Source organism: Hwanghaeella sp. LZ110 (assembly GCF_048892525.1).
In the GTDB taxonomy this organism is placed as follows: domain Bacteria; phylum Pseudomonadota; class Alphaproteobacteria; order UBA8366; family Aestuariispiraceae; genus Pacificispira.
On sequence record NZ_JBLZHT010000002.1, the window covers coordinates 56,311 to 169,010 of the forward strand.

Below are 112,700 nucleotides of genomic sequence, written 5' to 3' on the forward strand. Positions count from 1 at the left end.
ACGACCTGTATGTCCTCCCGCGGTTTCAAACCCGCAATATCCCTACGAAGTTGCGCGTGGAAGGCTTCTAATCTGTCCTTCCAATCTTCTCGCAGCGGCCCATTTTTCTCATCTGTATAAATTTCTACAGTAGCAACATTCTTCGCGCCACTAGCCGGTGCATTTTCGCGGATATAGGCGCAGAGGATTTCCATGATCTGGACATGGATATCGAGATTGTTGCGGGCCAATCGTTCCAGCGCCAGGATCGCGCCGATGCGGACTTCCAGATTGGGGCGGGTTTCGGAGAAGACTTCCCATTTCCCGCCTGCGACGGGGACAGCCCCGTCGATAGGCTTGTCCTTCCATTCAATCGTGATTTCTTCGCCGCCCCCTGGCTTTGGACGCATCACAGTCCGTCCGATGCGGTCGATCTTCTTTTCCGCCCCCAGACCCTCAACCGCATTATTGATGCGGTCGGTGATCAGGCCTTCTTCCGTCGCCTTTGTCTGGCGTTCGCTCTGTCGGGTTTTGATCAAGGTGAAAGGTAGTGCCACCACCGCGCCTAAAGTCGCGACCAGCGCCGTCATTCGCACCAATAACCAGCGTTGCTCAGTTATTGCATCCTCTGACAATGGAACTGGGTTGGAGATCACATTAAAAATGACAGTGATCAGGCTGAACAATAGAATCAAAAATAGAACGGTCCAAAATAACAGGGCCGGGACACTCAGCGCCTTTGGTGCTTTTTCAACACCCAATTTCTCAAGCACTATATCGCGAAGCGCGCAAAATGCCTTGGTATAAGATACTAAAGCCAAGACCAGAAAGATGCAGAAGAACAGCCCTATATTCAGGGCAATCCCCGTCACCTGATCCCAGGTCAGCGTCAGTGCTGTTTCTTCCATCCCCACCCCCAAATATTAGTCTTATCAAATAAGACCATAGGGAGAGGAAAAAGGGAAACAACAACTCTATCCAATGTTGCCTGCCGCCCTGGACCCCGGATCTAGTCCGGGGTGACGATGGAGCAGATACAAACGCACCCTCACCCTGAGGAGCGGAGCGTCTCGAAGGGGGAAGCACAGTGCTTACAGCCCCTCCTTCGAGACGGCGCTATCGCGCCTCCTCAGGATGAGAATGAGGCGGTTTGGAAACGTGTGTGCCAGGCCGCTCTGCGTCCTTTGCGCCTCCTCTGCGCTCTTTGCGATTACTCTTCAAAGGTGGGAACGCTGAGGACGCGAAGACATTCCCTGTATCGTCTTACCCGCGAAGGCGGGTATCCAGGGCCACAGGCACCAAATTCCCCTGCTGCCCTGGACCCCGGATCAGGTCCGGGGTGACGATGGGGCAGATACAAACGCACCCTCACCCTGAGGAGCGGAGCGTCTCGAAGGGGGAGCCTTCTGTAAGTACCGCGCTTACAGCCCCTCCTTCGAGACGGCGCTACGCGCCTCCTCAGGATGAGAATGGGGCGGTTTGGAATTGTGTGTGCCAGGCCGCTCCGCTCCCTTTGCGGATACGTCAGTACATATGCTGGCCGCCATTGATCGACAGGGTGGAGCCGGTGATGAAGCCGCCCTCGTCGGAGACCAGGAATTTTACGCCGCGCGCGATTTCTGAGGCCTGGCCGAGGCGACCAACGGGGATTTTCGCGACGATTTTATCCAGCACGTCGGCGGGGACGGCGCGGACCATGTCGGTGTCGATATAGCCAGGGGCAATGGCGTTGACGGTGATGCCGACGCGGGCGCCTTCCTGGGCCAATGCCTTGGTGAAGCCATGGATGCCCGATTTGGCGGCAGCATAGTTGACCTGACCATATTGCCCGGCCTGACCATTGACGGAGCCGATATTGACGATGCGGCCGAATTTGCGTTCGCGCATGCCGTCAATGACTGCGCGGCAACAATTGAAGCAGGAGCCCAGATTGGTATCCAGCACCGCCTGCCATTGTTCCGCATTCATACGGTGCATGGTGCCGTCGCGGGTGATCCCGGCATTGTTGACCAGAATTTCGATGGGGCCCAGATCCGCCTCGATCTGTTTTACCGCCGCCTGCACCGCGTCAAAATCAGACACATCGAATTTATAAACCGCAATGCCGGTTTCCGCCTTGAAGGCATTGGCCTTTTCATCATTGCCGGCATAGGCCGCCGCAACGGTATAGCCAGCGTCTTTCAATCCTGTGGAGATCGACGCGCCAATGCCGCGCGTTCCGCCCGTTACCAATGCCACTCTGCTCATCTTGATATGCCTCCCTGTTATTGTGACCTGTCCATCGTCGTTGCGACGGAGCATTTCTGCCAGATGTATCCCTTAACCCATTTGGGGCCGCTTGGGGCCTGTGTCCACTGTGGCACAGTCTGTTTTAGAATGCGACACTCCGGTTCGGGCCCTAACCCTTTTGTTTCGACAGGCTGCGGATCACCAGCGTTAGCTCGTCGCGCTCAAAACTTAAATCCTCGACATCGCCAGGATCGTCGGTTTTCGCCAACCGCGCCTTGATCTGGCGCAATACTTTTTCCAATTCCTGCACCATCAGCGCGCGCTCTCCGGCGGTGACATCTTCCAGCACCACCTCCTGCTCCATCATCAGATTGGCAAAGGCGTCCATGTCGGATTTACCCAGATCCACCAGTTTGGCATCCAGATCAACCCAGACATCTTCCCATTTGTCATACAGGGTTTTCAGCGCCGATCCGCGCCCGCCGCCGTGGGAAGACAGGGTTTCTTCCATGCCCACCATCAGGCGAACAAATTGCCATACATCCAGGGTCACATCCGCCATGGGGTCCATCCTTCATTACCAGAACTGCGTTTCTTGAACTCATTGCGCAACCTACGCCGGTTGACCGGATCAGAAAAGCATCGCGCAGGATACAGGGGGCGTAAGCGAAACGTCAGGAAATCGTCCAAAATCCGTAACAGAAGCCTGATAGCTAGACAGGCTACGGTGGCATTCCGTCATCGCACAGGAAGGTCAGAGTCATGATGATCGACGCCCAGACTTACGACGGACAGGATATGTTGGATACTGTTGGTGACGATGTCGCCGCCGCCTTCGCCTCCATCGAGGGTGAAATCCAACAGGTTGCCCATTGGATGGATGATGCCTTTGGCGAGATCGAGGCGGACGCCGCCCGTTATGCCCCGATGCTGACCAGCGTGGCCCGCCCGATGCGCGGCACATTGGCGATGGGGGTCGCCCTGTTCACGCGCATGACAGCGGTCATGCCCCGGCACCGCCTGATCAACCGGTAAACATATCCCGGTTCGTTTCCGCCCCCATTCGGAAAAGCTTCCCGACGCGGACGAGTCGCGCTAATTTCAGGCTATGAACTTTTTCCGCAGCCTTACCCAGCCGCGCCGCAAGACAGCGCCGACCCCCACGGAAACCCGCGTGACCGTGCCCTTGAACGGGCAGGAAACGGATGTGGTGCTGCGCCGACATCCCCGCGCCCGACGCCTGAAGTTGCAAGTTGATGGCAAGTTGGGTCTGCCTGTCTTAACTCTGCCGCCCGGCGTGACAGAGGCAGAGGGCCTGTCCTTTCTGAATCGCAATGCAGGCTGGACCCGCAAACGGATGGAAACACTGCCGGAAAAGGTTACCTTCGCCCCCGATGTGATTTTCCCGTTTCGCGGTCAGGACCTGCAGATCGATCACCGGCCCGATGCGCGGGGAACAGTTTCCATCGACGGGGACCGGCTGATTGTGTCGGGCGGGGCAGAGCATCTGAGCCGCCGGGTCACCGATTTCTGTAAGAAGCAAGCCAAGGCGACGATCAAGCCGCTGGCCGGACAATTGGCCGCAGAGCTGGGTCGGAAGCCCAACCGGATCACGATCCGGGACCAGCGAACCCGTTGGGGATCCTGTGCGGCGAATGGGGATTTGTCGTTCAGTTGGCGTCTGATCCTTGCCCCGCCGGATATCTTGGATTACGTCGTAGCCCATGAAGTCGCGCATCTGGTTCACATGAACCATTCCACCGCATTCTGGAAAACGGTCACTCAACTTTACCCACAGTGTGACCGCGCCCGGGACTGGCTTGGAATTCACGGGACGCGGCTGCACCGCATCGGTTGATCGGCACATCTGTCCTGCCGGGAGACCCAAACCAAAAGGAGCCTGAAATGGCATCGCGTATCGCACCAGGGTTTCTGGTGCTGGTGACCTCTTTGGTTGCGATGGGGGTCGCCTCCATGGCCTTGTATGTGCCCTCCCTGCCCGCCATCCGGGCGGAATTCGGGGTCCTGCCCAGCGACACCCAGGTCACGCTTACCCTGTTCTTTCTGGGATTTTCCTTCGGTCAATTGCTTTTTGGTCCGCTGTCAGATCGTTTCGGGCGGCGACCGGTCCTGCTGGTCGGACTGTCGCTATATATGGTAATCAGCCTGTCCTGCGCCTTTGCCACCAGCATTGAAATGCTTCAGGTCGGGCGCTTCTTTCAGGGGTTTGTTGCCTGTGTCGGGCCGGTGGTCGGGCGCGCCGTGGTGCGCGACGCCTTTTCAGGCAAAGCAGCCGCAGCCGCCTTTTCCGTTCTGGGCACGGCGCTGGCCGTGGTGCCCGCTATCGCGCCCATCCTGGGGGGCCAGATCCAGACCCATATCGGATGGCGCGCCAGCTTCTATCTGCTGGCCGCCCTCAGCCTGATCCTGTTGATTGTTTGCGCCTTCCGCCTGACAGAATCCCTGATCCACAAAAATCCCGATGCCATCAAACCTGTGCGACTGATTAAGATTTATGCGCATCTGCTGACCAGCCCCTATTTCATGGGAAATGTGCTGGTCTCCGGCCTGGCCTTTGCCGGCTTCTTTGCCTATTTCACCGAAGCGCCTTTTTTGTTCATTGGGGAATTGGGCCTGCGGGAAGACGCTTTCGGGGCCATGATGCTGTTTACGGTGACAGGCTATGCCAGCGGCAGTTTCCTGTCGGGGCGATTGGTGCCGCGCCTTGGATCCCGGCGTGTCGTCTTCATTGGCTGCGGCTTCCTTCTGGTCGGTGCCAGCCTGTTGCTGCTGCTATCGGGCACGTTGAGCCTGGTGAATGTGATTGCCCCGATGAGCCTGTACACGATCGGATTTGGCATGGTCATTCCAGGCAGCATGGCTGAAGCCCTGCGCCCTTTTCCAAGGGTGGCAGGCAGCGCATCCGCCGTTTTGGGGTTCTTTCAGTTCTTCTGTGCGGCAATGACCAGCCTGATCGTCCAGCCGCTATATGATGGTACTGCCGTGCTGTTGTCTGTGGTCATTCTGTCGGTCGCGGTTCTGGCCCTGGTCCAATATCTGATCCTGGCAAACACCATTCCCCCCGACGGGGAGGCCTGAGGATGATCACACGACCCGATCCCCGCGGCGTGGTGATTACCACATTGCTGGTGCTGATGGTCGCGACAGGTCCAATTTCGACTGACCTGTATCTGCCCGCCCTGCCGGGGTTACAGGGATATTTCGGGGCCTCTGCCGCGACGGTCCAGTTGACCCTGTCGGTCTATCTGGGGGCCTTTGCTGTGTCGCAATTGATCTATGGCCCCTTGTCGGATCGATTTGGCAGACGCACCGTCGTTGCCGCCGGGATGGGGCTTTACACCCTGGCCTCGCTGGCCTGTATTCTGGCCCCCACCATCGAATGGTTGATCGCCGCGCGCTTTGTTCAGGCACTGGGCGGCTGTAGCGGCGGGGTCATTGCGCGCGCCATCGTGCGCGATGTGCATGGCGCACAAGGGGCGGCCAAAGTGCTGGCCAAAATCGCGGCCGCGATGGGACTGGCCCCCATGATCGGGCCCGTTCTGGGGGGCTTTCTGACCAATCTTTTCGGCTGGCAGGCCTGCTTTATCGTGCTGACCTGTGCTGGCGGGATTGCCCTGTTCGGGGCCCTGTTCGTCTTGCAGGAAACCAATGCCACACTGGATTCAACCGCCCTGTCGCCGCGCCAGATCATGCGCAATATGGGCACCTTGCTGCGCGACCCGAATTATATGGGATATGCCCTGACTGCCAGTGGCAGCTATGCCGGGGCCTTCGCCTTTATCTCCGGGTCCAGCTTTGTCTTTATTCAAGTTCTGGGCGTATCTGTTCAGGGTTTCGGGTTCTGTTTCGCCGCTGGTGTGGCGGGTTACATCCTGGGCGCACAAATCGCATCGCGCCTGCCCGGCGGTGTACGAACGGTGGGCTGGGGCGCTGTGCTGAACATTGTGTTCGGCCTTGCCATGGTAATGCCAATACTGATCGGCATCGAAACCGTCGCCACCGTGCTGATCCCCATGGTTTTATATATGATTGGTATGGGGATTATTCTGCCCCATGCTCAAGCGGGCGCGGTTGGTCCCTATCCCCGCATGGCGGGCACAGCATCGGCCTTGTTCGGCACCATGCAATACAGCATCGCCGCCTTGTTGGGGATCGCCGTCGGGCAGGGTTTCAGCCTGGCGGGGGGTGTTACGCCCTTGCCCATGGCTTTCGGTATCGCCGGGGCAGGATTCTTCACTTTTATGTGTTACCTGATCCTTCTGCGCCCGTTCTTGTGGCGAAAACCGGATCTGGAATGAGGCAATACCGTGGCATTCTGAGCGCGCGTGCTTGACTCGCGTTGACGCAAGGACATGGGGATACCACTTGGATTGAAGTAAATTCATGCGCAACGATCATGAAACCGGGTGCACCACCCGCCATGCATGATAGTCTAAGCGCAAAAGCGCGCGTCAGCTTCCGGCGCAAAATATGTGAGGACGACATGACCCACCTAAGAAATCCAAATACCCTAAGGGACCGCCAAGTCCCGGATCAGAGCCAGGCTGTGGCCGAGCCCCTGTCGCATGATCCAAACACTGCCATTCGGCTGCGATTCCTGAATATGATGCTGGCGGCAACTTTGGGCTTGGCAATGCTGCTCGCCGCCCATCCCAGCTTTGCCCGGGGTGCCCCGGAAAGTTTTGCGGACTTGGCTGAAAAACTTTTGCCCGCCGTGGTGAACATTTCCTCGGAACAGGAAGTCAAGCGGGATGGCCCCTTCCCCGAACAATTCATGGAACGCTTTGGCCGTGGCGGTGAAAATCAAAGCCCACGCAAGGCGCAAAGCCTGGGCTCTGGCTTCGTGATCGATGGCACCAAAGGCATCGTGATCACCAACAATCACGTTATCGAAGGCGCAGATTCAGTCAAAGTCATCCTGCAGGACGACCATGAATATGTCGCCGAGATCGTTGGTTCCGACCCGTCCACCGATGTCGCTGTTTTGAAGATTGATCTGGATGGAAAAACCCTGCCGGAAGTGCCGTGGGGTGATTCTGACACAATGCGCGTTGGCGATTGGGTTGTTGCCATCGGGAACCCGCTGGGCCTGGGTGGGACCGTCACGGCAGGCATCATTTCCGCCCGTGGTCGCAATATTCAAAGCGGCCCTTATGACGACTATATCCAGACCGATGCCTCCATCAACCGCGGGAATTCTGGCGGTCCGCTGTTCAACATGGATGGCCAGGTGATTGGCATCAACACCGCGATCTTTTCACAAACCGGCGGGTCTATCGGGATCGGGTTTTCCATCCCATCCAACCAGGCCATGAATGTCGCCGATCAGATCCTGAAATACGGATCGACCCGACGCGGCTGGTTGGGTGTTTCCATTCAGGAAGTGACGAAAGATATCGCCGACTCCCTGAATTTGGAGGAACCCCATGGCGCCTTGATCTCCACCGTTCATGATGGCGGCCCCGCTTTGGCGGCTGGTTTCAAGGCCGGTGACGTTGTGGTCAAGTTTGGCGGCAAGAAAGTGGACGATACCCGCGAATTGCTGCGTCTGGTCGCCAATGCACCGGTTGACGAAGAAGTCGATGTCGAAGTCTGGCGCGACGGCAAGACAATAACCCTGTCCCCGATTCTGGGCCAGCGCGAAAAGATTGATCTGGCTGCCCTGTCCGATAATGGCATGCCCGAAAAAGGCGCTGGAACGATCAGCAAGCTGGACTCTCTGGGCCTGGAAATCGCCGGTCTGACCGATGAAATCGCCCAGGAATACGGAATTCAGTCCACGGAAGGTGGTGTTGTCATCGCCGGCGTCGCCAGTGGATCAGATGCCGAAGAAAAAGACCTGCGCGTCGGGGATGTGGTTCTGGAAGTGAACCAGAACGCGGTATCGACCCCGAAAGATGTCGAAACCGAAGTTCAATCAGCCCTGGATTCAGGCCGGTCATCGGTCCTGCTGAAAGTGTTGCGCGGGGATCGTAAGATCTTTGTCGCGGTGCGCTTCGCCCGATAAGAGGCTGCGCATCAAGGTCTCTCCTGTCCGGCGCTCGCCATAAGCCCGGTTGGGAATAAAGCCCCCGGACCCGAAAGGGCCGGGGGTTTTGCATTTTTGGGGGCTTTGCTTTTAGGATCAAACTATCTTGCCCCACTGCAAGGCTTCAGCTATGGCATTGACTATCGTGCTTGAGCTCATGCGAGCGCATGATGCTCGTATCCTTTTATGACTCTTAACAGGATTCCCATGACAGAGGCTCGCAACAAAGAATATCCCGTTTCCTGGGAAGAATTGCACCGTAACGCCCGTGCCCTGGCATGGCGATTGGCAGAATTGCAGCCCCTGGATGGCGTTGTCGCAATCACGCGGGGCGGATTGGTCCCTGCCGCCATTGTGGCGCGGGAACTGGATGTGCGGCTGATCGATACGGTCTGTGTCGCGTCCTACGACCATAAAAAACAGGGCGCAGCCTCCATCCTGAAGAATGCCGGACAGGCGGGCGATGGCGAAGGCTGGTTGATCGTGGATGACCTGGTCGATACCGGAAACACCGCCAAGATCGTGCGGGAAATGCTGCCCAAGGCGCATTTCGCCACCGTCTATGCCAAACCGGCGGGCCGCCCGCTGGTCGATACCTTCGTTACCGAAGTATCCCAGGATACCTGGATCCTATTTCCCTGGGATGTGGAACTGGCCTATGCCGAACCAATCCGCACACGGGGGCAAAAGCGCTGATCAAACGGCGCGCAGGGATCGCAGTTTCGGGTCCAGCGCATCGCGCAGCCCGTCGCCCAAAAGGTTAAGCCCCAACACCGTCCAGACGATGGCAAGACCCGGCAGGATCGCCTGCATCGGGCTGAGATACAGCAGGGTCTGGGCGTCGGCCAGCATTTTGCCCCAGCTGGGATCGGGCGGCTTAATACCCAGCCCCAGATAGCTGAGCGCGGCTTCCGCCAGAATGGCTGCGGCGAATTGAACCGTCGCCTGCACCGCAACGACGCCCGCAATATTGGGCAGCAAATGCACCAGTGCGATGCTGGGCCAGGGACGCCCAATGGCGATGGCGGCCTGAAGAAAGGGTCTGGCCATGATGGACAGCGCCGCCCCCCGCACCACACGGGCAAAGACGGCGATGTTAAAGATCCCCACCGCCACAATCACATTGATCATGCCGGGCCCATGAATGGCCGCGATCAATACCGCCGTCAGCAGCGCCGGAAAGGCGAAGATCAGATCAGACCCCCGGGCAATCGCCGTATCGATCAGACCATTCCGGTTCATCGCGGCAGCCAGACCCAGGGGCAGCCCCCCCGCCAATCCAACCCCAATTGCCGCCAGCCCGACCCACAAGGCCGTCTGGGCCCCCCCCATAATGCGCGACAGGATATCCCGGCCATACAGATCGGTCCCCAGCCAGTGGGCCATGCTGGGGCCTTGCAGGCGGTCGATGATGGATTGCTGATCCGCCGGATATGGGGTCCAGAAACCAGCCACCAGGGCGGTGATCAGCACGATCGCCGTCAGGGTCCCGCCAACCCACAATTGCGGCAGGGCTCCCTGTGCTTTTCGTCCCAGCATCAGCAACCGCATCACCGCACCCTCCGCAAGCGCGGATCGATAAAGCCATAGGCGATATCAACGAAAAAGCTGAGCACGATCACAAATCCAGACAGCATCAACACCAGATCGCGCACCAGAATAAGGTCCCGCTCAAAAATCGCCTTCAACAGCAATTGACCGATGCCCGGCAGGTAAAACACATTCTCGACAATCACCGACCCCGCCACCAGAAAGGCAAATTGCAGGCCCATCAGGGTGGCAATCGGGATCATCGCATTGCCCAATGTGTGCCCGAACAAGACCCGCGAGACGCTCAATCCCTTGGCACGGGCCGTCCGGACATAATCTTCCCCAAGCGTCTCCAGCATCGCGGCACGCACCATGCGGGACAAAATCGCCGCCTCAGAAAAACCCAAAGCCAGGGCTGGCAGGAACAGCGCCTTCAGCGATCCGACAGGATCATCCTGCCATCCGGGAAAGCCCCCCGCATTGAACCAGTTGTTCAGAACCGCAAAGACAAGGATCAACAATAAACCGAACCAGAAATTCGGCACAGCCAGCCCAATTTGCGCAAAGCCCATCAGGATCAGATCCGACAAACTGCCCCGACGCATCGCAGCGACCATTCCAACGGGCAGGGCAATTGCGGTCGCGATGGTGAAGGCCATCACCGCCAGGGGCAGGGAAACCGCCAATCGATCCCGCACCATGTCCCAGATCGGGATTCCATAAACCAGACTGTCGCCCAGATCGCCCGTCAGCAATCCGCCAATCCAGTCGCCATATCTCAGCAAGGCCGGGCGGTCCAGTCCAAGCTGGGCACGGATCGCCGCCAGCGTATCGGGCTGAACTTCGGTTCCCAACAGCAATTGGGCAGCGTCACCCGGCAGTAACTCCAGAACCCAGAACACCATCAGCGAGGCAACGAACAGGGTCAGCACCAACATCATCAACCGATGGGAGATGAACCCTGCCATGGCCTAGTTACAGGCTCCCAACCCGGATGGAATATGGCCTCTTCCCGCTCCTACTCCCACTCCTACTCCCACCGGGCACCGGTCATATCATTGGCCTGGATCGGCGCATTCTGCCACAGGCCTTTCAGATCCTTGCGCTGGACTGTGACCTTGGCCAATTGGAACAGAAACGCGTTTGCCGCATCATCGGCCAGCATTCGCTGCGCTTCCTTATACAGCGTATTGCGTCCCGCCGGGTCTGACACGGTATCAATCTTTGACATCAATGTTTTAAAAGCCGGATTGTCATAGCCAAAATAGTAATCATCCCTTGCATAAATGCCGATATCCAAGGGTTCCGTATGTGAAACGATGGTCAGGTCGAAATCATGATCGCCCTTGAACACCTCTGACACCCATTGGCCCCAATCGACTGGAATCTGTTCAACGTCAAAGCCTACGGCCTTCAATTGTGCCGCCACAATTTCCCCACCCCGCCGGGCATAGGTTGGCGGTGGCAATTTCAGCACCAGCTTTGTTCCAGGCGCAACGCCAGCCTGGGCCAACAGGTCTTTCGCTTTTTCCGGATCATACGGGGTGGCTTCGGTCAGATCGGTATAAGCCGGATTATGCGGCGCGAAATGCGACCCGATCGGCGTGCCAAAGCCAAACATGGCCCCATCAATAAGCGCTTGGCGATCAATTGCATGCTGGATCGCCTTGCGGACCCGAACATCCTGTAACAGCGGGCGGCGCTCATTCATCGCCAGAATGGTCTCTCCCTCGGTCGTGCCCTGAGTGACCACAAATCGCGGATCAGCCTCAAACTGTGCAACCGATTCCGGCGCGCCGATATATGGGACCGCATCGACATCCCCCGCCAGCAGGGCCGTCACCTGCGCGGAAGGATCGGCGATAATTTTGAAGGTGACGCTGTCCATCGCGGGCTTTTGCCCCCAATAATTTGAACTGCGGACCAGACGGATTGAATCACCGCGCGTCCAGTTGTCCAATTTATAGGGACCCGTCCCAACCGGATTGGTCTTGTTGGTCTCAGCAGAGGCGGGATCGACGATCACTGCATCGCCCCAGCCCAGATTCCACAGGAACAGACCTTCTTTCCGCTTCAATTTGATCACGACGGTTTGTGGATCGGGGGTTTCTATTGTCTCAATGGCGGAAAAAAGACCCTTCTGCGCATTCTCTGACCCTTCGGCAACCGCCCGGTCGAAGGAGAATTTCACATCTGACGAGTCAAGGGATGCACCATCGTGAAACGTCACACCCTTGCGCAGGATAAAACGATAGGTCAGCCCATCATCTTCAATGACCCAGCGTTCCGCCAATCCAGGCTTAACCTGACCCAGCGCATCAATGCGGGTTAATCCCTCAAACAGATTGGCATAGACAACTTCATCGATGGCAGCAGGCGCGCCCGCCGTCGGGTCCAGATGCGGCGGTTCCAGCGTGATCGCCAGGACAACACCCGTCTTTGCCGATGCCGGACCGATCAGGGCCATTGCCATAAAGCCGCCGGCGACCAGCAACCCCATGGTCCGAAACAGGACGCGACCAATACCCGAAACAGATTTAATGCCGTTGTTCTTTGTCATTGCTTTCCATCCCCACACCGCTGTTTCCAAGTATCCAGTGTTTCCAAGTATCCAGGCCTTCAAACGGCCCTTTGCGCGGCGCGATTAAACCCTATTCCAACGCACCGCGTCTACAGTAACCCACTGATAGCCTTATGTCATAGCCCCTTGTTGAATTTATCACGCCAGGCAGGCCAGCTATTGCCCAGAGACCGGGCCTCATAAACGCCACGGGCGATGGCGCGCGCCAGGACATCCGCACCGATCGCCCCTAATCGCGCAAGACCAATGGCATCAACCGACGGACCCTGTGCCGTCGCCAGGGCAAAAACCGTGTCCCCATCAAACGGCGTATAGACAGGCCGCACGGCCCGTGCCAAACCGGCCTGGGCCATTGTTACGAAGCGTTGGGTATCTTCATGCGACAGCGCGGCATCTGTCGCGACCACGGCGATAGTCGTATTGCTGCGCGCATAGGGTTTTGCATCGGCCCCCAGCTTTGGAAATACCGGGCCTGATGGAACCTTTTGCGACGGGCCGCACCCGCCAAATTCCTCACCAAGCTCGAACGGGGCGGCATAAAAGCGACCATCGTCGCCACAGACATCGCCAAAGCAATTCACCGCCACCAAGGCCCCAACCGTCGCCCCCGTGACAGGATCAACTGCAGAGGCACTGCCCAGCCCGCCTTCCAGACCCCCTGCCCGCGCGCCATATCCGGCCCCCGCCTTGCCCTGGGCGAACTCAACCCCCGCCGCTTCTATCGCCTGCAGTCCCAAGGCCCGATAGGGCGCATCCATGCCCCAATCCTTGTCACCGCCATTGACCAGATCAAACAGAATAGCAGCCGGAACGATGGGAACCAGCGGCCCTCCCGTCTTGTAGCCCAAACCATGGGCTGCCAGCCAAAGCTGAACCGATCCCGCCGCATCCAGACCAAAGGCCGACCCGCCCGACAGAACAACCGCATCCACCGACTGGACCAGCCTGCCCGGGGCCAGCGCATCAGTCTCGCGCGTGCCGGGCCCACCGCCCCGCACATCCACGGCGGCCACAGCACGATTTTCACCACACAGAATGACAGTCGTACCGGTTTGACATGTCACGTCATGCGCATTCCCAACGGTCAAACCGGCGACATCTGTCAGGGCATTGCCGGGGCCGGGGCGTACCTCACTCATGACGCATCCTTCTCATCCCCCACAGACCAATCTAGGTCCGGGTCCAACGGATAGATCGGTCGTCGCAGGGCAGCATAGCCCAGTTTGGCGTTATCGGACGTCGTCACACCATCGCCATCCAACGTCAGGGTATGTTGAGCCAGAGTCCCAAAACCCGCCCGATAATGAATGCGGGATTTTAACAACAGGTACTTCGTCCGGGTCGGATCAATACCCATCATTCTAAAGACACCGATATCCCAGGGTTCATGGTGCAAGGAGGTAACGATCAACCGCACGCCCTGCACTCGCAGCAAGGCTGTTGGACCGCAGGAGACTTCTACGCCGGTATACATTGGCCCTTCAACTGTAAATCGCCCATCCGACAGGCCTTCGACAATGCCGGTCACGGGCAGCGGCTGTCCCGTTCTGTTCAGGCTGGGCATATCGGTCTTGCCTCCCAGATCCAGCGATACAGTTGCACCCGGCCCGGCCTCTTTCATTGCCGCCACCGCCGCTGGATCCCAGACGGTGGCCACCGCCACGTCCTGCAAATCCTGACGCAGGACTTCCGCGATCACGGTCATGACATCCTGCGTTGCGCCGGATCCGCAATTATCCGCATGATCCAACAATATGACAGGTCCGGTATTATATCCTTTTGCCAGTGCCACCGCCTGGCCCAGATCATGGGGTTGATAAATGAAGTCGGCTCTGGCACCCCAGCATTTGGTCAACAGATCATCCCGCGCCGCTTCTGCCAGATCAAAATCCCCCTGATCGGCAATCACGATGGCGCTGGTTCCTGCATCTTCGATATCAGACAAGGCAAATCCGCCAAAGACAGTCGCCGCCCCGATCCCGTCTCGGGCTTCCCAATGGCGGCACTGGGCGATGATATCGCGCATTGGGGCGTCATCGGTCCCCTGCCTCAAGGTCTGCGATAACAGCGGCACCTGGCCCCAGGCCATGACCGGCTGCGCCTCCCCCCTGGCCGCAGCCAGCACAATCCGCCCCACCTGATCGGCGACCTCATACATATCGACATGGGGATAGGTCTTATACCCAATCAAGGCGGTGCAGTTTTCCACCATCTCTGCGGTCAGGTTACAATGCAGGTCACAGGTGACCGCGATGGGAAGCTCGGGGGCAATCTCTCGAATGGCGCGCAGCAGGGCACCCTCTCCATCCGGCGTGCCGTCCGCCACCATGGCCCCGTGCAGGTCCAACAAGGCAACATCACAGCCACGGGCAACTTCTTCCAAAATCTGATCGGTCAAATGCTGATACGCCTCTGCCGTCACCAGCCCGGCAGGCATGGCTTCGGCGGCAACCGGGGTAACAATCTCCGCCCCGTCCGCCTCTGCCAGCCGAAAATAGGCCGCCAGCGGCATCCGCGTGTCGCGATAGGTGCGCACCACATCAGCCCCATACTGCAACCCCCAATCCTGAAACCGCGCCAGATCGGTCGGAATGGGCGAAAACGTATTGGTCTCATGCTTCAACATCGCACATAAAATGCGCATGGTCAGGCTCCATCCGTTTTTTGCATCATGCCAATCTGTCAGAACATTACAATGCGCGTTGACCGGAAATTAGCCATCATCGCTGCGGGCACGTTCGGGTAGGGTTAAGGCAAAAACGGTGCCCGTCGAGCCGGTTGTGCGCAAAGCCAGGTCCCCGCCATGGCTGCGGGCCAGTTCACGGGCGATAGACAGGCCAAGGCCTGTGCCCCCTGCTTTTCCAGATCCTTCAAAAGGCAGGAAGATGTTTTCCAGGGCGCGGGGTGACAAGCCCGGACCATCATCCTGCAGCGTGATTTCCACCACATTATCCTTGCACCGGCCCGTGACGGTTATGCATGTCGCCCCCGCCTCTGCCGCATTGCGCAAAAGATTGTTCATGATGCGAAACAATTGTGCCCGGTCGCCATGCACTGACAGCCCTTCATCCACGCCATTTTCCAGTTCCGCCCCATTGGGCAGGCCAAACCCGGCCTCTGTCACGACACTGGCGATCTTCACATCGCTGAGCATCAGATCCGGCGTATCATGGCCGACATAGTTCAGCGTCCGGGTGCACAGGGCGACCGCGCGGTCTATTGCATCCAGGATACCAGGGGCAATACGCCGCACCTCAGGATCTTCAGAGGTTTCCAATCGATCCGACACGACCAGGGCGCTGGACAGGATGCCGCGCAGATCATGATTGATCTTAGCCACCGCCGTGCCCAGGGCGGCCAGATGTTTTCGCTGGGTCAGCGCATCGCGGATTGTAGTCTGCATTGATGCCAGTTCCCGTTCCGCGACACCAATTTCATCCAATCGCGTGCTGGGGCGCATGACCAGGCTTTGGTCTTCTGGATGGGACCGAAACTGAATCATGTTCCGGGTGATGCGCTTCAACGGCCTTACCAATTGCCGCCGCAGCACCAGAAAAACCATGAAGGCCGTTGATACCGAGATAGCGAGGCTGAGAAAGAAAATCCGTACCGCAAAGGCCCGGATCGCCTCCCGCAAGGGCGCATCGTGGAACACAATCTCGATCTCTACATCCGGATTCCGGGGTGACGGGCCAATGACGCGCACAACTTGTTCCTTGTCCTGAACCAGGGCCAGCAAAGCCTGACCGATCATGGTCATGGGGCTTTCCTGGGTCGGAATCAGGGTTGCCGCAATAGGGGGGGGCATTTCCTGCATCAGCGATAATTTTGAATCGCCGCGTTTTGCCGCCACAGAATAAGCGCCGACGAAACCAAGCAGTTCCGCTGTCATTTCCTGTGACACCATCCCGTCTGGCGAAACCTCCAGAACCAGCACCGCCAGATGCGCGGCCTGCAACCGGTCTGCCAGATAGGTTTCACGAAAACGTGCCACAGAAGGGGCGAAAATCAGCACTTCCGCCAGCATCACAAATATCACTGTCAGCAACAAAAGTCGTGCAGAGAGACTCTTCATAAACACCCCTAATTGCGCATTCTCAGGCTATTGACCCCTATCACAACACGAATCATGGCTGATTCGTCTTGCAACGCGTTGACTTGCGCGCCTCACCCCACTATACAGCGGCGTCGAAATCCGGGGCGCAACCCCAAAGACGTCGGAGACGGAACTGTGAAACGTACTTTTCAACCTAGCCGCATTGTTCGCAAGCGCCGCCATGGCTTTCGCGCGCGTATGGCAACAAAATCTGGTCGTATCATCCTGGCAAATCGTCGGGCTAAAGGCCGCAAGAAGCTGTCCGCTTAAGCCATTGAACAAGCCCGTTGTCTAACAGCCCACGCGCCGGTAGCCATGCTTTTACGGACGATCACGCTGGACAGACTGAAAAAACGGGCGGACTTCTTGCGTGTAACGCGTGAGCGGAACAGCGCGGGTATGCCTGGTCTGGTCTTACAAGCAGCCCCTTCCGGGGTGGCTTCCAGAGCAGTCGGGCCCGCTGCGGCGATGATCGCGGACCAGAACGCGCATTCAGACCAGACTGAACCAGCGGGCGGCGGAGACGGCGCCCGCATTGGCTTTACAGCAAGCCGAAAGGTTGGCAATGCTGTTGCGCGAAATCGGGCCAAGCGACGCCTCAGGGCATTATCAATGGAAGTGATGACACAACATGCCATGCCGGGACGGGACTATGTTCTTATCGCGCGGCAAACCACACCAACACGGGACTATAATGCGCTTCGGGGCGATCTGGAACGGGCGCTTAAGCGGTTAAAACTTTGGCGGTAGCACAGTTAGCGCCCCACAGGTGCAGAGGAAGAGGCAAGGCGGATGAACGAGAATAACAGGAATCTGGCGCTGGCAATCGGCCTGTCGATGTTGGTTTTATTCGGCTGGCCCTTCATCCAGGGTCATTTCTTTCCCGCGCCCCCCAAGCCCGTTCAAACCCAATCTTCCCCATCCAACACATCCTCTTCTTCCATGGGAGACCAGGCTGGCACGGGAGAACAGGCTGGCGTTCCAGGTTTGCCCAATACAGGTGACGCGACTGCTACAGGCGTGGTGTCGCGCGATGAAGCGCTGACACAATCCCCCCGCATCACCATCAATACGCCCCGCCTTAGCGGATCGCTTAATCTAAAAGGCGCGCGGCTGGATGATCTGATTCTGAATGATTATCACCAGACCATCGAAGAATCGTCTCCGAAAATTGATCTGTTACAGCCGACCGGCGGCACCAATCCCTATTTCGCCCAATTTGGTTGGACTGGCGAAAACGGCTTGGATGTCCCGACCAGCGATACGGTGTGGAGCGCAGACAGCCAAGAATTGGATGTCGGCAAGCCGGTCACCTTAAGCTGGACCAACGATGCCGGAGTTCGGTTTGAACAGGTAATCAGCCTGGATCAGAACTTTATGTTCACGGTGGATCAACGGGTCATCAATAATTCAGGCGACACCATTTCCGCCACGCCCTATGGCCGGATTTTCCGGGGCGAAAAGCCGGAAACCCTTGGTTTTTATATCTTGCATGAAGGCCTGATCGGCGTTTTTGACGGCACGCTGCACGAACGTAAATATGATGATCTGCCCGACGAACCGGGCATGAAGGAAAGCTTCCCCACCACCGGCGGCTGGATGGGCATTACCGATAAATATTGGCTGGTTGCCCTGATCCCGGACCAGAACAATTCTGTTACCGGCACCTTCCGTCAGACCGGCACCGCGGACCCGCAATATCACGTGAATTATATCATGACGCCACAGGCTATCGCGCCGGGTGACACGATGGAACAAACCGGGCGGATTTTTGCCGGGGCCAAGGAAACAACGCTGCTAGACAGCTATTCCGAAAACCTGAACATCACCAATTTCGACCTGGCGGTTGATTTTGGCTGGTTCTATTTCCTGACCAAGCCGATCTTCTACGTCATCCATTGGCTCAACAGCGTGCTTGGTAACTTTGGTCTCGCAATCATCGGCATGACCACCTTGTTCAAGATTTTCCTGTTCCCGCTGGCGCAGAAATCCTACAAATCCATGAGCAAGATGAAGCTGTTGCAGCCGAAGATTGTCGAAATGCGCGATCGCGCCGGCGATGATAAGCAAAAACTGCAACAGGAAATGATGGCGCTGTATAAGAAGGAAAAGGTAAATCCCCTGGCTGGGTGTTTGCCGGTTCTGGTTCAGATCCCGATTTTCTTCTCGCTGTATAAGGTCTTGTTTGTCACCATCGAAATGCGCCATGCGCCGTTCTTTGGCTGGATTCACGATCTTTCCGCCCCGGATCCCCTGGGCATGCTGACCCTGTTCGGACTGATTCCCTGGGATGTGCCAACCCTTCTGCACATTGTGAATATCGGACCCTGGCCGCTGATCATGGGCTTTACCATGTGGTTCCAGCAAAAACTGAACCCGCCCCCTGCCGATCCGATTCAAGCCAAGGTTTTTGGCCTTATGCCGATCTTCTTCACCTTCATTCTGGGAGGTTTCCCCGCCGGTCTGGTGATCTATTGGGCCTGGAACAACTCGCTGTCGATCTTGCAGCAATATGTCATCATGCGTCAGATGGGCGTCGCGATTGGCGGCGGTAAGGCTGATACGTCAGACAGCACTGACGGGACGAAATCCGTAGCGGGCAAATCCGCATCCCCGAAGGCGATTTCTGACGACAGTGCACAGAAAGCCACCTCAAAAGACCCTGATGTTTCAAATGCCGCTGCAAAAAAGACCGCTGGCAAGAAAGCCGCCGGTAAAAAAGCATCGGGGAAAAAGGCATCTGGCAAAAAGGCGCGTGGTAAGAATGCCCCGCCCGCAAAACCCAGCAACGACGACAGCGCGGCTGACTAACACCCCGCTGCACAGAGGCGCCATTCGCTATGGTCGATTTCGACGCCAACAGCCAGGATGAGGCCGCGCTGGAAACAGGGCGCCTGCTCTTTGCAAAAGAATGCACATTCATGCTGGGCTGCGTGACATTGGAGCAATTGCCTGCCCCGACCCTGCCAGAAATTGCCTTTGCGGGGCGGTCCAATGTTGGAAAATCCAGCCTGATCAATGCCCTGACGGGCAGGAAAGCCTTGGCCCGGACCTCCAACACGCCGGGACGCACACGAGAGATCAATTTCTTCGAATTCCGCGACAGGCTTCGGCTGGTCGATATGCCAGGCTATGGCTTCGCCAAAGTGCCCAAGGCCGTGGTTGAAGGCTGGACACAGCTGATCCATGATTATCTGCGCGGTCGCGCCGTGCTGCGTCGCCTGTGCGTGCTGGTCGATGGTCGCCACGGCCTGAAGCCCAATGACGATCAGCTGATGACCCTGCTGGACAAGGCCGCTGTTAACTATCGTGTGGTCCTGACCAAGGCGGACAAGCCCCATTCCGCCGAAATACGCAGAATATACGACGATGTCGTGCTGGCGCTGAAGAAACACCCCGCTGCGGTTCCGGAACCCATGATCACCAGCGCCGAAAAGGGTCTGGGGATCGCAGAATTGCGGGCAGAACTTGCAAGCTTTGCGGAGCCCCCGGTATCGGGCTAATGTGGCAGCGGATCAAACAGGAAAACGGAATTGACCATGACTGAGGACGGAACGGCAGCAAGTCATCATCCAGGGGCGGGCGACAAGGCGCGACGCCGGGTAGAATGGCTGGCGCAAGCAGGCATCTTAACGGAAGCCCTGCCGTTTATGCGGCGTTACAATGACAAGACACTGGTCATCAAATACGGCGGCCACGCCATGGGTGACGCCCGATTGGCCAGCCTGTTCGCGCGCGATATCGTTCTGCTGAAGCAAGTCGGCGTGGATCCAATCGTGGTGCATGGCGGCGGCCCGCAAATCGGCCAAATGCTGAACCGAATGCAGAAAGAAAGCGTCTTTGTCGATGGCTTGCGGGTCACAGATCAGGAAACCGTCGACATTGTTGAAATGGTTCTGGCGGGCAGCATCAACAAACAGATCGTCGCCTCCCTGCAATCCGAAGGCGGGCAGGCAATTGGCCTGTCTGGCAAGGATGGCGGGCTGATCAAGGCACGCAAACTGTCACGCACGACGAAGGACCCTGAAAGCAATATCGAAATGGTGTTGGATCTGGGCTTTGTCGGCGAACCCTATGAATGCGACACGACCATTCTGGAAATCCTGCGCAAAAGCGATTTCATCCCCGTCATCGCACCGATCGGCATGGGGGAGAATGGCCAGACCTATAACATCAATGCCGATACAGCGGCGGGTGCCATCGCTGGGGCCGCAGGCGCCAAACGCCTGTTGTTACTGACCGATGTTGCAGGCGTGCTGGACAAACAAGGCCAGTTGATTCCTGAAATGACAGTATCCGAAGCGGAAAAGCTGCAGGAGCAAGGTATCATCAGTGGCGGTATGATTCCAAAGATCCAAACCTGTATCGATGCAGTCCGGGGCGGCGCTGATGGCGCGGTTATCCTGGATGGTCGATCACAGCACCAGATTCTGCTGGAACTGTTCACCGAACACGGCACAGGAACCCTGATCCGCGCGGATTAAAGCATTAGGGGAGCATGGTGCGGGCGACATCCTGTAACATGTGCAACTGATCGCGCACCGTCCGGATTTCATCCAGATCAAGGGTTGTTGTGATCAAGGCTGGCGTCAAATTCGCCCGAATCAGATCGCGCCCATCGGGGCCGCACACCTTACTGAGCCCTGAAAAACCCGGCCCCTGGTCTGAGGCCGCGAAATCGCAATAAGCAACGAAAATGCTATTCTCATAGGCGCGGCTGGGGATCACGACATCCGACACGATCCGCCATTTCGCATTCAATGCTGTGGGGATCAACAGGACGGACGCCCCCGCCAGTGCGGCCTTGCGGGCATTTTCCGGAAACTCGATATCATAACAGATCAACAAGGCGCATTGAACGCCCGCAACGGTGAACAGAGACCCCGAAGATCCGGTCGAAAAGCATTCCTTTTCATAGTCACAGGGCAGATACTGTTTACGATAATTATGGGCCAAAACGCCCGATGGATCGAAATAGGCCGCGCTGTTATAGCGCTGTGCACCTGCCTGTTCAGAATAGCCCAGCACCAACCCGACCCCATGGGCCTTCACAAGGGCACCAACCTGGCGCAGGAACGGGCTGTCCTGGGATACCGCCATAGCCCTGGCGCGGTCTTCCTGACCATAGCCGCAGACAAACAGTTCCGGCGTCAGCAACAGATCCGCCTGCTGCGCGGCCGCGTCCTTCAGGGCGGCCTCCAGATCGTTCAGAACATCAGAAAAACCGCGGTCCATGGGGGCCGCCTGCAAAAGCGCCAGGGTCATCATCGTCATAAAAATACAATCCGCATTCAATGCAGGCCCAAAAATTGTGGCAACCACAGGGACAGGGCGGGGATAAAGGTCACCATCAACATTACTGGCAGGGCGACGAAGAAAATCAGGGACAAAGCCGGTGCAACAGCCTTATGAATCGACACTTTCCCGATCCGACAGGCCATATACAGGATGGGTGCGACCGGGGGGCTGTTTGCCCCGATGACAACAGAACAGGCAACGATGGAGGCGTAATGTACCGGATCCACCCCGTTCGCTATCATCAAGGGCATCATCAGCGGCGCGATAACAACAGTGACGGACAAATCATCCATGATCATGCCCACAAAGATCAGGAAGGCATTGACCAACAACAGGATCAGGATGGTGTTTTCGGTCACCTGGGTAACCGCTTCTGTCAGTTCCTGTGGCACGCTTTCCGCCACCATGATGCGCCCGATCATAAAGGAAAACAGCAGGATCAGAATAATTGTCCCGGTTGTTTCACCTGCTTCCAGCAGACTCTTCTTAAATCGTGCCAGGGTTAAATCCCGATAGATGAAAAATCCAATCAAGATAGCCAGGAACAAAGCCACCGCCGCCGCCTCTGTCGGGGTGAAAACACCCCCATAAATGCCGCCTAGAATAACAACCGGCATCATCAGGGCTGGCGCCGCCCGAACCATAGCGCGAAAGCCCGTATCGCCATTCTCTTGCGCCTTCAATGCAGCAAGGCGTTCTGGCGTATCCTTCAGAATGCGACGCGTCGTCCATTTGTTGAACAACAGCAATCCGACCATCAGCATCAGACCCGGCACGACTGTTGCTGCGAACAGGGCCGTGATCGACTGTTTGGTCACAACCCCAAATAAAATAAGAGTGATAGAGGGGGGAATAAGAATGCCCAACAAAGACGAAACCCCAAGCAAGGCGCTGGTATAGCCCCTTGGATATCCTCGTTCCGCCAGGGGATCGATCATGATCGTGCCGATGGAGGCGACGGCGGCTGTCGCGGTCCCTGAAATCGCGCCAAATACCCCTGAAGACAGGATCATCGCCCCGCCCAGACCGCCCTTGCGGCCCTTCAGGGTCAGCGACATGAAACGGATCAAGCGCTCCGCCACCCCACCGCTTTGCATCAGATATCCCGCCAGAACGAACAGCGGCAGCGCCAGCAGAATGACGGAATCAAGCGATCGGAACCCCTGTAGCAACAGGGTCGATGTATTCACATCATACGCCCAGACCAGATACATCAGCACACCGGCAAAGGACCAGGCGACGGGCACACCAAACACCATAAGCCCCATCAACAACGCAATTGCCCAAACCGCTTCCATGGGTCAACCCTCCCTTGACGGGGACCGGACACAGACCAGTCGGACCGCATGGATAAAATCACGCAGGGCATAGACCGAACACAGCACCGCGGCCAACACGATGGCCGATTGCGGTAACATCAAAGGAAGGCCCAAGGCGGCGGTCGTCTGCGGCCGTTTGATCGACCAGGCGACCATATCCTGTGCCAGGCTGAGAAAGAACAGGCTGAGCACCACCATGATGACCGACACGGCCAGCGTGTGGAAGGCGCGCACCCGATCACTGCGAATGGAATTGGTCAGGAAATCAACAACCAGATGCTCTTTGTTTCGGGCGGCGATAACCGCCCCGCACATATACAGCCAAATCGCCGACAGCGTTGCCATTTCCAGCACCCCGACGACGGACCAGCCCAATACGAAACGGGCCAAAACCAGAAACAAAATAAACCCGGTGACAGCGAGATTGGTGACAATCACAACCAGGCCCATAATGCCCATAATCACCCGGTCGACTTTTTCAAGAATCTGCAACACGCGCACACCCCCACCAATAGCCCAAAGCAATGGGCCGCTGTCATTTCGACAGCGGCCCAGTACCTTTATTTCACATTCGCACGGATCAAGTCCATGAGTTCCTTACCAACATCATTGTCCATTTGTGCCCAGACTTCGGCCCGTACCTTTTTGGCAATCGGGGCGATCTGTTCATCCGTCAGTTCGATATATTTCATCCCTGACTGGATCGCCAAATCCACATAGTGCTGGTCTTCCGCTTGTGCTTCTTCAAACTGCTTTTCCATTTCAACAACAGCTGCATCCTGAATCAGCTTCTGATGTTCCGGCGACAGCTTTTCAAAGCTTTCCAGATTGGCCAGCAGGTTGCCGGTCACGAAAGTGTGCTTGGTGCGGACGTAATAATCCAGAACATCCCGGAAGTATTCATAATCCCAGTAAATGACATTACCGGCATCCCCATCCACAACCCCGGTCTGGATCGAGGTATAAACTTCGCCCCAATCAATCGCAGCCGTTTGATATCCCATGGCTTCCAGAGTTTGCGGGAAGGGGAAAATCGGCGGTGTGCGAACTTTAATATTCTGCGCACCCGCAATGTCCGTCGCATAACTTCCCCGTGTGGCAACACCGTTGAAGCCTTCCGGCCAGGCGCCAAAATATTTCAGTCCGATATCGTTGAAGACCTGATTGACGGCACCATTGACCCAGCCGCCTGGCTTATAGGCCTCAAAGGCCTCATCCCAGGAGGTGACCATATATGGGGTATTGAGGATACCAATACGCTTGTCATAAGAAGTAGACGGCCAAGACAGCATCAAGTCCACTTCCCCCGCAACAAAGAGGTCAAAAACCTCCAACTGACCGCCCAGTTCATTCTGATAGAATAGCTTTACCTTGATCTCCCCGTTTGAGCCTTCCTCAATGGCCTTAGCCCAACTGGCGATGGCCTGACCGGATGGTGAATCCCGGTCCCCGGAATCGGTTGCGATTTTCAGTTCGGTTTCGGCGAATGCCGGTGCGGCCATCAGGCCGGCGGCCATGGTCGCAGCGACGAGCATTTTCTTAATCATCTGAGTCTCCCATTTAGAACCATGCCCCATATAATTGGACATAACGATTGTTACGCTATTTGCATAACGTGCGTTATGTGGTTAATTGAGTCAATGATAAATTTCCAGACAGCATCGGTCGATCAAGGATATAAATTTGAATCAGAAGGATGCTTCCAGCGCAACGCGCACCCTGACACGAGACGATTGGGTCAAGGCGGCACGCACTGTTCTAATCGAAAAAGGCATATCGGGCGTCCGATTGCGCAGTCTGTCCGAATCTTTGAACGCAACGACAGGTGCGTTTTACTGGCAATATCGCAAATTGGAAGACCTGCTGGAAGACGTGCGTCAGGATTGGGCCCGAACCAATAGTGATCCCTTTACTGAGGCCATCGAAGCAGCAGGCCCGGACGGCATGCGCCAATATCTGGCCTATGTGCGTGTGCTGGTCTTAGACGGCACTGTGGATCCGCGCTATGACAATGCAATCCGGGACTGGGCCCACAGTTCCCCGCGCACCGCTGAGGTCCTTAAGACAATTGAAATCAAACGGATCGACCAGTTAACATCGGTCTTCAAAGCCATGGGTTTTCAGGACAAGGCGGCCATCATTCGGGCGCGCGTTACCTATTTCCACCAAACCGGCTATAACGCGATGCAAATCAAGGAAACTCAGGAAGAGCGCCTGCGCAACCTGCCCTACTATGCGGAAGTTCTGACAGACAGCACAGTGATGCACAGGCTGCCTACGCCCGATGATGTTCGGAATTTTCTGCTGACCGGTGGATTTCCGGATTCCGGGGTTGAAAAAAGCTAAAGCCCGACAGCCGCCTCTTTCTCCGCCCGCAATGCAGCAATGCGATCCCGCTCCCGCTTGCCAATCCGTTCACTTTCAGACTTAAGCTGACCACAGGCGGCCAGAATATCCTGACCGCGTGTCTTGCGGATCGTCGCCACCATCCCGGCCTTGTGCAGGATGGCCAGAAAACGCTGCATCCGATCCGGGTCGGAACATTCATAGTCACTGCCCGGCCAGGGATTGAACGGAATCAGGTTCATTTTCGACGGAATGCCTTCCGTGATGCGCAGCAAGGCCCGGGCATCGGCATCGGAATCATTCACGCCCTTCAGCATGACATATTCCCAGGTCACACGCCTAGAATTGGTCAGGCCTGGATACTCCTTCACCGCTGCCATCAATTGCGCGATGGGATATTTGCGATTGATCGGAACGATCTGATTGCGCAATTCGTCGCGCACAGCATGCAGCGACACAGCCAGCGACAGGCCCATTTCCTCGCCCACGCGCTTGATGTCGGGCACCACGCCGGACGTCGACAACGTGATCCGGCGGCGGCTGATCGCAATGCCATCCCCGTCGGCGACCAGGCGCATCGCGGCCAGCACGTTATCGGTATTATACAGTGGCTCCCCCATCCCCATCAGAACGATATTGGTGATGCGGCGGTCGCCATCTTCTGCCTTGCCCCAATCATTCAGGGAATCCCGGGCCAGCATGACCTGACCAACGATATCGCCTGGCGTCAGGTTTCGCACCAGCTTCTGCGTGCCGGTATGACAGAAAGTGCAGGTCAGTGAACACCCGACCTGGGACGAAATGCACAATGTCCCCCGGTCAACTTCCGGGATGAACACCATTTCCGCCTCATTGCCATCTTCATAGCGCAGCAGCCACTTTTCCGTGCCGTCCGTAGATTTCTGATGCATCGACACGCGCGGGCGATTGATATGACAGGTTTCTTCCAGGCGCGCCCGAAAGGCCTTGGACAGATCTGTCATCGCGCTGAATTCCGACGATCCACGATAATACATCCAGCTATACAGCTGTTTCGCCCGAAAGGCTGGTTCGCCCATATCCGCGACGACCTTGGCCAGACCTTCACGATCCAACCCGATCAGGGGAATGCGCGTATCCACCAGGGGCCCTGAAATGGGCGCAAGGGCACCCCCTGGCAGAAAATCATTGAGTTGGGCGACGTCGCTCATCATCTATCCTAAAGAAATCCATCGCGTTTGATGCAGGTCATACCGTCCAAAGGGGGTCTGTGTAAACTGGCGACCAACAGAACCAAAGGAGACGATCCCGTGGCATTCGAAGAATACAAGGCTGAAATCTCGCTTCTACTGTCCCAGATCAGCGGAGATCCGGGCAACGCCCATGAAATACAAATGCGCCTTCATACCCTGTTTGGCACAATGCGCGCAGAAGGCCTGCCCGTCCCGGAAGACCTGAAAACACTGGAGGCCGAATTAGAAGAAAGCTTCGGCCCCGCCGCACCCAAAACCTGATGGGCCGGTGTCTTATGGAACGCCACAGGCCTTGTTTATCGTCTCATTCGCCGCAGTAAAGCCGGTCAGCGAATAGATATCCTTGGTCACCGTGCCCCGGGTGGACGTGCCGGTCACCGTCATTGTTGCCCCGGCGCGCATGGTCTGGACAATTCTGGGCTCATCCTCGCGCCAGGCATAGGCACCTTCCCCGCTGGTATACAAATCGAACTTCGCCCCGCCGATTTCCAGCTTCACCAAAGAGCCCTCCTTAATCGGATAACCCATCTGGAATCCGACTTCACCGGTCGCCCCTTCCTTCGGACGGTGCATCACAAAGGCCCAGATCGGTCCGCGTTTGGAATAATCCCCTTCATCCTTCAAGGGCTTGGACGCCATCGTACAGCGTTCGCCGCCACCCTGCTGATAGGTATAGGCTTGCCAATCCCCAAATTCGCCCAATGATTTATGGTCTTGCGCATAACCAGGGCTGGTCACAACCAATAACAGGGCAAAAGCCCCTATCAGCATGCGCGAAATAGCCTGGGGCAGGATGGGCATAAGTCTTTGAATGCGGGTCATGGTCTCACTTCATTGCCGGTCTGAGTTTAATCCAAGCCTATCACCCTTCCCTGTGTAAGGATGAAGACCACTTTACCATGCCTTCTAAATAAGGCTATTTTTTGAATATGCCAATGATCCGGCACAGCAAAGCTTTCGTATTCCCCATTATGGATCAGTCAACGGTAGTCATAGAGGGAATAGGCCTGTCTTCACGATCTCACAATCGTCTTCGACAGCCACGCTCTCACGTCATCAGGACAGGGTCCAAGAAAAAGTTTATGACAGACGCTCACCATGCCGACTCGCAACAGCTTGTAGAATGGATGCAGCGCCTGGCCGGGTGTCAGGATCGGGATGCGTTTGCGGGCCTGTTTGCCTATTTCGCGCCCCGCATCAAGGCGTATATGATGCGCAGCGGATCAGACAATGCCGCTGCAGAAGAATTTGCCCAAGAGGCAATGTTGATGGTGTGGCGTAAGGCAAACAGCTTTGACGCCAGTCAGGCATCGGTGGCGACCTGGGTGTTCACAATTGCGCGTAACAAGCGCATCGACGCCTTTCGCCGGATCAACCGGCCGGAACTGGATCCGGACGATCCCCTGCTGCAACCCGCTGCGGAACCAATGCAGGACGATAAGGTGGTTGAGGATCAAACGGCACGAACCATTGCAGCGGCGATGGATCAGTTGCCGGAAGAACAAGCGGTTATGTTGAGAATGGCATTCTACGAAGACAAGGCCCATAGCGAGATCGCGGACGAAACCGGGCTGCCCTTGGGCACGGTGAAATCCCGGCTGAGGCTGGCAATGGGCAAGCTTCGCAGTCTTTTAGGAGATACGGAATTATGACGGCTGCACATTCTGTCGCGGTAAAGCCGCGCACGGCCGAACCGGTCCATCATCTGTCCGAAGATCTGTTGCTGGACTATGCGGCTGGAACCCTGGACGAGGCGGCATCCCTGGTCGTCGCATCCCATTTGACGCTGTGTTCGGCCTGCCGATCCGAGTTATCCCGGCTGGAAGCCATCGGGGGGGCCCTATTCGCCACCATGCCGCCGATGGACCTGTCGGCAGGTGCCCTTGAGGCCGCGCTGGCTGCATTGGATTCATCTGATCTGGATGGCCTGCCGGCCTCCGCAAGCCAAAAGCATGCTGTTGTCGACAGACAGGCATCGATCCTGCCGCGCGCTATTCAACGCTATCTGGGCGGGGATTTGGACACGGTGGCCTGGAAACGATTGGGGATGGGCATTGAAACAGCGGAAATTACCCTGTCCAACAGTGATGAATCCAAGGCCGGAAAGCGATCCTTCCTGTTGAAAGTGCCCGCTGGGAAAGCCGTTCCGCAGCATACGCATGATGGAAACGAATTGGTTCTGATCCTGCAGGGCAGCTACAAGGATGAAATCGGCACTTTCGCCAAAGGCGATGTCGCCATCAGCGATGGCAGCATTGACCACCGCCCCGTCGCAGGAGAAGGCGAAAGCTGTATCTGTCTTGTGGCGACGGATGCTCCGCTGCGCCTGACCGGGCCGTTGGGTGCGATCATCAACCTGTTCGTGCGGGTATAAGACGCATACGGGCGGTCATTTTCTCATCGCGTCGACTCCGAACATGCCATAGAGCATCATGCACGCGCATGAGTTCACACAGATAGAGCATCCTGCGCTCGCATGAGCTCATACAGATAGAGCATCATGCGCTCGCATGAGCTCATACAGGATGCTCTTGCCCCTTGCTTTTTCAGCAAATACGTCGTCGCAAACGATTCCGTTTGCGACGGCTTTGCTCTAGACTGGCAGGATGTTACGCGCCTTTACCCTGTTGTTAATCTGTCAATTAGCCGGTGAGGTGACCGCCGTGCTGACGGGATTGCCTATACCCGGCCCCGTGGTCGGTCTGTTCTATCTATTGATCGGGCTGATGGCCTATCGGAAATCCACACCCTGGCTGGAAACAACAGCATCTGGCCTGCTGAAGCATCTGTCCCTGTTATTCGTTCCCGCCAGTGTCGGATTGATCCAGCATGCGGATCGATTACAAGTGGAATGGCTGCCCCTATTGGCGGCTGTTATCATCAGCACGGTCGCAGCGATTGCCGTGGGCGCGCTGACATTCGTCGCCGTCGCGCGCCTGACCGGCCACCCCGCACAAGGGGAGGATCACAAGCCATGATCGCCAGCACACCCGATGATATCTGGGTCTATCTGGCCCAGACACCGCTGTTATGGCTGACCGTGACACTGATTGCCTATGGCATGGGCTATATCGCCTTCACCCGATCCGGATCAAACCCGATCGTAAATCCCGTCGCCATCGCTGCAGCCTTGCTGATCGCCCTGTTACTGATCACCGACACGCCCTATCAGACCTATTTCGAAGGCGCGCAATTCGTGCATTTCCTGTTGGGACCCGCCACTGTCGCCCTGGCGGTTCCCCTGTACAACAATTTACCCCGGGTCCGACGCGCCGCTCTGCCGATGGCAGCGGCCCTGGCGGCAGGCGTTATTACCGCCGTGACCGTGGCGCTGGTTGTGGCCGCCGCCCTGGGCGCGGAAACGCAAAGCCTGTTGTCACTGGCCCCGAAATCCGTCACCACCCCCATTGCGATGGGAATTTCAGAACGGATCGGCGGCCTGCCGTCTTTGTCGGCCGGATTGGTGGTTGCGACCGGCATCACCGGGGCGATTGTTGTTACCCCACTGTTAAACCTGCTGCGCATTCATGATTGGCGCGCAAGGGGCTTTGCGGTGGGCATCGCCGCCCATGGCATCGGCACGGCGCGCGCTTTTCAGGTCAACCAGATCGCCGGTGTCTTTGCCGCCGTCGCCATGGGCCTGAACGGCCTGACCACAGCCATTCTGGTGCCGGTCCTTGCCAGCCTGTTCTTCTGAAGGCGATGATTGACACAGGACCACAGGCGCTCAAATCTGCGGGCTGTTAATGGTTTTACGCCTTAAAACTCTAAAATGCGAAGGATGCAGCCATGGAATCTTGGAAACCAACAGGCTACCCGTCGATGAGCCCTTATCTTGCCTGCAGCGATGCTGCAGCCTTAGTGGATTTTGTCCAGACCGTGTTTGGCGGAAATCTGCTTCGCAAATATGATCGCCCGGACGGGTCCCTGATGCATGCCGAAGTCAGGATCGACGATAGCGTCCTGATGATCGGTGGCACGCCGACGGATGCCCAGATGTCGACTGTTCATATTCACCTTTATGTGCCTGATGTCACCGCAACCTTTGCCAGCGCGGTCGCAGCCGGGGCGACGGTGGTGCAGGAGCCAACGCGCAAACGAGACGACGATGATCTGCGCGGCGGCGTTCGGGATCTATCCGGCACAACCTGGTGGATCGCATCGCAATAGTCTGCTTCGCGCGGATCACAATCACAGGAAACATGGGCGTTCCTAAGCAGCCTGTTCTTCTGAAACCCTATTCCATAATGTCCAACAGGCGGCGCACCGTTTTTGCATCCAGCCGCCGGATTCGTTGAGACAGGCGATTGGCCAGTTCCGTCGCATCCGGTGACAGGCCCGTCGTATCAATGGTGATGCGGGGCTGGGACAGACGGGCCAGGTCTTTCAGGGCTTCCGCCTCGTCCCAGATGATCCCGAAATAGGCGCAGATCTGGTCCACCCGTGCAGGTGTTGGACGCGGCCGCCGCCCGGTCTCAAGCGCGCTGAGATAAGCCTGACTGACACCCAGCGCATCAGCCAGGTCCTTCAGTGTGGTGCCTGTCTCGTGCCGCATTTCCCGGACCTTCTGACCAAAGGGGGTTGTCATCCACTGATCCCCCGATCCCGTTTCAACAGCACATAAACGGCCCCGCTGCCCCCGTCCTGAGGACGTGCATGGGAAAAGCTGAGGATCTGGTCGCGCAGGGGCGGCAGGTTCAACCAATGGGGCAGATCCGACTGAAGAATCCCCTTGCCCTTGCCGGTGACGATCAGGATGCAGCGTTTACCAGACAGCCGCGCATTGGTGACAAAACCCAGCGTCGCCTGATGGGCGGCATCGCGGCTCATGCCATGCAGGTCCAGACGCCCTTCGATAGACATCTTCCCCTTATGCAGGCGTTCTGCCGTGCGGCGATCCACGCCCGGCGCACAGCCATGGCTCAGGAAATGTGGTTTCGGATTGGGGCGCGCCGGGGGAAGGACCGTCGATGGGGCCCGAAACGGCGCCGCCCGTTTGGTCTTTGACACTTTTGCGGCGGGCGGGGTGGCCTTTTCCAGGGTCCCCAGGCTGTCGCGGAAAATCGTATCCCGGCGTACAGGCTTGGCGCTGGCCTTCACCGCCTCCCACAAGCTTTTGTCATCTTGCCGGGTGTTCTTAAGGGCGGCCTCTTTTGCCTTTTTCGCCTTGCCCATGCGCCCAAACCCCTAATCAGCGAGGACGAGGATATGCAGCCCCAGCGGGCCATGGGCCCCCAATTCGATGGTTTGTTCAATATCCCCCGTGCGGGACGGGCCGGTGATCATATTCACCACCCGCGTCAATAAGCCATCCGGACCCAGCCGATCGCGCACGGCGTCCCACGCATCCTCATACGCCCCGACAATTTCTGACCGCTTCAGGATCACAATATGATGTTCCGGCAGAAAATTCAGGGTGGTGGGCGCGTCCGGCCCGGCCAGCAACATCAATGTCCCGGTCTCCGCAATTCCAGCAAAGGCCCGGGTCAGGCTGACCTTGTCCTGACCAAAGCTGCGCCCTTCCGATAGGGTCAGGGTGGGGCGCTGGGACCAGTCAATCTGTGCCAGATCCGCGTGCGGGGCGGTTTTCACAGCGGCAGGCAGGTTGTGATCGGCCAGATACTGCGCCACGGCATCGGGCACTTCGGACAGAGAGGAAATATCCTGTACCGTCGCTTCTACTGCTTGCGCGCGGGTGATAAAATCCTGCACCAGGGCCGCGCCGGTATTGCGGGCCTTTTGCGGAATGATCCCCCGTGGGCGACTTTTCAGGCGCGCATCCAGCCGTTCCCTCTCGGCGCCTGTAACAGGGCCGGATCGACCTCGCGCCGCGCGAATTTTCCCTAAAATCTCATCCCGCGAAGAAGGGGGGCTCATTGGGCGGCCTCCCGCTTTAAATCTTTCGTGGTGCGAGCCCCGTGGCGTTTGTCCCACAAATCCTGAAAGGTCTTGCCGGACGGGGCTGCCATATCCCGGTGATCGGTCCAGCCAGATGCCAAAGGCAGAGTTTTGAACCGACCCTGCCGACGGCCCCGCCAGCCCAAGACACCCATCGCAAGACGGGTTGCCAATCGATACAGGCCTGGACGTTTTGCGACGAAACCCCAGATATCCATGCCAAACCGCATGGCAGGCGGGGCCAGACCCGCCTCATACTCCTTACGGCGATAGGCGCGCATCATCTTGGGCAGGGGAATGCGCATCGGACAGACATCCTGACACCGGCCACAGAAGGTTGACGCATTGGGCAGGTGCCCCCCATCCGCCACACCGATAAAGCTAGGCGTCAACACCGCACCCATCGGACCAGGATAGACCCAGCCATAGGCATGACCGCCAACAGACCCATAAACTGGACAATGGTTCATGCAGGCACCACAGCGGATACAGCGCAGCATGTCCTCAAATTCCGTGCCCAGCATATCGGTGCGGCCATTGTCCAGCAGGATCACGTGATAGGCCTCTGGGCCGTCTGGGTCGGCGGCTCGTTTCGGGCCAGTCGAAAAGGTCGTGTAAGACGAAAATTCCTGTCCCGTGGCAGAGCGCGCCAAAACCCGCAGAATGGCCGACGCATCATCCAGCGTCGGCACGATCTTTTCCATGCTGGCGATGACGATATGCACCCGTGGCAGAGTCTGGGTCAGGTCGCCATTTCCTTCATTGGTGACGATCACACTGGTGCCGGTTTCCGCAATCAGGAAATTTGCCCCGGTAATCCCGACATCGGAATCCAGGTATTTCTGACGCAAAACACCGCGCGCCTCTGAAATCAGCTCCTTGCGTTCCACCAGGGATCGTTTCGGGTCCAGATGCAGATGTTTGCGCCGGAAATCATCGGCGACCTGCTCTTTCAAGACATGGACGGCGGGCGCGATGATATGGCTGGGGGCCTCCCCCCGGATCTGGATGATATATTCCCCCAGATCAGTTTCGACGACCTCATATCCAGCCGCTTCCAGCGCCTCGTTCAGGGCGATTTCTTCCGACACCATGGATTTTCCCTTGGTGACGGATTTCGCCTTTTCCTGGGCACAGATATCCAGCACAACCTGGCGGGCTTCCGCCGCGTTCCGTGCCCAATGGACCACACCGCCGGATTTCTGGACCGCCGCTTCATAGGTTTCCAGATAGTAATCGATATTGGCCAGGGTATGATTCTTGATATCGCGCGCCTGATCGCGCAGCGCGTCGAATTCCGGCAAAGCGTCACGCGCCTTTGCCCGTTTTTCAACAAAGCCGACCTTCATCTTGCCCAGCGCCTGTTGCAGATTGGGATCGGCCAGTGCCTTGATGCTGTTGGCTTTGAAATTCTGCGACGTGGTTTGCATCTGAATCAGCCTTCCTGTCCGTCAGGGAAAGCCGACAGGTCTTCCCCGGCCTCCCCAATGGCGGGACCGTCCCCCATCCCGGCAAGGATTTCCGCGACATGAAAAGCCCGGATCGGGCGGCTTTCCCGGGACATCTTTCCCGCCATATTCAACAGGCAACCCAGATCGCCCGCCAGCAGCGTATCAGCCCCGGTATCGGCAATGGCGGCTGTCTTTTCGCTGACCATCTTGTTGGAAATATCCGGATATTTCACACAGAAGGTCCCGCCAAAGCCACAGCAGATTTCCGCCGAGGGCAATTCCGTCAGGGTCAGGCCATCAACACCTTTCAAAAGGCGGCGCGGCTGGTCCTTGACCCCCAATTCCCGCAGACCGGAACAACTGTCATGATAGGTGACCGTCCCCTGATAGCTGGCAATCGCAGTGGGCATGCCCATCACATCGACCAAAAAGGAGGTCAGTTCGTACGTCTTGCGACCCAGAGCGACCGCCCTGTCGGCCAGCACCGGATCATCGGCGAAAAGCTCTGGAATATGGTCCCGGATCATACCGGCACAGGAACCAGAGGGGGCGACAACATAATCAAACCCGTCAAAGGCGTCCAAAAGCGTGGCCGCCACGGCGCGGGCATGGCCATTGTCTCCCGAATTATAGGCGGGCTGACCACAGCAGGTTTGCGCCTTTGGAACGGCGACCTGACAGCCGGCACGCTCCAACAGCTCAACCGCTGCGAATCCGACCCTGGGCCGAAACAGATCCACCAGACAGGTGACGAACAGACCAACTGTCACAGGGGGTTTATCCGCTAATTTTTCAGGGGTTTGTGTATCAACCATAAAACGCGCCATCCCGGTTCTTTTCACTGCCAGCAACAATGGCGCTGACCGCCCTGAAAGGCAAGCTGGGCCAGAAAGTTACCCTTTTGCAACTGTGGTTAAGAGGTGGCTTTGACCCGGTCTGCTAGGGGATTGGGCAGCAGCAGGAAATATCGACCAGACGATTTCATGCGACCAGCCTGCGCCAGTGCATCATCCCCATAGCCCCAGAAGAAATCGCCGCGCACCACGCCTTTGATCGCGCCGCCTTTGTCCTGGGCGACCATCAAACGCTGCATTGGTTCCTTTGAGCCACCGGGCCGCACCGTATCCAGCCACAGCGGCATGCCCAACGGGATAAAACGGGTATCCACCGCCATGCTGCGTTCCGGTGTCAGGGCGACGCCCTCTGCCCCGATGGGCCCTGGCCCGTCCAACAGCCGGAAAAAGATAAAGCGGGGATTATAGGCAAACAGTTCTGAAGCCCGGTCTGGATGCTCTTCTATCCAGCCGCGAATGCCGTCCCAACTGGCCTCATGCGCCTGCAATTCCCCCTGATCGATCAACCACCGACCAATGGAGTGATAAGAACGACCATTATGGGCGGCGAACCCGACCTGGACGACATTTCCATCCGGCAGAATGACGCGGCCCGACCCCTGCACCTGCAGCAGGAACACATCGACCGGGTCATCAATCCACAACAATTCCAGACCTTTATCCGCCAGGGCGCCGGATTCAATTGTTCCCCGATCCGGATAGGGAATCAGCCGTCCCTCCTCCACCTGACCGACAACACCCTTGCCTTTCAAGCTTTCATCAAACTGACCCAGATCAACCGTGATCAAATCTTTTGGGCGGGCGTATAGCGGTGTTTTGAAGGTGTCATCTCTGGTCAGGGATCCATTCAGCTCCGCTTCGAAATAACCGGTGAACAATCCTTGGTCGGCCTGTGGATCGTTACCATCTGCTGCATCCTTTGCCGCAAAGGGTTGAAAATGCGCCTCAAAAAAAGCGCGGATCAGATCGGGGTTTTGTTCCGCCTTCAGGGCATCCAGCGCGGTGCAGGCCTGGGCCCAGTCCCCAGCGACGGTCTGCAGGGAAGATCCGCTGCTGACATCCCGGTCCGGGGCCAGCGCCATCAGGCGCGTGCACGACCGCCACAAGGCCTGAACCGCACCGACCATGTCATCCTGTTGCCAACCGGGCAGATCCGTGAATGCGGCGGGCGTCAGAACCATGCCTTCTGTCGCAGCGTGTTCCTCAACAGGCGCAGGTTCAGGGGCTTGGGTCTCTTCCTGCTGATCGCAACCAACCACGACCAGCCCCAACACCAGACACAGGGTCAGGCGACGAAGAGAAACAAAAAGCGCCGTCATCAGATAGTCACTCCGCAGTGGTGCGGGTTTCAACCAATTGCCAGTTAGGATCCTTGGATTTCACGCTGCGCGCAAAGGTCCAGACATCAGAGACCGTTTCAACCGTCGAAGGATCACCTTCCTGAACGCGCCCTTCGGAATCATAGGTTACATTGACCTGTTGGCTGACAAATCTCAGCGTCACGCGGGCTTCATCGCCCTGCATACCCGCTTCCAGGATTGTCGTTGAATCAATGCCCACCAAAGTGTCTTCCATACGCTGGCCGGCCTTTTCACGGGCATCGATCGCGCCTGCAAAACTGTCATAAGTGACCTTATCCAACAGCGGCTTCAACGCCTTGCGATCCCCTTCCGCATAGGCGGTAACAATCATTTCAAAGGCCATAGCAGCCCCCTGAACGAAGGAATCCGGGTCGAAATTCGGGTCCGCCTGGGCAATATCGCGCAAACCGTCCCCGGCCGGTCCGTTGAAATGGGCGCTTTCTTCTACCGGATCTTCAAATCCCGCTGGCATACGCACAACATTATCGTCGCGTTCACCAGACCGATCCCGGGTTTCAGGGCGCGCATTGTCCATATTATTGGGAAACTCGGGCGGTTTTTGATGGCCAGTGCGTTTTCCCAAAACACTTCCCAGTCTGAAAATCAGAAACAAAGCGATTGCGGCAAATATCAGAAGATCAAAGGGCATCCGGCTCTCTTAACATATGAGTGAGGGTCGCAGTCCATCCTATTAACCCGGTATTGGGCCTTTTATGAAAGGTCAGCAATTTTCTTAAGGCCATTGTCATGGTGGATATCATAACATACCTGTAAGACATTGAACTGACCAAAACCCAATCGGGCTTAAAACGACGATAACATTACGGATGCAATATCCGCGCTACGCCTTGAGATGTAAGCGTTCACCTGCGAAAGGGCAAGATGCCACTCCTTCTTCTGCTGCTTTTCATCGGTATTCCAATTGCGGAAATCGCCGTTTTTATCGAAGTTGGCGATCAGATCGGCCTTGGCTGGACCCTGGCGTCGATTTTCGCCACCGCGATTATCGGAACCGCGCTGGTTCGCCATCAAGGCCTGCAAACCCTGGCTCGGGTGCGGGCCTCGATGGATCGCAAGGAGCTTCCTGTACAGGATCTGATTTCCGGCGTCTGCATATTGGTCGCAGGCTTGTTGTTGGTAACGCCTGGTTTCGTGACCGATACGATCGGTTTTCTGTTGTTGATCCCCCCGTTCAGACTGGCCCTTGGGGCGTTTGTCTTGACCAGCCTGATGCGCAATGGGCGTTTCACGATGCGCAGCGCCGGGGGCATGGGGGGTGGGTTCCGCCAGCCGCCTAAAGGTCGCGGTCCGATCATTGACGGGGAATTTGAAGAAATTGATAAAGACGCCCCCAAGAATCCAGACTCCCCCTGGACAAAGGGTTCAGGCAATTCAATTGAAAACAAGGAGGATGATCGGTGATTCTGATCCGTCACGGTCAGTCCGAATTTAACGTCCATTTTGCCGAAACCCGAACCGATCCTGGCATCCGCGACCCAAAACTGACAGAACTGGGGCGACAACAGATTGCCGCCGGGGCTGCCTTTATCAAGGCCCATCACGGCGACCGGGTGAAACGGATCATCACGTCACCCTATACCCGCACCCTGCAATCAGCGGAAATCATCGCAGACGCGCTGAACCTGCCGGTCATGATCGATCCCATGGTCGGGGAGCAGGCCTATTTCACCTGTGACATCGGTACGCCGACCACGATGCTGCGCAGCCAATGGCCCCTGCTGGACTTTCTGAATCTGGCCGAAGAATGGTGGCCGCTGGGCGAAGAAGAGCATCATGTTGACCTGAGAGCGGCCCATTTCAGGGATCGTATGGCCGCGGATCAGGCCTGGCCTGAAACCATTGTGGTCAGCCATTGGGGTTTCATCCGATCCTTGACCGGGCATCGCGTCAAGAATGCGGCAATTTTGCATTTAGACCCAACACAGCCCCATCCCAACGGTGCTGAGGTTGTCTGTGTGCCCGATCTGTGATAGCCACGCATCCCACCGTTAAGGGCCCTGACAGCGGTCCAAACCCTTTAAAAATGGAATACGTTCATGGCAGATGACCGCGACGAACCCACAACCCCACACCCCGCGTCTTCTGACGCGCCGCCCCCCTCTGACACACAATCCGCAAATGCCCAATCCGGCCAGGCGGAACCGCCCTATCAAATTCTGATTCAATATATCAAGGACATGTCCTTCGAGAATCCGAATTCTCCGTCGGTCTTCTCTCTCGGAGAACAACCAAAGGCCGCCCTGACACTGGATGTCGCGACAAATCCGCTGACCGGTCGGGATGTAGAGGTTGTCCTGACCATCGAGGCGAAGGCAGATGTGAACGGCAAAACCGCCTATGTTCTGGAATTGGCTTATGCCGCCGTCGTGCGCATCGGCAATGTCCCGAAAGAGGCCCTGAACGCCCTGCTATATGTAGAGATTCCGCGCATGCTGTTCCCGTTCCTGCGGGAAATCGTCTGTGACACGACCCGGCAGGGCGGTTTTTCCATGCTGATGCTGGCACCGTTTGATTTTGTGCAGATCTATCGCCAGCGCATGGCCCAGGAACAACAGCAGGCGGAAACCGAAACCGTTTAGAGCAAATCCCGAACAAACGGACACGTTTGTGACAACGTATTTGCTGACAAAACAATCGGTTAGAGTATCCTGTGTGAGCTCATGCGAACGCAGGATACTTTAATCTGTGACCCAGATTGGGGCGCTGATTTTCGCAAGAAAGGCCTTGTGACGGGCCAATTCTTCCGGCGTCGCCGAATGGGCGCGTGGCGGACGATGGGGACGTTCCGCCTGTCTGGCCGCCTCTGCCGCCAGGGCAGCAGCAGCCCCGTCTTTAGAACCAGCCTTTGCGGAATCGTCTGCGAAAGACAGGCCAACCTGTCGTCCGCCGGTCAATTCGATATAAACTTCCGCCAGAAGCTCCGCATCCAGCAGGGCCCCATGTTTGGTGCGCGCGGAATTGTCGATTTCAAAACGTTTACACAAGGCATCCAGGCTGGCCGCAGCCCCTGGAAACTTTGCCCGCGCCATGGCGACTGTATCGATGGTCTGCGACATGGGCAGGGTCGGGCGACCACAAGCCTTCAATTCCGCGTTCACGAATTTCATATCAAAAGAGGCATTGTGGATCACCAGGATCCCATCGCCGACAAAGGCCAGGAAATCTTCCACGATGTCTGCAAACAGCGGCTTATCCGCCAGAAACGCCTCACTTAACCCATGCACATTAAAGGCTTCGGTCGGCATATCCCGTTCGGGATTCAGATAGACATGGTAGACTTCACCCGTCGGCACGCGATTGACCAGCTCGACACAGCCGATTTCCACCAGACGATGGCCGTCCTTGGGGTCCAGACCGGTCGTTTCCGTATCAAAACAAATCTCGCGCATGGAAAGTCCTTAGCCGCAGGTTACAGGGATTGATCCGCCAGTGTGAGGGTGTTCTGTAATTGACGCAAGACCGGCCGCCGCCCCAGGGAGGTCCAGATTATCACATCAGCCCGGCGTCGCTTTTCCGATTCCGGCATCTGACGCTTGCGAATATCGCGCAGCTTGTCCTGTGTCATGCCGGGCCGGGCCAGAACGCGCTGTGCCTGAATAAATTTTGGGGCGGTGACCAGAATGGTGAAATCACACCGCGCATCCCCCCCGGTCTCAAACAACAGCGGTACATCCAGAACCGCAAATCTTTGATGATGCAGCGCACAGTGTTTCAGGAATTTATCCCGTTCGCGCGAGACCAGTGGATGCAGGATGTTTTCCAAACGCTTCAGAGCGGCAGCATCCCCGAAAACCTGTGGACCCAGGGCTGAGCGATTGACCGCGCCGTTTTCTGTTGATCCAGGAAAGGCTGCTTCAATCGCCGCCACCGCATCACCACCGATCCCGGTCAACCGATGAACCGCAGCATCCGCATCATGTATTGCACAGCCCAGCCGCTTCAGCATCGCAGAAGCCGTGCTTTTTCCCATGCCAATCGACCCAGTCAGACCAATCACAATCATACGGCCATCGCCTTTAGGATATTGTCACGCAATTGGGCATCCACAACCGGGGTGCTGGGTGGATTGAACCAGGCCTGAAACCCAGGAACCGCCTGATACAAAAGCATACCCAATCCATCGACCACCCTATTCCCCCGTGCCCGTGCCTGGGTCAGCAGGGCTGTTTCCAGCGGCTTATAGACGATGTCGGTCACAAAGGCGCCGGTCGGCAGCCGCGTCAGATCAATCAGCAGCGGAGGTTGGCCCACCATGCCAAGACTGGTCGTATTGACCAGAAAATCGCATTTGGGCAGCAGACCGGGAATTTCCGCCCAGGCCACAGCATGCAAAGAATTGGAATAATCCAGTGCAAGCGCCAGATCCTGTGCCTTATCCAGGCTGCGATTGGCGATGAATATCTGTCTGAAACCCAGATCCTGCAACGCGGCGACAACCGCCCGTGCCGCCCCGCCAGCGCCTAATACCAGGGCGGCGTCCCGACCGGTTCTGGACCATCCCGGTGCATTTTCCAGATTGGTACGGAAGCCATACAAGTCCGTGTTGCGCCCTTCGAACCGACCATCCGACAGGGTAACGATGGTATTCACCGCCCCCAGGCGACGGGCGGCCGGGTCCAGGCAATCACAGAAGTCACAAGCGGCCTGTTTATGGGGCAGGGTAACATTCATCCCCACCCAACCTTCCTGTGTCAGGAGGGATCGCACATCCCGATCAAAATATTCCGGCGCGATTTCCCGGCGCTCATAGCAACCCGGCAAACCAAACCGCTTCAACCAGGTATTGTGAATCAAAGGAGAAAGGGAATGGGCAATCGGTTGTCCGATAACACCAGCAACAGGCCCGCTTGTGGATCCAGCATCCGTCATTGCGCAATCGCCCCGTTCTGGCGCAGAAACCCTAACAAGGGCAACAACGGCAGGCCCAGGACGGTGAAATAATCCCCCTCAACCCGCGTGAATAACTGTGCGCCCAACCCTTCCAGGCGATACCCCCCCACAGAACCCAGCGCATCCTCCCCCACCGCCTGACAATAGCGGGTGATGAAATCAGGGGTCATTTTGCGCATGGTCATAGGGGCGGGCTCTACCAGACCCCACAATCGCTGTCCCCCCTTCATGACGGAAACCCCGGCATAAAGGCTGTGTCGATTGCCGCTGAGCGCCTGTATATGACCATGCAGATGATCCATATCCGCCGGCTTATCGAACCAGACCCCGTTACAATCCAATGTTTGATCCGCCCCAATGACCAGGGCATCTGGAAAGCGCTGACTGATTTTCAGGGCCTTCAGGTCGGACAATGCTTCAGCGACGCGATCCGCCGTGGCCCCTTCGGCCCGTAAAGACTCTTTTACCGCATCTTCATCCACATTGGCAGGCACGATCTGGATCACCAGGCCCGCCCCCCGCAATAGATCCGCACGGGTCTTGCTGGCAGAAGCCAGAATAATTTCTGTTGTCTGTCCCAGCATCATCTTCAAATCACCCTCAGACACCTGTGATGGTTCCATTTTCCTGACGACGATCAAAATGCTGGATAATCGTTGCGGCGGTTTCTTCGATGGAGCGCCGGGACACATCAATAATCGGCCAGTTGCGTTCCTGGCACAGGCGACGACACATTGTTACTTCCTGGCGCACGGTTTCCAGATCGACATAATCGGTTTCATCATCCTCTGCGATCATACGCAGGCGGTTCTTCCGAATTTGCACCAGACTGGCCGGGTCCTTTGTCAGGCCCACAATCAAAGGCATATTTGGACCGGTCATGCCCAACAATTCTTCCGGCAGGCCAATTCCCGGGACAAAGGGCACATTCGCCGCCTTTAATCCCCGATTGGCTAAATAGATACAAGTTGGTGTTTTGGAGGTCCGCGATACCCCCGTCAAAATCACATCGGCACTGGTCAAATTCCATAACCCCTGGCCATCATCATGGGTCAGGGCAAATTGCATCGCATCAATTCGGCTGAAATAATCCGCATCCATGGCATGCTGACGACCGGGCTGTTGTCGCGCTGGCGTCCCCAGATAGTTTTCAAATGCATTGATAAAGGGATCCAGCACGGAAATACAGGGGACCCGCAACTGACGGCATCCTTCAATCAAATGTTGCCGCAATTCCTGATTAACAAAGGTGAAAAGAACAATTCCCGGCGCATCCGCAACCTTGCTGAGAATCTGATCCACACGGGCGGTGTTGCGCACCAGGTTCCAATGATGCTCGATCCCTTCCACATCTTCAAACTGCACGATACAGGCCCGCGCGATGGCTTGCACCGTCTCACCCGTAGAATCTGAAACCAGATAGAGCTGAACATTCCGAGAATCGTCGACCATTTTTATACAATTATCCTGTCTGTAACCTGTGTATTGTTTATGGGATAAATCTTAGGGGCGATGCAATCCCGGAAAAATCCTCATTGACCTTGATTCACTAAGAACGGTTATACAAAGGGGAAAACTTGTGACGCGCCGGTTACGCTTGTGGACCAATACACGAAACTGGTCCTATTATCCCCAAACTTAGACGATGTTGGCAAATTCGAAAAAGATCAGGGAATCCGCTATTCTGGAAATCTTTATCCCGGTGTTAGACACAGGACACAGAAATTTGGTCCAATTTGTGGATGAACGCGTATAAAATTTAATCCCCATTGTTCCACCCCCCAACCACAACCACTCTCTTTTCTTATATTTAATTATATTTATAAGAGAGAAACGGGATCCTGACTGAAAGAGCGTTCATGACCTTCAAACATTCTCCTAAACCATTTCTGTGCGCCCTTGCGGGGGAGACACAATCTGTCCCGCCGATTTGGCTAATGCGCCAGGCCGGTCGTTATCTGCCTGAATATCGCGAAGTCCGGTCTCAGGCGAATGGTTTCCTGGATTTGTGTTACAGTCCAGATAAAGCCTGTGAAGTCACAATGCAGCCGATCCGGCGCTATGGCTTTGATGCGGCAATTCTGTTTTCGGATATTCTGGTAATCCCCCACGCACTGCAACAAAATGTCTGGTTCGTTGAAGGCGAAGGACCAAAGCTGGAACCGTTGAAAAGCGATGCAGATTTGTCGATCCTGAAACCGGATGCGGTTTTGGGTCATTTGCAGCCAGTCTTTGAAACAGTTTCCAAGATCTGCGCAAATCTGCCGATGGAAACCGCTCTGATCGGATTTGCTGGTGCGCCTTGGACGGTGGCGACCTATATGATCGAAGGGGGATCGTCCCGCGACTTTTCCAAAACCAAAATCTGGGCCTATCAAGATCCTGAAAGTTTTCAGCGTCTGATCGATATCCTGGTCGATGCAACAGCCAACTACCTTGTGGCACAGATTGATGCGGGCGCCGAAGCTGTCCAGCTTTTTGACAGTTGGGCGGGGGCTTTGGATGAAGCCGGCTTTTACACATGGTCCCTGGCACCGGCGAAAGCACTTGTTGCCAAGGTGAAGGAACGCCATCCCACTGTCCCGATCATTGGTTTCCCGCGCGGTGTCGGGCCCTTATATGCAGATTATGCCAAGGAAACCGGCGTTGATGCGGTTTCGATGGATCAGGGATTGCCGGTCGCCTGGGCGGCGAAAGAACTGCAACCCCATGTGACGGTTCAGGGAAATCTGGACCCGATGGCGTTGCTGGCCGGGGGGGATGCGCTGGACACTGCCGTTGATTATATTCTGGAAAATCTTTCAGGCGGCCCGTTTATTTTCAATCTGGGTCACGGAATTATCAAGGAAACACCGCCCGATCATGTTACCAGACTGGTTGAGCGTATTCGACGTACCGGGTCCTAAAGCGACTTTAATCCAGTTTGGAAAGAATGCGGTGATCTTGCCATGACAGACACTCTGCCAACTGGGCATCCATCACTGCAGACTCCAGCGATTGGCGTGTTGCTGGTGAATTTGGGAACACCGGACGGGTATGATGTTAAATCCATGCGTCGGTACCTGGCGGAATTTCTGTCGGATCCCCGTGTCATCGAAGCCCCGAAATGGATCTGGTGGCCGATCCTGCATGGCATCATCCTGAACACGCGCCCCCGCAAATCAGGGGAGGCCTATCGGAAAATCTGGATGGAAGAGCAAGGCGAAAGCCCGCTTCGATATTATACCCGGGCTTTAACCAATGCATTGGCGCCGCGGTTTTCCAATCAGCATGTGATTGTGGATTGGGCAATGCGCTATGGAACGCCGTCCATTCCTGAGAAACTGGAAGAGCTACGCAGCCAGGGGTGTGAGAAAATTCTGATCTTCGCACTCTATCCGCAATATTCTGCGGCAACGACAGCATCAGTCTATGACAAGGCATTTGACCAGTTGAAAGCTATGCGCTGGCAGCCTGCTATTCGCACTGTTCCATCTTTTCATGACGAACCCCGCTATATCCAGGCCCTGGCGGACAGTGTTCGTGAAGCGCTGAAAGACAAACCAGACCCGGAAATGCTGTTATGCAGCTTTCATGGCCTGCCAAAAGAAAATCTGGACAAGGGTGATCCGTATCATTGCTTTTGCTTGAAAACCGGTCGGTTGTTGAGGGAAGCGCTGAATTGGCCGGAAGACCGGTTTGGCGTTGTTTTTCAATCCCGGTTCGGACCGAAAGAATGGCTGCAACCCTATGCAGATCAAACCGTAGCAGCGCTTGGGGATCGGGGCGTTAAAAGTCTGGCCATTTTGTCGCCCGGCTTTGTTGCTGATTGCGTTGAGACCCTGGAAGAATTAGCAATTGGCCTGAAAGAAACATTTGAAGAGCATGGCGGTGAGACTTTCGATTATATCCCCTGTCTGAATGACAGCGATGGATTGATCGATACATTAGAAACCGTGACACGCCGCGAATTATCCGGTTGGATCTGACATTTAGAACGGGAGTGCGCGTAGATGGGTGATTTATATTCCTGGTTGAAAGCATTGCATGTGATTTCCATCATCGCCTGGATGGCCGGTTTGTTGTACCTGCCGCGCTTGTATGTCTATCACTGTCAGGCACCCGTCGGTTCCGCCCAGTCGGAAATGCTAAAGACCATGGAACGCCGTTTGCTGCGCGCCATTATGAACCCCGCAATGATCGCCGCCTGGGTCTTTGGCCTGTGGCTGGCAGTGGAAATCCAGGCCTTCAGCCAGCCCTGGTTTCATGCGAAATTTCTGTTGGTGCTGCTGATGACCGGCAGCCACATGGCGATGGCAAAATGGCGTAAGGCGTTTGAGGCGGATAAAAACACCAATAGTGAGAAATTCTACCGTGTCGCCAATGAAGTTCCGACCATTCTGATGATCGTTATTGTCTTTTTGGTGATTGTGAAGCCGTTTTAAGCTGATTTTAGAGTGTTTTCACAAAACATCCATTTGACACTGGAAGCAATGCACCTTATGTGATGGGTGTCGGGCGCGAGGTCCGACATGTCGAATTCGCTGCCGGACGATCCGGTTTTCCAAAAACGCGTGCTTTTGTAACCCTAAGCCACCGTTCAGGTAGAGCCGTTCCCGATTATAAATGTCAATCGGGATTCATCGCTACAGCGTATCCAATCTGACTGATTTCCTGACAATCCCTGCGTAAGAGCGCTATCCCCCCATGCATCTAAAAGAACTGAAAAAGAAAACCCCACCGGAACTTCTCGCCTTCGCGGAAGAACTGGAAATTGAAAACGCCTCTAATCTGCGCAAGCAAGAACTGATGTTCGCCTGCTTGAAGCAACTGGCGATGAATGACGTCGCCATTTATGGGGAAGGCGTTTTGGAAGTGCTGCAGGATGGCTTCGGCTTCCTGCGCTCCCCGGAGGCCAACTATCTGGCCGGTCCGGATGATATTTATGTTTCCCCCAGCCAGGTGCGGCGCTTTGGTTTGCGCACCGGCGATACGGTTGAAGGCCAGATCCGCGCGCCAAAAGATGGCGAACGGTATTTCGCCCTGTTGAAGGTCAATCAGGTTAATTTCGATGACCCGGATCAGGTGCGCCATCGCATTAATTTCGACAATCTGACGCCGCTCTATCCCAATGAAAAGCTGCATCTGGAAATCGAAGGCCAGGACGACAAGAAGAAAAAAGAACTGTCGACCCGCGTCATCGATCTGGTCGCCCCGCTTGGGAAAGGCCAGCGGGCGCTGATCGTTGCCCCGCCGCGCACCGGTAAGACGATGCTGATGCAGAATGTCGCCCATGCGATTTCCCAAAACCATCCAGACATTTATCTTCTGGTCCTGCTGATCGATGAGCGTCCGGAAGAAGTGACCGACATGCAGCGCTCTGTGAAGGGCGAAGTTGTATCCTCCACCTTTGATGAGCCCGCCCAACGCCACGTTCAGGTCGCCGAAATGGTGATCGAAAAGGCCAAGCGTCTGGTTGAGCATAAGCGCGATGTGGTGATCTTGCTGGATTCCATCACCCGCCTGGCGCGCGCTTATAATACCGTTGTGCCGTCATCGGGTAAGGTTCTGACCGGGGGTGTGGATGCCAATGCGCTGCAACGCCCGAAGCGGTTCTTTGGGGCCGCGCGGAACATCGAAGAAGGCGGATCGCTGACCATCATCTCCACCGCGCTGATCGATACCGGCAGCCGCATGGACGAAGTCATCTTCGAAGAATTCAAAGGCACCGGTAACTCTGAAATCATTCTGGACCGCAAGCTCAGTGACAAGCGCACCTTCCCGGCCATCGACATCACCAAGTCAGGCACCCGGAAAGAAGAACTGCTGGTCGACAAGGGCACATTGTCCAAGATGTGGGTCCTGCGCCGCATCCTGATGCCGATGGGCGTCACCGATGCGATGGAATTCCTGCTGGAGAAACTGAAGCATTCGAAGAACAACGACGATTTCTTCGACAGCATGAATCAGTAATCGGCGGGGTTGCTTACAGGCAACCCTTCGAGACGCTACGCGCCGGATGAGGAAGTTTTTCGTCATCCCGGACTTGATCCGGGATCCAGAGCGGCGGGCGCGATTAGTGCCTTTGGCCCTGGATTCCCGCCTTCGCATTCCACAAAACGTCCCATTCTCATCCTGAGGAGGCGCGATAGCGCCGTCTCGAAGGAGGGGCTGTAAGTCCAGTGCTTGCAGAGGGCTCACCCTTCGAGACGCTTCGCTCCTCAGGATGAGGAGACACTTGCCTATTGCACCGTCATCCCGGACTTGATCCGGGATCCAGGGCGGTAGGCGCAGTTGGTGCCTGCGGTCCTGGAATTCCGCCTTCGCATTCCACAAAACGTCCCATTCTCGTCCTGAGGAGGCGCTGCAAGTCCAGTGCTTGCAGAGGGCTCACCCTTCGAGACGCTTCGCTCCTCAGGATGAGGAGACACTTGCTTAATGCACCGTCACCCCGGACTTGATCCGGGGTCCAGAGCGGCGGGCGCGATTGGTCCTGGATTTCCGCTTTCGCGGGCGAGACTCGTTTAAAGCAATTCAAACCCGCCGCAGCCAAACAGCGGATTCCGGGGCGCCTTCTGCAAGGGGGAGCGCCCCGATCGCGTTTTGGGCGAGCAGGTCGGCGCAGCGTGTCGCGACCCAATGGCTGGACCACAGCGGTTCAAAGCCACCCCCGGCCAATAGCGTGGCGACCGGCAATTGTTCGTTATAGCCACGCCAGGCCCAGTTTTCGGGATAAGGGTCGGGCAGGAATATATCGTGGATCTGGATCAGAATACCCTTGGGCAGGCCGGGCAGGATGCGGCCCAGCAGGATATCAACATCGCTGCCGGGCGTGGCGATATGGCTGGAATCGATCATCACCATATCATTGGGGCCAAGCCCGTCGAATATCGATATATCCGCCTGTTGCAGCGTGGTCCGATGCATTGTCACACCGGGCAGGTTCGCAATATCCGCGCGCGGGGCGGGATCGATGGCGGTGATTTGGGTCGCCAGGGCCCCATCCTGAACGGCGGCGGCGATGAAGCGCGTGGAATGGCCGCTGCCGATTTCGACAATTCGGGCCGGTTGATACCGGCGCACCATCAGATAGGCGGCCAGTCCATCCAGCCTGGGAAACCAGGTCTGCTGCCACCGTGGCTGGGGAGGACTGGCTCTATCGAACCGGGTTGCGACATCCGCGATCAGATCGGTGTCTTTCAACAGGTCCAGAAAGACCGGCTCTGCGGCCTTAAACAGTGTTTCAACATGGGGGAAGGGGTCCCGCGCGCTGCTATCCGGGATGGTTTCTGCATAGCGATAGGGGATGAAATAGCCCCGCTGTGCCCAGCCAAACAGCGTTGGCAATCCCAGTTTCAGGCGTCGCCATGTTGTGCGAAAGGAGTGATGTGCAATACCCATGAATCAATCAGGGCCGCAGGATCATGCCCTCGCGGGCGACTTCGGTGCCGGGTCGAACCTTTGCAACATCCGCGGCGATTTGATCCATGATGTCATCCGTATGCGTCGGTTCGTGATGGAACAGTACCAGGGTTTTGACATTGGCGGCATCGGCGACCCGCACGGCCTCCTGCCAGGTGGAATGCCCAAAGCCGACGAAGCGGGGATATTCTTCCTCTGTGTAGGTGGCGTCATAGATCATGATATCAGCGTCGCGCACCAGATCCACAACAGCGGGGTCGCGGCCTTCGGGATAATGTTCGGTATCGGTGATGTAACAGATCGACCGGCCATCGAAATTGATGCGATAGCCACAGGCCCCGTTGGGATGGTTCAGCGGCGCGGTTTGCAATGAAATTTCCGGGCTGGGATACAGGGTTTCGCCGCAGGCGAAATCATGAAATTCGACCCTGGCACGGAAGGTTTCCGGCGGTACCGGGAAAAGCGGGGCCTGCATCATATCGGACAATGTTCCCTTAAGCGTGCGGTCGGGCAACAGATGACCGGCCCACAGCCTGGGATTTAAGCCTGGAATGTGGAATGGCACAAAAAAGGGCAGGCCGATAATGTGATCCAGATGCGTATGGGTCAGGAATAGATCAATTTCAGTTGGGCCCTGCTGGGCGATTTCGCGACCCAGTTTTCGCAACCCGGTACCCCCGTCAAAAATCAGGCGTCTGTCTGCGCACATAACTTCCAGACAGGCCGTGTTGCCGCCATAGCGCAGCGTATCGGAACCGGCGCAGGCGATGCTGCCACGCGTTCCCCAGAACTTGACGTAAAATTCTTGATGCTTATCGCTTAACACGCGGTAATCCTGCTTTGGCTTTTAGTCTTTTCGCCCCAATCGTTCGGTCGTGCAGTGAGGCGCAAAACCAGACGGGACAGGTTGATGTCAGAATGCTATAGCGGGGTTCGTCTTAACGCAAATTCCCATCCTGCTGTTATCGCGTCTATTTCGTATCCTGAGATCGGATTGAAGGGGTTTTTATGTCATCAGACCGTCTTGCGCCGCGCCTGCACAGCGATTGGGTGGGAATCTGGTTCGGGTTATGTGTTGCCCTGCTGGCTGCGTATCAACAGTTCAAATTGCCGCCGGTCCTGCCGGAGATGCTGGATCTGTATGGATATGGCGCCGGAATGGCGGGTGGTTTCATGTCGATTTTTGCGGTCATTGGCCTGGTGTTATCCTTCCAGTTCGGACGGTTGATGAGCCATCAGGCAACGGCTGCCTGGTTGATTGGGGCCTGCGGTCTGGTGGGGCTTGGTGCCATCCCTATTTTGACATTCCCGGAAAATGGCTGGGCCATTCTGGTGGGGCGCGCCTTTGAGGGAACGGCCATGGCGATTTTGGCGATAGCCGGCCCCACCCTGATGACCCGTAATGCGGCACCAAAACACATACCCTTTGCAGCCGCGCTGGCGGCGACCTGGGTTCCTTTAGGGGGCTTGATCGCGACCAGCATCGCCCGATTGGTGGAATATCTGATGCCGGGCGATCAGATCTGGTCGTCAGTCTGGTGGGCCGGGTTGGTTTTTGCGGTCCTGATGGCGGGATGGACGATGGTCCTGGCGCGTCAGAATGATGGCAACCGGATTGCCTTGCCCGCGACAAAAGGGGGTGCGCCGGATCTGTCCAAAGCGGATCGGCAAGCGTTGATGATGTTGTCGGCGTGCTTTGGTTTATGGGCGTTGCAAAATCTGTCAGTGCTGAGTTGGCTGCCTGAATATCTGGTCGCAGATCGCGGATTATCGATGGCTGTATCGAAAGAATTATATGGGGTGACGGTCATCGCGATTGCGGGGTCCAATCTGTTGGCAGCGGCCATCCTGCGGGCCGGATTTCCCATCGCCCGGTTGTTAACGGTCGTTCTGATTGGGCAGGGAACCGTTCTGGTGATCGGACCCTATGCCGGAACCGATATCAGCGGTGTCGCAATTTTACTGGCTTATGGATTTTTTGCCGGGATTACGCCGACCTGTATTTTTGGGCTGCCGGGGCGTCTGTTGGGTCCGGATCGCACCGGCCCGGCGGCTTTTGGATTGATGATGACCGGGCGCAATCTGGGCCTGTTGACGGGGCCAATTCTGGTGGGCTGGGTCGCGGGCAGCAGTTTGGGTTGGTCGGCGGGATGGTGGACAGCGGCCGCAGCGACCGGCTGTGCCGTGATTGCCGCCCTGGCCATCCAGCGTCAGGTCCGGCGCGCGGATGCGATCGCGCAAGATATGATCTAGGGAACCAGCTTATATCCGCCGGGTTCTGTCACCAGAATTTCCGCATTTGAGGGATCTGGTTCGATCTTCTGGCGCAGGCGATAAACATGGGTTTCCAGCGTGTGCGTGGTGACACCGGCATTATAACCCCAGACTTCCCCCAACAGCGTGTCGCGCGATACGGTGCGGTTGCCCGCGCGAAAAAGATATTTCAGGATTGAGGTTTCCTTTTCCGTCAGGCGGATTTTTTTGTTGGTTTCTTCGGTCAGCAATAGCTTCTGGGCGGGCCTGAAACTGTAGGGGCCGATTGTAAAGACCGCATCTTCGCTTTGTTCATGTTGGCGCAATTGCGCGCGCAGACGGGCCAAAAGGACACTTAAGCGAAAGGGTTTGGTGACATAATCATTCGCGCCGGCATCCAGGCCCAGGATCGTATCGGAATCGGAATCATGGGCGGTCAGCATGACGACGGGGCATTTAACGCCGCTGCGGCGCAGAATACGACAGACCTCGCGCCCATCCATATCGGGCAGGCCGACATCCAAAACGATGGCATCGAAATGCCCGGCCTTTGCCGCTTCTATCGCTTCGGCGGCGGTTGAGGCTTCCTGTGTTTCAAATTCCTCATGCAGCTGCAATTGTTCCGCCAAGGACTGGCGCAGGGCGTCGTCATCGTCACATAACAGGATCTTTTTACCGCTCATCGCGTCTTATCTCGCTTTCAACCAAATCATTACCGGGGATCAGGATAACACGATCTGCCGGCATATGGGAAAAGCAAGATATCGTGATCGCCCTTTTCCATGTGTTCTGGCATGCGGCTTGCTTAGCTTGCGGGAGAGAGACTGTCGACGTGGGAGAGCCTCGATCATGCGGTTGGTGAAGAGAGAGGCGATGTCCACAGCGCAAACAGCCCCCTGGTCCCTGATGACCTCTAATGCGACTGCGATGGCGCCAGATGTTGCAATGCGTCGACCGCAGGCAGGTGAGGGTCAGACGGAATCCCGCTTTTCCGATGCTTTGACACAGGCCGAGGGCGCGAAAAAGGCCCCCCAATCCTATCAGACCCCACAACGCCCGGAAGATAGAATGCCCCAGCCGGTGGCAGCGAATTCACAGGTTTTTGCAGCGCGCGACGAGGGAACCTTTACCGACTATCGGCGCTTTACCTCTGCAGATCCCACATCTGTGGACGTCGCGGCGGCAAATCGTGCCGATGAGGCATCCGAAGCGACAGGCAAGAATTTCTTCGGCGAAGATGGCCTGACACTGGGGGATGTTGTCGATATCGTGAACCCATTGCAGCATATCCCCATCGTTTCATCCGTGTATCGCTATGTGACCGGGGATGAAATAAGCCCTGGTGCGCAGTTGGCGGGCGGGTCGATTTATGGCGGCCCGATAGGGTTTGCCAGTTCTCTGGCCAATGTGATTATGAAAGATCAGACCGGGGATGATATGGGGGGAACGGCCCTGACCGCCCTGTTTGGCGCACCGGGAACGTCAGACACGGGCACAGCCCTGGCCCAGGACGGGGCGCAAAAAGCATCGGTTCAGACCGCGCAGTTGGATCCTGAAAGTCAGAATGGCGCAGACCAAGCGGTGCAGAACGGTGTAAGTCCGCTTTTCGCGGCGCAACCTGGACTGAATGCGGCGGGTCAACGGTCGGCCCCGTTTGCCGCGACGCCGGTTGGATCGCCGATTGCGTCCGTGCAGCCGATCCTGCCGGGTCAGAACAGCGTCACGTCTGGCGCAAATCCTCAATCCAGCCCGGGTACGGCCGCTGCACAAGGGGTGCCAAATCTGTCGGCGGATGCCGCGACCGCCCTGATGCGGATGGCGCAAAACAGCCAGCCTAAGAACAGCCAGTCTATGAACAGCCAGTCTATGAACACCCTGTCTGACAACAGTCAGCCACCATCAGCAACGCCCTCAAATCAAGCATCCCAGTCGGCTTTACCCAATCAGAACACGACGACCATCAAGCATCTGCCCGGCTCGGACGCAGAACCGAAATTCTTCAGTTTGCGCAATGCACCGGTCGCGCCGACACAATTGCCCAGTCATTCCGGCATCACGCCCCCACCCCCTACCCCGTCTGCGCCATCTCCCGCAGGGACCGCTGATTCAACAATCGTTGCCGACAATTCCGACGCGCCGGAATTCCTGGAGCCTGTGCCGTCCAAGGATTTGCCCAGCGCAATGATGGATGCCCTGGCAAAATATGAGAAAATGAAGTCCCCCAGCTGATTTCAGGTTTGATTTCTGACTGGATTGATCACCATTTAGGGCATCATGCAGGGAATGATGTTTTTAGGGCGTAAGGGGGAGGCGGAGTATGACCGACCTGGTGACCGACGGGCAGCGATTGATTCTGCCGAATGGCGACAGTGTGCCGTGTTCCATGGGTCGGTCGGGCCTGATCGCAGCACAGGATAAACGCGAAGGCGACGGGGCGACACCGCTTGGTCGTTGGCGGCTGGTGCAGGTGTTCTATCGACCAGACAGGATCCTTGATCCGATCCGGACCGCATTGCCGATCCAGCCCTTGACTGAGCATTCTGGCTGGTGCGATGCCCCGGACGATCCCGCCTATAATCAGTTTGTTTCGCGACCCTATGCCGCGTCGCATGAGGCAATGTGGCGAGACGATGGGCTGTATGACATCGTGGTGACGACAGACCACAATACCAACCCCGCCCTTCCCGGTCTGGGCAGCGCCATCTTTTTGCATTGCCGTCATGAAACCGGAAAGCCGACAGCGGGCTGTATTGCAATAGCGCGGGACGAATTGCACCGCCTCCTGACGGATCTGGAACCGGAGTCCTGGCTGGTCATCCAGCAGGAGATTTGAAGAGGCGCAGTCAAGTCTGGGCTGGGCGCGCCCCAAATATTGCGCTGCCGACGCGGACATGGGTGGCCCCCAGGCGAATGGCGGTTTCATAATCGCTGCTCATCCCCATCGACAGGCCGGAAATTCCGTTCCGTTCTGCAATTTTCGCCAACAGGGCGAAATGCGGGCTGGGCTGTTGATCGACCGGGGGGATACACATCAAACCCTGGACGGACAGGCCGATCGTGTCGCGCACTTCCTGGATAAAGGCATCGGCCTCCATCGGCGGTATTCCCGCCTTCTGGGGTTCTTCGCCGGTATTGATCTGAATGAAAATACCAGGGTTGCGGTCCTGCTTCTCACATTCGCGGGCGATGAACTGGGCAATTTTCAAACGGTCTATGGTCTGGATCACATCAAACAGGGCAACGGCGTTTTTGGCCTTGTTGGATTGCAGAGGACCAATCAGATGCAGCACAGTCTGAGGATATTGCTGCTTAAGAGCTGGCCATTTTTCCTCCGCTTCCTGAACTTTGTTCTCGCCGAAATGTGCATGTCCAGCCTTCAGGAGTGGAATAATCGAATCAGAATCGTATGTTTTAGAAACCGCGATCAAATTAACATTTGCGTTTTTTTTAACAGAGTCAGATTCCGCCTGTTTTATATTTTCCAATACTTGATTATATCTTTCCAGTAATTGCATTGGGCACCTTTGTTGGGAAATGACCGATTGTCTTTCGGATGGTCCAATTTTATAACGACTCGATTTTATACAGCCTGACTTGTCCATAAAAGGATTTTAGTGTGGTACGCGGTTATTTGGGATCGACCAGGACGCTGTTTGCGGTGCTCCGGTTAGGAGCGTTTCGCGAAGCGATGCGGGGCATCGCAAGCGGAAGGCGACGCGGCCCGGAGCGCCGCAAACAGCGCCTTTGGTCCCTTTATCGGCCCGTCGGACGGCGTCGAGGACGTTTGACGATGAACCACATCGCCTGCACGCCCTCTCCTAGCCGACAGGCCGATAAAGGGATCCTGGTGAGTCCAAATAATCGCGCACCACACTAAGGACTGCCATGCCAGCGCCGGATATTCAGATAAGACAAGAATTGCAAAAGGCCTTTGGCGATTTCAATCAGGGTCATCCTGATGCGGCGCAGGCTCGGGCTGAGGCGATTCTGAAGCGGCTGCCCCGGGAACCAAATGCGCTGTATCTGATGGGGATCATCAATCATCAGGCGGGACGTCTGGATCAGGCATCCAGATTTTTTGAGAAAAGCTACAAGTCCGACCCGAAAAATCCCGCGGCCTTAAGTGGCATCGGCATCGTGCGTCTGGATCAGCAACGCTATGCGGAAGCGGTGCGCGCCTTTCAGGCCGTGTTAAAGCATATGCCAAATGATGCCTCGGCCCTGAACAATCTGGGGATCGCGCAGAAGAATCTGCAACGGTTTGATCTGGCGGTTCCTTTGTTCCAGAAGGCGATAGGGATCAACCCACGGTTTGCGGATCCTTATGTGAATTATGGTTCTTTGTTGAACAGCCTTGGTGAAGCACAGGCTGCGCGTGATGTGTTGGAAGCTGGGCTGCGGCATAATGCCGGTGACCAGACCCTGACGTTGAACTTGTTTGACGCCCTTGTGGGGTTGGGTCTGTTTGACCGGGCAAAGAACCTGATCGATCCGATATTCACGAAAGATCCCAGTAACATTGAAATTCGCAATCGCTATGGGCAATTGCTGGTGTCGATGGGGGATGTGGATGCGGCGCGGGACGTGTTTGTGAAAACGATCGACCATCATCCCCAGGATGCCGCCGCATATTTTGATCTGGCGGACCTTCTGGAGGCAAAGCGCGGTGCCCAGAAGGCGGAGGCGGCAGAGATGCGCCAGAGGGGTATCGCGGTCTTTAATGCCAGCCATGCCACCCTATCAGACGGTACGCCGGTATTGGTTCATCGCGCCGCCCAGGCTTATGAAGGTTTGGGGGAGGTTGAAAAGGCCTATCAGTGTTTCAAGCGGGCGCAGGATCAGTTCAAGGCGCGCCTGGCCAGCATCGGGAAGGCCTATGACCGCCGCGCGACTGAGTCGCTGTATGACAATCTGATCGCGCGATTTTCCAAACAAACGCCAGCGGCAGTGGCACTGCCGGACGGTGAGTCTATTCCCGCCCCTATCTTTATCGTTGGCATGCCACGATCCGGCACCAGCCTGATTGAGCAGATATTGGCGTCACATCCTGCCATTTTTGGCGGGGGGGAATTGATGGTGCTGCCCGATCTGATCGATGCCCGCCTGAAGCCGGGGGAGGATCTGACCGGTTTGCTGGATCGCCTGTCCTTGGAACAACTGGTTGAAATTCGAGATGGGTATCGCGCTGGTCTGGCGGAATGTTCTGCGGGTCAGGCGTTTGTAACGGACAAGCTGCCGTTTAACTTTATCAATGTGGGTCTGATCCGGATGCTGTTTCCGAAGGCCCTGATCATTAACATCGAACGCTATCCCCTGGATGTGTGCTGGTCGATCTTCACGCAGCGCTTTTCCAGCGCCATGCTGTTTGATCATGATCTGCGGGATATCGGACATTATTATCGGCAGTATGATCGGTTGATGCAGTTCTGGCGCGGTTGGGATTCATCGATTGTTCAGATACAGTATGAAGGGTTGCTGGACGATATGGCGGCTGGCGTTCTGCCCATGCTGGATCAGTTGGGTCTGGACTGGGACCCGGCGATGGAACGCTTCTTTGATAATAAAAGAACGGTGCAAACTGCCAGCCGTTTGCAGGTGCGTCGGCCGATCTATAAGACATCGGTGGGGCGGTGGAAGGCTTTCGAGTCAAGAATGGATGGTCTAAAGTCTGAGCTGGGTGATGTGCTGGGACGGTATTTATAGGGATAAGGTTTATGCCAATACTCAAGGATGACCGGGATACGATCACATTGGCCGATATTCTGGCCCCGATGACAGAGGCGGAATTCTTTGAAGACTATTACGATAAGAAGCCCCTGCATATCCCGGGCAGCGCCGATAAATTCAAGGGGATCATGGATTGGTCCATCCTGAATGAGCTGTTGAGCAATGGCCCCCTGTGGTCCGCAAAATCGCTGGGCTTGCAAATCGACAAGCAGCCGATCCCCGCCGCTTTGTATTGTGAATCGCGGGAGGACCGGTCAGGATCCATGGTGATGCAGCCGATTGCCGGTAAGGTGATGGACCTGTTGCATCACGGGGCATCCCTGATTGCCAATGATATCGATATGATGAGCAGGCCTTTGCGCCAGGTCGCATCTGCATTTGAGGCGGCGTATAATGGCAAGGCGCAAGCCAATCTGTATTGTTCCTGGGATAGCAGGCAGGCCTTCAGCAGCCATTTTGATACACATGATGTATTTGCCCTGCATATTGAGGGGAAAAAGACCTGGCGCGTCTTTGAAACACGCATGCCCCATCCAATCCGTCACGCCCGTCACAGCAATGGTGCCTATACGGACGCGCAGCATATGGAGCAGCGGGGCAATCTATTATTCGACGTGGTCTTGAAGCCAGGTGATATTCTGTATCTGCCCCGGGGCCAGTATCATGATGCCTTGGCGGTTTCCAGCGGGACGGTTCATGTCGCATTGGGGATCGTCAGCCTGGTTGGACTGGATATCGTTGATGCCTTGAAGGATTTTGCTGTTGAGGACGAGGCCTTCCGGACGAACCTGCCTCGATTGGCGCAGGGGGAAGCGGTCACACGATCTGTATTGGAAGATTTAGGGAATAAACTGCATCGATTGTCCGAGGATCCAAATGTACTTGCCGCATTGTTAAAGTATCAGGCGAATTATTCCTATGATCGCAGTCAATATACGTTACCGATCGAGTCATCGGACAAAACGTTTAATTTGGTCGGTGGCCCGTTCCGCCTGGTGAAGGACAAGGGGACCTTTATGCTGACGGGACCACGTGGTGCCGTTCCCATTCCTCCGGGCAGCGAAGGGCCAATTTCGTGGGTGCTGTCTCAGAAGAGTTTTCGGCGCGGCGCATTTCTCAGCGCGCATGAAAGAATCCCTGCGACGGTTGCGGATCGATTATTGTCGGATCTGCAGTCCATGGGGGTCTTGAAATCCGTGTGATTCTTTAGAGTTGGCCTTGGTTGCGCGGTCATGTTGTATAATTATCACATTACTTACGTTTTTGCGGTTAACTGTATTGGAATTCATTGCTTTCAAAATTCATGCGTGGTCAAAACAACCCATGGCGAGCGCCGGAACTGCCTGAACAGGCTAATTCGTTTGGCACGCAAGATGAAGTGAATGAGTTCTAGGGGCAAACGCCCAAACGATCAAAATGGAGATGACCATGAAAAAAGTTCTTCTCGCATCCTCAGCTCTGCTGGGTGCGTCCGCTTTCGCAGCGGGTTCTGCATATGCAGAAAAGCCTGTAATGACCTTCTCTGGTAGCTTGGCTTACGAAATGATTTTCGCTGACGGCGACCAGGCTGATGCCGGTGTTGGCCACAGCATTTCTGCCAACGACCAGATGTCCGAACTCGTGTGGGATGCCAAAGGCTCTACCGATGCCGGTCTGAACTACCGTGCAAACGTCCAGTGGCGCTACACCAACGGTGCTGCTGGTTCTTTCGATGAAAGCTGGCTGCAGTTCTCCGGCGGCTGGGGTAGCATCGTCCTTGGTGGCGAAGACCCTGTGTCGGATACGGTCGCTGGTACCGCTGGTCACACCTTCCAGGCTGGTACCTGGGGTACGGACGGCAACAACGCCCTGCGTAACGTAAACTTCCTGGGCATTTCCACCGCCACCCACTACTACCAGTCTTCTGCTGGTATGACCAGTGATGCGAACAAGATCTCCTATAGCACGCCTAACTTTGCTGGCTTCCAGGCTGGTGTGTCGTACACCCCGCAGGGCGCTGCTTTCCAGCAGACCCAGCAGGTTAACAACAATGCGAACGACCAGGTTCTGGACTTCGCAGCTGGTTGGGGCGGCGAATTCGGTGGCGTTGGCCTGAAGTTCGACGGTTCTTATCAGATGGGTGAAGATAACAGCGCAACCGCTGGTGCCGCTGACCGTGAAGACCTGCGTTCCTACATGCTGGGCGCATCTATCACGTTCGCTGGCTTCGGCTTGGGTGCTGGTTTCTTCGACAACCAAGAATCCAACACGGCTAAAGGCTCAAACGGTGACGGTGGTCAGGGCTTCAACGTTGGCGGTAGCTACAGCTTCGGCCCGGGTTCAGTCTCTCTGATGTACCAAAACAGCACCGACGATCTGGACGGCAACAACCTGGAAGATGAAGCAACCATCTACCACGCTGGTGTTACCTACACGATCGCTGATGGTCTGAACGCCTATGGTTCTTACTTCAACATGAGCATCGACAACGAAGGCGGCAACACTGCTGCTAACCAGAACGATGCACAGGTTGTGATCATCGGTACGCGCGTAACCTTCTAAGGTTATTCGGGTTGCATCAAATGGGGGGATGGGCAAGATTGCTCATCCCCTCATTTCTTTTTGGTGGTGCGTAATGATCAGACGAATTTTTGCAGTCCTGTTTTTGACGGGATTGGTTTTTGTAAGCGGCTGTTCCGGCCTGTCTTCCGGTCCATCTGTCCTGAACGAGGATCCGGCTGAACGGACCCGTAAACAGGACGGCTCCGTTTTCGGTAAATCTATTGTTCTGGGTGGGGAGTCTCAGCCCGGCGCCGGAACATCGGGTCTGGCCGTTAATGGCTATCTGTGGCGCGCATCGCTTGATACGATTTCTTTTCTGCCTTTGGCCCAGGCCGACGCGTTCGGCGGTGTAATCGTGACCGAATGGTCCTCTTTGCCCAGCGCACCAAACGAACGCTATAAGCTGACCGTGTATATTTTGAATCGGGAATTGCGTGCCGATGGTGTGCGCGTCTCGGTTTTTCGCCAGGAACGCAGTACATCGGGCGAATGGGTTGATGCCGCCGTTTCAGATGGTGTTCCAGCCAGAATCGAAAACGCGATTCTTTTGCGGGCCCGTCAGTTGCGAATTGATAGCCAGGCGTCGCTCAAGTAAATCATGGGTCCGCCGAACGGATTTGGGACTCTGTGAGAGTCTGTGAGGATTCGTTTGGTCCGTTTCCAAATACGATCAGGCTAAAACCTATCAGGCCAAAACTTACCAGGGCAAACCCTACCAGGATAGAGCAATGACCAGGTACAATCCGGTTGAAATCGAACGCAAATGGCGCGACCGATGGGAGTCTGCGCAGTCTTTTCGGACCGATGATTCGTCGGATGCCGAAAAGTACTATGTCCTGGAGATGTTTCCCTATCCGTCCGGGCGCATTCATATGGGCCATGTGCGCAATTATACTTTGGGTGACGTGATTGCCCGGTATAAGCGGGCCAGAGGCTTTAGCGTTCTGCATCCAATGGGATGGGATGCTTTCGGATTGCCGGCTGAAAATGCGGCCATTGAGAACAAGGTCCACCCGGCCAAATGGACACGGGAAAACATCGCGACCATGCGGTCTCAGTTGAAGACTTTGGGTCTGTGCATCGATTGGGATCGCGAAATTTCGACCTGTGAACCCGACTACTACAAACATGAACAGAAGATGTTCCTGGATTTTCTGAGGGCTGGTTTGGCCTATCGCCGGGAATCCTGGGTGAATTGGGATCCGGTCGATAATACCGTGCTGGCCAATGAACAGGTGATTGATGGCAAGGGCTGGCGAACCGGTGCGGTCGTTGAAAAGCGGCGGCTGTCCCAATGGTTCCTGAAAATTACGGCGTTTTCTGAAGAATTGCTGGCAGGTCTGGATGAATTGGAGCGTTGGCCGGAAAAGGTTCGGCTGATGCAGCGCAATTGGATCGGGAAGTCCGAAGGGGCACAGATCCAGTTTGAAATCGTCGGGCGGGATGATCGACTGGACTGTTTCACGACGCGGCCAGATACGCTGTATGGCATGTCATTCTGTGCCATCGCGGCCAATCATCCGTTAGCGGAAGAAGCATCGCGCACCAATCCTGATCTGGCAGCCTTCATCGCGGAATGCAATCAGATGGGCACCAGCGAAGAAGCCATTGAAACCGCAGAGAAACGTGGTTTTGATACGGGCCTGACGGTGCGTCATCCGTTTATGCCGGACAAGACATTCAAGGTGTTTGTCGCCAATTTCGTGCTGATGGAATATGGCACAGGCGCGATTTTCGGCTGCCCTGCGCATGATCAACGGGATATGGATTTCGCCAGAAAATATGGTCTGGATGTCACGCCAGTTGTGCTGCCACACGATGCAGAGGCGGCGACATTTGCGGTCCAGGATGAGGCCTATACCGGGGATGGAACCTTGTTCAATTCAGATTTTCTGGATGGCCTGGATGTGCCGACTGGTATCCGCGCCGCTATTGATCGGTTGGAAGACATTGGGATAGGCACCGGTAAGATAACCTATCGTCTGCGCGATTGGGGCGTATCGCGCCAGCGCTATTGGGGATGCCCCATTCCAGTTATTCATTGTCCGTCATGCGGTGTGGTTCCGGTTCCGGATGCCGCATTGCCCGTGGAATTGCCGGAAGATGTCGATTTTGATCAACCGGGCAATCCCCTGGCCCGCCATCCGACATGGAAACATGTGTCCTGCCCGAGCTGTGGCGGCGCGGCGGAACGGGAGACCGATACATTCGACACATTCTTTGAAAGCTCGTGGTACTTCGCACGCTATCCAGACAGCAAGAATGAGGAGCGGGGATTTAGTGCAGAAAGTGCTGCGCGCTGGTTGCCGGTTGATCAGTATATCGGCGGTATCGAACACGCTATTCTGCATTTGTTGTATTCGCGGTTTTTCACACGGGCGCTGAAACAGTGTGGTTATCTGGATCTGGACGAGCCTTTTGCCGGGTTGTTTACCCAGGGCATGGTCTGTCACGAAACCTATCGGGATCCATCGGGCGCATGGTTGTTCCCCAGTCAGATTCAGCGGGACGGCGATCAGGTTGTGCGGGTTGATACCGGCGCGGCCGTGACGGTTGGTCGATCTGAGAAGATGTCTAAATCCCGCAAGAATGTTGTGGACCCTGTTGATATTGTTCAATCTTATGGGGCTGATACGGCACGTTTGTTCATGTTGTCGGACAGCCCGCCTGAGCGGGATCTGGAATGGACTGAAGGCGGTGTTGAAGGGGCCTGGCGTTTTCTGGGTCGTTTGTTCCGCGCGATTGCCGGGGACGAGGCCACGATTGCGCCCTTTGGAACCCAGCGGCCGGCTGTTTTGACCGATGAATTAGCGGCCACAGAGCGCGCGGTGCACAAGGCCATAGACGGCGTGACCCAGGATTTGGAGCGTTTCCATTTCAATCGCGCCATTGCGAGAATTCGGGAACTGTCTAACGCCCTGTTCGCCATCAAGGGTGAGGATGAGGGTGCGCAATGGCTGCGCCGGTTTGGTTTTGAATCTCTGGTTCAGGTCCTGTCACCAATGACCCCGCATGTGGCGGAAGAGTTGTGGCAGGCGTTGGGTCATAAAGAGATGCTGGTCAACGCCGATTGGCCGGTTGCAAATCCTGATATGCTTGTTGAAGAAACAGTCACCATTGGCGTTCAGGTGAATGGTAAGCTGCGGGCAACAATTGAACTAGCGCGGGATGTTTCCCGTGAAGAGGCAGAGGCCGCTGCGATCGCGGAAGATAATGTTCAGCGCATCCTGGATGGCAAAACACCACGTAAAATTATTGTTGTGCCCAATCGGATTGTGAATATCGTCGCTTAGGGTTTCTGACGTTAAGAGCGGGTAAGGGATTGGCATGAGGTCTTTTAATGCAAAGATGGATCGTCGCGCAGTGACCCTGCTCGGCTTGGGGGGCGCAGTGCTGGCGCTCTCTGGCTGTGGTTTTCGGCCTGTTTATGGTACCGGCGGGTCCGATAGCGGTGTCGATGCAATGGAAGATCTGGAGGCGACGAAGATTAACCTGATCGAAGATCGGGAAGGTCAGGTGCTTCATAATCTATTGTTGGATCGCTTTAATCCCAAAGGACGCCCTACCAAATCCCGTTACACTCTGGATGTTACCCTGAATTTTTCGACAGTGGATCGCGGGACGCTGATTGATGCAACCGTGACCCGCGCGGAATTGACGGTAATTGCAGAGGCCGCCCTGACCATTGTTGAGGAAACAAAATTGTTTAAATCCCGGGCGGTATCAACGTACTCCGTGTCGACATCGGACTATGCCGCTGAAGTGGCGAAGAAGAATGCCCTGGACCGCACGCTTGTCGTTATCGCGGATGATTTGCGTATTCAGATCGCAACGTTTTTCGAAAAGCAGCGATTGCTTAAGGGTTGATTTGGCATGGTGAAAATCGCGACGGGCTCGATTGAGGGGTTTGTAAAGGCTCCACCGTCTGAGATCCGCGCCGTTTTGTGCTATGGGCCCGATGCAGGTCTGGCCCGTGAACGTATGCGGGCGGTCGCGTTGACGGTCGCGCCAGATCTGGAAGATCCTTTCCAGATATGTGATTTATCCAGCGATACGATCAAGGCAGATCCCGCCATTTTGGGGGATGAGGCTGCAGCGATTTCCATGATGGGTGGGCGGCGCGTAATCTTGATCCGGGATGCCAGCGACGCCTGTGCCGATGCTTTGGCTGGGTTTCTAGAAGACCCGGTCGGGGATGCGCTGATCGTCCTGTCGGCGGGCGATTTGCCCGCAAAATCAAAGCTTCGTAAGGTATTTGAAGGCTCCAAGCTTGGCGCTGCAATTGCCTGTTATCTGGATGAAGCAGGTGGAATAGATCGGTTGATAGAGGAAGGGCTGCGGCCGCTTTCCGTGCGGATAGAGCCGGAAGCGCGTGAATTTCTGGTGGATAATCTGGGGTCTGATCGGGGCGTCAGTCGGTCCGAGATCGAGAAGCTGGCGCTGTATGCCGGGCAAAATGGCACATTGGATTTTGACACGGTCTCGACCCTGATCGGCGACAGCTCGGTATCCACGTTGGATGATGTGATCCAGGCTATGGCGGAGGGAAATTCCAGATCGCTGGACCGGGCTCTTGATCTGGCGGCTCAGGATGGAACGGCCCCGGTTGCCCTGTTGCGCACAGCGAGTAATCACATGCTGAGACTGCGGCGGGTTCAGGATCTTGTATCGGGTGGAATGCCGCTGCAAGGCGCGATGAGCAGCCTGCGCCCGCCCGTCTTCTACAAATCCAAGGCACGGTTTGAGGCGGGGGTGAAACGCTGGCCTCCATTGGCTGTGGCAGAGGCATTGTCGCTTTTGATCGAGGCGGAAGCAGCCTGCAAACGCAGCGGCGCGCCGGATTGGATTTTATGTCACCGCAGCCTGCATCAGGTCGGCGCCTTAGCCAGGCGGCACGCGTCCGGTCGTCGCGCTTCCAGATAGGTGCATGCCACAGCATCATGCGTGCGCATGATATTCTTACGGCTACATTTCGACGACATTCTTAGGTCTCTGCACGCCCCCACGATTCAGGCGTTCCACCACGTCGTCCAGCTGGTCAAAATCCTCAAACGCGACAACCAGGCGTCCGGATTCGCCACCGCCTTTCAGGTCTATGGAAACGGTCATGCCCAGAAGATCCGACAGGCTGCGTTCCATCGCAACGGTATTGGCATCTTTTTCGGTCAGGCTGGCCCCGCCCTTTTCAATTTTGCCTTTCAGGCGCTGCAACCCGTCCTGTGTCTTATTGGCATTGGGCTTGGCATCCTGAACCAGGCGTTCCGTCTGGCGAACATTATAGCCCTTCTTTATGACTTCCTGGGCCAGCGCGTCGGCATTGCTGGCACCCAACAGGGCACGGGCATGGCCGGCGCTGAGCAAGCCGTCATCCAGCATGCTTTTCAGCTCTTCCGGAAGGGATAGCAGCCGCAGCATATTGGCAACATGGGACCGGCTTTTGCCGACAGATTTTGAAAGCGCGTCCTGAGTATGGCCGAATTCCTCCATCAGGCGCTGATACCCTTCAGCCTCTTCCAGGGGTGTCAGGTCTTCGCGGTGAATGTTTTCGATCAGCGCGATTTCAAGGGTTTCTGTATCGGTCAGATCCTTGATGACAACCGGCACTTCATACAATTGCGCCCGTTGGGCGGCCCGCCAGCGGCGTTCGCCCGCGACGATCTGATAGGCATTGGCATCATCGGGATGGGGGCGGACCAATAGCGGCTGAAGGATTCCTTGCTGGCGGATAGAATCGACCAGCCCGTCAATCGCAGCCTCATCGAATCGTTTGCGGGGCTGGCTTGGATTTGGCCGCAGGAATTCGATTGGCACGGTTTTGGAGGTCTTTACGGCGGGTTCGCTGTAGCCATCTGCGCTGTTAATTGCGCTGTCACCATCCCCAAACAGCGCTGAGAGGCCGCGCCCTAAGCCGCGCTTACGATCTTCTGCTGCACTCATGCCGGGAGTCTCCTTTCACGCTTCAGAACCTCGCTGGCGAGGTGAATGTAGGCCTGTGATCCCCGGCAATCCATGTCGTATAACAGGACGGGTTTGCCAAAGCTTGGTGCTTCTGAGATACGCACATTGCGGGGAATCACGGTTTCATAGACTTTGTCACCCAAATGAGCGCGGACATCGGCCGCCACCATGTCAGACAGGTTGTTGCGCCGATCATACATGGTCAACACCACGCCCTGGATATCCAGGCGCGGGTTAAAGGCGCGTTTCACACGCTCAATCGTGCCGATCAGATGGCTGAGCCCTTCCAGCGCATAAAATTCACATTGCAATGGCACCATAACGGAATCGGCGGCGCATAATGCGTTCAGGGTCAATAGACCCAGAGCTGGCGGGCAATCGATCAGGATATAGTCATAATCGTCTGTACAGCCCCGCAAGGCGTCGCGCAGGCGAAATTCCCGGCGGTCTTCTTCCACCAGTTCGATTTCAGCGCCGGACAGATGAATAGAGGCTGGAATCAGACGCAGGCCCGGAATGGCCGTGTTGACCGCCGCACTTTCCGCCGTCTCGCGCGCGAATAGCAGATCATAGGAGCTTAACGTCCGATCCCGACGATCCACACCCAATCCGGTTGAGGCATTTCCCTGGGCATCGATGTCCACGATCAGGACACGCTTTTCACAGGCAGCCAAGGCTGTGGCGAGATTAATCGCGGTGGTGGTTTTGCCCACCCCCCCCTTCTGATTGGCGATCGCGATGATTCGTGCGGTGCCATCACTGCGGGGCTTGGTCAGTTTTTCCGGCAATTTCGCATACATCGGCGCAACTCCTTCTGTGCTCTAAGAGCGATGCTGTCTGTTCCCTTTGGGCGGGGGCCGTGGGGGACTTGGGGCGACACATCGGTTCTTAAAAAAGTCACAGCGTTGCCGATGGTTTCTAAGGCGACTCTCCTGGGGCGTGATCCGGTTTCTTCGGGCGCATATCGGTGAGGCGCAACAGAACTGATTCGTCATCACTGCGGCTGCGAACCGCGTCATAAGTTATATACCATGCATAATTTGCAGCAGTCAATTCCTCTTTATACCTCTTACCCTTCGGAAATAGGGCAATTGTCCCCTCCCCCCAAAATCGGTGTGCCAGAGGCAAAAGATCGGTCAAGGACGCCAAAGCGCGGGCGGAAATAATGTCTGCTGGCGGCAGGTCGACACTTTCTGCACGGGCGGCATGAACAGTTACCCGGTCAGACACCCCGGCGACACGGGCGGCCTCTCTCAAGAAGGCAGATTTACGGGTGTCGGACTCGATCAGATGCACTGTCATCCGACTCAGAATCGCCAGAACCAATCCTGGGAAGCCGGCTCCACTGCCCAGGTCGATTAAGGTTCTCGCCTGTGGAGGGCACAGATCAATCAGTTGCGCAGAGTCCAGAAAATGCCGTGTCCAGAGATCTGGGATGGTTTTACCGCTGATCAGATTAATCCTGGGCTGCCATTTCAGAAGCAAGGCGGCATAGGCGTCCAGTTGCTCCATGGTTTCACGTGAAACATCTGTGTTTTTCTGGAAGTGACTTTTGGGATCGTCCGCCACGCGCTTACGCTGCCTTATCGCCTGTCCGCCGAACAAATCGCATCAGTGCGACTACAGCCGCCGGGGTTACGCCTGGCAAGCGGGCGGCCTGGCCAAGGGTGCGCGGCCGTCCCGCGGATAGCCGTTGAATCATTTCGTGGCTTAAACCGCCAACAGTGTTGAAATCCAGATCGTCTGGCAGATACAGCGATTCATCGCGGCGATAGGCGCGAATATCTGAATCCTGTCGTTGTAAATAGGCGGCATATCGGGCGTCGGTTTCAATTTGTGGCGCGACAGATGCGGGGATAGCCAGGAGGTCGGGCCAAAGCGCGCTTAACCGCTGTAAGGATAGGTCGGGCAATGCCAGCAGATCCATGGCGCTGCGCATCCGGCCATCCTGTCGCACGGCGATATCGTGTCGCGCCAATTCTTGAGGGGAAGCCTTGTGGTTTTCCAGAAGAGCCCGGGATTTGGTCAAGGCCTGTGATCGGGCCGACCAATGCTCTAGTCTTTCAGAGGACAGGCAGCCCAGCTCAGCGCCCAGCGGAGTCAGACGTTGATCCGCATTATCGGCCCGCAGGCGAAGGCGGTATTCGGCGCGGGAGGTAAACATACGATACGGTTCATCCGCCCCCCGGGTCGTCAGATCATCGATCATGACCCCGATGTAAGCATCTGCACGGTCCAGAATAAAGGGAACCGTCCCGCCCCCGACTTTATGGGCGGCATTCAGCCCTGCCATCAGACCCTGTGCGGCGGCCTCTTCATATCCAGTCGTTCCATTGATTTGTCCCGCAAGATACAGCCCCGCAATCTTTCGGGTCTCCAGCGTTGGATGCAGTTCTCTTGGATCGACATGATCATATTCAATCGCGTAGCCGGGCTGAAGAATGGCTGCATTCTCCAAACCAGGAATGGTTTTCAGAAAGGCGGCCTGGATGTCCCGCGGCAGAGAATTCGAGAGTCCATTCGGATAAACTGTGTGGTCGTCCAGCCCTTCTGGCTCCAGGAAGATCTGGTGCCGTGGCTTATCTGCGAACTTCACCACCTTGTCTTCAATCGACGGGCAATAGCGCGGACCTATGCCGGAAATCATGCCACCATATAAGGCGGAATGGGCCAGATTGTCGTGGATCACCTTATGGGTGATCTGATTGGTATAGGTAATATGGCAGGCAATCTGCGGGACGGTGATGGACTCCGTTAGTGCAGAAAATGGCTCCGGCACTTCATCTGCATCCTGTTTCTCCAGGATTGCATAATTGATTGTGCGCCCGTCCAGTCGGGGTGGCGTGCCGGTTTTTAGGCGACCAAGGGCAAAGCCAAAACGCTCCAGAGTCAGGGCCAGGCCGACAGCCGGGGCATCTCCGATACGGCCAGCGGGTGTGCGTTCGTGGCCGCAATGAATCATACCGCGCAGGAAAGTCCCGGTGGTCAGAACCACAGCGCCCGCACGAAGGTCAGTGCCATCGGCCAATTTAATTCCGGTCAGGACCCCCTGCCCTGATACGATCAAATCTTCTACCGCGCTGGCATAAAGGGTCAGATTGGGTTGGGCCCGCAGGGTTCCCTGCATCGCGTTGCGGTACAGTTTTCGGTCTGCCTGACTTCTGGGGCCCTGAACAGCGGGGCCTTTACTGCGATTCAGGACCCGGAATTGTATGCCAGCTTGGTCAGCGACCCGCCCCATAATACCGTCAAGGGCATCAATTTCCCGAACCAGATGCCCCTTCCCCAGTCCACCGATGGCGGGGTTGCAGGACATTTCGCCTATGGTTTCTAGCTTGTGGGTGACAAGCAGCGTCTTGGCTCCCATGCGGGCTGCGGCCGCGGTCGCTTCACATCCTGCATGGCCACCGCCCACGACAATAACATCCCACTGCCCGGCTAAGGGGCGTGGGGTTGAAAGGGCGGTTTCTTTGGATAGCGCGGCCATTGTCAGTTCTCCTGCGGCGTCGCTTGTATAATCGTTCCTGCGTTCCGGGTCAATTGGCAGGGAGCCGCAATATAGTACAGCTGCGATATGGAGATTGTTTCACGTGAAACATACTGCGAAGGGTAGGAATGACGATCAACGGTAACGGAAGATCAGAACCATCCGTATCCATGATTGTTTCACGTGAAACAGATGTTCATTTCCCGATGCAAAATTCCTTGAAGACAACGTCCAGAACAGACTCAACATCAACACGTCCGGTAATGCGCCCCATCTCCATCAGGGCAACCCGAACATCCTCTCCCGATAGTGCCAGTTCCGGCTGAACCAGCGACGCCTCAAGCGCATCTGACGCGCGGCACAGTGCTTCTCGATGTCGAGCCCGAACAGCAACCGCCGCCGTCGCCTGACCATATTTATCTGCGCATATTGTGGTCATGGCAGATAACAAGTCCTGCAGCCCGACCCCGGTAACAGAAGAAATCCCAAACCGATAAGCATGGTTCTGCCAATCGCTGGGCGCGGAAACCATGTCACATTTTGTGAGAAGCTGGAAAACCGGTACTGACTCCAATACCTCAAATGGCGAGCGCATATCAAAGACCAGAGGGTCATCCGAAACCCAAAGTACAATGTCAGCTGTCTGCGCAGTTGAATGGGCCCGACGCACCCCTTCCCCTTCAACCGTATCGGGCGTATCGCGCAGCCCGGCAGTATCCGAAAGGGTGACAATATAGCCATCCAGGTCCAGGCGAACCTCAATAACGTCCCGGGTCGTTCCCGCGATTTCAGATACAATCGCCGCGTCCCGCCCCGCCAATTTGTTCAAAAGGGAAGACTTCCCAACATTGGGCGACCCTACGATAGCAACCCGCACGCCATCGCGTATGGCAGAGGACAGCGCGCCAAGCCTGATATCCTGCTGCCATTCCTGAATGAGCGTGGCGATGGCATCGCTGTTCTGATCCAGCATATCGGGCGGCAAATCATCCTCCGGAAAATCTACCGCTGCTTCAATCAGGGCAAGGATGCGGATCAATCGATCCGTCCAATCCTGGTATCGGTCATGCCCTGCACCGGTGGCCAGGCGCAGCGCCAACCGGCGTTGTGCTTCCGTTTCTGCGGCAATCAGATCCGCCAGGGCCTCCGCTTCGGTCAAATCCATATTGCCATTGGCGAAGGCGCGGCGGGAAAATTCCCCGGCTTCGGCCAAGCGACAGCTGGGATAGTGACCAAGCGCTGTCAATACTGCTGCGATGGTCGCCGCCCCGCCGTGGCAATGCAGTTCAATAACATCCTCCCCGGTGAAAGATGCGGGGCCCGGAAAGTAAAGGACCAGGGCGTCGTCCAGAACGTCTGGGTCCGACGCAGTATCAAATGTGGGTTGATACAGTTTGCGTCGGTGGGCGCGTCTTGGCTGTGGTACCCATTGAGATCCAGTTGGTTGCCGCAAAAGAAGGGATTGAAGAGCTGGCAGTGCATCTGGGCCAGACAGACGTATAACCGCAATACCCGCCGGTGCGGGTCCGCTGCTGAGCGCAAATATCGTATCACTCATTGAAGAGGTGCTCGCCTGTTGTCACTATTGTTCAGGGCCTGGCAGCGTGGGTGATGCTTACGTCAGCCCTTATCGCCTGAAGACGGGTCTTTCGAAGTGCTGGCCATTTGGGCCCAGAACATCTTTTGTAATTGCTCCATCCCCTGCAGCCCAGCTGGAAGCCAGGTCTGGAACAAAGCCTCCGGTTCCAGCGCTTTTAGATTCGCCTCCATGCGTTCCTGAACTTGCTCCATCAGGGCTTCCTGCATCGGGGCGACATCAGGAAGACCCAGGAACTTCCGGGCTTCATCCGGGGTGCAATCAATATCGACAGTGATTTTCATCTATGCTCTCCCGCGTTTGCGCTCATGATACAACAGCAAATCAAAACTGCCAGACTTTACCTTGGAGAATTCGCCCCTTCCCCTTATGTACAAGGGACAGCACCTGTGCAAGAGACCGGGGTTGTTGCCCACAACGCCACAAAGGCACAATAGGCCATCGCGACCGTTAGGAGTAGTTATGTCTGCCAATATGTTGAACCAGGAAACCAGTCCTTATCTTCTGCAGCACAAGGATAATCCGGTCCATTGGCGCGCCTGGGGTCCGGACGCCCTAGCGGAGGCTAAGGCCCAGAACAAACCGATCCTGTTGTCCGTCGGCTATGCGGCCTGTCATTGGTGCCATGTTATGGCGCATGAAAGCTTTGAAAATCCAGATATCGCAGATCAGATGAACAGGCTTTTCATTAACATCAAGGTGGACCGGGAAGAACGCCCGGATATTGATACAATTTATCAGTCTGCATTGAGCATGTTGGGCCAACAAGGCGGATGGCCCCTGACGATGTTTCTGACCCCGGATGGGGACCCTTTCTGGGGCGGCACCTACTTCCCTCCCGACGAGAAATGGGGGCGTGCCGGATTCACTCAGGTCTTGTCGGCAATCTCAAAGACATATCATGAGGCCCCAGACAGGGTGGGACAGAATGTCGATGCCCTGCGCACCGGTCTGGCGCAATTGGCATCCCCAAAGTCTGGTGGCATGATCGACCGGGATACGGCAGACGGGATCGCTCTGCGCCTCCTGGAGGCGATGGACACGGTTCATGGCGGCATCGGAGATGCACCCAAATTCCCACAGCCCTCTTTGCTGCGCCAACTTTGGGCGGCCGGAGAACGCAGCCATTCCGGAAATGCTTTCAAGCAGGCCGTCCTGCACACAATGCGCAAAATGTGTGAGGGTGGCATTTATGATCATCTGGGGGGTGGCTTTGCCCGCTACACGGTTGACCGCGCCTGGTTGATCCCGCATTTCGAAAAGATGCTGTATGACAATGCACAGCTTCTGGATCTGTTATGCCTGTGCTGGCTGGAGACGGGTGATGCCCTGTTCAAGCGCCGTGTGGAGGAGACTATTTTCTGGCTGCGTACCGATATGACGACCCCTGAAGGGGCTTTTGCCGCCGCCCGTGATGCCGATAGTGAGGGTGAAGAGGGAAAGTTCTATGTCTGGGATGCGGCAGAAATAGACTCCCTGCTGGGGGACCAGGCGGCGTTCTTCAAACAAATCTATGACGTATCGCCTCAAGGCAACTGGGAAGGAAAGACAATCCTGAACCGCCTTCCCCTTTCCGAACCGGTCACGGAAGAACAGGAAGCGCGTTTGGCACCCTTGCGGGCCATACTGTTTGCTGAACGTGAAAAGCGGGTGCCGCCCCTAAAGGATGACAAGGTTCTGACGGATTGGAACGGCATGACCATTGCAGCCTTCGCCAATGCCGGTCGCATCTTTGATCAACCGGAATGGGTGACGGCGGCAAGGCAGGCCTTTGATTTCATCACGGGTCCAATGTCACAAGATTCCAGATTACGCCACAGCTTCCGGGTTGGGCGTGCCAGACATACCGCGACATTGGATGATTATGCCGCCATGATGCGGGCGGCCCTGGCTTTGCTGGAGGCAACCGAAGACCAGAAATATCTATCTCATACCCAGAATTGGGCCGAAACTCTGGACCTGCACTATCATGATACGGAGGGTGGGGCCTATTTTCTAACGCCCGATGATGCCGAAGCCCTGGTTGTGCGGACCAAATCAGCGGGAGATAACGCCACGCCTTCCGGCAATGGGGTTCTGGTATCGGTGCTGGTGAAATTATATTGGCTGACGGGTAACGCCCAGTATCAATCGCGTGCAGAAGAAATCGTCACCGCCTTTTCCGGGGAAATGGAACGCAATTTCTTCCCTTATTCCACTCTGATCGATGGCGCGATGTTGTTGCGGTCGGGACTCCAGATCGTGCTGGTTGGCACATCGGGAGATCCGGCCCTCGATGCGTTGCAGCAGGCCGCGCGCAATGTTCCATTGGCGGATCGATTGATAACTGTGATCGAACCCGGGATTGATCTGCCGCCTGATCATCCAGCCAGCGGCAAGGGGTTGGTCGATGGCAGGCCGGCCGCCTATATCTGTGCCGGGCCGGTGTGTTCCCTGCCCCTGGTGACGCCAGAAGCGATCACCGCGCATTTAAAGGCACAAGTGGGGTGATTGCTCTGCGGTGATAAGGCTTGGCGCAGCCCGCCTGGCACACTAGGCTTAATCAGAAATTCGGCAATTTATCCAATTAGATGGGGAGTATTCAGCATGGCAAAAGCAGTACGGGTTCATGGTGTCGGTGGACCGGAAGTGATGGCTTATGAAGATATTACCGTTGGTGATCCCGGCGCCGGGGAAGTTCGCCTGAAGCAGGATTTCGTGGGTCTGAACTACATCGATACCTATCACCGCACCGGGGCGTATCCTATGCCCACGCCCTTTACGATTGGTCTGGAAGCCGCCGGTATCGTGGATGCTGTTGGCGACGGCGTTGATGCGTTCAAACCGGGCGATCGTGTTGCCTATGCCGCGCCGCCCATTGGTGCCTATGCCAGCGAGCGACTGATTCCCTGGCATCGCTTGATCAAATTGCCAGACAGCATCAGCACGGAAAAGGCCGCCGGGATGATGCTGCAGGGCATGACGGTGGAATATCTTTTGCGTCGAACCTATCCGGTGAAGAAAGGCGATACCGTTCTGTTCCAGGCCGCCGCCGGGGGCGTCGGTCTGATCGCCTGTCAATGGCTCAAACAAATTGGCGCAACGGTGATCGGCACGGTTGGATCCGAAGAAAAGGCCGAACAAGCCAAGGCCCATGGCTGCGATCATATCATTTATTACAACAAGGAAGATGTGGCCAAGAAGGTTCGGGAAATCACGGACGGCGCGGGTGTGCCTGTCGTCTATGATGGTGTTGGGAAGTCCACCCTGGACGGATCGCTGGATTCTTTGAAGCCTCGCGGTTTGTTCGTTTCTTTTGGCGCCGCCTCTGGTCCGATTGAGAATTTCAATCTGGGCGTTCTGTCGGCCAAGGGATCGCTGTTTATGACGCGCCCCACCCTGATGACCTATACCGCCAGCCGGGAAGACTTGGTGGAATCCGCAACGGCCTTGTTCGATGCGGTTGGCAAGGGCCTGAAGATTGAAATCAATCAGCGCTATGCGCTGGCGGATGCGGTTCAGGCGCATAAGGATCTGGAAGCCCGGAAGACAACCGGATCAACAATTTTCGTCGTCTGACCCGGTAATGGAGGATGTTTCCCTCTTTTCCGCCATTCTGGTCGGTGGAAAAGAGGGATTATCCTAGGTGTTTTGACTCATAAATTAGGTTTCATGCCTATAACTTTGGCCTCTTCCTCATTTTTGGGCCTTATACCCAATTTAGACCCAATATCTAGGGGGTCTAGCCTTGATCCTAACTACATTTGTCGTCATAGAGCGGGTTCGGTTCCAACTCAACCCGTCAAAATGTCATAACAAAGCCGACGGCCTTCCAAAACCCCGCCATTTCTGACAGAAGAACCCGAATAATCCAGCATCGCATGAGGACCTTAATCCAATGTCTCAGAAGACGATCCCTTTCACGCCCCTGGTCGACAGCCTGCCCGCCGCAATTCCCTTTATCGGGCCGGAAACGCTGGAGCGCCAGCGGGGCAAGCCCTTTGATGCCCGGATTGGTGCGAATGAAAGCGCTTTTGGCATGTCCCCCAAGGCCATCGCAGCAGTGATTGAGGAAGCGCCCCGCAGCGCCTGGTATGGGGATTCGCTCAGCTGGCCGTTGCGGGCGGCGCTGGCGGATCATCATGGCGTCGACCCCGATGAGATTCTGATTGGGGCCGGGATTGACGCCCTTTTGGGCAATGTCGTTCGAATCCTGGCAGGGCCCGGTGCAGCGGTTGTGACGTCTGCCGGGGCCTATCCAACCTTCAACTATCATGTGACAGGGTTCGGGGCCGCCCTGAAAACAGTTCCCTATCGCGACGATGCAGAAGACCCGGATGCCTTGATCGCCGAAATAAAGGAAACCGGCGCGCCCCTGGCCTATTTCGCAAATCCTGATAACCCGATGGGAACCTGGTATGATGCCGGGACGATCCAGCGGTTGATTGATCGCATCCCCGATGGCTGCGTTCTGGTCCTGGACGAGGCCTATATCGATTTCGCCCCGGATGGCACCGCGCCGGCGCTGGATCCAGCCAATCCAAAAGTGCTGCGCATGCGGACCTTTTCAAAAGCCCATGGCATGGCAGGCTTACGGATAGGATACACAATCGCCCATAAGGACTTGATTACCGGCCTGAACAAGGTTCGCAACCATTTTGAGAATAATCGCCTGGCCCAGGTGGCTGCCCTGGCATCCTTACAGGACCTATCCTTTGTTCAGTCCGTCTGTCAGGAAGTTGCCCGGGGCAGAGAAGAGATCAACGCCATCGCCAAGGGTCTGGGGCTGACAGCCCTGCCATCGGCGACAAATTTTGTCGCCATCGATATGGGGCGCGATGGAGATTATGCCCGCACAGTGCTGAAAGAATTGGATGCGCGCGGCGTTTTCGTGCGGATGCCAGGCGTTGCCCCCCTGGATCGGTGCATCCGGGTTACGGTCGGGACCCAACAGGACCGAAAGATCTTCGGAGAACGACTGACAGAAGTCCTCGCGTCCCTCGCGTAACGTCCATTGCTTCAGGCTTTATCGCCTTTTGTGCGGGGGGCGACAGGGGCGCGCCGCCATCGTGTGCTGAATCCGATCCGCCATTTCTTCCGGGGTCGGATCGCCCGGCACGGCTGCGTCCTTTACGGATATGCCAGCCTGATGCACGGTTTCGCGTGACCCGGATACAAGTGGATGCCACCAGGCCAGATCCTGGCCTTCCGCAACCAGCCGATAGGCGCAGGTTTCAGGCAACCAGTCTATTTCGTAGACTTTTTTCGGCGTCAGCTGCACACAGTCGGGGACATGGGTGAAACGGTTGGCATAATCGCCACATTGCGCCGTCGAACAGTCCAAAAGCGTGCAGGCAATATCGGTGATGTAATAATCATCGTTATCCATGTCCTGCATTTTGTGCAAACAGCACTGACCACAGCCATCGCACAGGCTTTCCCATTCGATGCGGTTCATATCCGCAAGCGATTTGGTCTTCCAAAAGGGTTGGTCCGGCAGCGTCATGAGGCCCTGTCTATCAGATGCAGAAAGGAACCGCACACATTTCCAATTGATAAGCCAATGGCTGCGGCGTTTTCGCCCAATGCGTCCTGTACCTGGAATAAGGGCTGGGCCGCCCCCTCATACTGGGTCGTTGCATAGTGGAATTCGTGGCCGGCCAGCTGGGTTCCTTTGCCCCAGGGCGCGCTGTCCGACAGTACTGAGGCGCGGCGATAGCCCAAATGCAGACGACGGCTTGCGAAACTGGTGCGCAGCGGCAACAACCCTGCCATCTGATGCGGCGTACCATCCGCGTCAGTCAGGCTCTCACCCAGAACCATATAGCCCCCGCATTCCCCGAAAATACAGCAGCCGCGCCCGGCAGCATCGCGCAGACCGGTCAGGAAATGCTGATTGCGGGCCAATTGACCCGCATGAAGCTCCGGATAGCCGCCGGGCAGATAAACCGCATCCGCATCAGCGGTCGGGGCTTCATTCGCCAGGGGGCTGAAGGGCAGGATGTCGGCCCCGGCCTGTCGCCATGCGGTCAGCAAATGGGGGTAACAGAAGGCAAAAGCAGTGTCTTGCGCGACAGCAATGCGTTGACCCAGGGGCGGTAAGCAGATTGTGTCTGTTGGTGTTGGTGCGACCGTCCCGGATTGCGCCACGCGGCGCAGCCCTTCCATATCCGCATGCTTGGTAACCCAATCCGCAGCCCGATTCAGAATGGCCTCAAGATCGGTGCGTTCCTGTGCCTGAACCAGACCCAAATGCCTGGATTTCAAGGTCAGGCCAGCTTCCCGTGGCAGGTATCCCAGACAGGGGATAGAAAGATCGCTATCGGCCAATGCCTGCTTCAACAGATGGTGATGGCGATCCCCGCCCACACGATTGAACAATACGCCAGCAATTTGAATATCACTGCGATGGGTGGCAAAGCCGCGCAGCGTCGCAATAGCAGACGCAGCCTGCCCCGCGACATCGACGATCAGGATAATCGGCCAACCGGTTTCTGCAGCAATATCCGCCGTCGAGCCTGATCCATCCGCCGCCCCGTCAAACAGGCCCATGACCCCTTCTGTGATAATCAGATCACTGTCCTGGCACAGGGCCGCGCGCAGCGTCGCGCGGGTTTCAGGGCGCATGGCCCAGGCATCCAGTGACAGTGATTGTCGCCTACAGGCAGCGCTGTGAAATCTGGGATCGATATAGTCAGGTCCGATCTTGGCCGGTGCCACGCGCAGCCCTTGGCGATGAAAGGCGCGCATCAGGGCCAGGGATATGGTTGTCTTGCCACTGCCAGACGCTGGCGCGGCGAGGATCAGGCCTGGTGTTCTGGACGTGACGCTCAACCGGCCTCTTCCCGACCCTGGCCCAGCGGGTCCGGATTCAGCACGCGACCATCCTTGATATGCCCCATCCAGTCCAAGGCGCTGCGCAAACGCACGACCGGACCAATGGCGATGACGGCAGGGGGTTCGACACCTTTGGCGACTTCTCCCGCTTCTTGCAAGGTGCATTCTGTGACCGTCATATCGTCGGTCGCGGCCTTGGACACAAAGGCGACGGCATCCATCGGATCGCGTCCGCCCTCTATCAACTGCTCTGCAATCCGGCCCATATGTTTGACGGCCATGTATAGGACGATCACCGGTGCGCCTGTCGCCAGGGCGGGCCAGTTCAACGTATCGGGAACCTCGCCTGTCATGGAATGGCCGGTGATGAAAGTAACGGATGAATTGGTATCGCGATGGGTCGCGGGAATACCGGCATAGGCCAATCCCCCGATCCCGGCCGTTACGCCTGGCACGATGCGGAAGGGAATTCCAGCCCCGGTCAGAGTCAGGGCCTCTTCGCCGCCGCGACCAAATACGAAGGGATCGCCGCCTTTCAGGCGCAGAACCCGCTTACCCTGGCGCGCGAATTCAATCAAACGCAAAGAGATCGACCGCTGTGTCGGGCTGGGTCGCCCGCCCCGCTTGCCCGCATAGACCATTTCCGCCGTACCTGGCGCATGGTCCAGAATGCGCTGATCGACCAGCGCGTCATAAACAATCACATCGGCCTGGCGCAGCGCATTCACGCCATGCAAGGTCAACAGGCCCGGATCGCCCGGCCCGGCCCCGACAAGCCAGACCCAACCGGGCTCAAATCGTGGCAGATCGTCTAACAGTTCTCGTTTCATTGCTCTAATATAAGTCCTATACAGGGGATTGCCTGTTCCTCCCGCGACATGATTACCGGATGGAAATGACAAACCAAACCACTACCCTATAAAGTCCAAGCGCTATGACACGCAAGCCCGACGATATTCGATTGCGCTCCGGCTGGACAACCGGGGCCTGTGCTGCTGCGGCGGCACGCGCGGCTTTTGGCATGTTGTGCGGCGGTCCGATACCAACAAAAATTGGCATCATCCTGCCCAAGGGGCAATGCCCGGTTTTCGATCTCATAGAGGCTGGGCGGGACACGGACTGCGCCTGGGCCGCTGTGGTAAAGGATGCGGGGGACGATCCTGATGTGACCCATGGTGCGACGATCCGTGCCACGGTCCGGTTCGGCGATGCGGGCACTGGCCTGCAGTTTCGGGCCGGTAAGGGTGTTGGCATGGTAACGAAACCTGGCCTGCCGATTCCGCCTGGGCAGCCTGCAATAAATCCAAAACCCCGCGAGATCATTGAAACCAATTTGCGCGCTGTGTTGACTGATCCACAGGATGCGCTGGACCTGGTTGTCGAAATTTCGATCCCGGGTGGCGAAGATATTGCCCAGAAAACCTGGAACCCAAGGCTTGGGATTGTCGGGGGTCTGTCTGTGCTGGGCACAACGGGGGTCGTGATCCCCTATTCCTGTAGCGCCTGGATCCATTCCATCCATCGCGGCATTGATGTCGCGCGGGCCAATGCCATGCCCCATGTGGCTGCGGCGACGGGCAAAACCTCGGAAGATGTTGCCCGAACCCTGTTTAATCTGCCGTTGGAAGCCACACTGGATATGGGCGATTTTGCGGGTGGTATGCTGAAATATCTGCGCCGCAATCCGCTGCCCCGGGTTACGATTGCAGGGGGGTTCGCCAAACTGGCAAAGCTGGCCCAGGGAAACCTGGATCTGCATTCATCCCGCAGCACACTGGATCTGACCCGGTTGGCGGATTTGGCCGGCAAGCTGGGGGCCGATCCGGCGCTGCAAGATCGGATTTCCGGGGCAAATACAGGGGCGGAGGCTTTGGCGCTGTGCCTTCAGGCCGACATTCCGATTGCCCAGGCCATCGCCCAGCATGCCAGAGATGTTGCATTGGCCAGTGCGGGGGCGACCCCTATCGATATACTGGTTGTGGGTCGCCAGGGCGAAATTCTGGCACAGGCCGGGGATTTTGCATGACTAAACCGCGCCTACTGATCCTGGGGGGAACGGGTGAGGCGCGCCAATTGGCGGCCCTGTTGGTGGATCAATACGACACAGTAACGTCGCTGGCGGGCAGAACCCAGGACCCAATGGCGCTTGCGGGGGCGGTTCGCCAGGGCGGCTTTGGTGGTGTGTCCGGCTTTCTGGCATATCTGGAACAGAATCGACCCGCCGCAGTGATCGATGCGACCCATCCCTATGCGGCGCGGATGGGGACAACGGCGGTGCAGGCGACGGCGCAGATGCATATCCCCTTCCTGCGGCTGGAACGCCCGGCCTGGATTCAGCAACCCGGCGATGACTGGCATCTCTTTGAAACGGTTGAAGCCCTTGCTGAGCGGTTGCCGAATTTGGGCACGCATGGATTGATCACGCTGGGCGGGGCCAATCTGGGTGCCTTTTCCAGGGCGACAGGCATGCGCCTGACCCTGCGGGCCATCGATCCCCCTGACCCGTTGCCGGATCATCCGGCAATCCAGGTATTATTGGATCGCGGTCCGTTTACGCTGGAAAGTGAACGTGCATTGCTGACCAGACTTGGCATTGACGTGCTGGTTGCACGAAATGCCGGGGGCAGCGCAACGCGGGCCAAAATCGATGCCGCGCGGATGCATAAACTGCCCGTCGCTCTCTTGGCACGTCCTGCCAGACCAGATAGTAATTATGTGAATACTGTTGCTGCGGCGGTCCGATGGGTAGAGGGGCTGAACCTATGATTTCGGTCTTGTGATCAGGTGCCTTTGAACCCAATTAAGACCCAGGCCAGCGCATGCCCGCACGTGGCACCAGCACACCGCAAAGGAGATTGACCCGATGAAGCACCAGCATTTTGCCTTTGCCCTGTTGCTGGCCCTGGCACCTCTGGTCGCCCCGTTGACCGCACCAAAGGTTCAGGCGCAGACCGTGATTGGCGGGGATCCGGAAATGCTGACCGCATTCAAGCGCGGCAATCTGCCAAAAGTTAAATCCCTGGTCATTCGGGGTGACAATCCATCCATGACGGATTTCGATGGTCGCAATGGGATCACGATCGCTGCGCGCAATGGGCATTACAATATTCTGGATTATCTGTTGCAGCTGAACACCCCGATTGACCATCAGGACAATATCGGAAATACGGCCCTGTTCTGGGCGGCGGAAGATGGGGATTATGACATGGTCGCCTATCTTCTGGACAAGGGGGCGTCAGTGGATATCCGAAATGGTCGTGGGTTGACCCCGGTGATGACGGCGGCCCGCGCCGGATATTTGGATATACTTGAGCTTTTAATTGATCATGGCGCGGATTTGACCATTCGTGATTATACCGGTCGCAGCCCCCTGGATTGGGCCCGCGACAGCCGCACACCTGGCGTAGAACAGGCCCTTATTCGGGCCGGCGCGCAATAGGGCTACTTGGGATATGACAGCCATTCATAGCGCCAGCAGGGAAGCGTCCCGAATGGCAATTAGGCGGATGGGCTGAACGCGGCCCCGAATTTCTGCCTCATGTTCTTCGTACGGTAGCGCACCCAGGGAGATATCCGCTGTCTGCAACATGGTTTTCGACGCCACAAGCTGGGCACCATAGTCCTTTGTTAGGGCTTCCAACCGGCTGGCGGTATTGACGGCATCCCCAATTGCGGTCAATTGCGTGGCGCGGCCATAGCCCATTTCGCCAACAATGACCGATCCAACATGAATGCCGATGCCTATGCGCAAGGGCTCATCCAGGTCCTGTTCCAGGCTTTTATTCAGGACGATCAATCGTTCCGACATACGTTTCGCCGCGATCAGGGCCTGACGACAGCCGTCTTCCGGTGTGGTTTCAATACCGAACAGGGCCATGATCCCGTCGCCGATGAACTTATCCAGATGCCCCCCGCTTTCTTCAATCGCCTTGCCCATAGCATCAAAATATCGGTTCAGCAGGAAAACCGTGTCATACGGCAGCCGGTCTTCACTGACCCTGGTAAATCCCCGTAGATCGCAGAACATGACGGCAATTGTGATCTCTTTGCCCTGGGCCATATCGGATCTGGCATAGCGATGGGATGCGGTTGCGGTATGGGGCAGCAGGGGCGTGATATGGATTTCACCGGATAGGGGAATGGCCTGACAGGCAAGGCGCACATCCGGCCCGGCGCGTACCCGTTTCAGGACTTTCAGTTCTTCTTCGCTGGGCGGGGGTAAAAGATCCTGACCCTGGCGGATGCGGACGCGACAGGTGGAACATCGCCCCCGTCCCCCGCATACACTGGCATGGGGATAGCTGCAGTCGCGACTGGCTTCCAGGATGCTGAGCCCTTGGGTAAAGCGATGATCGCGCCCATCATCATAATTCAGGATGACAAAGCCGGCCCGCTTCTGCACCTGACGCCGAACGAAACGGGCTGCAAGGCTGACTGTCAGCATGCCTGCAAGGGCCAGCAACAGGGCGTCCTGAATCTGGTACAACACCATTTGATCGGATTGCGACAGAGATCCCACTTCGCGCAGCACAACCCGCACCCAGGCAGGATTGTCGGTCAGGGCGGCGGCTTCTGTCCCGGCCTTATAGAAACCGGTCAGTGCCAGGGCGGGCCAAAGTATCGCCAACCCGAACAGGCCAAACCGGATTCCGGGCCAGAATGGCTTCAGGCGCAGCCAGTAATACAGGCCCAGACAGCCATGAAACCAGGCAACAATCAGGGCGGCCGCCTGCCGCCATCCAGACATCGTGTCATATTTCAAATAGATTGCCATGATCCAGGGATAGCTGGGCTGAATGCCATATTGCATAGCGGCGATGCGGGTACTGACAACGTGCAGACACAACAATGCGGGTACCGCAATGCCAGAGGCTAACTGGACTATTTCCCCCAGGCCGATCCCCTTCCAGCGATGGCGGGTATAAATCGCATAAAAGCCAAGTGCCATATGGATTGCCATCGCGCCATACAGCAGGATCAGCCCCGGCCAGCTTTCCCAGAAGCCATGCAGACTGGGCCGGACGAATTCCATGATCGCCAGGGAATGATTGCCCAGAATCAACGGGATCAGATGCAGAGAGATATAGGAAAACAGGATCAGGCCGGTAATAAGGCGCAGACGGCGTATCATCACAACCGGTTCCTAATGGGGCGCATTCGGCGCGGTGACGGCAAAGCATCATGCGCAAGCATGAGCGTAAACATAACCCCAAGCATCATGCGCAAGCATGAGCGTAAACATAACCCCAAGCATCATGCGCAAGCATGAGCTTAAACATAACCCCAAGCATCATGCGGCAGCATGAGCTTAAATATAAGTCCTACCATCATGCGGCAGCATGAGCTTAAACGTGATCCTTTAAATCATGCGCATTTACCAAAATGATCCTATCCGGAATGGACGTCTCCCTTGGGGTGGATCGCATCCTGATCTTCGACTGCGGCCTCTCGCTGTGCCAGAATCTTCTTGCGCGCAGTGCCGCTTTCAACATCGGTCAGGCCCAACATGCCAGAGATACGGCGAATAAGGTTGGCTTCGTGGTCGTGCAACTCGCCGTCCGAATAGACGACATCCCACAGCATTTCGACCAGGGAAATGCGCTCCTCATGATCAAAATGGTCATTGACGACCCGCAGGAAGGAATAGATATCGACGGCGGCTTCTGCCTTGGCTTCGCTTTCTGTCAGGATTTGGTGGACTTCTTCCCGCGGGACGCCGAAATGGCGTTCGATCAGCACGCCGATACGGGTTCGCTCCACCTCATCAATATGGCCATCGGTCATGGCCGCCTGAATCAACATCGCCGCAGCAGCAATGTGCAGTTCTCTTTGCTCGCGCTCGCTCGAATGATTGATTTTGGGATCGGCGGAAAAGAAGTCTTTTAATTTGCTTAGCATTGGGGTGATTTTGTCCTCTGGTGATGCGTTTTCAGTCTTAAGGCCCGCTTTCGGTACCAATATGAATGTCTGATACCCATATAAATATCAGGAATCACGTGAGTGTAGCAATTTGATCGACGGGTTCAAACTCCATCCGGCCTATCTTGATCGACAGACCCAACACAGTCTTGTGATGGAGATACGCGCCTGTCTGATTACGGCTCCTCTTTTTACCCCGGCTCTGCCCCGCTCTGGCAAGCCATTCAGCGTGCGGATGAGCAATGCGGGACCCCTGGGCTGGGTTTCAGATCAGCAGGGCGGGTATCGTTATCAAGCGCATCATCCCGTGACCGGGTCGCCCTGGCCTGCAATACCAGACCTTGTTTTGAAGATATGGGATGATTTAAGCGGATATCCAGCGCCACCGGAGGCCTGTCTGATCAATTGGTACGGGCCGGACGCGCGGATGGGCCTGCATCAGGACAAGGACGAGGCGGCGCGCGATGCGCCGGTTCTGTCCATTTCGCTGGGGGATACAGCCCTGTTTCGCATCGGCGCGGCGGCCAAGGGTACGCCCACCCGCTCCTTGCGTCTGAGTTCCGGCGATGTCGCGCTGTTGTCGGGTGATGCGCGGGAGTCACGCCATGGCATCGATCGGCTGATGCCGGGCACGTCGACCCTGTTGGATGCGCCGGGTCGGATTAATCTGACTCTGCGGCGGGTGACGGTGCCAGCAACCCCACCTGGTTAGGGTCCCGACCACCTAAGGAAGAATCCGGTCGATCCTGTTCGTATCAATTTCCAGGGCATGCAGTTCAATTTCGCGTGTCGCCTGTAAGGTCAGTTCTTTTAACAACAGGCGTTTGCCATGGGATATCGGCTCGCGCGATTGCATGTCGATGATACATAACGTGCCGATCCTGGCCCCATTGCGCATGACAAGGGGGGCACCGCAATAATATCGAATATAAGGCTCTCCGGTGACCAGAGGGTTTTCAGCAAATCGCGGGTCTTCCAGCGCGTTTGGTACTTCCATAATGTCGGCGTTTTGAATGGCGCGTGCGCAAAACGAGATTTCCCGTGACGTTTCCTGTACCGACAGACCTTGAAGGGACTTGAACCACTGACGCGACTCGTCGACCAGAGAGATCAAGGCAATCGGAGCATTAAATATATGCGTCGCCAAACTGGTGATCCGGTCAAATTCTGGTGTCGGACCCGTATCCAGAATTTCCAGGTTTCTTAAAGTCTTCAGGCGTTTGCTCTCGTCCATGATCCTCGGCCCTTGATGCCTTTATGCTAGTATGACGGAATATGTGGTCAAGGCACCAGCCCCCATTTCCTAACAGCCTGCCTGCGATTGTCCATAAAAAACCTGGGGCGACACAGAATTCCCGCTGACAGGCCCCGTTGGTTGCGGCATAAAGCCTGTTATGGTTGCACATGTTACAACAGTCGCGTTCCACGGCATTGATACCATGCCCATTGACGTCCAGGTCCAGCTGACCTCGGGCCTGCCCAGCTTTGCCGTGGTGGGATTGCCTGACAAGGCGGTGGCGGAAAGCCGGGAGAGGGTGCGCGGCGCCCTGGCTGCCATCGGTCTGGCGCTGCCGCCCAAGCGGATCACCGTCAATCTGTCGCCTGCCGATGTTCAGAAGGAAGGCAGTCATTTCGACCTGCCCATCGCACTTGGCATGTTGGTCGCGATGGAGGCGATCCCCAGTGATGCGCTGGACGGCTATCTGGCACTGGGCGAATTGGGTCTGGATGGGCGCATCGCGCCGGTCGCGGGGGTGCTGCCCGCCGCCATGGCCGCCATTGCCATGGACAAGGCGCTGATCTGTCCCGCCGCGCAAGGGGGGGAAGCCGCCTGGGCGGGCGAGATGGAAATCGCTGCCGCACCGGATCTGATCGCACTGATCAACCATCTGAATGGCAGCCAGATGATGGCGGTGCCCCAGCCAAAACTGGCCCCACCGCCCGGCGAGTTACCGGATCTGGCCGATATCAAGGGCCAGGAAACCGCCAAGCGCGCCCTGGAAATCGCGGCGGCGGGCGGTCACAACCTGTTGCTGATGGGCCCGCCGGGTGCGGGGAAAAGCATGCTGGCCTCGCGCCTGCCCGGCATTCTGCCGCCGATGTCCGCGACGGAGGCGCTGGAAGTCTCCATGATCCATTCGGTTGCCGGCCTCATGATCGACAGTGGCCTGTCCCATGCCAGACCCTTTCGCGATCCCCACCATTCCAGTTCGACTCCGGCTTTGGTGGGGGGCGGACAACGGGCCAAGCCGGGCGAAGTCTCCCTGGCCCATAATGGGGTTTTGTTCCTGGATGAATTGCCGGAATTTCAGCGCGGCGCACTGGAATCCCTGCGCCAGCCACTGGAAACAGGCCGGGCCGTTGTGGCGCGGGTCAACGCCCATGTGACCTATCCCGCCCGGGTGCAATTGATCGCGGCGATGAATCCCTGCCGATGCGGGCATCTGGATGATCCCGACCTGGCCTGCAGCCGCGCGCCGCGCTGTGCGCTGGATTATCAGGCGAAAATTTCCGGCCCCCTGTTTGATCGGATTGACCTGTCGATTGATGTTCCCGCCGTCCGGGCCAGCGACCTGTCACGCCCGCCCCCTGCAGAAGGCTCAAAAGAAGTCGCCGCCCGCGTTGCTGCCGCAAGGGCGATCCAAACCGCCCGATTTGCCAGCCTGCCGGAAGCCCAGCGCCCCCGCACCAATGCCATGGCCGATGGCAAAATCCTGGAAGACATCGCCACCCCGGATGCGGAAGGCCGAAAACTCCTGACCGACGCCGCCGACCGCCTGAAACTCTCTGCCCGCGGCTATCACCGCGTCCTGCGCGTCGCCCGCACCCTGGCCGACCTGGACAATTCCCCCACCCTGCGCCGCTTGCACATCGCTGAGGCGCTCAGCTACCGTCGGGTCCAGGTACGGGGGTAGGGCATGAGGGGACGAAACCGTTGTTATATTGCACTGCAACGCTTGAATTTTGCGCCCCGCGCCCCCTTCTTAGCGGCTACACGGAAGCTTTGGGGAGAAGGTCGTGATTGAGCGTTTGCAACGGCTTGTCGAGTCGCGGGGGTTTCAGAATTTTATTCTGGCGGTGATCGTGCTGAATGCGGTCATTCTGGGGCTGGAGACATCCAAGACTGTGATGGCGGCGGTCGGGCCTGTGCTGAAGGCGCTGGATCGGATCGCGCTGGTGGTTTTTGTGATTGAGATCGGCCTGAAGTTGGTCGTCTATCGCCATCGCTTTTTTACCAATGCCTGGAATATCTTTGATTTCGTCATTGTTGGCGTGACGCTGGTGCCGGCGGGCGAAGGGGTTTCGGTTCTGCGGGCGTTGCGCATTTTGCGGGCATTGCGGCTGGTCTCCATGGTGCCGTCGATGCGCCTTGTGGTGCAGGCGCTGTTGCGCGCGATTCCGGGCATGGGATCGGTCATCATGCTGTTGTCGCTGGTGTTCTATATTGCCGCGGTCATGGCGACCAAGCTGTTCGGCGGATCGTTTCCCGATTGGTTCGGAACAATTGGGGAGTCGGTCTATTCCCTGTTCCAGATTATGACGCTGGAAAGCTGGTCGATGGGGATCGTGCGCCCGGTGATGGAGGTCTATCCCCAGGCCTGGCTGTTCTTTGTCGTCTTCATCCTGCTGACCACATTTGCGGTGCTGAACCTGTTTATCGCCATCATCGTGGACAGTATGAGTCAGGAACATAAGGCGCTGGAAAGCGATGGGGAGGATGCCTATCACCCCAACAATCAGGATATCATGGCGGAATTGAAGGCCTTGCGCGCAGAGGTTCGGGCCTTGCGGCAGTGAATTTGGGCGCAGGCGTCAGGTTCGGTCAGATGTTCCTATCTCTCTCAGTTGTTGTGCTGTGCACCCCCTTTCCGAAACGCGGCAAACGCGGTATGAGCGCGCCATGACAACCAGTTCTCCCATATCCAGCCCGGTTCCCGGCGGCGCCATGAGCAGTTTCATGGCGGGTGTGCGGGATTCGATTGGTATGACCTTTGGGGCGTTGATGTTCGGGTTGCTGTTTGGATCTGCTGCGACGGTTGCAGGCCTGACGATGCCACAGACCGTATCGATGAGCGCCTTTATCTTTGCAGGCACCGCGCAGTTTGCGACCCTGGCCTTATGGCAGCCCGATATGCCGCTGTTTGCGGTGGCGGTTTCCGTGGCGATGGTGACCAGCCGCCTGACCCTGATGGGCCTGTCCTTGGCCCCGACCATTCGGTCCATGCCGCCCTGGATCAAGCCAGCGGGTGTGTTTGTCATTAATGATGCCGCCTGGGTATTGACCCTTCAGGCCCGCAGTGTATCCAGCAAGGCGGGCTATTTCTTTGGGATCTCCGCCCCAATGTACACGTTATGGGTGGCAGCCACGGTGGTGGGTGTTTTTCTGGCAGGGTTCTTTGATCCGGTGACGGCGAAAAGTCTGGCCTTCGCCGGGATTGTTTTTCTGTCGGTGTTGGTTGGCATGGTGGTGCGCGGCGTCGATGCGCCCCGCCCGCCGCTCATTGTTGCGGCGGTTGTCGGGATTGCCCTGGATGGCGTTCTGGCAACCGGGCCGGCAATCTTGATCGCAGTTGCAGCGGGGGGCATTACCGCCCTGGCCGTGGAAATGGCGCGCGATGACCACTGATATTGCACAGCCGGATGCCTGGCTGGCCTATCTGACCATCTTTATGGCGGCGGGGCTGGTCTTAGCGCTGCGGGCGGCGGGCGTTCTGGGTGCGCATTTTCTGCGCACCGGCCCTCGGACTCAACGGATTGTGAATGCCCTGCCCGGATGTGCGCTGGCGGCGATTGTCGCGCCTGCGGCGATGCGTGGCACGCCGACGGACATCTTTGCCGTGGCCGTCACCTTCAGCCTGTTTCTTTGGACCGGTCGGACAATTCTGTGCATGGTTCTGGGTGTCAGCCTGTGCCTGTTGGGCGCCCATTGGCAGGCCGGAAATCTGTTTTGAGCGTCAGCCCCGCCTGCCTCAGGCGGGCGCACTGACTTCAATCACGCCGATCAGGCTGTCACGGGTCACCAGCTGCGCCAATTGCGTTTCATCCATCCCGTCGGTTCCTTCGGGGCGCATGGGCAGGATCATATAGCGCATATCTGCTGTGGAATCATGCACCCGCACCTCGCGCTGTGGTGCGATTTCGGTGCCGAATTCTGACAGGACGGTTCGGGGGTCGCGGACCACCCGGCTGCGATATTCCCGGCTTTTGTACCAATCGGGTGATTTCCCCAACAGGAAGACTGGATAACAACTGCATAAGGTGCAGACGATCACGTTATGGACGTCGGGCGTGTTTTCCATCACCAACAGCGGGGCCGGCCCGGTATCAATGCCAATTTCGGCAGCGGCCTCTTTCGCATTGGTCAACAGCTTCGCCTTAAAGGCAGGATCCACCCAGGCCCGGGCGGTGATCTTCGCCCCCAATTCTGGCGTGCGGCCCTGCATATATTCAATCGTGTCGCGCAGATCGCCGCCGGTGAAGACCCCTTTTTCGATCAGCAGTTCCGCCACCGCATCCGCCAACGCCTGATGATAGGTCGGGGGCGTGTCTTCCAGATCCTTGCGCGGTGCATGGGGATCGGGGTGATCATGGTCATGATGGTGGGGGTGATCGTGGCTCATTGCGCGGTCTCCAGCCAGTGTTCAAAAACTTCAATATCGACGGTGTCTTTTTCAGGGCCGATATAGTCGGGCCACAGGGTTTTTTGCTGAAAGCGGACACGATACAGCGTCACAACCGAGTCGCCGGTCCGGCCATAGGCCAGTTCTTCCGGATTGTGGAACTGCCCGCAAATCCGCTCAATCCGGCCCGACAGGCCGCGACAATAATAGGGCGTGCGGACGTGACCGGGGGGTGTGGCCCAGCGAACCCGCACTTCATCTCCGACAGAAAATCGCATGCCTCAATGCTCCGGCGAAGAGGCGGGGGCGTGGCGGGCTTTGACTTCTTCCAGTTTGCGGCCCAGCTCGTCGACATGGATCACGCCTTTTTCGATCAGCACATTGGCGACCGACGCAATCCAGCGTTCGTAATAGGTCAATTCATCGTAAATTCCGGGGCCCATATCTTCGATGCCCCGGCGCAATTCATCAATGCGCATCAAGGGGCCGCTTTTGGGGTTGGATAACAGGCGCACGATGGCGTCGGTTTTATTCTCCCAGGGTTCGAAAGTGTGTTCCGTGCGGGCGACAGGGCCTGCATCCAGGCCGCCCATATCATGGTGTCTTCGCTCTATCACGATGCCGCTATTCCTTTGGCTGCGATTGTTCCAGTTTCGATATAAAGCCCTTGATCGTATCAATATGATTGGGAAAAAGGAATACCATCGAACACCCAATTCGGCCCTCGACAACCCGGCGGACGGTCAGCTTCACCGGAATCTCATACTGTTCTTCAACCTGTTGTAAGACCAGGAAACCATTGATTTCCTGCCCAGTGGTAAAGATACCAGGGTCTTCCGCCTGGAAACCCAGTCCATTGGCGCTCAGGTCATCCAGCGGTAAGGGGCGGTCCTTGATTTCAATGAACCCTGCGCGAAACGGATATCGCGCTTCTGATCGTGCTTCGGTATGTCGCATCCGGTAAACGGCCTCTGTCAAAATATTAACCATGATGGACGATTGCCGATTGCTTGGTCTTGTATACGTCCCAAATGTCTTCCTAGTATAGTCGCCTATTGTGCTTTGGGGAAACCCTGATACATCATTGGTTTGGATGGGGATCGCCTTTTGGGCGATGGTTGTGAGAGGCATTCGGCAGGATGAACCGCCGCGCATTGAAAACGCTCCTTCGGTCGGGGCGGTTCTTGTGTTTTGACGCAAGGGCAGTCTATTTGGGATTAAAGGAAGGCAGTGCGCCTGATGAGCCGCCGCCGGGGAAGATGTTTGACCTTTCCACATTGAATCTGGGCATATTTTTCAAAGAAGTAACACAAAATGATCACGAGGATGAGGTGTTCGTCTCAACCCGCGTGTATTTTCCCTATAATGACCTGGAGGTCGATCAGGGCGGTGAATCGACCCTGGCGGATCCGGATCGCATCGTGAAGGTCCTGGCCAAGCGCGGTGCGATAAAATCAGCGGATTCCCTGACGGCCCATGATCAGCGGGTGCTGGAAATCCTGACCAAGGTTCCGACCTTTGACCCCTTCCTGCTGTTGTCGCAGCGTCGGGAGGTCGAGGTTGAGCGCAGTATTTCGCCCAGCTATTTTGAAATCACGGAAAAAGACTGGATGCTGATTCGCCGCCCGGTGCTGGAAAAGATCAGCGTGCTGGTGGCGAAAGCCAATTCCGCCAATAACCTGGATGTCTATCAGGCCTATCTTGGTCAAAATGAAGACAAGGATGACGAGGGTCAGCGCTTGATGACCGGCGCGGTCGTCGATGCGATCTGGCAGGGTGAAGAGACAGATGGATCGCGCGGCCTGATTCGCAGTTTCCGGTTGGATGAATCGCAGACCAAACAATTCCTCTTCGCCTGGAAGGGGATCAATTATTATGAGTTTCAGTATGAACGGTACAAACCCCTGTTCTATGACTTTTTCCGGTGGTTGGGATCTTCGGATTCGATGCCTAAAGACCGCGAGGCAATGACGGAATCCGCCATGGACCGGTTTAAATTCCGGCGTGATCAGTCGCGCAGCCTGATCCGGACCACGCATTCTACGGTGATGACCATCATTAAGAATTACAATCTTGCCTTTGATGAGTTGATCGAAAAGGACGACCCCAGACCGTTTCAGCAGTTCCTGCGCGAAGCGCCAAAGAATTTTCTGACAGTTGGGCTGGCGCTGGGTGTTCTGGCGCATACCGCGAATGCCTGGGCCGATGTCAGCGATAAGAAACCCCGCGCGCTGCGGGCGATGGAGCTGGAACCTTTCTATGATTTCATCATCGCGATCAACGGTCAGGATTTTCAGTAAGCACGATTGTCCCGTGCCGGCCATTTTAAGGTGACGCGCCCGATTGGACTGCCTAAGCTTTGGGGTGAAACCCAAATGGGTCCTGCACGGCATGGTCTGGCTGCCCCAAGGTGCGTAAAAAATGGATCAGAATCACAGTTCATCGACCCGTGATTTTTCCCGTCCCACGGGGTGGTTTCGGGCCAAGCGTGCGCTGCGCCAGGCCCGCGTGGCGGAGGTGCGACCCATTGGGTTAAGCCTGTCGACCCTGGTCATGTTGCGATGGATCGCAGTGGCCGGTCAGTTGTTGACCGTCATTATTGTCTCCATCGCGTTTGAATTTCCGTTTGCCCTGCTGCCCTGTCTGTTGGCGACTGCCGCCCTGGCGGTATCGAATCTGGTCTTGATGACATCCCGCCCTCGACGATTGAGCCAGATGCGCGCAACGCTGGTTCTGGGGTTTGATCTATTGCAATTGGCCAGTCTGATCGGCTTTACGGGTGGATTGCAAAACCCGTTTGCTCTGTTGTTGCTGGCCCCGGTCACGGTTTCTGCGACCATCCTGTCGCGGCGCGCGACCCTGGCGCTGACTGCCCTGGCGGTGGGGGCGGCGACCGTGATTTCCTTCGTGCATTTGCCCCTGCCCTGGGAGACTCCTTTGGGCGTTGCGCTGCCTTTTGTCTATCGTCTGGGGATATGGACGGCGATCACCATGTCACTGGTCTTCATCGCCACCTTTGTGTGGACCGCATCAGAAGAATCCAGACGGCTGACCGATGCCCTGTCCGAATCCGACGATGCCCTGGCCCGAGAGCGGGAACTGTCCGCCCTGGGCACGCTGGCGGCGGCGGCGGCGCATGAATTGGGTTCCCCCCTGGCGACAATCGCGGTTGTTTCGCAGGAATTGATGCGTACGGTTCCGCCCGACAGCCCCTTGTACGAAGATGTTGCCCTATTGAAGAGCCAGTCGGACCGATGCCGGGATATTCTGGTTGGCCTGTCCGCCCGTCCAGGGGCGGCGACCGGAGATCCGTTTGAAATTCTACCCCTGTCAAATCTGGTCGAAATCGCCAGTGATGAGCATGTGCCAGACAGGATCGCCCTGGATGTTCAAATTGACGAATCCTGTGACGGGGCGGAACCGCTTGTGCCGCGCACGCCGGAATTCCTGCATGGCCTGGGAAATTTCATATCCAATGCCGGGCAATTCGCCCGCAGCGCCGTCATGGTGCGCCTGTATTGGACTAAATCGGATGTGTGGATTTCCATTCACGACGATGGGCCCGGATTTTCCAATGCCGTGTTACAGACCCTGGGGGAACCCTATCTGTCGACCCGGGCTGGTCAGAATGGCCATATGGGTTTAGGGGTATTCATCGCCACAACCCTGTTAGAGCGAATCGGGGCGGAAACCGTGTTTCGCAACCGCAAGGGCGCAGAGATCCTGATCCGCTGGCCGCGCAGGGTGTTGGAAGTCCAGGGCGACGCACTATAGTCTCCTGATAAAGAGACACATCAGGTTAGGAATAGAAGATAATGTCTGACATGTTGCCCGCCCATATCCGGGACCGTACCCTGTTAATCGTCGATGACGATGCCCCGTTGAGAAACCGGCTGGCGCGGGCCATGGAACAACGCGGATTTGAGGTGCGCAGCGCCGCCGGGGTTGCGGAAGGCCTGGACGTCGCAGCCCATCGCCCGCCTGCCTATGCCGTGATCGATATGCGATTGGAAGATGGCAACGGTCTGGATGTGGTGGAGGCCCTGCGCGATGCCCGCCACGATATCCGCATCGTCATGCTGACCGGTTATGGCAATATCGCCAGCGCCGTGACGGCGGTGAAAAAGGGCGCGATTGATTATCTGGCAAAGCCTGCCGATGCGGATCAGATCATCGCCGCCCTGCTGGAGCACGACCGCCCCCTACCGCCCCCGCCGGAAGATCCGATGTCAGCAGACCGCGTGCGCTGGGAACACATCCAGCGGGTATTTGAACAATGCAATCGCAACGTCTCAGAAACCGCGCGGCGCCTGAAAATGCACCGCCGCACGCTGCAGCGCATCTTAAATAAGCACGCACCGCGTGGTTGATCCAGCTGCCCTGTCGCAAACCTTTTAAAGCCGGACGGTTTTTCGGCTGACGGGGCGTGTTGGGTCTGTTAGGTGTCAGTCTATGAGCACCCCACCGGCACGGGGGCAAATTTGGGTCGGATGCGTGGAGCCTTTATAAGAACCCAAGCCAGGACGGGGGCAAATATGTCCAATAGTACAGCCGCGGCGCTCTCAGCGACCGCCGATAGCCAATTTTCGATTCCCACCCATATTGACGACGACAAGGTCGGCATCATGATCTGTGGCCATGGCAGCCGCGACACCGGTGCCGTGTCTGAATTTGAGCAGATCGCTCAGGCCATGAAGGCCCGCTTTCCGCATCTGCCGGTCGAATATGGCTTTCTGGAATTCGCGACACCGATCATTCGCACCGGGCTGGATAAGCTGCAAGAGCAAGGCGTGACCCGCGTGCTGGCCGTGCCGGGCATGCTGTTTGCCGCCGGCCATGCGAAAAATGACATCCCATCGGTCCTGAACACCTATCAGGCACAAAATCCCGGCCTGTCGATCAAATATGGCCGCGAACTGGCGGTGGATCTGAAAATGCTGAAGGCGGCTGCCGGGCGCATTGAAGAGGCCCTGGCCCCGCTGGATCCTGCCATTTCCCGGCATGAAACCCTGTTATGCGTCATCGGGCGCGGCGCGTCTGATCCTGATGCCAATTCCAATGTGTCCAAGGTGGCGCGGATGCTGTGGGAAGGCATGGGCTTTGGCTGGATGGAAGTCGGTTATTCCGGTGTGACCTTCCCGCTGGTAGAGCCCGCCCTGGAGCATTGCGCCCGCATGGGATACAAGCGGATCGTCGTGTTCCCCTATTTCCTGTTCACCGGTATTCTGATCAAACGCATCTATGATTACACCGATCAGGTCGCCGCCCGGCACCCGGAGCTGGAATTCGTGAAGGCCGGCTATCTGAATGATCATCCGATGGTCATGGAAACCTTTGCAGAGCGCCTGTTTGAGATTGTCGAGGGCGCGAACAACATGAATTGCCAGATGTGCAAATACCGCAACCAGGTTCTGGGCTTCGAAGACGAGGTTGGCCTACCGCAGGAAAGCCATCACCACCACGTCGAAGGCATCGGCACCGGTCCGGCAGAAGATCACGGGCACAGTCACGATCATGGGCACGATCATGACCACGACCACGACCATGAACACCCGCATGACCACGATCATTCTCATGATCATGGGCACGACCACCAGCACGGCCACAGTCATGACCACGGGCATGACCACGACCACGGACATGGCCATTCTCACGGACATGGACACGGGCATGATCACGGGCACGATCACCACCACCATCCCTATCCTCAGGCGGATCATCCGCATGGTCCGCGCAGCATGACGGAAGGTGTGACGTTGCCGAAACCGGATTGACGGGGATCGGTATCGTGACGGCCTCTCCCCCCTATCGCTATATCAAGGACCCGGCGGAAATCTATCGGGAAAGCGCCCGCTTGATCCGGGAGGCGTCGGATCTGTCTGCTGTGCCAGACGAATTGCACGATGTCGCCATCCGCTTGATCCATACCTGTGGGCGGCCGGATGTTGTGACCGGTTTGCGGGCCAGTGCGGGTGCCGTTGACATCGGTCGCCAGGCCCTGGCGGCGGGAAAGCCCATCCTGTGCGATGTTGAAATGGTGTCGAAAGGCATCATCCGCAGCCGCCTGCCCAAGCGCAACGAGGTAATGTGCACCTTGGGATTAGGGGCCGTCGCCCCCCTGGCCCAGCGGCTGGGCACGACCCGATCCGCGGCGGCTGTTGATCTGTGGCAGCCCTGGTTGGCGGGTGCCGTCGTTGCAATCGGCAATGCGCCTACCGCCCTGTTTCATTTGCTGGAACGTATCCATGAGGGCTTCCCGAAACCGGCCTTGATTCTGGGATTTCCGGTCGGTTTTGTCGGGGCCGCTGAATCGAAACAGGCCTTGATCGAGTCGGGCCTTCCCTATATCGCCCTGACCGGGCGGGAAGGAGGCAGCGCTCTTGCCGCCGCCACCGTCAATGCCTTGACCGGGAGCCTGGACACATAATGACCGCAAAATCCGCTGCATGGTTATCCATCATTGGCATTGGGGAGGATGGCCTGGACGCCGTTGCCCCGGCTGGCCGTGCCCTGATTGAGGGGGCTGAGGTTCTGCTCGGGGGCGATCGGCATCTGGCCATGATCCCCGCCTCCCATAAGGCGGAGCGGCTGACCTGGCGTACACCGCTGAGCGATACCGTCGCGGACCTGGCCGCCCGCAAGGGTCGGGCCGTCTGTGTCCTGGCAACCGGCGATCCCATGAGCTATGGCATCGGGGTCACCCTGGGGCGGGCCTTTGGGCGTGATGCTTTAACAGTTCTGCCCGCGCCTGGTGCATTTTCCCTGGCCGCCGCCCATCTGGGTTGGCCGCTGGAAGAGGTGACACGCCTGACCCTGCATGGACGCCCTTTGAGTCTGCTTTCCGCCCATCTGGAACCCGGCGCGCGGTTGTTCATTCTGTCGGAAAATGCTGAAACCCCGGCCCAGGTAGCGGGCCTGCTGACAGCGGAAGGCTATGGGGCAAGTTCAGTCGTGGTCCTGGAACATCTGGGCGGCCCGAAACAGCGGGTGATCGAAGGTGTGGCCCGGGGCTGGGATATCCCCGCCGGTGCGGACCTGAACACAATCGCGGTGCTGCTTCAGCCGGAACCTGGTGCAGCGATTTTATCGAAGGTGCCGGGATTGCCCGATGAGGCTTTTCACCACGATGGTCAGATGACCAAGCGAGAGGTTCGCGCCGCGACCCTGGCGAAACTGATGCCGCGCCGGGGGGCGATGCTGTGGGATGTGGGTGCCGGATGTGGATCGGTTGCCATTGAATGGATGCGCGCCGGGGGCAAGGCGGTTGCGATAGAACGGGACAAGACCCGCTGTCGCCTGATCGCTCGCAATGCCGCCAGCCTGGGGACGCCCCATTTGGACCTGATCGAAGGCCCTGCACCGGAAGCCTATGGCGAGATCAAGGGCGCGCCGGATGCAATCTTTTTGGGTGGCGGCGTTTCCAAATCCAGCATGGCGGAAATCGCGTGGGAGCGTTTGGCCCCCGGCGGCATGCTGGTTGCCAATGCGGTGACGATGGAAAGCGAGACCCGCCTGGCGGGCCTGTTCGCAGACTGGGGCGGGGATTTGACCCGCATCGCTGTGTCCCGCCTGGAGCCTGTCGGGCCTTATCATGGTTGGCGCCCCCTGATGCCTGTGACGCAATATTCGATTAGGAAACCCTTATGACGGATCCGGTTCTTGGCACATTATACGGATTGGGCGTTGGGCCCGGTGATCCGGAACTGATCACGCTGAAAGCACTGCGGATTTTGAAATCCGTTCCGGTTCTAGCCTGGCCTGCGCCGCTGGAGGGGGAGTCCCTCGCGCGGAGCATCGCGGCCCCGCATCTGGATGGCCATCACATCGAAATCGCCATTCGCATGCCGATGGATGTGAAACGCTTTCCGGCGCAACAGGTCTATGACGATGCTGCCCTGACCATCGCGGATCATCTGAAAGCTGGCCGGGATGTCGCTGTTTTATGCGAGGGGGATCCCTTTTTCTATGGGTCTTTCATGTATTTGTTCGGGCGCCTGTCCGATCAGTTCACAGTGGAGGTTGTGCCCGGCGTTTCCTCCCTGATGGCGACAGCAGCGGCGACCGGGGCACCGCTGGCGGCGCGCAATGATGTTCTGACCATCCTGCCCGCCCCCCTGGACGAAGACGTCCTGATCAAGCGCTTGGAGGAAATCGACGCGGCTGCGATCATCAAGATCGGACGGCATTTGCCAAAACTGCGCCGGGCCTTGGAGGTGACGGGGTTAATGGATCAGGCCCGCTATATCGGTCACGCCACGATGGGGGATCGCCAGACCGTCTGTGCCCTGTCGGACTATCCCCATGAAACAGCCCCCTATTTCTCCATGGTGCTGGTGCATCGCCGCCGGGATGCCTGGATCACGGGAATGGGTGAGGCGGCAGAATGACATATCCAGCCCCTATCGCCCTAGTCGCGCTGACCCAGCGCGGCGCAGAAACCGCCTTGCGCGCCCGTGAAATCCTGCCCAGCGCTGTTATTTACGGTAAGGCGGACCGCGTCACCGGTGCGGATCACACTTTTGACGATACGCTGGCTTGCCTGCGGGAATTATATGCTCAGGGGTGGACGGTGATCGGTCTGTGTGCGGCGGGGATATTGATTCGGGCGCTGGCCCCCCTGGCTGCGGATAAGTGGCAGGATGCGCCGGTTCTATCCGTGTCTGAAGACGGAACGATGGTGGTTCCGCTGTTGGGGGGCCATCGCGGGGCAAACTCCCTGGCAACACAGCTGGCTGATGGATTGGGTGGGACAGCCGCCATTACGACCGCCGGGGACCGCACGCTTGGATTTGCGCTGGATGATCCACCCGCGGGCTGGACCCTGAAAACCCCGCAGGCCGTGAAATCTGTGACGGCACGGCTGTTGGCCGGGGAAACGGTGACCCTGCGCCCGGAATGCGGTGATCCAAGCTGGCCGCCCAAGGAAGTGTTTCAATCTGTGGGGCCGGGCGAGGTGCCGCAGGTCCTGATCACGGATCGACAGGTGGAGCCCGCCACGGGTCAGGTGGTTTTGACGCCCCCCAGCCTGGCCATTGGTATTGGCTGTGAGCGCCACGCCCCGGCAGATGGTCTGGTGGACTTCGTGCAGTCTGTTTTGGCCGATACCCGGCTGGACCCGTCTGCCATCGCCGCCATCGGCACGGTGGATTTGAAAGGGGATGAGGCGGCGCTGAAGGCGGTTTCTCAGGCTCTGGATCGACCCATTCGCCTGTTCACGGCTGCGGAATTGGAAGCCCTGACGCCCCATCTGCCCAATCCGTCTGATGTGGTTTTTCAGGAAATCGGCTGTCATGGTGTCGCGGAAGCCTCGGCTCTGGCCCTGGCAGGCCGCACGGCGCGATTTGTCACTGAAAAGCGCCGCAGCGGCCCCTATACTTGCGCCATTGCGCGGGCACAGGGTGCGTCTGTGGATATCAGTGCCGGGCGCGCGTCGGGGCGGCTCTTCGTCGTGGGGGTTGGACCCGGGGATGCGGCCTATCGCACCGGGGCGGCTGCACGAGCCATTCTGGCATCTGACGCGGTGGTGGGATATCGGCTGTATCTGGATCTCGCCGCCGATCTGATCGGGGATAAACCAGTCTATGAGTCCGATCTGGGTGCAGAAGAGGCGCGGGCGGCAAAGGCTCTGGCTCTGGCCGCCCAGGGACAGACGGTTTCCCTGGTCTGCTCTGGTGATCCCGGTATCTATGCCCTGGCAACCCTGGTTTTCGAGCTTCTGGCGGAAACGCAGGATCGCAGCCTTATGGCCGTGGATGTGGAGGTTGTGCCCGGTATTTCCGCCTTTCAATTGGCGGCTGCGCGACTGGGGGCCCCGATGGGGCATGATTTCTGCCTGATCAGCCTGTCAGATCTGTTGACACCGGTTGCAGCAATTCGCCAGCGTTTGGCCGCCGCCGCGCAGGGGGATTTTGTCACCGCCTTCTACAATCCCCAAAGCAAGCGCCGCCGCACCTTACTGCCAGAAGCGCGTGAAGTCTTTTTGACGCAACGTCCACCAACAACGCCGGTCGCCCTGTGTCGCCAATTGGGCCGCCCGGAAGAAAGCGTGACGGTCACGACATTGCAGGATTTTGACCCGTCCGTGGTGGATATGTTCACCCTGGTGGTGATTGGCAGTTCCACAACGCGGGCCTTCGACCATGCCGGCACACCCCGCGCCTTCACCCCGCGCGGCTATGCAGATAAGCGGGCTCAGTAAGATGGGGGAACGCGGAGGGCGCTGAGGAACGCGGAGGACGCTGAGTATGAGAGAAAATGAAATTGGGGAACTGATATTAGGTGCCGCGATCGATGTGCATCGGGAATTAGGACCGGGTTTGCTGGAATCGACTTACGAGACATGTTTGGAAATGGAAATTTCTGGAAAAGGTCTCTCCGTTGCGCGGCAGGTTGTGATGCCAATACGATACAAGGGTGTGGACATCACGCCGGGCTATCGACTGGACCTATTGATAGAGCAAGCTGTTGTTGTTGAAGTAAAATCTTTAGAGCAGGTGCGGGATGTTCATCGTGCCCAGTTGCTAAGTTACTTGAGACTTGGTGGTTTCAGGCTTGGATATCTGATTAACTTTAACGAAGTTCTCTTAAAGCGCGGCGTCGCCCGATTGGTAAATGGTCTTTAGATGTCTCGGCGTCCTTTGCGCTCCCTCTGCGCCCTCTGCGTTTATCCTCAAAGACAAGGTATGTTACTATGACAGTTCATTTTATCGGAGCAGGACCCGGCGCACCGGATTTGATTACGGTGCGGGGATTGAAGCTGATTCAATCCTGCCCGGTTTGCCTTTATGCCGGGTCTCTGGTGCCGGAAGAAGTTGTTGCGGAAGCACCAGAGGGGGCGCGGGTGATTGATACGGCCCCGCTGAATCTGGAAGAAATTATTGCAGAGATTCAGGATGCCCATACCAGGGGGCTGAATGTGGCGCGGGTGCATTCTGGCGATCCGTCCATTTATGGCGCGACGGCGGAACAGATGCGGCGTCTGGATGCGCTGGGCATTGACTATGATGTGACGCCGGGCGTGTCGGCCTATGCCGCAGCAGCGGCGGCGTTGAAGCGGGAACTGACCCTGGCCGGTGTAGGCCAGACGGTGATTATCACCCGGACGGCGGTGCGGGCGTCTGGCATGCCACAGGGCGAAGATCTGGACACGCTGGGGCGCAGTGGTGCGACGCTGGCGATCCATCTGTCGATCAACAATCTGGCGAAGGTCGTGCGGGAATTAACGCCCCATTATGGCGCGGACTGTCCAGTCGTGATCGCGTATCGCGTCGGCTGGCCCGATCAGGCCTTTATCGAGGGCACATTGGGGGATATCCGGCCCAAGGTGAAAGCATCCGGCATCACCCGCACCGCCTTGATTCTGGTCGGGCGCGTCCTCAATCCGGAAGGATTTGACGACAGCAAACTGTATGACGCCACCCATACCCATGTGTTGCGTCCTTAGTGTGGTACGCGGTTATTTGGAATCACCAGGATCTCTTTATCGGCCTGTCGGCTAGAAGAGAGCGTGCAGGCGATGTGGTTCATCGTCAAGCGCTCTCGACGCCGTCCGACGGGCCGATAAAGGGACCAAAGGCGCTGTTTGCGGCGCTCCGGGCCGCGTCGCCTTCCGCTCGCGATGCCCCGCATCGCTTCGCAAAACGCTTCTAACCGGATCACCGCAAACAGCGTCCTGGTCGACCCCAAATAACCGCGCACCACACTAGGGTGTTTGTGCCAGCAGCGCTTCTGCTTCGGCCAGGTCGTCTGGATGGTTGGCGTTAAAGAACGGATCAATTGGATCGCTGGAAAAGTCGACAACGGTTAATTTATGCCGCGCGGTCCAGCGGTCGACCTTTCGGATGTCGTCGTCGATCATGGCCTGACGCAGATCACCGGCCAGGCGAACCGGCCACAGGCCGACCACAGGATGGTCCCGACCATTGGACCGGGCGCAGGCCATATCCGCCCCTTCCTTTTTCATTGCAGCATATAGCCGGTCGACCAAATCTGTTGGCAGGAAGGGCGCATCGGTGGGGAAGGTGGCGACATAATCACAATCCGGCAGGGACTGTTGGGCCCATTCCAGGCCCGTCAGAACCCCGGCCAAGGGGCCTGGCTGCCCCTGTATGACATCGGGCAACACCATCAGCCCATAGTCCGAAAAGCGCGATGGGTCGCCATTGGCGTTCAGCGCCAGGACCTCCACCTGATCCTTCACGCGGCCTATGATGTGCTGCAGGATGGATTGCCCGGCCAACAGCTTCATGCCCTTGTCACCGCCCCCCATGCGGCGCGCCAGCCCGCCTGCCAACAGCAATCCGGCGGTTTTATGCGTCATGGGTCACATCCTTGGTAAATCCGATGACGCAATTCCGACCGGCCTGTTTTGCCTGGTACAGCGCCTGATCGGCCTGGGCGATGATTTCTTTTAAGGGGGCCGATCCGATAATCTGGGCAAACCCAAAGGAGGCGGAAACCGACAGATCCGTGTTATCTTCCAATGGGATGGCCCGTTCGAACAGGGCCATGCGCAGGCGCCCTAACACTACGGCGGCTGTTTTCGGGTCGGCATTGGGCAGGCACAGCAGGAATTCCTCCCCACCATAGCGATAGATCAAATCATAGGGCCGCAATTGCGATAAAAACCGTCCGGCAGTGGCGGCAAGGACTTGATCCCCGATTCCATGACCATAGGTGTCGTTCACCTTCTTGAAATGGTCGATATCTGCAAGGGCGATACAGCACGGCGTATCGGTGCGAACCGCGCGTTCATATTCAGCGGCTAGTTCGGCATTCATGGTGGTGCGATTGCTCAGGCCGGTCAGGGGGTCCAGGTCCGACACCGCCTTGCGAAATGCATCCCGAATACGGCGCGCCCTGGTCAGAAAGGCGTCCGATTTCGCTACTACCCCATCATAGTCTTGGGCTGATACGGGCCTTGTCGTCGCCAGGCGGGCAACGGATCGCGCCGCGTCGTGCAAGGCCGAATACTCCTGCCATAAATCTTGAAACGCGATCTGGGCCAGCAAGGGATCCCGGCGATGCTGATCATGCCAGCGTCCAAACGCGGTCAAGTCCGCTGAGTTTTCCGCAATGACATCTCTTTCAGGTGGTAATTCGCAGACCAGCGCCCGATGCCAGCGGGTCAGCCAATTCCCATGCTCTTCAATGGCCGCGTCAATGGCGCGCAGAATATCCATGGGCCTTAAGGCCGTTATGTTGGTCGCAGATGCATCAGGCGGCATCAGATCTGCTCCCCCCCTTTCGACCTGCGGTTTTTGGTTCGTCTTCGGCCTCTAAGGCGTCGGCGTCATAGACGATGCGCTGTTGCCCTGCCAGGGCGGTGAAGCGTTTTCCCCGGGCCCGGCCGATCAGGGTCAGGTTGGTCTGACGCGCCAGTTCAACCCCCCAGGCGGTAAAACCGGATCTGGAAATCAGGATCGGGATGCCCATCTGTACCGTCTTTATCACCATTTCAGATGTCAGGCGCCCGGTCGTGTAAAAGATTTTATCTTCCGGCGTCAGCCCTTCCAGGAACATGTAACCTGCAATCTTGTCGACGGCATTGTGGCGCCCGACATCTTCCATATAAACAAGCGGGCGATCTTCCTGACACAGCACACAGCCATGGATCGCGCCGGCCTGCAGATACAGGCTGTCGGTCGTGTTGATCTTTTTTGTCAGGCTTTGCATCCAGGATGTCCGCAATACCTGTCCATCGGGCAACTGGCTGTCCTCGATCTTTTCCATCAGATCGCCAAACACCGTGCCCTGGGCGCAACCGGATGTCCGAACTTTCTTTTTCAGTTTTTCTTCGTAATTGGTTTCCCGCTCCGTGCGCACCACGACGGTTTCCAGATCGTCGTCATAGTCAATCGCGGTGATCTTGTCGTCGGCGCGCAGCATGTTCTGGTTCAACAGATAGCCTACTGCCAGATAGGCTGGATAATCGCCAATCGTCATATTGGTGACAATTTCCTGACCGTTCAGGAACAGGGTCAGGGGGCGTTCCACGACAACGGCAGTGGTCACGGGATCCCCGTTTTGATCCCATCCCTCGACCTGTTGCGTCAGATGCGGGTTGGTTGGATTTGGACCCAGAATATAGTCAGTCATCGTGGCCTTTAATATCATTCAGTTTGCGGTTTGGGAACGGGCTGCGGCGATCAGGGCATCCGGCGGTCGCCCATTTACCGGCCCGGCCTGATGGTGAACAATGCGCCAGGCGTCTCTTTGCCAGCGGTATAGATTGGTTGCGATCAAAAAATTATCGCCGATCTGTTCCCAACAAATTACAGCCGCTGCTTCCGGCCCCAGGGACAGAACCGATGGCGCGACACAGGTAACCGGCGGCGGCGACTGCAGGATGGCGGACCAACTGGCCATAATCTCGCGGCGGTTTTGCAGGGGTTCCCAACCCGGATGCAGGCAGCAGACCGCGCCATCTTCCGCCCACAGCGCGACCATTGCCGCTTCATCCCCCCCTGCAAAGGCGGCATAAAACCGTTCATTGGCGAACAGGATTTCAGCGTCTTCGCGGGCATTGGCGTTATCGTTTTTCATGTGCGTTCGGTCATTCAGCATTTGGGTCCAGATAGATGCGATGGGCGATATCCCGACCATCGGACACCGTGATTTCCGTAAAGCCAATCAGATAGACCATATCCAGAAAGGTCAAATTCTCCGGATTGGGAAATCCGTTAAAAGCCGGGCTGCTGCGGGCATAAGCGGTCAGCATGGCCAGCAGGGCCCGCAATCGATACAGGGTGTTGTAAGCGCCATCTGTGATGCTGACGATGATCAGTTTATCGGCCCCATCCCCTTTCGCAAAAATCGCAAAGCGGGGCGGGCTGGGCGAGGCCAGCATCTGCGCCGTCAGGCCGGTCGTGAAGGCGATGCGGGTGCGTCGATCTGCCTCTGCTACGGAATTCACGCGGGGTCTATACCGTTCCTCAGTTTGCGGTGTTGGGTAATAATATCCTTCATGATCGCTTTCATCGGCAAGGGTGCTCTGAAGGGGGGGCAGCATGAAAATCAGCGCCACTGTGAAAATCAATGAAACCTGAAAGGCGCGACGATACATAGGTGCTTTCCCCTGTCTAAGTGATTGCGCTAGTGTGTGCGCCAAGCAGGGTCTATGGCAAGCGCGCCGCCATCAGATTTATCTATTCCGTTTTATTCCGGGCGCAGGAGAGGTTTAATGGCGGACCAAAAGCTCGCTTTTGTGTCATCAGATGCCGCGCGGGCGTTGCAAGCGCTGAGTGAATTGCGCGCGGCATATCCAAATATTACAACGCCGGAAGAGGCGGATGTGATCGTCGCTTTGGGCGGGGATGGCTTTATGCTGCATACGCTGCGCCATTACATCGGGATCGGTAAGCCAATTTACGGCATGAATCGGGGCACTGTGGGCTTTCTGATGAATGAATACAGTCCCGACAAGCTGTATGAGCGTATCGCCAGTGCGGGCCGATTGATGCTGCATCCCCTGCGTATGCGGGTCACGCGCGTCGACGGGGGTGTTGAAGAAGCGTTGGCTATCAATGAAGTTTCCCTGTTTCGTGAAACCAGACAGGCGGCAAAGATTGATATCCGTGTCGATGGTGTAGCGCGGCTGAACGGGCTGGTCTGTGATGGGGTTTTGTTGTCAACGCCAGCGGGCAGCACGGCGTATAATCTGTCGGCGCATGGTCCGATTGTTCCGCTTGGCGCGGGGCTCTTGGCGCTGACCCCGATCAGCGCCTTTCGTCCCCGGCGGTGGCGGGGGGCTCTATTGCCGCGCTCTGCCTCGGTTGAGTTTCACGCCCGCGAAACTGCCAAGCGCCCCGTCAGCGCCGTCGCGGATTCTACGGAAGTGCGCAATGTCCGCCATGTGGAAATTGTGGAAGACCCCAGCATGGCCGCGATTATCCTGTTTGATCCGGAGCATAATCTGGAAGAGCGGATTCTGAAGGAACAATTCGCCACTTAGAAGAATTTGAATGTATAGTGGCAATGTTTCGCATTTAAGAGCATATCAGGTGCATTACAGGATGGGGGTATCCCCTTATCGGGCTTGACTAGTCGGTAGACTATCAGCGCAATAGTAGGGGTGACAGGGATCAAGTGAAAATTCTGGTGTCGCCAATGCCTAGGGGGGCAGGGTTTTAATGTACAAAACGATGTATGGATTCGTCTGGGCGTATTCCAAACGCGAGCAGATCATGGCGCTTGTATTGACGCTGCTTTCCTTTCCGTTTCTGTACTATTCATTCGATCTGCCAAAAACGATTATCAACAAGGCGATTAAGGATCCCACAAAGGCGACGGATGCCGGTGTACCGGTGCCCCATGAAATCGTGGATGTGGTTGTTTTCGGCTATAATCTGACAGATATGTTCGGGTTCACAATGGAACGGTTGTCTTATCTGTTCCTGCTGTGCGGCCTGTTCCTGATACTGGTCTGCATTAACGGTATGTTCAAGATGCGGATCAACACATTTGCCGGTGTCATGGCAGAGCGGTTGTTGCGCCGCCTGCGCTATATTCTGATCGAACGCACCTTGCGCTTTCCCATTCCTCAATTCCAGAAAACCTCTGCGGGGGAGGTTGTGACGATGGTGACCGCAGAGGTCGAACCTCTGGGCGGATTCTTCGGCGATGCCATTGTCCTGCCGGTCTATCAGGGCGGCATGTTCCTGACGGTCATTTTGTTCCTGTTCATTCAGGATCCGATGATGGGGATTGCTGCCACAGCCCTGGTGCCGCTGCAGGGGTATATCATCCCCAAAATGCAGCGCAAAATCAACCAGCTGGGCAAGGAGCGGGTGCGGCATGTCCGAAGCCTGTCCAACCGCGTCGGCGAGGTTGTGATCGGTGTCCAGGATGTCCGGGTGCATAACAATACAGGCTTTGTATTGTCGGATATATCGCGTCGCCTGGGTCAAATATTCTGGGTCCGGCTGGAAATATTCCAACGCAAATTCTTCATGAAATTCGTGAATAATTTTATCAATCAGATGACGCCATTTCTGTTCTATGGCATTGGCGGGTATCTTGTCTTGTACGGGGAATTGTCACTGGGGGCCCTGGTTGCGGCATTGGCCGCCTATAAGGAATTGGCCGCCCCCTGGAAGGAATTGCTGAACTGGTATCAGCGACTTGCGGATTCCAACATCAAATACGAACAGTTGATCGGTCAGTTTGAACCAGACGGCATGATGGACGAGGCGCTGGTCGCCAGCCCGCCAGACGATCTGCCAAAACTGGCGGGCACCGTCCAGGCGTCCGGTGTGACCTGGGCCGATGAAGATGGCATGCGGATCATCGACAATGCCAGCTTTTCCATCGATGCGGCGCAGACCGTTTCGATCACCACGACCAGTGGAACGGCCAAGGATGTTCTGGCTCAGCTACTGAGTCGGATTCTGTTACCAACCAGCGGCAGTCTGGTGTTGGGGGGGCACAGTGTGTCGACCCTGCATCAGGCAACGGTGGGCGCGCGGATTGGATATGTCTCGGGCGAGCCCACCTTTTTTGCCGGATCGATTGCGGAGAATTTACTGGTGGGTCTGAACAGACTGCCACCCCAGGCAGAGCTGGACAGCAAGAAATCCGATAAGAATCGATCATCGGAAGTGATTGAAGCGATCGCCTCAGGCAACAGCCCCTACAGCCACACATCTGATTGGGTGGATTATCACTCTGCCGGTGTCGCCACGCGGGTGGATCTGATGGGCCATACGACAGATTTACTGAATGTCGTGGAATTGGAGGATGATTTTTACGCCTTGGGCCTGCGGATGACGATTGATCCCAAGAGCGAACCGGACTTGGCGGAAAAGATGATCGAGGCGCGGGGCAAGATACGCACATTGCTGGACACGCGCGGCATGGATGATCTGGTCCAGCCTTATGACATTGATCGCTATAACACCTATGCCTCTGTTGCGGGCAATATCATCTTTGGCAAACCACAAACCGACGAATGGCAATACGAGAACTGGGCGACAAACCCGATCATTCGCGCAATGATGACCAAACATGATCTGGTCGATGATTTCTATGAAATCGGACTGCGCTGTGCGGGCCTTATTGTGGATCTGTTTAAGGATTTACCACCGGGTCACCCGTTCTTTGATCAATACAGTTTCGTCAGTGAAGACATGCTGCCGGAATTGAAACTGATTGCCCGCAAGTCGGAACAGCGCGCTGCGGGAACGGAACTGGATACAGAAGAACGTCGCATCGTATTGGGTCTGCCGTTCAAACTGACCGTGCAGCGGCATCGCCTGGGTCTGATAGACGAGGCCATGCAAAAGCGCCTTCTGGCGATGCGTCATGACCTTCGCAAATCGCATCCAGAAATGTTTGAACCAGGCGGCGGTGTTGAACCCTATCGCGATGATACGATCAATCAGGGGCTCAGCGTGTTGGATAATATTCTGTTTGGCCGTATCGTTCATGGTCGCGCCGATGCACTTGAGAAAGTCTCCGGCGTGGTGCGGGAGGTATCGCGGGATCTGGGCATTGAAAAGGCCATTCTCAGAACCGCCTTGAATTTTCAGGTCGGCATTGGCGGCGGGCGTTTGTCATCTGCCCAGCGTCAGAAATTGAACCTGGTGCGCTCAATCCTGAAAAATCCGGATATTATGATTCTGTCTGATGGGTTAAGTAATATTGATCCGGCGCAGCGCACGCGAATTGCAGTCAATCTGTCAAGGCGATTGGAGGGGACAACCCAGGTCTGGATCGGAACAGGCGAACAGGACGGTATTTCCTATGATCGCCGATTTGACCTTAAATCCGGCCGGATTTCTGAGATATCCGATACCAAAGATAGCACGGTAGCGGTACCCGATTATGATCGACAGGCAGCCGCCGGCGATGGGGATGATGCATTGAACTCAGAGGCGCGCAGCCTTAGAGAGTTGCCGCTATTTGCCAATCTGGACGCAACGAAACTGAAGTTTCTGGCCTTTACCAGCGAGCGGCTGACTTACAATCCCGGTGAAGTACTGATGCGCCAGGGGGAAGATGGCGAAGATGCCTTTGTGATCCTGAACGGTGCCGCAGAGGTTGTGATCGAATCGGATGGTAATGAACAGGTTCTGTTTGAATTGGGTGCCAATAAGCTGGTGGGTGAACTGGCCCTGTTGTGTGATTCTAAACGGACCGCGACGGTGCGTGCCCGTGAAAAAACCACGGCCTTGCGCCTTAATCGCGAAGTCTTCTCAGAAATGGCGCGGCAGGATTCGCATTTCGCCTTTGAAATGACCCGGGATTTGGGGCGGCGCCTGATTCTGACAACCAGCGAGTTGAATCGCGCCCGGAATGAATTGGTGCGCAATGGGGATGAGTAGCATCCATCAAAGAGCGCTTCCCATCCTACCCTGATCGCTTTGATGTATATAGGATATCCTGTTCCAGCAGGATATCGGCGTCAGGTGCTGTAGAAATCGATCTGCCATTGCATGTCGTTGTCAGACATGGGCCAGCGATTTTCGGTAGTTCGGATCATATCGTTCGGGCTGAGCCCGACCAGTTGTGACTGTAACTGAGAGGCAAAATGAGGTTTCAGTCCCGCCTTCCAGGTCAGGGCAATCACGGCCTTGGCGCTGCGGTTGGTGATGATGTTCTGAACCGTCTCTGCGGCAAGGCCACTCAACAAGGACAGGCCTTTCACAACGAACCGCTTTTCTCCCTGTGCCAGCGCCCGTTCCAGCGCGTTGTTTGTCAGGGTTCCGACTTCATACATATGCGCGATCGTCTCATCCAGTTTATCCGAATTTGCCCATTCCGGTTCTTGCAGCTTTGTATGCGTGTCTTCCGCCAATCGCCGTTCCACCGCCTCTGCCATAGCGACCATAACGTCATCGTCCAAATCCAGGCGCCTCTGCATCCGGTCCAGTAAGTTCATGGCAACGAAGCTGGCGATGCGCTGAACCGCACGCGCCGACAGGTTTGGGCGCATGGCCAAGGGTTCGTGCCAGGATTTGCGTTGAGGTGCCCGGTCGATGATCAGGTCCAGCGTATCTTCCCGAATCTGCGCGCTGTCATTGACCAGAAGTTCTGCAATCGCAGCCTCGTCGCCCGATTTGGCGATTGAATCCGACACGCTCTCCTTCAAGGCCTGCCGTCGACTAATGGCGCTCATTGCTCCTTGAACCGGATTGGATCGGATGATTTCCAGCAAGTCCGAGTCTGACAGGACCGGTGAAAACTCAAGAATGGGACTGCAAACGGTCAGCGCCTGATCGCGCGCCAGGGTGATAATGACATTGGAGGGGGCTTTGGCCACGTCCTTCAGGGCATTGGACAGGATTTCCCGAACCCGCACCAATTGATCTTCCGCCAGAATTTCCAGCGCCTGAACGGTCAGTTTGTACAGGGTGGAGCGCCGGTCATCCGTCAATTCCGGCGTCAGGCGGGCAATCTTCGCGGCCAATTCCTGCCGGATCGACGCATCATGATCCTGGGTCAGCAGCAGGTCCGCCTTACGCGGTGCGTTTTCGTTCAGGGCGACGCAGCGCCGAACTTCCGCAACTGAGTCTTCCGCCAGAAAGTAAAGGATTTCGGGCAGTGTGTCTGGGGCACCTGCCAATGCGATCCGAATGTCGGTGTTTGGGCTTCGGGCGCGCGCTTTCTGATCTTCATACGCATTCAAGAGGGCTTGATCCTGGTTCTGTGCTCCATGATCCGGGACTTGGTCTGAAAGGTTTTTATTGTGATCCATCGGTCTTTTTGCCTTGATCCGAATCCGCCGCAAACACGATACCATTTTTTCCGCACTTCTTTGCATTATACATTGCCGCATCAGCCCGGGCGATCAAGCCGTCAACACTCTCATTCTGCCCGGCCGTGAACAGGGCAATACCGATGGACATCCCAAACTGGTTCGACTCGCCCAGGTTTTCCCGGCGCCAGGCGTTGAGTTTTTCCAGAAAGGTATTGGCCCGGGATTTTGCGATTTTTTCATCGGCCCCTTCCAGCCATGCCGCGAATTCGTCACCACCAAGGCGACAGACAAGATCATAGGTCCGGGTGCTGCTGGTGATGATCCGCCCAATCTGAGTTAAGGCTTCATCGCCTTTTTCGTGGCCGAAATCATCATTGATGGGTTTGAAGTTATCCAGATCCATATACAATAACGCCCCGTTGACGCCGGTGCGCTCATAGCGTTGGATTTCGCGCTTCAGATCTTCGATAAAGGCCCGGCGATTGCCCAGACCCGTCAGTTCATCGGTGCGTGACAGCCGTTCCAGTTCATGTTGATCGGTGATTTGTCGAAATACGATCCCGAACTGGGGTTCGACCGCCTTCAGCAGGGCGCGTTCATCCTCGTCCCAATCGGCCGTCATATCTGACCGCCACAACAGGATCGAGCCATTCTTCACGCCCCCATATCCTGTTGAAATTCCAAGATAGTGGTGTCTGTCAATCTGGCCCGAAACCAGACTCTTTTCATCCTGGATATGATCCAATGCGCGCTCCACGAGATTTGGGTCCGGTGCCGCCCCATAGGCAACGAATTCCAGCGCGGGTCCATTCTGTTCCCGAACCTGTACGATGCAGGAATCCGCCGATGTCGATCGGCCCAGCGCCGTCGCAGCGGCGTGCAGCATGTCCTCAGGTGCGACTTCATTGCGCAAGGCGTCGACGATATAGGCAACCAGCCGCTCGCGAATTTTCAACCTGGCAAGCTCACTTTGGCGGTGGCGTTCTTCGGTTACATCAATCGCAATGCCGCGGGCACCTGAAAGTTGGTTATCCCCGCCTGGGATCGACATCGCAGAAATCAGGATACAGGCGGCGTCCCCCTTATGCGTGCGCACCCACAGTTCAACATTGCGCAAGGTACCATTGGCATGGAACGGCAGCGGTGATGGCGCGGTTTCTGGGGCCATTAACAGGGATTCAGGGGATTGCCCCAGCAATTCCTCTGGTTGATAGCCCAACGCTCCCCGGGCTGAGATATAGCTAAACCGGCCGTCCTTATCTGTCTCCCAGGCGAAATCAGCAGCAACGTCTACAAGATCTTTAAACCGGGTTCGCGACTCCGTTAGGGCAATTCGAATGTTGGATTCCAATGTGGCATCACGCCCAATCATTAATTGGCTGCCATCGGATTGCGGTAACATCAGAAATTCAATCTGTCGCCCTGTGTCAGGCAGCGTGAAAAGGCGAGTTTGGGCGCGCCCAGCGCTGCGTGCCTTGACCGCCATTTGCACCATGGCCGGCATCAGGGGAATGCCTGGTTCCCCATTCAGGCTGGCGGCAAGCCCTATTCCGGCGTCATTCAGACCTGTCAAATGAGCATTGTTATCCAATCGCAGCACCGGGCTGGCGTAGCTGTCAAAAACGCCAGTCAAAAAATCTTGGGCCGACTTTTTGTTGGATGCCATGATTGTCATCATTCCCGCCTTCAGCGTGCCTATCGTTGGAAAACCGCATTTCCCGAAAACAGCATGCAGATAACAGTGATATCAGGGTATCGTGGCTTTGTGAACAAAGAGTAAAGAGCGTTGATCGGTAAATGCCATTGCCGAAATCGATTGTCTGCGCCATCTTGCCGATATGAGCGATAGACCTGTTATGACAGCCTGGGATGATCCCGGCATCCGTAGGGCGAAAGACTGGGTGTTTGACCTGGACAACACCCTATATCCGGCGACCTGTAACCTGTTCCATCAGGTGGATTTGCGGATGGGTGGATTCATCTCGGACCTGTTGTCGATCTCCTATGATCAGGCGCGCGTGCTGCAGAAAGACTATTTTCGACGGCATGGAACCACGCTGCGCGGCCTGATGGACAATCACAGTGTTGATCCGCACGCTTTTCTGAGTTTCGTTCATGACATCGATTATTCTCCGGTCCCGGCCAATGCAGAACTGAATGCGGCGCTGGCGAAGTTGCCGGGGCGCAAGCTGATCTTTACCAATGGCACTGTCGCCCATGCAGAGGCGGTACTGGATCGATTGGGCATCGCGTCCCATTTCGATGGGATTTTTGATATTGCAGCGGCAGACTTTGTGCCTAAACCCAGTGCGGCGCCCTATCATCAGATGGTGACCGCACATGAGGTGACCCCGACCCGCGCCGTCATGGTTGAAGATATGGTGAAAAACCTTAAGGTCCCAGCGGAACTGGGCATGCGGACGGTCTGGGTCAAAACCGATCATGCCTGGTCCGGGGATGGTGCCTCTGACGGCTTTGTTCATCATCAGACAGAGGATCTGACGGCCTGGCTGACCCAATTGGTGACCGCCCTGGAGCGGGCCTGACATTTTTCGCCGTCTTTCTGCAGTCTGGGCCTTGCCAGCACTGGCCTGCGGGTCTATAAGCCCGCGTCCTCAATTGTACGATTGGGGCGCAAAAGCGGCGCGTTCCGGGCCCACTGGGTATGCCCGGCCGCCTTACGAAGAAGCGGCCCTGATTCTTTACCGGATCATCCGCCCACAGATGGAGTTTAAAAATGCCCAAGATTAAGTCGAAGAGTTCCGCCAAAAAGCGGTTCAAAATCACAGGCACCGGGAAAGTGCGTTTCTACAGCGCCTACCTGCGCCACAATACCTCGAACCGTCCTACGCAGATGAAGCGGCAGAACCGGGGGGGCCAGATCATGTGCGCCTCTGATGCCACCGTGGTAAAGCGCAACTGGCTTCGCGGTCAGTAAGCAGCCCCAAAGGCAGCACTGTTTCACATCGTAAGACACTAGATTTCGAGGAGCCACACTCATGGCACGCGTAAAACGGGGTGTAACAACCCACGCAAAACACAGAAAAGTTATTAAGGCTGCGGACGGGTTCCGTGGTCGGCGCAAAAACACCTTCCGCACAGCCGTTCAGGCCGTGGAGAAGGCCGGCCAGTACGCCTATCGCGACCGGCGCGTCCGCAAGCGGGAATTCCGCAAGCTTTGGATCCAGCGCATCAACGCCGCCGTGCGCGATGCCAGCGACCAGCTGATGACCTATGCCCGATTTATCGATGGCCTGAATAAGGCGGATATCGAACTGGACCGTAAGGTTCTGGCCGATATCGCGGTGCACGACCCAGAGGCCTTCAAGGCGCTGGTCGGGCGGGCCCAAGAGGCTCTTGCCGCAAAGTGAGTCGGCGACGCCTAAACCCTGAAACATCAGGGAAATCTGGCGGATGAAGTTGTAAATCGCCGGCTCTCCTACCCCTTGTGTTGCAAGGTCCCATGGAGAGCCGGCGTTTTCTTATTTAAGGTGGTTGGACGAATGACAGGCGATGCAGACGAGCTGAAAACCGCGCTTTTAACGCGC

Annotated in this window: 116 protein-coding genes (2 of these 116 only partly in view); 62 read left to right on the forward strand and 54 right to left on the reverse strand. The window is 56.9% G+C overall.

Annotated features, from left to right (window positions below):
- The 3 genes from ACOSDM_RS03930 to ACOSDM_RS03940 form a co-directional block, all read right to left on the reverse strand.
- Positions 1-887 carry the 5' portion of a pentapeptide repeat-containing protein gene (locus ACOSDM_RS03930; RefSeq protein ID WP_420723183.1) on the reverse strand. 925 nt of this gene lie to the left of the window's left edge, so 887 of the gene's 1,812 nt are visible here — the first part of the coding sequence; the start codon lies at positions 885-887; its stop codon lies off the left edge, out of view.
- 616 nt (positions 888-1,503) lie between these two features.
- Positions 1,504-2,226 (reverse strand): acetoacetyl-CoA reductase, encoded by a 723-nt coding sequence (gene phbB / locus ACOSDM_RS03935; protein WP_420723184.1) that lies wholly within the window; start codon positions 2,224-2,226, stop codon positions 1,504-1,506.
- A 151-nt stretch (positions 2,227-2,377) separates the two neighbouring features.
- Positions 2,378-2,770 carry a hypothetical protein gene (locus tag ACOSDM_RS03940; RefSeq protein WP_420723185.1) on the reverse strand — a complete coding sequence of 131 codons (393 nt, stop codon included), beginning with the start codon at positions 2,768-2,770 and terminating at the stop codon, positions 2,378-2,380.
- Positions 2,771-2,970: 200 nt separating this feature from the next.
- On the opposite strand from ACOSDM_RS03940, the gene ACOSDM_RS03945 reads away from it, so the two are divergent.
- The 6 genes from ACOSDM_RS03945 to gpt all read left to right on the forward strand — a co-directional run bounded on the left by ACOSDM_RS03945 (position 2,971) and on the right by gpt (position 8,953).
- Positions 2,971-3,243 (forward strand): hypothetical protein, encoded by a 273-nt coding sequence (locus ACOSDM_RS03945; RefSeq protein ID WP_420723186.1) that lies wholly within the window; start codon positions 2,971-2,973, stop codon positions 3,241-3,243.
- A 73-nt stretch (positions 3,244-3,316) separates the two neighbouring features.
- Complete coding sequence (locus tag ACOSDM_RS03950) at positions 3,317-4,066, forward strand: M48 family metallopeptidase (protein ID WP_420723187.1); 750 nt, start codon at positions 3,317-3,319, stop codon at positions 4,064-4,066.
- A gap of 47 nt (positions 4,067-4,113) precedes the next feature.
- Positions 4,114-5,307 (forward strand): multidrug effflux MFS transporter, encoded by a 1,194-nt coding sequence (locus ACOSDM_RS03955; RefSeq protein WP_420723188.1) that lies wholly within the window; start codon positions 4,114-4,116, stop codon positions 5,305-5,307.
- 2 nt (positions 5,308-5,309) lie between these two features.
- Complete coding sequence (locus ACOSDM_RS03960; protein ID WP_420723189.1) at positions 5,310-6,527, forward strand: multidrug effflux MFS transporter; 1,218 nt, start codon at positions 5,310-5,312, stop codon at positions 6,525-6,527.
- Positions 6,528-6,712: 185 nt separating this feature from the next.
- Complete coding sequence (locus tag ACOSDM_RS03965; protein ID WP_420723190.1) at positions 6,713-8,236, forward strand: DegQ family serine endoprotease; 1,524 nt, start codon at positions 6,713-6,715, stop codon at positions 8,234-8,236.
- A gap of 228 nt (positions 8,237-8,464) precedes the next feature.
- Positions 8,465-8,953 (forward strand): xanthine phosphoribosyltransferase, encoded by a 489-nt coding sequence (gene gpt, locus ACOSDM_RS03970; RefSeq protein WP_420723191.1) that lies wholly within the window; start codon positions 8,465-8,467, stop codon positions 8,951-8,953.
- Here the strand turns inward: gpt and ACOSDM_RS03975 are convergent, their stop codons facing one another.
- The 6 genes from ACOSDM_RS03975 to ACOSDM_RS04000 form a co-directional block, all read right to left on the reverse strand.
- Positions 8,954-9,808: an ABC transporter permease gene (locus ACOSDM_RS03975; protein WP_420723192.1), complete on the reverse strand. Its 855-nt coding sequence runs from the start codon at positions 9,806-9,808 to the stop codon at positions 8,954-8,956. It abuts the gene before it with no gap.
- A complete protein-coding gene (locus tag ACOSDM_RS03980) occupies positions 9,808-10,755 on the reverse strand; it encodes an ABC transporter permease (protein ID WP_420723193.1) in 948 nt (315 codons plus the stop codon). Before ACOSDM_RS03980 ends, ACOSDM_RS03975 begins: the two co-directional genes overlap by 1 nt.
- Before the next feature lie 62 nt (positions 10,756-10,817).
- Complete coding sequence (locus ACOSDM_RS03985; protein ID WP_420723194.1) at positions 10,818-12,347, reverse strand: ABC transporter substrate-binding protein; 1,530 nt, start codon at positions 12,345-12,347, stop codon at positions 10,818-10,820.
- A gap of 137 nt (positions 12,348-12,484) precedes the next feature.
- Entirely contained in the window at positions 12,485-13,507 is a 1,023-nt protein-coding gene (locus ACOSDM_RS03990) for a P1 family peptidase (protein ID WP_420723195.1), read from the reverse strand.
- Positions 13,504-15,012 carry a M81 family metallopeptidase gene (locus ACOSDM_RS03995; protein WP_420723196.1) on the reverse strand — a complete coding sequence of 503 codons (1,509 nt, stop codon included), beginning with the start codon at positions 15,010-15,012 and terminating at the stop codon, positions 13,504-13,506. The genes ACOSDM_RS03990 and ACOSDM_RS03995 overlap by 4 nt, the downstream gene beginning before the upstream one ends.
- 69 nt (positions 15,013-15,081) lie before the next feature.
- The gene (locus ACOSDM_RS04000) at positions 15,082-16,443 is read right to left on the reverse strand and encodes a sensor histidine kinase (RefSeq protein WP_420723197.1); all 1,362 of its coding nucleotides are present in this window, start codon (positions 16,441-16,443) and stop codon (positions 15,082-15,084) included.
- A gap of 156 nt (positions 16,444-16,599) precedes the next feature.
- Between ACOSDM_RS04000 and rpmH the strand changes: the two genes are divergently transcribed.
- The 5 genes from rpmH to argB are packed head-to-tail and all read left to right on the forward strand — an operon-like array spanning position 16,600 to position 20,948.
- A complete protein-coding gene (gene rpmH, locus ACOSDM_RS04005; protein WP_420723198.1) occupies positions 16,600-16,734 on the forward strand; it encodes a 50S ribosomal protein L34 in 135 nt (44 codons plus the stop codon).
- Positions 16,735-16,779: 45 nt separating this feature from the next.
- Positions 16,780-17,214, forward strand: coding sequence for a ribonuclease P protein component (rnpA, locus tag ACOSDM_RS04010; RefSeq protein ID WP_420723199.1), 435 nt, complete (start codon positions 16,780-16,782; stop codon positions 17,212-17,214).
- A 42-nt stretch (positions 17,215-17,256) separates the two neighbouring features.
- Positions 17,257-19,275 carry a membrane protein insertase YidC gene (gene yidC / locus ACOSDM_RS04015; protein WP_420723200.1) on the forward strand — a complete coding sequence of 673 codons (2,019 nt, stop codon included), beginning with the start codon at positions 17,257-17,259 and terminating at the stop codon, positions 19,273-19,275.
- A 29-nt stretch (positions 19,276-19,304) separates the two neighbouring features.
- Positions 19,305-19,967 (forward strand): ribosome biogenesis GTP-binding protein YihA/YsxC, encoded by a 663-nt coding sequence (gene yihA, locus ACOSDM_RS04020; protein ID WP_420723201.1) that lies wholly within the window; start codon positions 19,305-19,307, stop codon positions 19,965-19,967.
- A 36-nt stretch (positions 19,968-20,003) separates the two neighbouring features.
- Complete coding sequence (gene argB / locus ACOSDM_RS04025; protein WP_420723202.1) at positions 20,004-20,948, forward strand: acetylglutamate kinase; 945 nt, start codon at positions 20,004-20,006, stop codon at positions 20,946-20,948.
- Positions 20,949-20,952: 4 nt separating this feature from the next.
- On the opposite strand, the gene ACOSDM_RS04030 is transcribed toward argB, so the two are convergent.
- From ACOSDM_RS04030 to dctP, 4 genes are all read right to left on the reverse strand, one after another.
- The gene (locus ACOSDM_RS04030) at positions 20,953-21,738 is read right to left on the reverse strand and encodes a nitrilase-related carbon-nitrogen hydrolase (protein WP_420723203.1); all 786 of its coding nucleotides are present in this window, start codon (positions 21,736-21,738) and stop codon (positions 20,953-20,955) included.
- A 17-nt stretch (positions 21,739-21,755) separates the two neighbouring features.
- Positions 21,756-23,060, reverse strand: coding sequence for a TRAP transporter large permease (locus tag ACOSDM_RS04035; RefSeq protein ID WP_420723204.1), 1,305 nt, complete (start codon positions 23,058-23,060; stop codon positions 21,756-21,758).
- A 3-nt stretch (positions 23,061-23,063) separates the two neighbouring features.
- Positions 23,064-23,576: a TRAP transporter small permease gene (locus ACOSDM_RS04040; protein ID WP_420723205.1), complete on the reverse strand. Its 513-nt coding sequence runs from the start codon at positions 23,574-23,576 to the stop codon at positions 23,064-23,066.
- A 65-nt stretch (positions 23,577-23,641) separates the two neighbouring features.
- The gene (dctP, locus tag ACOSDM_RS04045) at positions 23,642-24,628 is read right to left on the reverse strand and encodes a TRAP transporter substrate-binding protein DctP (protein ID WP_420723206.1); all 987 of its coding nucleotides are present in this window, start codon (positions 24,626-24,628) and stop codon (positions 23,642-23,644) included.
- A gap of 136 nt (positions 24,629-24,764) precedes the next feature.
- Here dctP and ACOSDM_RS04050 point away from each other — a divergent pair, with 136 nt between their 5' ends.
- Positions 24,765-25,427, forward strand: a complete 663-nt coding sequence (locus ACOSDM_RS04050) for a TetR/AcrR family transcriptional regulator (RefSeq protein WP_420723207.1) — start codon at positions 24,765-24,767, stop codon at positions 25,425-25,427.
- Here ACOSDM_RS04050 and rlmN read toward each other — a convergent pair.
- On the reverse strand, positions 25,424-26,617 hold the full coding sequence (gene rlmN, locus ACOSDM_RS04055; RefSeq protein ID WP_420723208.1) for a 23S rRNA (adenine(2503)-C(2))-methyltransferase RlmN: 1,194 nt from the start codon (positions 26,615-26,617) through the stop codon (positions 25,424-25,426). The genes ACOSDM_RS04050 and rlmN overlap by 4 nt on opposite strands.
- Before the next feature lie 99 nt (positions 26,618-26,716).
- On the opposite strand from rlmN, the gene ACOSDM_RS04060 reads away from it, so the two are divergent.
- Positions 26,717-26,920, forward strand: a complete 204-nt coding sequence (locus ACOSDM_RS04060) for a hypothetical protein (protein ID WP_420723209.1) — start codon at positions 26,717-26,719, stop codon at positions 26,918-26,920.
- 12 nt (positions 26,921-26,932) lie between these two features.
- On the opposite strand, the gene ACOSDM_RS04065 is transcribed toward ACOSDM_RS04060, so the two are convergent.
- On the reverse strand, positions 26,933-27,481 hold the full coding sequence (locus ACOSDM_RS04065; RefSeq protein ID WP_420723210.1) for an invasion associated locus B family protein: 549 nt from the start codon (positions 27,479-27,481) through the stop codon (positions 26,933-26,935).
- A 260-nt stretch (positions 27,482-27,741) separates the two neighbouring features.
- Between ACOSDM_RS04065 and ACOSDM_RS04070 the strand changes: the two genes are divergently transcribed.
- From ACOSDM_RS04070 to ACOSDM_RS04090, 5 genes are all read left to right on the forward strand, one after another.
- The gene (locus ACOSDM_RS04070; protein ID WP_420723211.1) at positions 27,742-28,311 is read left to right on the forward strand and encodes a sigma-70 family RNA polymerase sigma factor; all 570 of its coding nucleotides are present in this window, start codon (positions 27,742-27,744) and stop codon (positions 28,309-28,311) included.
- On the forward strand, positions 28,308-29,033 hold the full coding sequence (locus ACOSDM_RS04075; protein ID WP_420723212.1) for a ChrR family anti-sigma-E factor: 726 nt from the start codon (positions 28,308-28,310) through the stop codon (positions 29,031-29,033). Before ACOSDM_RS04070 ends, ACOSDM_RS04075 begins: the two co-directional genes overlap by 4 nt.
- A 232-nt stretch (positions 29,034-29,265) precedes the next feature.
- The gene (locus tag ACOSDM_RS04080) at positions 29,266-29,637 is read left to right on the forward strand and encodes a CidA/LrgA family protein (protein ID WP_420723213.1); all 372 of its coding nucleotides are present in this window, start codon (positions 29,266-29,268) and stop codon (positions 29,635-29,637) included.
- Complete coding sequence (locus ACOSDM_RS04085) at positions 29,634-30,356, forward strand: LrgB family protein (RefSeq protein WP_420723214.1); 723 nt, start codon at positions 29,634-29,636, stop codon at positions 30,354-30,356. The genes ACOSDM_RS04080 and ACOSDM_RS04085 overlap by 4 nt, the downstream gene beginning before the upstream one ends.
- A 92-nt stretch (positions 30,357-30,448) precedes the next feature.
- Entirely contained in the window at positions 30,449-30,829 is a 381-nt protein-coding gene (locus ACOSDM_RS04090; protein WP_420723215.1) for a VOC family protein, read from the forward strand.
- 67 nt (positions 30,830-30,896) lie between these two features.
- Here the strand turns inward: ACOSDM_RS04090 and ACOSDM_RS04095 are convergent, their stop codons facing one another.
- From ACOSDM_RS04095 to ACOSDM_RS04125, 7 genes are all read right to left on the reverse strand, one after another.
- Positions 30,897-31,247: a helix-turn-helix domain-containing protein gene (locus ACOSDM_RS04095; protein ID WP_420723216.1), complete on the reverse strand. Its 351-nt coding sequence runs from the start codon at positions 31,245-31,247 to the stop codon at positions 30,897-30,899.
- The gene (locus ACOSDM_RS04100) at positions 31,244-31,834 is read right to left on the reverse strand and encodes a Smr/MutS family protein (RefSeq protein WP_420723217.1); all 591 of its coding nucleotides are present in this window, start codon (positions 31,832-31,834) and stop codon (positions 31,244-31,246) included. The genes ACOSDM_RS04095 and ACOSDM_RS04100 overlap by 4 nt, the downstream gene beginning before the upstream one ends.
- Positions 31,835-31,846: 12 nt before the next feature.
- Positions 31,847-32,536, reverse strand: a complete 690-nt coding sequence (locus ACOSDM_RS04105) for a LutC/YkgG family protein (RefSeq protein WP_420723218.1) — start codon at positions 32,534-32,536, stop codon at positions 31,847-31,849.
- Positions 32,533-33,987, reverse strand: a complete 1,455-nt coding sequence (locus ACOSDM_RS04110) for a LutB/LldF family L-lactate oxidation iron-sulfur protein (RefSeq protein WP_420723219.1) — start codon at positions 33,985-33,987, stop codon at positions 32,533-32,535. Before ACOSDM_RS04110 ends, ACOSDM_RS04105 begins: the two co-directional genes overlap by 4 nt.
- 5 nt (positions 33,988-33,992) lie before the next feature.
- Complete coding sequence (locus ACOSDM_RS04115; RefSeq protein ID WP_420723220.1) at positions 33,993-34,823, reverse strand: (Fe-S)-binding protein; 831 nt, start codon at positions 34,821-34,823, stop codon at positions 33,993-33,995.
- Positions 34,824-34,921: 98 nt separating this feature from the next.
- On the reverse strand, positions 34,922-36,181 hold the full coding sequence (locus ACOSDM_RS04120; RefSeq protein ID WP_420723221.1) for a murein transglycosylase A: 1,260 nt from the start codon (positions 36,179-36,181) through the stop codon (positions 34,922-34,924).
- A 7-nt stretch (positions 36,182-36,188) separates the two neighbouring features.
- Positions 36,189-36,872 carry a Tim44/TimA family putative adaptor protein gene (locus tag ACOSDM_RS04125; RefSeq protein ID WP_420723222.1) on the reverse strand — a complete coding sequence of 228 codons (684 nt, stop codon included), beginning with the start codon at positions 36,870-36,872 and terminating at the stop codon, positions 36,189-36,191.
- 233 nt (positions 36,873-37,105) lie between these two features.
- On the opposite strand from ACOSDM_RS04125, the gene ACOSDM_RS04130 reads away from it, so the two are divergent.
- The 3 genes from ACOSDM_RS04130 to secB all read left to right on the forward strand — a co-directional run bounded on the left by ACOSDM_RS04130 (position 37,106) and on the right by secB (position 38,823).
- Complete coding sequence (locus tag ACOSDM_RS04130; protein WP_420723223.1) at positions 37,106-37,645, forward strand: FxsA family protein; 540 nt, start codon at positions 37,106-37,108, stop codon at positions 37,643-37,645.
- Positions 37,642-38,214, forward strand: coding sequence for a histidine phosphatase family protein (locus ACOSDM_RS04135; RefSeq protein WP_420723224.1), 573 nt, complete (start codon positions 37,642-37,644; stop codon positions 38,212-38,214). The genes ACOSDM_RS04130 and ACOSDM_RS04135 overlap by 4 nt, the downstream gene beginning before the upstream one ends.
- Positions 38,215-38,280: 66 nt before the next feature.
- On the forward strand, positions 38,281-38,823 hold the full coding sequence (gene secB, locus ACOSDM_RS04140; protein ID WP_420723225.1) for a protein-export chaperone SecB: 543 nt from the start codon (positions 38,281-38,283) through the stop codon (positions 38,821-38,823).
- A gap of 99 nt (positions 38,824-38,922) precedes the next feature.
- On the opposite strand, the gene dnaQ is transcribed toward secB, so the two are convergent.
- Genes dnaQ through ACOSDM_RS04165 form a run of 5 tightly spaced genes read right to left on the reverse strand, consistent with a single transcriptional unit; the run spans position 38,923 to position 42,586 of the window.
- A complete protein-coding gene (dnaQ, locus tag ACOSDM_RS04145) occupies positions 38,923-39,633 on the reverse strand; it encodes a DNA polymerase III subunit epsilon (protein WP_420723226.1) in 711 nt (236 codons plus the stop codon).
- A gap of 20 nt (positions 39,634-39,653) precedes the next feature.
- Positions 39,654-40,247: a dephospho-CoA kinase gene (gene coaE / locus ACOSDM_RS04150; protein WP_420723227.1), complete on the reverse strand. Its 594-nt coding sequence runs from the start codon at positions 40,245-40,247 to the stop codon at positions 39,654-39,656.
- Entirely contained in the window at positions 40,244-41,113 is an 870-nt protein-coding gene (locus ACOSDM_RS04155) for a shikimate dehydrogenase (protein WP_420723228.1), read from the reverse strand. The genes coaE and ACOSDM_RS04155 overlap by 4 nt, the downstream gene beginning before the upstream one ends.
- Positions 41,110-41,742 carry a Maf family protein gene (locus ACOSDM_RS04160; RefSeq protein ID WP_420723229.1) on the reverse strand — a complete coding sequence of 211 codons (633 nt, stop codon included), beginning with the start codon at positions 41,740-41,742 and terminating at the stop codon, positions 41,110-41,112. The genes ACOSDM_RS04155 and ACOSDM_RS04160 overlap by 4 nt, the downstream gene beginning before the upstream one ends.
- Positions 41,735-42,586: a pyruvate, water dikinase regulatory protein gene (locus tag ACOSDM_RS04165; RefSeq protein WP_420723230.1), complete on the reverse strand. Its 852-nt coding sequence runs from the start codon at positions 42,584-42,586 to the stop codon at positions 41,735-41,737. Before ACOSDM_RS04165 ends, ACOSDM_RS04160 begins: the two co-directional genes overlap by 8 nt.
- 407 nt (positions 42,587-42,993) lie before the next feature.
- On the opposite strand from ACOSDM_RS04165, the gene hemE reads away from it, so the two are divergent.
- The 4 genes from hemE (at position 42,994) to rho (ending at position 47,086) form a co-directional block, all read left to right on the forward strand.
- A complete protein-coding gene (gene hemE / locus ACOSDM_RS04170; protein ID WP_420723231.1) occupies positions 42,994-44,040 on the forward strand; it encodes a uroporphyrinogen decarboxylase in 1,047 nt (348 codons plus the stop codon).
- A 42-nt stretch (positions 44,041-44,082) separates the two neighbouring features.
- Positions 44,083-45,102: a ferrochelatase gene (hemH, locus tag ACOSDM_RS04175; RefSeq protein WP_420723232.1), complete on the forward strand. Its 1,020-nt coding sequence runs from the start codon at positions 44,083-44,085 to the stop codon at positions 45,100-45,102.
- A gap of 24 nt (positions 45,103-45,126) precedes the next feature.
- Entirely contained in the window at positions 45,127-45,558 is a 432-nt protein-coding gene (hemJ, locus tag ACOSDM_RS04180; RefSeq protein ID WP_420723233.1) for a protoporphyrinogen oxidase HemJ, read from the forward strand.
- A 262-nt stretch (positions 45,559-45,820) separates the two neighbouring features.
- Positions 45,821-47,086: a transcription termination factor Rho gene (gene rho, locus ACOSDM_RS04185; protein WP_420723234.1), complete on the forward strand. Its 1,266-nt coding sequence runs from the start codon at positions 45,821-45,823 to the stop codon at positions 47,084-47,086.
- A 561-nt stretch (positions 47,087-47,647) separates the two neighbouring features.
- Here rho and ACOSDM_RS04190 read toward each other — a convergent pair.
- The gene (locus ACOSDM_RS04190; RefSeq protein WP_420723235.1) at positions 47,648-48,514 is read right to left on the reverse strand and encodes a class I SAM-dependent methyltransferase; all 867 of its coding nucleotides are present in this window, start codon (positions 48,512-48,514) and stop codon (positions 47,648-47,650) included.
- 7 nt (positions 48,515-48,521) lie between these two features.
- Positions 48,522-49,361, reverse strand: a complete 840-nt coding sequence (locus ACOSDM_RS04195) for an MBL fold metallo-hydrolase (protein WP_420723236.1) — start codon at positions 49,359-49,361, stop codon at positions 48,522-48,524.
- Between the two features lie 182 nt (positions 49,362-49,543).
- Here ACOSDM_RS04195 and ACOSDM_RS04200 point away from each other — a divergent pair, with 182 nt between their 5' ends.
- The gene (locus ACOSDM_RS04200) at positions 49,544-50,788 is read left to right on the forward strand and encodes an MFS transporter (RefSeq protein WP_420723237.1); all 1,245 of its coding nucleotides are present in this window, start codon (positions 49,544-49,546) and stop codon (positions 50,786-50,788) included.
- Here the strand turns inward: ACOSDM_RS04200 and ACOSDM_RS04205 are convergent.
- The gene (locus ACOSDM_RS04205) at positions 50,785-51,471 is read right to left on the reverse strand and encodes a response regulator transcription factor (RefSeq protein WP_420723238.1); all 687 of its coding nucleotides are present in this window, start codon (positions 51,469-51,471) and stop codon (positions 50,785-50,787) included. The genes ACOSDM_RS04200 and ACOSDM_RS04205 overlap by 4 nt on opposite strands.
- Positions 51,472-51,637: 166 nt before the next feature.
- On the opposite strand from ACOSDM_RS04205, the gene ACOSDM_RS04210 reads away from it, so the two are divergent.
- Positions 51,638-53,017, forward strand: coding sequence for a hypothetical protein (locus ACOSDM_RS04210; RefSeq protein ID WP_420723239.1), 1,380 nt, complete (start codon positions 51,638-51,640; stop codon positions 53,015-53,017).
- 88 nt (positions 53,018-53,105) lie between these two features.
- A complete protein-coding gene (locus ACOSDM_RS04215; RefSeq protein ID WP_420723240.1) occupies positions 53,106-53,621 on the forward strand; it encodes a L,D-transpeptidase family protein in 516 nt (171 codons plus the stop codon).
- Between the two features lie 10 nt (positions 53,622-53,631).
- Here the strand turns inward: ACOSDM_RS04215 and ACOSDM_RS04220 are convergent, their stop codons facing one another.
- Positions 53,632-54,390 (reverse strand): YggS family pyridoxal phosphate-dependent enzyme, encoded by a 759-nt coding sequence (locus ACOSDM_RS04220; protein ID WP_420723241.1) that lies wholly within the window; start codon positions 54,388-54,390, stop codon positions 53,632-53,634.
- Positions 54,391-54,673: 283 nt separating this feature from the next.
- Here ACOSDM_RS04220 and ACOSDM_RS04225 point away from each other — a divergent pair, with 283 nt between their 5' ends.
- The 7 genes from ACOSDM_RS04225 (at position 54,674) to holA (ending at position 63,979) form a co-directional block, all read left to right on the forward strand.
- The gene (locus tag ACOSDM_RS04225) at positions 54,674-56,491 is read left to right on the forward strand and encodes a sulfotransferase (RefSeq protein WP_420723242.1); all 1,818 of its coding nucleotides are present in this window, start codon (positions 54,674-54,676) and stop codon (positions 56,489-56,491) included.
- Between the two features lie 11 nt (positions 56,492-56,502).
- Positions 56,503-57,717 carry a cupin domain-containing protein gene (locus ACOSDM_RS04230; protein ID WP_420723243.1) on the forward strand — a complete coding sequence of 405 codons (1,215 nt, stop codon included), beginning with the start codon at positions 56,503-56,505 and terminating at the stop codon, positions 57,715-57,717.
- 226 nt (positions 57,718-57,943) lie between these two features.
- A complete protein-coding gene (locus ACOSDM_RS04235; RefSeq protein ID WP_420723244.1) occupies positions 57,944-59,056 on the forward strand; it encodes a porin in 1,113 nt (370 codons plus the stop codon).
- A gap of 73 nt (positions 59,057-59,129) precedes the next feature.
- Positions 59,130-59,651 carry a DUF3576 domain-containing protein gene (locus ACOSDM_RS04240; protein ID WP_420723245.1) on the forward strand — a complete coding sequence of 174 codons (522 nt, stop codon included), beginning with the start codon at positions 59,130-59,132 and terminating at the stop codon, positions 59,649-59,651.
- 133 nt (positions 59,652-59,784) lie between these two features.
- A complete protein-coding gene (leuS, locus tag ACOSDM_RS04245; protein ID WP_420723246.1) occupies positions 59,785-62,349 on the forward strand; it encodes a leucine--tRNA ligase in 2,565 nt (854 codons plus the stop codon).
- A gap of 34 nt (positions 62,350-62,383) precedes the next feature.
- The gene (locus ACOSDM_RS04250; RefSeq protein WP_420723247.1) at positions 62,384-62,923 is read left to right on the forward strand and encodes a hypothetical protein; all 540 of its coding nucleotides are present in this window, start codon (positions 62,384-62,386) and stop codon (positions 62,921-62,923) included.
- A 6-nt stretch (positions 62,924-62,929) separates the two neighbouring features.
- Positions 62,930-63,979 carry a DNA polymerase III subunit delta gene (gene holA / locus ACOSDM_RS04255; RefSeq protein WP_420723248.1) on the forward strand — a complete coding sequence of 350 codons (1,050 nt, stop codon included), beginning with the start codon at positions 62,930-62,932 and terminating at the stop codon, positions 63,977-63,979.
- A 42-nt stretch (positions 63,980-64,021) separates the two neighbouring features.
- Here holA and ACOSDM_RS04260 read toward each other — a convergent pair whose 3' ends face one another.
- The 6 genes from ACOSDM_RS04260 to ACOSDM_RS04285 all read right to left on the reverse strand — a co-directional run bounded on the left by ACOSDM_RS04260 (position 64,022) and on the right by ACOSDM_RS04285 (position 70,382).
- Positions 64,022-64,993 (reverse strand): ParB/RepB/Spo0J family partition protein, encoded by a 972-nt coding sequence (locus ACOSDM_RS04260; RefSeq protein ID WP_420723249.1) that lies wholly within the window; start codon positions 64,991-64,993, stop codon positions 64,022-64,024.
- Positions 64,990-65,814 (reverse strand): ParA family protein, encoded by an 825-nt coding sequence (locus ACOSDM_RS04265; protein ID WP_420723250.1) that lies wholly within the window; start codon positions 65,812-65,814, stop codon positions 64,990-64,992. The genes ACOSDM_RS04260 and ACOSDM_RS04265 overlap by 4 nt, the downstream gene beginning before the upstream one ends.
- A gap of 118 nt (positions 65,815-65,932) precedes the next feature.
- Positions 65,933-66,583: a 16S rRNA (guanine(527)-N(7))-methyltransferase RsmG gene (gene rsmG / locus ACOSDM_RS04270; RefSeq protein ID WP_420723251.1), complete on the reverse strand. Its 651-nt coding sequence runs from the start codon at positions 66,581-66,583 to the stop codon at positions 65,933-65,935.
- 4 nt (positions 66,584-66,587) lie between these two features.
- Positions 66,588-68,501: a tRNA uridine-5-carboxymethylaminomethyl(34) synthesis enzyme MnmG gene (mnmG, locus tag ACOSDM_RS04275; RefSeq protein ID WP_420723252.1), complete on the reverse strand. Its 1,914-nt coding sequence runs from the start codon at positions 68,499-68,501 to the stop codon at positions 66,588-66,590.
- Positions 68,502-68,697: 196 nt separating this feature from the next.
- Positions 68,698-70,059 carry a tRNA uridine-5-carboxymethylaminomethyl(34) synthesis GTPase MnmE gene (gene mnmE / locus ACOSDM_RS04280; RefSeq protein WP_420723253.1) on the reverse strand — a complete coding sequence of 454 codons (1,362 nt, stop codon included), beginning with the start codon at positions 70,057-70,059 and terminating at the stop codon, positions 68,698-68,700.
- Positions 70,060-70,121: 62 nt separating this feature from the next.
- Positions 70,122-70,382 (reverse strand): DUF6489 family protein, encoded by a 261-nt coding sequence (locus ACOSDM_RS04285; protein ID WP_420723254.1) that lies wholly within the window; start codon positions 70,380-70,382, stop codon positions 70,122-70,124.
- Positions 70,383-70,560: 178 nt separating this feature from the next.
- Between ACOSDM_RS04285 and ACOSDM_RS04290 the strand changes: the two genes are divergently transcribed.
- The 3 genes from ACOSDM_RS04290 (at position 70,561) to ACOSDM_RS04300 (ending at position 75,085) form a co-directional block, all read left to right on the forward strand.
- Positions 70,561-72,588, forward strand: coding sequence for a thioredoxin domain-containing protein (locus ACOSDM_RS04290; protein WP_420723255.1), 2,028 nt, complete (start codon positions 70,561-70,563; stop codon positions 72,586-72,588).
- A gap of 96 nt (positions 72,589-72,684) precedes the next feature.
- Entirely contained in the window at positions 72,685-73,656 is a 972-nt protein-coding gene (locus ACOSDM_RS04295) for a quinone oxidoreductase family protein (protein WP_420723256.1), read from the forward strand.
- 319 nt (positions 73,657-73,975) lie between these two features.
- The gene (locus tag ACOSDM_RS04300; protein ID WP_420723257.1) at positions 73,976-75,085 is read left to right on the forward strand and encodes a pyridoxal phosphate-dependent aminotransferase; all 1,110 of its coding nucleotides are present in this window, start codon (positions 73,976-73,978) and stop codon (positions 75,083-75,085) included.
- 18 nt (positions 75,086-75,103) lie between these two features.
- Here the strand turns inward: ACOSDM_RS04300 and ACOSDM_RS04305 are convergent, their stop codons facing one another.
- Genes ACOSDM_RS04305 through cobA form a run of 3 tightly spaced genes read right to left on the reverse strand, consistent with a single transcriptional unit; the run spans position 75,104 to position 77,744 of the window.
- Entirely contained in the window at positions 75,104-75,583 is a 480-nt protein-coding gene (locus tag ACOSDM_RS04305) for a YcgN family cysteine cluster protein (RefSeq protein ID WP_420723258.1), read from the reverse strand.
- Positions 75,580-76,911 carry a cobyrinate a,c-diamide synthase gene (locus tag ACOSDM_RS04310; protein ID WP_420723259.1) on the reverse strand — a complete coding sequence of 444 codons (1,332 nt, stop codon included), beginning with the start codon at positions 76,909-76,911 and terminating at the stop codon, positions 75,580-75,582. The genes ACOSDM_RS04305 and ACOSDM_RS04310 overlap by 4 nt, the downstream gene beginning before the upstream one ends.
- Positions 76,908-77,744 (reverse strand): uroporphyrinogen-III C-methyltransferase, encoded by an 837-nt coding sequence (gene cobA / locus ACOSDM_RS04315; protein WP_420723260.1) that lies wholly within the window; start codon positions 77,742-77,744, stop codon positions 76,908-76,910. The genes ACOSDM_RS04310 and cobA overlap by 4 nt, the downstream gene beginning before the upstream one ends.
- A gap of 104 nt (positions 77,745-77,848) precedes the next feature.
- On the opposite strand from cobA, the gene ACOSDM_RS04320 reads away from it, so the two are divergent.
- The 3 genes from ACOSDM_RS04320 to ACOSDM_RS04330 all read left to right on the forward strand — a co-directional run bounded on the left by ACOSDM_RS04320 (position 77,849) and on the right by ACOSDM_RS04330 (position 80,353).
- A complete protein-coding gene (locus tag ACOSDM_RS04320) occupies positions 77,849-78,940 on the forward strand; it encodes a cobalt-precorrin-5B (C(1))-methyltransferase (protein WP_420723261.1) in 1,092 nt (363 codons plus the stop codon).
- Entirely contained in the window at positions 78,937-79,680 is a 744-nt protein-coding gene (locus tag ACOSDM_RS04325; RefSeq protein WP_420723262.1) for a cobalt-precorrin-6A reductase, read from the forward strand. Before ACOSDM_RS04320 ends, ACOSDM_RS04325 begins: the two co-directional genes overlap by 4 nt.
- A gap of 97 nt (positions 79,681-79,777) precedes the next feature.
- Entirely contained in the window at positions 79,778-80,353 is a 576-nt protein-coding gene (locus ACOSDM_RS04330; RefSeq protein WP_420723263.1) for an ankyrin repeat domain-containing protein, read from the forward strand.
- Positions 80,354-80,377: 24 nt separating this feature from the next.
- Here ACOSDM_RS04330 and ACOSDM_RS04335 read toward each other — a convergent pair whose 3' ends face one another.
- Both ACOSDM_RS04335 and ACOSDM_RS04340 read right to left on the reverse strand, forming a co-directional pair.
- Positions 80,378-82,045, reverse strand: coding sequence for an adenylate/guanylate cyclase domain-containing protein (locus ACOSDM_RS04335; protein ID WP_420723264.1), 1,668 nt, complete (start codon positions 82,043-82,045; stop codon positions 80,378-80,380).
- A 257-nt stretch (positions 82,046-82,302) separates the two neighbouring features.
- Positions 82,303-82,812 carry a TerB family tellurite resistance protein gene (locus ACOSDM_RS04340; protein WP_420723265.1) on the reverse strand — a complete coding sequence of 170 codons (510 nt, stop codon included), beginning with the start codon at positions 82,810-82,812 and terminating at the stop codon, positions 82,303-82,305.
- A gap of 112 nt (positions 82,813-82,924) precedes the next feature.
- On the opposite strand from ACOSDM_RS04340, the gene ACOSDM_RS04345 reads away from it, so the two are divergent.
- A complete protein-coding gene (locus tag ACOSDM_RS04345; RefSeq protein ID WP_420723266.1) occupies positions 82,925-83,545 on the forward strand; it encodes an alpha-ketoglutarate-dependent dioxygenase AlkB in 621 nt (206 codons plus the stop codon).
- A gap of 12 nt (positions 83,546-83,557) precedes the next feature.
- Here the strand turns inward: ACOSDM_RS04345 and ACOSDM_RS04350 are convergent, their stop codons facing one another.
- Positions 83,558-84,067: a GAF domain-containing protein gene (locus ACOSDM_RS04350; RefSeq protein ID WP_420723267.1), complete on the reverse strand. Its 510-nt coding sequence runs from the start codon at positions 84,065-84,067 to the stop codon at positions 83,558-83,560.
- Between the two features lie 160 nt (positions 84,068-84,227).
- Between ACOSDM_RS04350 and ACOSDM_RS04355 the strand changes: the two genes are divergently transcribed.
- The 4 genes from ACOSDM_RS04355 to ACOSDM_RS04370 all read left to right on the forward strand — a co-directional run bounded on the left by ACOSDM_RS04355 (position 84,228) and on the right by ACOSDM_RS04370 (position 87,785).
- Complete coding sequence (locus ACOSDM_RS04355; RefSeq protein WP_420723268.1) at positions 84,228-85,748, forward strand: YifB family Mg chelatase-like AAA ATPase; 1,521 nt, start codon at positions 84,228-84,230, stop codon at positions 85,746-85,748.
- Between the two features lie 103 nt (positions 85,749-85,851).
- A complete protein-coding gene (locus ACOSDM_RS04360; protein ID WP_420723269.1) occupies positions 85,852-86,631 on the forward strand; it encodes an ion transporter in 780 nt (259 codons plus the stop codon).
- A gap of 103 nt (positions 86,632-86,734) precedes the next feature.
- Complete coding sequence (locus ACOSDM_RS04365) at positions 86,735-87,460, forward strand: AzlC family ABC transporter permease (RefSeq protein WP_420723270.1); 726 nt, start codon at positions 86,735-86,737, stop codon at positions 87,458-87,460.
- A complete protein-coding gene (locus tag ACOSDM_RS04370) occupies positions 87,450-87,785 on the forward strand; it encodes an AzlD domain-containing protein (RefSeq protein WP_420723271.1) in 336 nt (111 codons plus the stop codon). The genes ACOSDM_RS04365 and ACOSDM_RS04370 overlap by 11 nt, the downstream gene beginning before the upstream one ends.
- 18 nt (positions 87,786-87,803) lie before the next feature.
- Here the strand turns inward: ACOSDM_RS04370 and ACOSDM_RS04375 are convergent, their stop codons facing one another.
- The 4 genes from ACOSDM_RS04375 to ACOSDM_RS04390 are packed head-to-tail and all read right to left on the reverse strand — an operon-like array spanning position 87,804 to position 89,411.
- Positions 87,804-88,454 (reverse strand): nitrile hydratase subunit alpha, encoded by a 651-nt coding sequence (locus tag ACOSDM_RS04375; RefSeq protein ID WP_420723272.1) that lies wholly within the window; start codon positions 88,452-88,454, stop codon positions 87,804-87,806.
- Positions 88,451-88,732: an SH3-like domain-containing protein gene (locus ACOSDM_RS04380; protein WP_420723273.1), complete on the reverse strand. Its 282-nt coding sequence runs from the start codon at positions 88,730-88,732 to the stop codon at positions 88,451-88,453. Before ACOSDM_RS04380 ends, ACOSDM_RS04375 begins: the two co-directional genes overlap by 4 nt.
- A 3-nt stretch (positions 88,733-88,735) precedes the next feature.
- Positions 88,736-89,071, reverse strand: a complete 336-nt coding sequence (locus ACOSDM_RS04385) for a hypothetical protein (protein ID WP_420723274.1) — start codon at positions 89,069-89,071, stop codon at positions 88,736-88,738.
- Positions 89,072-89,078: 7 nt separating this feature from the next.
- A complete protein-coding gene (locus ACOSDM_RS04390; protein ID WP_420723275.1) occupies positions 89,079-89,411 on the reverse strand; it encodes a PilZ domain-containing protein in 333 nt (110 codons plus the stop codon).
- 302 nt (positions 89,412-89,713) lie between these two features.
- Here ACOSDM_RS04390 and ACOSDM_RS04395 point away from each other — a divergent pair, with 302 nt between their 5' ends.
- The 10 genes from ACOSDM_RS04395 (at position 89,714) to cobM (ending at position 99,897) form a co-directional block, all read left to right on the forward strand.
- Positions 89,714-90,754, forward strand: coding sequence for a hypothetical protein (locus ACOSDM_RS04395; protein ID WP_420723276.1), 1,041 nt, complete (start codon positions 89,714-89,716; stop codon positions 90,752-90,754).
- 121 nt (positions 90,755-90,875) lie between these two features.
- Positions 90,876-92,228 (forward strand): ActS/PrrB/RegB family redox-sensitive histidine kinase, encoded by a 1,353-nt coding sequence (locus tag ACOSDM_RS04400; RefSeq protein WP_420723277.1) that lies wholly within the window; start codon positions 90,876-90,878, stop codon positions 92,226-92,228.
- Between the two features lie 41 nt (positions 92,229-92,269).
- The gene (locus tag ACOSDM_RS04405) at positions 92,270-92,824 is read left to right on the forward strand and encodes an ActR/PrrA/RegA family redox response regulator transcription factor (RefSeq protein WP_420723278.1); all 555 of its coding nucleotides are present in this window, start codon (positions 92,270-92,272) and stop codon (positions 92,822-92,824) included.
- A gap of 165 nt (positions 92,825-92,989) precedes the next feature.
- Positions 92,990-94,228, forward strand: coding sequence for a sirohydrochlorin chelatase (locus ACOSDM_RS04410; protein ID WP_420723279.1), 1,239 nt, complete (start codon positions 92,990-92,992; stop codon positions 94,226-94,228).
- A 14-nt stretch (positions 94,229-94,242) separates the two neighbouring features.
- Positions 94,243-94,881, forward strand: a complete 639-nt coding sequence (locus ACOSDM_RS04415; protein WP_420723280.1) for a precorrin-8X methylmutase — start codon at positions 94,243-94,245, stop codon at positions 94,879-94,881.
- Entirely contained in the window at positions 94,881-96,101 is a 1,221-nt protein-coding gene (cbiE, locus tag ACOSDM_RS04420) for a precorrin-6y C5,15-methyltransferase (decarboxylating) subunit CbiE (protein ID WP_420723281.1), read from the forward strand. The genes ACOSDM_RS04415 and cbiE overlap by 1 nt, the downstream gene beginning before the upstream one ends.
- Positions 96,098-96,841: a precorrin-2 C(20)-methyltransferase gene (gene cobI, locus ACOSDM_RS04425; protein ID WP_420723282.1), complete on the forward strand. Its 744-nt coding sequence runs from the start codon at positions 96,098-96,100 to the stop codon at positions 96,839-96,841. The genes cbiE and cobI overlap by 4 nt, the downstream gene beginning before the upstream one ends.
- On the forward strand, positions 96,838-98,652 hold the full coding sequence (gene cobJ, locus ACOSDM_RS04430; RefSeq protein WP_420723283.1) for a precorrin-3B C(17)-methyltransferase: 1,815 nt from the start codon (positions 96,838-96,840) through the stop codon (positions 98,650-98,652). Before cobI ends, cobJ begins: the two co-directional genes overlap by 4 nt.
- A gap of 46 nt (positions 98,653-98,698) precedes the next feature.
- Complete coding sequence (locus ACOSDM_RS04435; protein ID WP_420723284.1) at positions 98,699-99,076, forward strand: GxxExxY protein; 378 nt, start codon at positions 98,699-98,701, stop codon at positions 99,074-99,076.
- A gap of 68 nt (positions 99,077-99,144) precedes the next feature.
- Entirely contained in the window at positions 99,145-99,897 is a 753-nt protein-coding gene (gene cobM, locus ACOSDM_RS04440; RefSeq protein WP_420723285.1) for a precorrin-4 C(11)-methyltransferase, read from the forward strand.
- A gap of 258 nt (positions 99,898-100,155) precedes the next feature.
- Here the strand turns inward: cobM and mobA are convergent, their stop codons facing one another.
- Genes mobA through ACOSDM_RS04465 form a run of 5 tightly spaced genes read right to left on the reverse strand, consistent with a single transcriptional unit; the run spans position 100,156 to position 103,518 of the window.
- Positions 100,156-100,773: a molybdenum cofactor guanylyltransferase MobA gene (gene mobA, locus ACOSDM_RS04445; RefSeq protein ID WP_420723286.1), complete on the reverse strand. Its 618-nt coding sequence runs from the start codon at positions 100,771-100,773 to the stop codon at positions 100,156-100,158.
- Positions 100,763-101,680: a diguanylate cyclase gene (locus tag ACOSDM_RS04450; RefSeq protein ID WP_420723287.1), complete on the reverse strand. Its 918-nt coding sequence runs from the start codon at positions 101,678-101,680 to the stop codon at positions 100,763-100,765. The genes mobA and ACOSDM_RS04450 overlap by 11 nt, the downstream gene beginning before the upstream one ends.
- Positions 101,670-102,551, reverse strand: coding sequence for a formate dehydrogenase accessory sulfurtransferase FdhD (gene fdhD / locus ACOSDM_RS04455; protein WP_420723288.1), 882 nt, complete (start codon positions 102,549-102,551; stop codon positions 101,670-101,672). Before fdhD ends, ACOSDM_RS04450 begins: the two co-directional genes overlap by 11 nt.
- Positions 102,552-102,569: 18 nt before the next feature.
- A complete protein-coding gene (locus ACOSDM_RS04460) occupies positions 102,570-102,998 on the reverse strand; it encodes a nuclear transport factor 2 family protein (RefSeq protein ID WP_420723289.1) in 429 nt (142 codons plus the stop codon).
- 10 nt (positions 102,999-103,008) lie between these two features.
- Positions 103,009-103,518, reverse strand: a complete 510-nt coding sequence (locus ACOSDM_RS04465) for a molybdopterin-guanine dinucleotide biosynthesis protein A (RefSeq protein ID WP_420723290.1) — start codon at positions 103,516-103,518, stop codon at positions 103,009-103,011.
- Positions 103,519-103,635: 117 nt separating this feature from the next.
- Between ACOSDM_RS04465 and ACOSDM_RS04470 the strand changes: the two genes are divergently transcribed.
- Positions 103,636-104,406: an NAD kinase gene (locus tag ACOSDM_RS04470; RefSeq protein WP_420723291.1), complete on the forward strand. Its 771-nt coding sequence runs from the start codon at positions 103,636-103,638 to the stop codon at positions 104,404-104,406.
- Positions 104,407-104,584: 178 nt separating this feature from the next.
- Entirely contained in the window at positions 104,585-107,776 is a 3,192-nt protein-coding gene (locus ACOSDM_RS04475; protein WP_420723292.1) for a cyclic nucleotide-binding domain-containing protein, read from the forward strand.
- A gap of 80 nt (positions 107,777-107,856) precedes the next feature.
- Here the strand turns inward: ACOSDM_RS04475 and ACOSDM_RS04480 are convergent, their stop codons facing one another.
- Together ACOSDM_RS04480 and ACOSDM_RS04485 are read right to left on the reverse strand one after the other, a co-directional pair.
- Positions 107,857-109,080 carry a DUF2336 domain-containing protein gene (locus ACOSDM_RS04480; protein WP_420723293.1) on the reverse strand — a complete coding sequence of 408 codons (1,224 nt, stop codon included), beginning with the start codon at positions 109,078-109,080 and terminating at the stop codon, positions 107,857-107,859.
- A gap of 55 nt (positions 109,081-109,135) precedes the next feature.
- Positions 109,136-110,818 (reverse strand): diguanylate cyclase, encoded by a 1,683-nt coding sequence (locus tag ACOSDM_RS04485; protein WP_420723294.1) that lies wholly within the window; start codon positions 110,816-110,818, stop codon positions 109,136-109,138.
- A gap of 190 nt (positions 110,819-111,008) precedes the next feature.
- On the opposite strand from ACOSDM_RS04485, the gene ACOSDM_RS04490 reads away from it, so the two are divergent.
- The 4 genes from ACOSDM_RS04490 to pheS form a co-directional block, all read left to right on the forward strand.
- Positions 111,009-111,698, forward strand: a complete 690-nt coding sequence (locus ACOSDM_RS04490; protein ID WP_420723295.1) for a pyrimidine 5'-nucleotidase — start codon at positions 111,009-111,011, stop codon at positions 111,696-111,698.
- A 191-nt stretch (positions 111,699-111,889) separates the two neighbouring features.
- Positions 111,890-112,090 carry a 50S ribosomal protein L35 gene (rpmI, locus tag ACOSDM_RS04495; RefSeq protein WP_420723296.1) on the forward strand — a complete coding sequence of 67 codons (201 nt, stop codon included), beginning with the start codon at positions 111,890-111,892 and terminating at the stop codon, positions 112,088-112,090.
- 61 nt (positions 112,091-112,151) lie between these two features.
- The gene (gene rplT / locus ACOSDM_RS04500; RefSeq protein ID WP_420723297.1) at positions 112,152-112,523 is read left to right on the forward strand and encodes a 50S ribosomal protein L20; all 372 of its coding nucleotides are present in this window, start codon (positions 112,152-112,154) and stop codon (positions 112,521-112,523) included.
- A gap of 132 nt (positions 112,524-112,655) precedes the next feature.
- Positions 112,656-112,700: the start of a phenylalanine--tRNA ligase subunit alpha gene (gene pheS, locus ACOSDM_RS04505; RefSeq protein ID WP_420723298.1), read on the forward strand. Its footprint extends 1,041 nt past the window's final position; 45 of the gene's 1,086 nt are visible here — the first part of the coding sequence; the start codon lies at positions 112,656-112,658; its stop codon lies beyond the right edge, outside the window.

Bases quoted from the DNA above. Each gene is read 5' to 3' on its own strand.
- ACOSDM_RS04295 (WP_420723256.1), top strand. From the start codon at position 72,685: ATGGCAAAAGCAGTACGGGTTCATGGTGTCGGTGGACCGGAAGTGATG.
- ACOSDM_RS04115 (WP_420723220.1), bottom strand. From the start codon at position 34,823: ATGGTTGATACACAAACCCCTGAAAAATTAGCGGATAAACCCCCTGTG.
- ACOSDM_RS04070 (WP_420723211.1), top strand. From the start codon at position 27,742: ATGACAGACGCTCACCATGCCGACTCGCAACAGCTTGTAGAATGGATG.
- argB (WP_420723202.1), top strand. From the start codon at position 20,004: ATGACTGAGGACGGAACGGCAGCAAGTCATCATCCAGGGGCGGGCGAC.
- ACOSDM_RS03940 (WP_420723185.1), bottom strand. From the start codon at position 2,770: ATGGCGGATGTGACCCTGGATGTATGGCAATTTGTTCGCCTGATGGTG.
- ACOSDM_RS04000 (WP_420723197.1), bottom strand. From the start codon at position 16,443: ATGAAGAGTCTCTCTGCACGACTTTTGTTGCTGACAGTGATATTTGTG.
- cobJ (WP_420723283.1), top strand. From the start codon at position 96,838: ATGACATATCCAGCCCCTATCGCCCTAGTCGCGCTGACCCAGCGCGGC.
- ACOSDM_RS04340 (WP_420723265.1), bottom strand. From the start codon at position 82,812: ATGCTAAGCAAATTAAAAGACTTCTTTTCCGCCGATCCCAAAATCAAT.
- ACOSDM_RS04225 (WP_420723242.1), top strand. From the start codon at position 54,674: ATGCCAGCGCCGGATATTCAGATAAGACAAGAATTGCAAAAGGCCTTT.
- ACOSDM_RS04235 (WP_420723244.1), top strand. From the start codon at position 57,944: ATGAAAAAAGTTCTTCTCGCATCCTCAGCTCTGCTGGGTGCGTCCGCT.
- coaE (WP_420723227.1), bottom strand. From the start codon at position 40,247: ATGATTGTGATTGGTCTGACTGGGTCGATTGGCATGGGAAAAAGCACG.
- ACOSDM_RS04450 (WP_420723287.1), bottom strand. From the start codon at position 101,680: ATGCCGCCTGATGCATCTGCGACCAACATAACGGCCTTAAGGCCCATG.
- ACOSDM_RS04410 (WP_420723279.1), top strand. From the start codon at position 92,990: ATGTCCAATAGTACAGCCGCGGCGCTCTCAGCGACCGCCGATAGCCAA.
- dctP (WP_420723206.1), bottom strand. From the start codon at position 24,628: ATGATTAAGAAAATGCTCGTCGCTGCGACCATGGCCGCCGGCCTGATG.
- hemJ (WP_420723233.1), top strand. From the start codon at position 45,127: ATGGGTGATTTATATTCCTGGTTGAAAGCATTGCATGTGATTTCCATC.
- ACOSDM_RS04200 (WP_420723237.1), top strand. From the start codon at position 49,544: ATGTCATCAGACCGTCTTGCGCCGCGCCTGCACAGCGATTGGGTGGGA.
- ACOSDM_RS04120 (WP_420723221.1), bottom strand. From the start codon at position 36,181: ATGACGGCGCTTTTTGTTTCTCTTCGTCGCCTGACCCTGTGTCTGGTG.
- hemE (WP_420723231.1), top strand. From the start codon at position 42,994: ATGACCTTCAAACATTCTCCTAAACCATTTCTGTGCGCCCTTGCGGGG.
- ACOSDM_RS04365 (WP_420723270.1), top strand. From the start codon at position 86,735: ATGACAACCAGTTCTCCCATATCCAGCCCGGTTCCCGGCGGCGCCATG.
- ACOSDM_RS04230 (WP_420723243.1), top strand. From the start codon at position 56,503: ATGCCAATACTCAAGGATGACCGGGATACGATCACATTGGCCGATATT.
- ACOSDM_RS04085 (WP_420723214.1), top strand. From the start codon at position 29,634: ATGATCGCCAGCACACCCGATGATATCTGGGTCTATCTGGCCCAGACA.
- ACOSDM_RS04110 (WP_420723219.1), bottom strand. From the start codon at position 33,987: ATGCAAACCACGTCGCAGAATTTCAAAGCCAACAGCATCAAGGCACTG.
- dnaQ (WP_420723226.1), bottom strand. From the start codon at position 39,633: ATGCGCGAGATTTGTTTTGATACGGAAACGACCGGTCTGGACCCCAAG.
- ACOSDM_RS04285 (WP_420723254.1), bottom strand. From the start codon at position 70,382: ATGAAAATCACTGTCGATATTGATTGCACCCCGGATGAAGCCCGGAAG.
- ACOSDM_RS04405 (WP_420723278.1), top strand. From the start codon at position 92,270: ATGTCTGACATGTTGCCCGCCCATATCCGGGACCGTACCCTGTTAATC.
- ACOSDM_RS04470 (WP_420723291.1), top strand. From the start codon at position 103,636: ATGGCGGACCAAAAGCTCGCTTTTGTGTCATCAGATGCCGCGCGGGCG.
- ACOSDM_RS04475 (WP_420723292.1), top strand. From the start codon at position 104,585: ATGTACAAAACGATGTATGGATTCGTCTGGGCGTATTCCAAACGCGAG.
- ACOSDM_RS04205 (WP_420723238.1), bottom strand. From the start codon at position 51,471: ATGAGCGGTAAAAAGATCCTGTTATGTGACGATGACGACGCCCTGCGC.
- ACOSDM_RS04075 (WP_420723212.1), top strand. From the start codon at position 28,308: ATGACGGCTGCACATTCTGTCGCGGTAAAGCCGCGCACGGCCGAACCG.
- ACOSDM_RS04065 (WP_420723210.1), bottom strand. From the start codon at position 27,481: ATGACCCGCATTCAAAGACTTATGCCCATCCTGCCCCAGGCTATTTCG.
- ACOSDM_RS04250 (WP_420723247.1), top strand. From the start codon at position 62,384: ATGAGGTCTTTTAATGCAAAGATGGATCGTCGCGCAGTGACCCTGCTC.
- rpmI (WP_420723296.1), top strand. From the start codon at position 111,890: ATGCCCAAGATTAAGTCGAAGAGTTCCGCCAAAAAGCGGTTCAAAATC.
- ACOSDM_RS04260 (WP_420723249.1), bottom strand. From the start codon at position 64,993: ATGAGTGCAGCAGAAGATCGTAAGCGCGGCTTAGGGCGCGGCCTCTCA.
- hemH (WP_420723232.1), top strand. From the start codon at position 44,083: ATGACAGACACTCTGCCAACTGGGCATCCATCACTGCAGACTCCAGCG.
- ACOSDM_RS04220 (WP_420723241.1), bottom strand. From the start codon at position 54,390: ATGGACAAGTCAGGCTGTATAAAATCGAGTCGTTATAAAATTGGACCA.
- yidC (WP_420723200.1), top strand. From the start codon at position 17,257: ATGAACGAGAATAACAGGAATCTGGCGCTGGCAATCGGCCTGTCGATG.
- rnpA (WP_420723199.1), top strand. From the start codon at position 16,780: ATGCTTTTACGGACGATCACGCTGGACAGACTGAAAAAACGGGCGGAC.
- cobM (WP_420723285.1), top strand. From the start codon at position 99,145: ATGACAGTTCATTTTATCGGAGCAGGACCCGGCGCACCGGATTTGATT.
- cobA (WP_420723260.1), bottom strand. From the start codon at position 77,744: ATGAAACGAGAACTGTTAGACGATCTGCCACGATTTGAGCCCGGTTGG.
- ACOSDM_RS04305 (WP_420723258.1), bottom strand. From the start codon at position 75,583: ATGACGCTGCCGGACCAACCCTTTTGGAAGACCAAATCGCTTGCGGAT.
- ACOSDM_RS03995 (WP_420723196.1), bottom strand. From the start codon at position 15,012: ATGCGCATTTTATGTGCGATGTTGAAGCATGAGACCAATACGTTTTCG.
- ACOSDM_RS04030 (WP_420723203.1), bottom strand. From the start codon at position 21,738: ATGACGATGATGACCCTGGCGCTTTTGCAGGCGGCCCCCATGGACCGC.
- ACOSDM_RS04165 (WP_420723230.1), bottom strand. From the start codon at position 42,586: ATGGTCGACGATTCTCGGAATGTTCAGCTCTATCTGGTTTCAGATTCT.
- phbB (WP_420723184.1), bottom strand. From the start codon at position 2,226: ATGAGCAGAGTGGCATTGGTAACGGGCGGAACGCGCGGCATTGGCGCG.
- ACOSDM_RS03975 (WP_420723192.1), bottom strand. From the start codon at position 9,808: ATGCGGTTGCTGATGCTGGGACGAAAAGCACAGGGAGCCCTGCCGCAA.
- fdhD (WP_420723288.1), bottom strand. From the start codon at position 102,551: ATGACTGACTATATTCTGGGTCCAAATCCAACCAACCCGCATCTGACG.
- gpt (WP_420723191.1), top strand. From the start codon at position 8,465: ATGACAGAGGCTCGCAACAAAGAATATCCCGTTTCCTGGGAAGAATTG.
- ACOSDM_RS04100 (WP_420723217.1), bottom strand. From the start codon at position 31,834: ATGGGCAAGGCGAAAAAGGCAAAAGAGGCCGCCCTTAAGAACACCCGG.
- ACOSDM_RS04320 (WP_420723261.1), top strand. From the start codon at position 77,849: ATGACACGCAAGCCCGACGATATTCGATTGCGCTCCGGCTGGACAACC.
- ACOSDM_RS04490 (WP_420723295.1), top strand. From the start codon at position 111,009: ATGACAGCCTGGGATGATCCCGGCATCCGTAGGGCGAAAGACTGGGTG.
- ACOSDM_RS04265 (WP_420723250.1), bottom strand. From the start codon at position 65,814: ATGTATGCGAAATTGCCGGAAAAACTGACCAAGCCCCGCAGTGATGGC.
- ACOSDM_RS04090 (WP_420723215.1), top strand. From the start codon at position 30,449: ATGGAATCTTGGAAACCAACAGGCTACCCGTCGATGAGCCCTTATCTT.
- ACOSDM_RS04435 (WP_420723284.1), top strand. From the start codon at position 98,699: ATGAGAGAAAATGAAATTGGGGAACTGATATTAGGTGCCGCGATCGAT.
- ACOSDM_RS04355 (WP_420723268.1), top strand. From the start codon at position 84,228: ATGGTTGCACATGTTACAACAGTCGCGTTCCACGGCATTGATACCATG.
- mobA (WP_420723286.1), bottom strand. From the start codon at position 100,773: ATGACGCATAAAACCGCCGGATTGCTGTTGGCAGGCGGGCTGGCGCGC.
- rho (WP_420723234.1), top strand. From the start codon at position 45,821: ATGCATCTAAAAGAACTGAAAAAGAAAACCCCACCGGAACTTCTCGCC.
- ACOSDM_RS03965 (WP_420723190.1), top strand. From the start codon at position 6,713: ATGACCCACCTAAGAAATCCAAATACCCTAAGGGACCGCCAAGTCCCG.
- ACOSDM_RS04300 (WP_420723257.1), top strand. From the start codon at position 73,976: ATGTCTCAGAAGACGATCCCTTTCACGCCCCTGGTCGACAGCCTGCCC.
- ACOSDM_RS04240 (WP_420723245.1), top strand. From the start codon at position 59,130: ATGATCAGACGAATTTTTGCAGTCCTGTTTTTGACGGGATTGGTTTTT.
- mnmG (WP_420723252.1), bottom strand. From the start codon at position 68,501: ATGGCCGCGCTATCCAAAGAAACCGCCCTTTCAACCCCACGCCCCTTA.
- ACOSDM_RS04335 (WP_420723264.1), bottom strand. From the start codon at position 82,045: ATGATACGCCGTCTGCGCCTTATTACCGGCCTGATCCTGTTTTCCTAT.
- ACOSDM_RS04130 (WP_420723223.1), top strand. From the start codon at position 37,106: ATGCCACTCCTTCTTCTGCTGCTTTTCATCGGTATTCCAATTGCGGAA.
- cbiE (WP_420723281.1), top strand. From the start codon at position 94,881: ATGACCGCAAAATCCGCTGCATGGTTATCCATCATTGGCATTGGGGAG.
- ACOSDM_RS03955 (WP_420723188.1), top strand. From the start codon at position 4,114: ATGGCATCGCGTATCGCACCAGGGTTTCTGGTGCTGGTGACCTCTTTG.
- ACOSDM_RS04485 (WP_420723294.1), bottom strand. From the start codon at position 110,818: ATGGCATCCAACAAAAAGTCGGCCCAAGATTTTTTGACTGGCGTTTTT.
- ACOSDM_RS04095 (WP_420723216.1), bottom strand. From the start codon at position 31,247: ATGACAACCCCCTTTGGTCAGAAGGTCCGGGAAATGCGGCACGAGACA.
- ACOSDM_RS04330 (WP_420723263.1), top strand. From the start codon at position 79,778: ATGAAGCACCAGCATTTTGCCTTTGCCCTGTTGCTGGCCCTGGCACCT.
- ACOSDM_RS04035 (WP_420723204.1), bottom strand. From the start codon at position 23,060: ATGGAAGCGGTTTGGGCAATTGCGTTGTTGATGGGGCTTATGGTGTTT.
- yihA (WP_420723201.1), top strand. From the start codon at position 19,305: ATGGTCGATTTCGACGCCAACAGCCAGGATGAGGCCGCGCTGGAAACA.
- ACOSDM_RS04395 (WP_420723276.1), top strand. From the start codon at position 89,714: ATGTTTGACCTTTCCACATTGAATCTGGGCATATTTTTCAAAGAAGTA.
- cobI (WP_420723282.1), top strand. From the start codon at position 96,098: ATGACGGATCCGGTTCTTGGCACATTATACGGATTGGGCGTTGGGCCC.
- ACOSDM_RS03945 (WP_420723186.1), top strand. From the start codon at position 2,971: ATGATGATCGACGCCCAGACTTACGACGGACAGGATATGTTGGATACT.
- ACOSDM_RS04370 (WP_420723271.1), top strand. From the start codon at position 87,450: ATGACCACTGATATTGCACAGCCGGATGCCTGGCTGGCCTATCTGACC.
- ACOSDM_RS03985 (WP_420723194.1), bottom strand. From the start codon at position 12,347: ATGACAAAGAACAACGGCATTAAATCTGTTTCGGGTATTGGTCGCGTC.
- ACOSDM_RS04390 (WP_420723275.1), bottom strand. From the start codon at position 89,411: ATGCGACATACCGAAGCACGATCAGAAGCGCGATATCCGTTTCGCGCA.
- ACOSDM_RS04215 (WP_420723240.1), top strand. From the start codon at position 53,106: ATGACCGACCTGGTGACCGACGGGCAGCGATTGATTCTGCCGAATGGC.
- mnmE (WP_420723253.1), bottom strand. From the start codon at position 70,059: ATGAGTGATACGATATTTGCGCTCAGCAGCGGACCCGCACCGGCGGGT.
- ACOSDM_RS04460 (WP_420723289.1), bottom strand. From the start codon at position 102,998: ATGAAAAACGATAACGCCAATGCCCGCGAAGACGCTGAAATCCTGTTC.
- ACOSDM_RS03960 (WP_420723189.1), top strand. From the start codon at position 5,310: ATGATCACACGACCCGATCCCCGCGGCGTGGTGATTACCACATTGCTG.
- ACOSDM_RS04125 (WP_420723222.1), bottom strand. From the start codon at position 36,872: ATGCCCTTTGATCTTCTGATATTTGCCGCAATCGCTTTGTTTCTGATT.
- holA (WP_420723248.1), top strand. From the start codon at position 62,930: ATGGTGAAAATCGCGACGGGCTCGATTGAGGGGTTTGTAAAGGCTCCA.
- rplT (WP_420723297.1), top strand. From the start codon at position 112,152: ATGGCACGCGTAAAACGGGGTGTAACAACCCACGCAAAACACAGAAAA.
- ACOSDM_RS03980 (WP_420723193.1), bottom strand. From the start codon at position 10,755: ATGGCAGGGTTCATCTCCCATCGGTTGATGATGTTGGTGCTGACCCTG.
- ACOSDM_RS04325 (WP_420723262.1), top strand. From the start codon at position 78,937: ATGACTAAACCGCGCCTACTGATCCTGGGGGGAACGGGTGAGGCGCGC.
- ACOSDM_RS04400 (WP_420723277.1), top strand. From the start codon at position 90,876: ATGGATCAGAATCACAGTTCATCGACCCGTGATTTTTCCCGTCCCACG.
- ACOSDM_RS04210 (WP_420723239.1), top strand. From the start codon at position 51,638: ATGCGGTTGGTGAAGAGAGAGGCGATGTCCACAGCGCAAACAGCCCCC.
- rlmN (WP_420723208.1), bottom strand. From the start codon at position 26,617: ATGAGCGACGTCGCCCAACTCAATGATTTTCTGCCAGGGGGTGCCCTT.
- ACOSDM_RS04190 (WP_420723235.1), bottom strand. From the start codon at position 48,514: ATGGGTATTGCACATCACTCCTTTCGCACAACATGGCGACGCCTGAAA.
- ACOSDM_RS04290 (WP_420723255.1), top strand. From the start codon at position 70,561: ATGTCTGCCAATATGTTGAACCAGGAAACCAGTCCTTATCTTCTGCAG.
- leuS (WP_420723246.1), top strand. From the start codon at position 59,785: ATGACCAGGTACAATCCGGTTGAAATCGAACGCAAATGGCGCGACCGA.
- ACOSDM_RS03950 (WP_420723187.1), top strand. From the start codon at position 3,317: ATGAACTTTTTCCGCAGCCTTACCCAGCCGCGCCGCAAGACAGCGCCG.
- ACOSDM_RS04465 (WP_420723290.1), bottom strand. From the start codon at position 103,518: ATGTATCGTCGCGCCTTTCAGGTTTCATTGATTTTCACAGTGGCGCTG.
- ACOSDM_RS04155 (WP_420723228.1), bottom strand. From the start codon at position 41,113: ATGACGGATGCTGGATCCACAAGCGGGCCTGTTGCTGGTGTTATCGGA.
- ACOSDM_RS04105 (WP_420723218.1), bottom strand. From the start codon at position 32,536: ATGAGCCCCCCTTCTTCGCGGGATGAGATTTTAGGGAAAATTCGCGCG.
- ACOSDM_RS04080 (WP_420723213.1), top strand. From the start codon at position 29,266: ATGTTACGCGCCTTTACCCTGTTGTTAATCTGTCAATTAGCCGGTGAG.
- ACOSDM_RS04350 (WP_420723267.1), bottom strand. From the start codon at position 84,067: ATGGACGAGAGCAAACGCCTGAAGACTTTAAGAAACCTGGAAATTCTG.
- ACOSDM_RS04375 (WP_420723272.1), bottom strand. From the start codon at position 88,454: ATGAGCCACGATCACCCCCACCATCATGACCATGATCACCCCGATCCC.
- ACOSDM_RS04380 (WP_420723273.1), bottom strand. From the start codon at position 88,732: ATGCGATTTTCTGTCGGAGATGAAGTGCGGGTTCGCTGGGCCACACCC.
- ACOSDM_RS03990 (WP_420723195.1), bottom strand. From the start codon at position 13,507: ATGAGTGAGGTACGCCCCGGCCCCGGCAATGCCCTGACAGATGTCGCC.
- secB (WP_420723225.1), top strand. From the start codon at position 38,281: ATGGCAGATGACCGCGACGAACCCACAACCCCACACCCCGCGTCTTCT.